We start from the raw sequence: 110771 nt of genomic DNA on the forward strand, positions 1-110771 counted from the left end.
AGGATCGCGCTTGGAGGTGAGAATGGAGAGGAAAAGCCGGTTCGCCTCCTCATTCTCCCGCAGATCGCTGTCGATCAGGCCGAGCGAGCGGGTGACGCGCTTCAAGGCGTCCGGATGGAATTCCAGACCGTTGATATCTGCAACGAAAAACAGCCGGATCAGGCTGACCGGATCGCGCTTGAAGACCTCGGGATTGGCGAGCGCGATGCGGCCGCGATCCTCGACGAACTCGACGGTGCCGGGGATTTTGCGCGAGCGATTGGCAAAGCGGCTGATGACGCCGGTAAGACCGGGCGTCGCCTTGGCCTGCTGGTCCTCAAGCGCCGCGCAGAGGATGCGGGTGAGATCGCCGACATCCTTGGCGACGAGGAAATAGTGTTTCATGAAGCGTTCGACGGCGGAAAGGCCGGGGCGGGCGTGGTAACCAAGCGCCTCGGCAATCTCCCGCTGGATATCGAAGGAAAGCCGCTCCTCGGCCTTGCCGGTCAGGAAGTGCATGTGGCAGCGCACGGCCCAGAGGAAATCCTCGGCCTTCTCGAAGAGGCGGTATTCCTGCTTCGAGAGCACGCCGAGCTTCACCAATTCCACAGTATCGCGGACGTGATAGTAATATTTGGAGATCCAGAACAGCGTGTGCAGATCGCGCAGGCCGCCCTTGCCTTCCTTGACATTGGGCTCGACCAGATAGCGGGTGTCGCCGGCCTTGCGGTGGCGCTCATCGCGTTCGGCCAGCTTGGCGGCGATGAATTCCGGGCCGGTATTGGTGACGATTTCCTTGTCGAAGCGTGTTTCCAGCTCGTGCGCTAAGGGCTCGCTGCCGCAGATATAGCGCGTCTCGAGGATGGCGGTGCGCACCGTCATGTCGGATTTCGCCTCGCGTATGCACTCCTCGACGGTGCGCGTGGCGTGGCCGACCTTGAAGCCCATATCCCAGAGCATGTAGAGGATGAATTCGACCGCCTTGTGTGTTTCGCTGTCCGGCTTCGGCCGAAAGATAAACAGAAGGTCGATATCCGAGCCCGGTGCCAGCGTATCGCGGCCATAGCCACCAACGGCGGTGACAGAGAAGTTGCCGGCCTGATTCGGATAGACGTGGTGAACGGTGAAATCGTAGAGAACGGTGATGATCTGGTCCTGGAGCCAGGAAATTCGATGGGCGCAATCCAGCCCGCCGCCTTGGGCCGCCAGCAACCGCCGCGCTTCTTCGCGCCCTTCCTGGCTCGCCTTCTTCAACAAAGCGAGCAGAGCGGACCGCTCCTCGCTCTTATCCAGATGACGGTTGGCAAGGGCCTCGCATTCCGCCCTCAGAGAGGGAACGTCGAGAATGGCGGGAAAATCGATGTCATGCATTTCCATGCTTTGCCGACCGGATTCCTGTTCGTTGACCGCGGCCCACCGCTGGCGCGCCTGTCTTTTCGTCTGCATGCGCTATAGCCTCTTTGCCCAGCGATTGACACAGGCATTCTACGCCCGAATTTCCATAATCCAGCCTGAGCCAAACCTGTCTAATCGACGATCTCAGGATTTCTATCGGGTCAAGGTTGACGAAGCGTGACGGCAATCGACGCAGAAATCGGCGGTTTTAGGGCCTCGGCATATCAAGCGCCCGTCTGAGCTCGTTCAAGCTATATAATATGTTTCGCGATTGGGCACCGATCTGCGTCACCATTTCGCGCTCGCATTCCCAATAGCCAGCATTTGCGATCCTCGAGCAGATGTCGGAAATACGGCTGCATGACAGGGCAATGTTCAGAAGACCGCGATCGGACTCGCAATCCGGCGCCTCGCCCTCGCCGCAGATCTTGCCACGCGCGGCGATGGGGGAAAAGCGATCGGCCAGTATGCGGACCTCGGCGAGAAGATTTTCGATATGCATTGTATTGTCCTTGGAAATCGCCTTCGGTCAGCCGGCCTTGGTCACAGTTTTCTTCAGCTCGTAGAGCACATCGAGGGCGGCGCGCGGGGTCAGGTCGTCGAGATCGAGCGTCTTCAACCTCTCCTCGACCATGGACGGCGCGCGCCGGCCGGAGGCTTCCTCGCGGCGAACCGCCACCTGGAAGAGCGGCAGATCATCGATGAGCTGGCTTGCCGGATTCTTTCGGTCGGCATCCTCAAGCCGCGTCAGAACGTCGCGGGCGCGCGCCACCACCGAGGCGGGCAGACCGGCAAGCCGCGCCACCTGGATGCCGTATGAGCGGTCCGCAGCACCCGGCCCGACCTCATGCAGGAAGATGACGTCGCCATCCCATTCCTTGACGCGCATGGTGGCGTTGGAGAGTCGCCCGAGCTTCTCCGACAGCACGGTCAGCTCATGGAAATGCGTGGCGAAGAGGCCGCGGCAGCGATTGGCTTCATGCAGATGCTCGACGGCGGCCCACGCGATGGAAAGACCGTCGAAGGTGGCGGTGCCACGGCCGATCTCGTCGAGAATGACCAGCGAGCGCTCGGTCGCCTGATTGAGGATCGCCGCCGTCTCGACCATCTCGACCATGAAGGTGGAGCGGCCGCGCGCCAGATCGTCGGAAGCGCCGACACGCGAGAACAGCCGGTCGACGATGCCGATATGCGCCGATGCGGCAGGCACGAAAGAACCCATCTGCGCGAGAATGGCGATCAGCGCGTTCTGGCGCAGGAAGGTCGATTTACCGCCCATGTTCGGGCCGGTCAAAAGCCAGATGGCGCCATCCTTGCCGTCAGCCTTGGGCGACAGATCGCAATTGTTGGCGACGAAAGGTCCGCCGGCCTGGCGGCGCAGCGCCTGCTCGACGACCGGATGGCGGCCGCCTTCGATGGCGAACATGCGGCTCGCGTCGACAATGGGCCGGCAATAGGCCTGCTCCTCGGCGAGCAGCGCAAGGCCCGCCGCGACATCGATTACCGACAGCGCACGGGCGCCGGCCTTGATCGGCTCGGCATTGGCGACAACTGCCGCGACCATGCGATCGAAGGCTTCGAGCTCGATGGTGAGCGCCTTGTCCGCGGCATTGGCGATGCGGCTTTCGAGATCGGCAAGCTCGGTCGTGGTGAACCGCATGGCGTTCGCCATGGTCTGCCGGTGAATGAAGCGCGCCTTGGCCTCGGACGTATCGGTCATCGGACCGGCATTGCCGGCTGTGACCTCGATGAAATAGCCGAGCACATTGTTGTGCTTGATCTTCAGCGACTTGATGCCGGTTTCCTCGGCATATTGCAGCTGCAGGCCGGCGATGACGCGACGCGACTGGTCGCGCAGCGCGCGCACCTCGTCCAGCTCGGCATTCGCCCCTTCCCGCAGAAAGCCGCCGTCGCGCTTCAGCAAGGGCAGTTCGTCGGCGAGCGTGGCGGCGAGCAGGGCTTCGAGATCGTCAGGCAAGGCACCGAGCCCAGCAAATGCAGCCTTCAGTTCTTCCGGCAGAAGTGCTGCACCGAGCATACGGGCGATATCGGCAGCCGCGCCCAGCCCCTGGCGGATCGCCCAGAGATCGCGCGGGCCGCCACGGTCAAGCGCCAGGCGCGACAAGGCGCGCGGCATATCGGGCACGTGCTTCAGCGCTGTCCGCAGATCGCTGCAAAGAGAGGGCTCCTCGGCAAGGAAGCCGATCGAATCCAGCCGTTCGTTGATGCGTTGGGGATCGGTGAGCGGCGACATCAGTCGCTCGGCGAGCAGACGAGCGCCGCCACCGGTCACGGTGCGGTCGATCGCCTTCAGGAGCGAGCCGTTGCGGTCGCCGGAGAGCGTGCGCACCAGTTCGAGATTGGCACGGGTGGCCGGATCGATGAACAGCGTCGATGCGCCGCTTTCGCGTTCCGGCAGCCCAAGCGGCGGCCGCTCGGCGATCTGGGTCTTTTCGACATAGGCGACGGCAGCGGCAGCGGCGGCAAGCTCGGCGCGGGAAAAAGTGCCGAAACCGTCAAGCGTCGAGACGCCGAAATATCTCACGATGCGCCCCTCGGCGCTGGCGCTGTCGAACAGCACTGCCGGCTGCGGAACGGCGGTGCGGCCGAGCACGTCAAAGACCGGCTTCAGCTCCGGATCGTGGAACATCGTATCCGGCAGGATCAGCTCGCGCGGATCGATGCGCAGGATATCGGCGAGCAGCCGCGAGGCTTCCGTTTCGGCCAGCCGGAAGACACCAGTCGAAATGTCGATCCAGGCGAGCGCCAGTTGCGGCTCGGCGCCGCCGCGAATGCGCGTCAGCGCCATCAGATAGTTGGATTCCGAGGGCGAGAGCAGCTTTTCCTCGGTAATCGTGCCCGGCGTCACCAGACGCACGACATCGCGCCGGACGACAGACTTGCCGCCACGCTTCTTCGCCTCGGCCGGGTCTTCCACCTGCTCGCAGACGGCCACGCGGAAACCCAGTGAGATCAGCTTCTGCAGATAATCGTCGGCGGCATGCACGGGCACCCCGCACATCGGGATATCCTGGCCCATATGCTGGCCGCGCTTGGTGAGCGTGATGCCGAGCGCACGCGACGCATCGACGGCGTCCTCGAAGAACAATTCGTAGAAATCGCCCATGCGATAGAACAGGAGCGAACCCGGATTGTTCGCCTTAATCTCGATGTACTGCTCCATCATCGGAGTCGCGGAGGCGCGACTTTCCTCCGAGGCAAGCTCGGCGGCCGAGAAAGCATCGACGCTGGTGGTTATACGTTCGTTCACGGAGGTGCAGTTTTTCCAAAAAAATGAGGTGTCACCCTATCCGCGCGCCGCTATAGAAGACAACAGCTATCGGGCAAGAGGGACCGGTCGCCCACAGGAGGTTTGGAGGAAAAATGGCTGATAACAAGAGCAAGTCGCGTCCAGGAGCGGGGATCACCGATCAGGAGGCACTGGATTTCCACAGGCAGGGCCGCCCCGGCAAGCTTGAGATCAATCCGACCAAGCCGATGGCGACGCAGCGCGACCTTTCCCTTGCCTATTCGCCCGGTGTCGCCGTTCCCGTGAAGGCAATCGCCGCCGATCCCGCCACAGCCTATGACTATACCACGCGCGGCAACATGGTCGCCGTCATCTCCAACGGCACAGCCATTCTCGGCCTCGGCAATCTCGGGGCACTGGCCTCCAAACCGGTCATGGAAGGCAAGGCGGTTCTCTTCAAGCGCTTTGCCGACGTCGATTCGATCGATCTTGAGATCGATACCGAGAATGTCGATGAATTCATCAATTGCGTGCGCTATCTCGGTCCCTCCTTCGGCGGCATCAATCTCGAAGACATCAAGGCGCCCGACTGCTTCATCATCGAGCAGCGCCTGCGCGAACTCATGGACATCCCCGTCTTCCATGACGACCAGCACGGCACCGCCATCATCGCAGCCGCCGGCCTGATCAATGCGCTCGAGCTGACAGGTCGCGACCTCAAGACAACCAAGCTCGTCTGCAATGGCGCGGGTGCCGCCGCAATCGCCTGCGTCGAGCTGATCAAGGCCATGGGCTTCAACCCGGACAACGTCATCCTTTGCGACACGAAGGGCGTGATCTACCAGGGCCGCAGCGAGGGCATGAACCAGTGGAAGTCGGCGCATGCGGTCAAGACCGACAAGCGCACGCTGGAAGAAGCGATGAAAGGTGCCGACGTCGTGTTCGGCCTGTCGCAGAAAGACGCCTTCTCCGCCGACATGATCCGTTCTATGGCAGACAAGCCGATCATCTTCGCCATGGCCAATCCCGATCCGGAAATCACGCCCGAGGAAGTCGCCCGTATCCGCGACGATGCGATCATGGCGACCGGGCGCTCGGACTATCCGAACCAGGTCAACAACGTCCTCGGTTTTCCCTACATCTTCCGCGGCGCGCTCGACGTGCGCGCCACCACCATCAACGACGAGATGAAGATCGCAGCCGTCAATGCGCTGGCAAGCCTCGCACGCGAAGACGTGCCTGACGACGTCGTGGCGGCCTATCAGGGCGCGCGGCCGCGTTTCGGTGCGCAATATATCATTCCCGTGCCGTTCGATCCGCGCCTGATCTCGGCAATCCCGGTGGCCGTGGCCAAGGCGGCGATCGAGAGCGGCGTCGCTCGCCGCGAGATGCCAGATATGGCGGCCTATGCCCGCGAGCTTTCAGCCCGGCGCGATCCGATCGCCTCGACGCTGGCGCAGCTCTACGAGCGTGTGCGCCGGCACCAGAAGCGCATCGTCTTTGCCGAGGCGGAAGAAGAGCAGGTCATGCGCGCCGCCCTCTCCTATGCCAACCAGGGGCTCGGCACCGCCATCCTGCTCGGCCGCGAAGATCTGATCCACTCCACCGCCGAACGCGCCGGCATCGACCTCAACCGGCCCGGCCTCGAAATCGTCAACGCTCGCATTTCCAAGCGGGTCGATGCCTATATCGACTATCTCTATGCCCGGCTGCAGCGCCAGGGCTATCTGCACCGCGACGTGACGCGCCTGATCCATAACGACCGCAATCACTTCGCCGCCTGCATGGTGGCATTGGGCGATGCCGACGGCATGGTGACGGGCGTGACGCGCAACTATTCGACAGCGCTCGGAGACGTGCGCCGCTGCATCGACGCGAAGCCTGGGCACCGGGTCATCGGCGTGTCGCTGGTGATCGCCCGCGGCCGCACCGTCTTCGTCGCCGATACCGCCGTGCACGACATGCCGACGGCCGAGGAGCTGGCCGACATCGCCGAAGAAGCAGCCGGCTTCACCCGGCGCATGGGCTATGAGCCGCGCGTCGCCATGCTCGCCTATTCCACCTTCGGTCATCCGTCAGGTGAACGCTCCGAACGGGTGCGCGAAGCGGTCAGCATCCTCGACAAGCGCTATGTGAACTTCGAATTCGATGGCGAAATGGCCGCCGACGTGGCGCTGAACCGCAAGATCATGGAGAGCCTCTATCCCTTCTCACGACTCTCCGGACCGGCAAACGTGCTTGTGATGCCGGCCTTCCACTCGGCCGCGATCTCCACCAAGATGCTGCAGGAACTCGGCGGTTCCACCGTGATCGGGCCGCTGCTCGTCGGGCTCGACAAGCCGGTGCAGATCACCTCCATGGGCGCCAAGGATTCCGACATCGTCAACATGGCGGCGATCGCCGCCTATGGCGCGGGATCGTAGCCACTACACCAGATGGCGGAGCCCGTGACCGAACAAAGGTGATGGGCTGCCGTATCAATTCGGTGTAGACTATCAGGATGAGTGAAGCTCAGGTCCTGTTCGGAATACTGCGCCATTCAGCGCGGTCGGATATCGTCGATGCTATCGAGCGGCTCGTTGTTGAGGCGCCCGATCGCAAGCTCAATCGCGTGAACGTGCTTGCCTTCGCGGCCGACCAGGGCTTCGATGAAGAGCAGGCCATCAACGCCTTCCTGCACAGCTCCCGCCTCGGCCTGTTCGAGATGTCGTGGAATGTTCTTTGCCCGGGTTGCGGCGGGGTGTTGGATGCCAATACCTCGCTGAAAACAGTGCAAAGCGAAACCTATAACTGCACGCTGTGCGCAGCCGGCTACGAGCCGACGCTCGACGAGATGGTTGAGGTCACCTTCACCGTCAGTCCGCGCGTGCGCCACATCGAAGCCCACAATCCGCACGAACTGCCGCCGCTTGAATATTTCCGACAGATCTATTGGGGCTCGGGTATCGATCTTCCCGATGAGGGCTACGAGGAGAAGGTCGATCAATTCATCCTGGAATCGCTGGAACTGCCGCCTGGCGAAAAGGCCGTCATATCGCTTCAATTACCTGCGGAGTTTACCATCATCTTCGAACCGGTCACGCACGCCGCGCAGTTCCTCGACGTGAAGGGAGAACCATCGAAGGAAAGGCAGACTCTCTCGCTCGTTTTCGACCGAATGCACCGACACAGCGAGGCCATCGAACTGCGTCCCGGCCCCCTGCGCATCATGATGGAGAACCATACGGACCTCCGCGTGCTGCCATCGATCTGTCTGGCCAACGAGGCTCTCCACACCCTGCTCGGCCAACGCCGACCGTTCCTGACCGCCAAGCGTCTGCTCTCCAACCAGACGTTCCGCGACATCTACCGCACGGACACGATCGACATCGACCAGCGACTGAAGATCACCAGCCTCACCTTTCTCTTCACCGATCTGCGCGGCTCGACCGAGCTGTACGAAAGGGTCGGCGACCTCGCAGCCTTCGATCTGGTCAAGACCCATTTCGGCATCCTGCACGAGATCGTGGCGGCGGAGGCGGGTGCGGTCGTCAAGACCATCGGCGATGCCGTCATGGCCACCTTCCCGACACCGGACCGGGCGTTGATGGCGGCAATGCGGATGCGGGAGGCCATGCTCAGCCTCAACAAGGAGCGCGGCAGCGACGATCTTCTTCTGAAAATCGGCATCCATGAGGGACCGTGCATCGCGGTGAGCCTGAACGAACGGCAGGATTATTTCGGGCAAACGGTCAATATCGCATCCCGCGTCCAGCATCTCGCCACGTCACGCGAAATATTCGCAACCAGTTCGGTGCTCGATAATCCTCTCGCCGCCGAGCTGATGACAACGCGCGGCCTCACGCCGCAATCTCATCACGTCGCGCTTCGAGGCATCACGGATGCGATGGATATCTTTGCGATCCCTTGAGATCCGTCAGCTTGCGAAACGACCGGCATCCGCGCCGTAATAATTGACGTAGCGATCCGAGATGCTGGCGATCGGCAGGACGATCAGGACGTCCGTCGTGTTGAAAGCCTGATCGACGACGGCGGTCGAACCGACCATGGCGCCGAGGCGCAGATAACCCTTGATCAGCGGCGGCAGCGCCATAAGCGCCTTCTTCGGATTGACGGCTTCGACCGGCATCAGGTCCATGTTGCGGGCAAGCGACGGCAAGGCGCCGACCGTCCATTCGTCCTTCGCAAGGACGTTGTGATAAAGGAAGGACAGAGCCAGCGCATGCTGTTCCGGCAGGACGCCGGGGAAAGAGGCGCAACCGATCATCGCGCCCATGCCGTGCTTCAGCGCATAGGCCCAATTGCCCTGCCACAGCAACTCGACGGTGCGCTTGTTGCGGTATTCCGGCAGCACGCACGAACGGCCGAGCTCCATGAAGCGCTTGTCGGGATGGCGAGCGAGCAGCGTGTCGATGTCGAATTCCGAGGAGGAATAGAAGCCGCCGTTGGCCATGGCCACTTCCTGGCGCAGCAGGCGATAGGTGCCGACGATCTGGTCTTCCGGATCGCCTTCAAGCGAGCGATCCAATACCAGCAGATGATCGCAGATTGCGTCCCAGCCGTCGATATCACGCTGGCGACGCATGGCGTCGGCCGGCAATTGCGCGTTCATCTCCTCGACGAAAACGCGATAGCGGACGGCCTGAGCGGCATCAATTTCGCGCGCCGTGCGAGCAAGGCGCGTTTCTAGATTTCCGATGCGTCCGAGCACATCGCTGGCAACCGGCGCAACCGTTGCCTTTGAGGACTGAACCATTTCGCCCTGAGCTTCGCGATTCAAGATTTCGATGGACATGGCGATTCTCCCCCTGCGGGCCGATATAGCGCCATAAACCAAATTCGTGCGACAGGAAAGTGACACGCAGCTTTGCTAAAAGCAAGAAGTGTGCCCGTTGCAATTTTTGAATGGGCGCCCCGTCCCCAACTAAACGACAGCAATTCGCGCAGGTTGAAGGTCGCCGCAAGCCACTATCAGTCATTGCTGCCTAATCGGTTCAGGCGACATGATGGATATGCCCGATCTTGATTCGAAAATCAAATGCCTGGCTTAGGCGCGTTCGAAAGCCGCCTTCGACAGGCTCTGCACGGTGGCTATCAGCCGCTTAGGATCGACGGGCTTGACGATGACGGCATCGGCCCCGGCAAGCAGCGCCTGACGACCTATCGCATCGCGGCTGTCGGCGGTCAATACGATGATCGGCAAGGGCGACAATCCCTGCCGGCGCTCATGGGTGCGCAATTGCGCGAGGACGGCAACCGCGGTGCCGCCGGGCATGTTGAAATCGGTGACGATGATATCCGGCCGAGCCTCGCCGTCTTGCGCGCGAGCACGCAGGCCGTCGAAATCCTCGACGAGGCGAACCCTATGACCGGCCTTGGCGAGCATGGCGCGAACCAGCATTGCGTTGACCGGATCATCCTCGCCAAGCAGGATGTTGAGTGCGGGATCCTCGGCCTCCGGCGTCGTTATCCCGATCTCGGACAAACCGTCACTCGAATGGTCGCGCCTTTCCATGCCGCGCATGCGACCGCTCAAGACGTCAATCAGCGACTGTTCGCGCAGCGGCCGGATGAGCCATGCGTCGAAAAGATCGAGCGGATGGGTGTTGCGCTCCTCGGGATTGACGAGGAAAATCTTGCGCAGCGCCGGTGTCGCCAGCTCACTTCCCTCGCGGAAATACCAAGGCGCCATGCGATGATCGACGATAAGATCCGTCCAGGCACCGCCTTCCCCCATCGGGAAAGATTGCCGCAACTCGCCCATATCGCCTGAGCCGATCAGGCGGCAATGGCCACCAAGAGCGCGGATGGTTTGCGCAATCGCTGTGCTTGCCGCGCCCTCCGGCGCCAGCAACAGGACGCGCGACCCCTCGAGCACGGCGTCACGCCGTCTGTATCCATCCTCCTCGGCAACCAGGCCGATCGGAAAGCGGATGGTGAACACGCTGCCGCTGCCGTGCTGGCTGGCAACACTGAGCCCACCGCCGAATTCGCGCAGAATGCGGGCGGAGATCGCAAGCCCAAGCCCGGTGCCGGCACTTTTTTCCACGATGGAACCAGCCTGCTCGAATTCACCGAAAATGCGGGCCTGCTCTTCCTCCGTCATCCCCGGGCCGCTGTCGTGGACCGTTATCGTCAGGTCCCGCCCTTTCAGGCCCGCTCGGACGAGGATGCCGCCGGTCTGCGTGAATTTCACCGCATTGCCGATGACGTTGAACAGGACCTGACGCAGGCGGGCGGGATCGAACTCCAACATCTCGGGGACATCGGACGCGACGCTTGCCGCGATTTCCAGGCCCTTTTCGTGGGCGCGATGGGCAAGCATTTCGACGACGCCTTCCAGCAACGGCCGCAATGCCTCCTTGCGCGGATGCAACTGGAAACGGCCGACCTCGATCGTGGAGAAATCGAGGAGATCTTCGACCAACTGCACCAAGGCGTGGCCCGACTGGCGAATGCCCGTCAGATAATTGGCCTGCTCGAGCGTCAACCGCGTCTGGGCAAGCAGATGGTTCATGCCGAGGATGCCGGACAAGGGGGTGCGGATTTCATGGCTGACGGTGGCCAGCAGCCGCGACTTGGCTGCGCTGTTGTATTCGGCTTTCAGCCGCGCATCCTCGCGAAGGCGGGTGATCTGCCGTTCTTCGGTCACATCGCGCGCCACGCTTTGGATGCACAACTGTCCCGTCGTCGGATCGCGGAACATGACGTCGTACCAGGCGAATGTACGCCGCCCTTCGGGCGTGGCAATCTCCGCATCCTGATGTTGCGCATCGGTGACGGCACGGAAGACGAGGCCGGTTTCCTCCAGCGTCAGGCCCTCCGGGTTTGTTCTCCCCGTCAGCCGGCGGAAGGTGGCATTGGCATCCAGAATCCGGCGGTCGATACCGCGCGTGACCGTAATGTCACCAAGTGCGTCATGGATGGTAGCAAGCAGGCTGGTGCTTTCCTTGCGCTCCCAAAAACGATCATGCTCGTTTTCGCTGAGATCGGTGACGGCAGGACTGCGGACGACGCTCCATTTTGTGAAGATAGCCATCGCTATCAGCGACAGCGCCACAACGCACAGCGCGGCGAACAGTGCCGGCGGGCCGCCGGCGTAGCCGATCGCGAGCAGGGCGGCTCCGGCAACCAGGCCGCCGCCATTCAACCAGCGGCGTTGCAGCTTCCATGGCGCCGCCGCGCGCTGCGCCTGCTGTTCGGCACGACGCGGCGTCTCAATCGGCGTGATCAGGGACGACACGCCATCGGCCGCTTCTTCGATTGGCGGCGTCTGGCCGCGGGCGATCGCAGCCGCAAGCTTTTCCTGCAGGTTAGCCAGAGTGCTCATGCAGTCTGGCTAACACACGCATCCTTCCCGATGCCTTCAAGGAAACGCTAGAATTTTAGTTTTTCGCCTTTTTCGGCGTCAGAAGCTCGTCCAGGATGACGCAGCCGGCGCCAACCGTGATGAAACTGTCGGCAAGATTGAAGACGGCGAAAGACCATGTCTGCGTATGGAAGAGAATATAGTCGATCACGTGGCCATAGAGAAAGCGGTCGATCAAATTGCCAAGCGCCCCGGCGATGATCAAGGCGAAGCCGAGATGGGCAAGCCAGCGATGATTGGGGGCACGCCGCCAAAGCCAGAGGACGAAGGCGACGATGACGAGCCGCATGCCGACGATGAACCAGCCATCCATGCCCGACAGCATCGAGAAGGCGACGCCGAGATTGTAGGTGCGATACAGCGCCAGCATCGGAATGACCGGCACCATCTCCTGCAGCGGCAGCCATTGGTCGACCATGATCTTGACGGCCTGGTCGAGAATGACTGCGACGACGATGAAGATCAGGATCGGCACGGGCCGGGAAAACAGTGCGGGTTTTGCGGGTACCTGCTCGTGGGTCTGGCTCTCGGTCATCGGCTCTCGCTAAGGGTCAGAAGATGGCGGCGGGCTTCGAACAGCATGACTGCCGTCGCAACCGCCAGATTGAGGCTGTCGGCGCGGCCGGCCTGCGGGATGCGCGCAAGCGCATCGGCCTCTTTCGCCAGGACATCCGGCAGGCCGGATTGTTCATTGCCCATCAGCAGCACCACGGGCTTCTTCTTATAGTCGATCGTGCGGTAATCGACCGCGCCGGCCAGATGAGTGGCGACGACGGAGACATCAGCCTTCTTCTTCCAGGTCAGAAACTCTTCCGGCGTCGCCTTGACGACGGGCACCGCGAAAACGGAGCCCATGGTGGCGCGCACGGTTTCCAGCGAGAAGGGATCGGTCGTTTCGCCGACGAGGATGACGCCGGAAGCGCCGGCTGCATCGGCAGTGCGAATGATCGTGCCGAGATTGCCGGGATCGCGCACGCGGTCCAGCGCCACCCAGGTCTCGCCGGCCGCCGGCTTGACATCCCTAAGCTGCTGCCAACGCTGGTCGAAGACGCCCACCACCATCTGCGGATTGTCGCGACGGGTGATCGACGCAATGACCTTTTCGCTGGCCTCAAGCACCAGTCCGCCGGCAGCGACCGTCTTGGCGGCGACCTGCTCGACCAAAGGCTTGCCCTTGGCGGATTTGGCATAGACCAGCGTGCGGATGGTCCAGCCAAGCTCGAGGGCGTCGATGACCAGTTTCAAACCTTCGGCCAGGAAAGCGCCGCTCTCCTCGCGCGATTTTTTGACCGTCAGCGCCTTGATATCCTTGACGATCGGATTGGCAAGCGAAGTGACTTCCTTGACCTGTCCGACCTTGCGGGGGCCGTCGTTACGGAAATCCTTGTTCATTTCGGCACCCAGCGGCTGAAGAGGGAGGTGGAAAGCGCCCTGCCGGGCGTGCTGCCGTCGAGGCCGGCCTCGCGGATGACCAACTCGCCGGATTCGACGACACCGCCGGCGCCGCGCATGGTCTCGCGCATCAATTCATGGATCGAATAGAAGCTGGCGCGGATCGAATAGGCCGTCAGCACCAGCCCGAGCGCCTTCGGCGACAGGATCTCGCGGCAGATATCGAGCATCAAGGGCAGATGCTCGAAAAGATGCCACACCTCGCCGTTCGGGCCACGGCCGAATTTGGGCGGGTCGGTGAGAATGATGTCGTATTTGTTGCCCCGCCGCTCCTCGCGCAGGATGAACTTCATCGCATCCTCGCAGATCCAGCGGATCGGCAGCTTTTCCATGCGGCCCAGGGCCTGGTTTTCCCGCGCCCAGCCGATTGCCTTCTTGGAGGCATCGACATGGGTCACCTCCGCGCCGGCCGCAGCGGCGACCAGAGAAGCAACGCCGGTATAGCCGAAGAGGTTCAGGACCTTCAGCGGCCGTTTCGCCGCCTCGGCCTGTTCCTTCATCCAGGCCCAGTGAACGATCTGCTCGGGAAAGACACCGACATGGCGGAATGCGGTGAAGCGGCCGAGAAAATCGACGCCGAGCAACTGCAGCGGCCAGGTTTCGCCCAACGCCTCGCGCGGGAACCGCCAGCGGCCCATGCCATCCTCGTCGGTATCGCCGGTGAATACGGCATCGGCATTGTCCCAGACATGCGAGGCTAGCGACGGCTGCCACAGCGCCTGCGCCTCCGGCCGAACGATGCGATACGGGCCATATTGCTCGAGCTTCAGTGCGTTGCCGCTGTCGATCAGATGGAAATCCCCGGCGCCCAACGATTCCAGGATGACCGGCACACGCTCCGGCGGTCGCTCGCCATTTCTCACGATCAGCGGGCGCTCAGGCGCCGCAACCGTGGAGGCGGCGGTACGCGGTTCGGTAATCCGCTCGCCACGGTCACGCGATGCTGACATTTTGCCGCCTGTCTTGACGGGCGTATCGCGTCGCGCCTCCGGGCGGGGCTTTGCGCCAGGGCCGCCCGCAGCTTTCTGACCGGGCCGGCGTTCCTTCTGTTTCACCATGCTTGTCTCGAAATTGATATGAGCGTGCAAATAGCATCTGACCGCCACTTGGCAAAGCGCTTTCCGATCTGCGATGATCCATGCACAAAATGTCACATTGGGAGGATTGCACATGGACATGACCGGCGAGGAGCGGATCACGGCACCCAGGGACACCGTGTGGGCGGCGCTGAACAACCCTGATATCCTCAGGCAGTGCATTCCCGGCTGTGAGAGCCTGGAATGGGTCTCCCCGACCGAACTGACGGCAAAGGTGAAATTGAAGATCGGCCCGGTTTCCGCATCGTTCAGCGGCGACGTGACGCTCTCCAACATCAATGCTCCGGAAAGCTACACGATCTCGGGCGAAGGAAAGGGCGGGATCGCCGGTTTTGCCAAAGGCGGAGCCGACGTCGTGCTGAAGGAAGACGGCAACGAGACGATCCTTCATTACGAGGCCAAGGCACAGGTCGGAGGCAAGATTGCGCAGCTTGGTTCGCGGCTGGTCGATTCCAGCGCCAAGAAGCTTGCGCAGCAGTTTTTTTCCGATTTCACCGCAGCGATCAACGGTCAGGCCAGCGCCTGATTGCCGTTGACATTTTTGACGCCCATATAATCCGCTCATGATATCGAGATCAGAGACTTGGACCATCCGGCCGGCGCGGGAGCAGGATATGCCGCCTCTTGCCGAGATCTATCTGCGCGTGCGCCGGGAAACATTCCTCTGGGTCGATCCCGGTCGTTTCAGCCTTGAGGACCTTGCCATCCATACAACGGGCGAGCGCCTGTTCGTCTGCGAAGACGTGCACGGCATGATCGCGGGTTTCGCGGCGATCTGGGAGCCGGATGATTTCATCCACATGCTGTACATTCTCCCGGCCTTCCAGGGCCACGGCGCGGGAAAGGCCCTGCTGACCGCGCTCCCGGACTGGAAAAGCCGCCACTACCGGCTGAAGTGCCTGGTCAAAAATACGCGTGCGATGGCCTTCTATCAGGCAATGGGCTTCGAAATCATCGGCGACGGCGCCTCGGCGGAAGGCGATTACAAAGAGATGCGGCTCGGCAACAGCCGGTCATTTTGACGGGAGCTGTCCGGCGATCTGCTCGGCGCGTGTGCGGTGCTTGTCAGCCTCGGCCTGCCAGCGCACCGCCTCCTGCGACTGGCTGCGAGCGCGCCTGCGGTGTTTTCCCTGATTGAACCAGGTCACCCCAGCGCCGACGAGCATGCCGAGGATCAATGCCGCGAACAGCAATACGAACAGCGGTGCGTTCAGCGACAGGACCTGATCTTCAGGCCGGAACGGATTAAGCGCGAGCGTCACGGACTGCCTGTTCGCAACGCAGAATACGATCAGGATGATGCCGAGCGGCAGCAATATCAGCAGATTGACGATCTTTTTGGCCATTGCGCAGCTCCTTTATCCAGGCGTATCCGTGCGACTGCACGCGTGATGCCGCCAGCCGCAGAATAGGAAAGACGCGGCCGAGTTCAAGTACCACCGCGTCGCGGCGCAATCATGTCCAATGGATATGTCCGCGGGCACATTTCGGGAAAGAACGAGCCTAGCCGGCTATTAGTTGTCGTCTTCCTCATCGCCGGCGCCCGGATTCAGGCGTTCGCGCAGTTCCTTGCCGGTCTTGAAGAAGGGAACCCACTTCTCCTCGACGAACACCGTATCGCCCGTGCGCGGGTTGCGACCGGAGCGAGAAGGCCGGTTCTTGACGGAGAAAGCGCCGAAGCCGCGAAGTTCAACCCGGTTACCCGCGGCAAGCGCATCGGTGATCTCGTCGAGGACAGCGTTGACGATATTTTCGACGTCGCGGTGATAGAGATGCGGGTTGCGGGCGGCAACAATCTGCACCAATTCCGACTTGATCACGGCTACCCCCTTAAATCATTGATTTATCAGTTGGCTGCACCCTGCCAAAGAGAAAGCAGGCCGTCAAGAAACAACTTCTCGGTTATGATTTTCTGGAGGCCCTCTCCCCTCACAAAATCATCATAACCGAAACGATTTAGCAACCAGGAAGCGGCACCCGGCCAAAAGAAGGATGAGCTTTTGCCTTCCGCCTTCCAGTCGACGATCGGCAGGTCCTTTTTGACCTTGCGCGTTTCGAGGTAGGCCAGGATCTCGTCTTCGCCACCAAGCGTATCGATCAACTTGTTCTGAAGCGCCTGACGGCCGGTGAAAATGCTGCCGTCGGCAAGCTTCAAGACGTCTTCGCGCGGCAATTTGCGACGATCCGCCACAAGGTCGACGAACCAGCCGTAGCTGTCCATGACCATATTGCGGATCATATTCTTGGCGTCTTCGCTGGCCGGATGGAAAGGCGAGGGTTCGGCCTTCAGCGGCGCAGACTTGATCTCGTCGAGCGAAACCCCGATTTTGTCGAGCAGATCCTTGACCTGCGGATATTGGAAGATGACGCCGATCGACCCCGTGATCGAGGTATCGCCCGCGACGATATCATCGCCGGCAGTTGCGATCATATAGCCCGCAGACGCCGCGACGGTGCGGATGTCGGAGACAACGGGCTTCTTGGCGGCGACGGCGCGGATCGCCTTGAAGATACGTTCGCCGCCATAGGTCGTGCCGCCGGTCGAAGAGATCGACACGATCAACGCCTTGACCTGATCGTTGTCGCGGATCTTCTTCAGCCGCTCGAGAAGTTCGGGATCGTCCTGAATAAGCCCGGAAATCGTGACGCGGGCGATCTGCGGTCCCCGCGTGTCAGGCAGGTCGCCCGCGACGAAACGATAGAGCGCAAAGCCGAGCGCGACGAGGAGTAAAACAGCGATGACACGCCAGAAACCAAGCTTGCGGCGCATTTGTCGCCGGTCCGCAATTGCAGAACTGTCCATAACGCTTTATTTCTCCCTGTCACAAACCGAATGCGCTACGAACCGGATGCATAATACCTTGAAACAGGCACAATCCTCAGCAAAGGGCGATCCCGTTTTTCGATGTCGTCGACGGAACGGCACTCCGATGCTTCATCAGATAGGACATCGCCTGGTCGGATGAAACCAGCAAATGGCATATTTTTCTGCCAAAATTCCTCGGCTGCAGAAAAAAATCCATATTGGCAAGCCAGTGCAATAATGCGAAACGATCCGATGGGCCTTTTGGCACAGTCTGTGCATGACGTGAATGCCGTTCTCCGGATCAGAAAAGACGGACCTGTTGCATGCTCAATACGATCGAGACCTCCGGCCACGCAATCCACTCAGCGCCGGACCGAAACGCGTATAAAGTCGCCACTTTTCACTCCGCACGTGTGAAGAGGCTGCGAATACTGCTGCCTTTGGCCGCTTTCATCGTCTCGCTTATCTTCATCGCCGTCTCCGTCATCCGCGCCTATCTGCCGGCCGACATCCAGATCGAGGGCGCCAAGATCGAAGACGGCAAGGTCGTCATGGAGCGTCCCGCCATCGCCGGCCGCAACAAGGACGGCATCAATTACTCCCTGCTTGCGGAAAAGGCGCTGCAAGATATCCGGAATCCGAACATGATCACGCTGAAGACGATCAAGGCATCGATGCCTGTCAATACCGACGTGATCGCGCATGTGACGGCCCAGAGCGCGGATTTCGATCGCCAGGCCGACACGTTGAAACTGACCGAGCCCTTCGTCGTTCAGATGGACAACGGCTTGCGCGCCGAGTTCAAGACCGCTTTCCTCGATGTGAAGAAGGGCGACCTGTCCAGCCAGGATCAGGTTGCAATCCAGCGAGGTGGCATGTCGGTTGTTGCGCGTTCGCTCAAGATGACGGATAAGGGGAGCGTAATCGAATTCGACGGGCAGGTTCAAATGCGTATCGAACCGTCCGCATTCCACAACACAGCTAGCGAACAGAAGCCGGGCGGTTCATGATAAACGATTGGACACATTCAATTTTCAACTCCGGCCTGCGCAAGGCAGGCCTTTTTTGTGCTTTCAGCGCGCTCGCCTTTTTCGCAGCGGCGGAAGCAGGCGCGCAGGCAACGACAAGCAACATGCCAGGGCTTGCGCTTTCCAAGGATCAGCCGATCCAGATCGAAAGCGACAAGCTGGAAATCCATGATGCGGAAAGCCAGGCCGTGTTCACCGGCAACGTCAAGGTGGTTCAGGGGACCACGACGATGCAGGCTGGCAAGATGACTGTTTTCTACAAGAAGAAGCAGCCCGCTGATGCCAATGCCAAGCCGGCGGAGGACAATCCGGTCGCCAAGGCAGCCAAGGAGCAGAACCAGTCGCTGGTATCGGGTGACGCCAATATCGACCACATTCTGGTCACCGACAAGGTCTACCTCGTTTCCGGCACACAGACGGCGACAGCAGACGACGGCTCGTTCGACATGGCCAACCAGCTTGCCATCCTCAAGGGCAAGAAAGTGGTGCTGACCGACGGACCGAACGTTTTCACCGGTTGTCAGCTCACCGTGCACATGGCGACGGGCGAAGCGCAGCTGGATGCATGCGGGGGCCGTGTCCAGATCCAGCTCGATCCCAAGTCGCAGCAAGTGCAGCAACAACAGCAAAAGAAGAACTGATACCGGCCCCGTGACGACATCGACCACTTCCATCTTGCCCGGCACGACCGGGCCTTCCTCCACGGCAGCGGGCGCACCGGCCGCGGATAAAGCGCGTTATCAGGGTACCCTGATTGCGCGCGGCCTCACCAAGACCTACCGCACCCGGCGCGTCGTCAACGGCGTCTCGCTGGTGGTGCGGCGTGGTGAGGCGGTCGGCCTGCTCGGGCCTAACGGCGCGGGCAAGACCACCTGTTTCTACATGATCACCGGCCTCGTGCCTGTCGACGAAGGTACGATCGAGATCGACGGCAACAATGTCACCTCGATGCCGATGTATCGCCGCGCTCGGCTCGGGGTCGGCTATCTGCCGCAGGAAGCCTCGATCTTCCGTGGCCTGACGGTGGAGGAGAACATCCGCGCCGTGCTCGAGGTCCACGAAAAGGACAAGGCGAAGCGGGAACACAAGATTGACGAACTGCTGGAGGAATTCCACATTCGCAATCTGCGCACAGTGCCGGCGATAGCGCTTTCGGGTGGCGAGCGGCGGCGCCTGGAAATAGCGCGCGCACTGGCAACCGACCCGACCTTCATGCTTCTCGACGAGCCCTTCGCCGGCGTCGACCCGATCTCGGTCGCCGACATCCAGAACCTCGTCCATCACCTGACGGCGCGCGGTATCGGCGTGTTGATCACCGACCACAATGTTCGTGAGACGCTCGGCCTGATCGATCGCGCCTATATCATCCATGCAGGTGAAGTCCTGACCCATGGCAGGGCGAACGACATCGTCAGCAATCCGGAAGTACGAAAGCTGTATCTCGGCGACAATTTCAGCCTTTGACAGGCTGAAATTCAACCGGAGCGCACGTCAATATTATTGGACGCTGTCGCGCTTCGGAAATTTACCTTCGCTTCACAGTTCCACTTGACCAAATCCAATAAAAAAGCAATTTTTGGGCCAGTTGGGATTTCGCGAAGTTTTTATTAACGGAAAACGCGGATTCCCGAGGAGATCAAGGGGAGTCCCGCGTCCGCCATGGCACTATCGGCCAATCTTTTCCTGCGCCAAAGCCAAAGCCTGGTGATGACACCGCAACTGATGCAATCCATCCAGTTGCTGCAGATGACCCATTTTGAACTGACTCAGTTTATCGCGCAGGAAGTCGAGAAGAATCCGCTGCTTGAATTTGCGTCAAATGACGAGGATATAGGCAGTAGTGGCGATCGCGAGACGAAGGACGAGCGCTTCGAAACCGTGGACGAAACCCACGGCGACGATGATTTCGACCGCAATCCCGGTGATCTGGCGAGCGACTGGTACGAGAGCGACAATACCGGCAATACGGACCGGCTGAACAACGAACTCGATACCAATTTCAGCAACGTCTTTCCCGACGATGGAAGTCCGCAGCGTGCCGATGCGCCGGAACTGCTGAGCCAATGGAAATCCATGCCTGGCGGCGAAGCCGGCGAGAGCTACGATCTTGACGATTTTGTCGCCGGCCAGGTGTCGCTTCGCGATCATCTGAACGAACAAATCCCCTTTTCGCTTCCGACCGCAGCCGACCGGCTGATCGCGCAGTACCTCATCGACCAGCTCGATGATGCCGGTTATCTGCATGCCGACCCAAAGGAAACGGCGGAGCGTCTCGGTGCCTCCCCTCGGGAAGTGGAACGCGTGCTGAATATCTTGCAGCAGTTGGATCCCCCCGGGGTCTTCGCACGCTCTCTCAGCGAATGTCTGGCAATCCAACTTCGGCAGAGGGATCGTTTCGATCCGGCTATGGAGCGGTTGATCCAGAATCTCGAGCTTCTCGCCCGGCGTGATTTTGCAACGCTGAAGCGGCTCTGTGGTGTCGACGAGGAAGACCTGCTCGACATGATGACGGAGATCCGCCAGCTCAACCCGAAACCCGGCAGTTCCTTCGAGACCGGCATATCCGAGGCGATCATGCCCGATATCGTGGTGCGCCCCGCCGCAGACGGCAGCTGGCTGGTGGAGCTCAACCCCGATACGCTGCCGCGCGTGCTGGTGAGCCAGTCCTATTTCGCCTGCGTCTCCAAAACCAGCCAGGACCACGCCTTTCTGTCGGAATGCCTGCAGAATGCCAATTGGCTGACCCGCAGCCTCGACCAGCGAGCCAAGACGATCATGAAGGTGGCGAGCGAAATCGTGCGGCAGCAGGACGCTTTCCTGGTGCATGGGGTCGACCATCTGCGGCCGCTCAATCTGAAAACCGTGGCGGACGCCATCAAGATGCATGAATCGACCGTCAGCCGCGTGACCTCGAATAAATATATTCTAACGCCACGCGGACTGTTCGAGCTCAAATATTTCTTCACGGTTTCGATCAGCGCCGTCGAAGGCGGCGACAGCCATTCCGCCGAAGCGGTGCGTCACAAGATCCGCCTGCTGATCTCGAGCGAGAGTTCCGATGCGGTTCTGTCCGACGATGATATCGTGGATACGCTGAAGAAGGGCGGCATCGAGCTGGCTCGCCGTACGGTTGCAAAATACCGCGAGGCAATGAACATTCCTTCATCCGTGCAGCGGCGGCGAGAGAAGCGGGCCATCGCAAAAGTCGCGAACTTCTGACCGTTGTCGGCATTCAACCACAGACTGCGGATCTCCTAACAGTCCGTTAAGATGCAGTTGACTTTCAGATGCGGCGGGGCTAGAAGCCCGCCGCAATCGCTGCAGGACAGCACGACCATGAACTTATCCCCATCATCCCGAAGGCGGCCGATATACGCAATTTGTCTTTGACCGCGTGAAGTGCTTGGATGAGCTTGAGGCTTGGCGTAAACTGGTACGCGCAATAACCACTACAAGAAGGGAAACTCCATGAGTGTGCGTGTCTCCGGTAAACATATGGAAATTGGTGACTCATTCCGCCAGCGGATTGAAGACCAGATCGGTATGGCCGTGACGAAATACTTCGACGGGGGGTATTCGGGTCAGGTAACTGTTCACAAGTCCAGTTCTCGCTTCGCGGCCGATTGCAAGCTTCATCTCGACAGCGGTGTGGTGTTGCATGCCGCCGGAGAGGCGATGGACCCGCAGCTTGCTTTCGACGCGGCGTCCGAGCGTATCGAGAAACGTCTGCGCCGTTACAAACGCAAGCTTAAGGACCATCAGGCCGGCAATCATGCGAACGGTCAGGCTGAAGTCGCCTACACCGTCATGGACGGCGTTCCGGACGACGACGAGGAGATTGCCTCCGATTTCGCGCCGGTGATCGTTGCCGAAAGCACGAAGCAATTGAAGACCATGTCGGTGGCGACGGCTGTGATGGCGCTCGACATGACCGACGAACCGTTGCTGCTCTTCCGCAGTCCCGGCAAGGAACATCTGAACATCGTCTACCGTCGTCAGGACGGTAACATTGGCTGGATCGACGCGGCCAATATCAAAGGCTGAGAATAGAAGATGAGCGGCGGCTCCGTGCCTAAGTGGGCCGACCGCCGCTCCCCCGTTATCGGTTCTCGGCGACACGAAGGATAAAGAGAATGGCATTGGCAGATTTGCTACACCAAGATGCGATCATCCCCGCCTTGAGGGCAAATTCCAAAAAACAACTGCTTCAGGAGCTGGCAGCCAAAGCCTCCAAACTGACCGGACTTCCCGAACGAGAGATTTTCGACGTGGTGCTGCAGCGCGAGCGCCTGGGCTCCACCGGCGTCGGCAACGGCATCGCCATCCCGCATGGCAAGCTTGCCAGCATCAAATCCATCGCAGGCATTTTCGCGCGTCTCGAAGCACCGGTCGATTTTGAGGCGCTGGACGACCAGCCCGTCGACCTCGTCTTCCTGCTGCTCGCGCCGGAAGGCGCAGGCGCCGATCATCTCAAGGCACTCTCACGCATCGCCCGCGTTTTGCGAGACCAGGACCTGGTCGCCAAGCTGCGCGCCACGGAATCCGCTTCGGCGATCTATGCATTCCTCAACGAGGAACAGGCATCCAACGCCGCTTAACGGTGACTTGGATCACATCGGATCAAGGCAAAAATAAGAGCCGGATGATTGTGGATCATCCGGCTCTTATTTTTTTATCGCGTGAAGATCAGGCGTCTTTTTCGTCCAGCGGGCTATTGGCGCCCTCTGCATTCTCGACGATCTTCGGGCCGCCCTTGGCGACGCCGACCATGGCCGGGCGCAGAACGCGCTCGCCGATGACGAAGCCGGCCTGCACGACCTGCACGACCGTATTGTTCGGCACCTCTGAATTCGGCACCTCGAACATCGCCTGATGGAAATTGGGGTCGAACTTCTGCCCGATCGGCTCGATCTGGCGCACGCCATGGCGCTCCAGTGCCGAGAGCATGGACCGCTCGGTCATCTCGACGCCGTCGATCAGCGTCTGCAGGCCAGCATCGGCGCCGGCGCGCGCTTCGGCCGGAATGGCTTCCAGCGTGCGGCGCAGGTTGTCCGCCACTGCAAGCATGTCGCGGGCGAAGCTCGCCACGGAATAGGACTTCGCATCCTTCACATCACGCTCGGTGCGGCGGCGAAGATTGTCCATCTCGGCGGCGAGCCGAAGGTAGCGGTCACGCAGTTCGCCGTTTTCGGCCTTCAGCAGCTCGACCGGGTCCGGCTGAGACGGCTCGGTCGCATCAATGGTTTCCGCTGCGTCTTGAGCGAAATCCGCTGATGTGTCGGCCGCCGCGGCGTCAGGTCCGGTTTTCGTTGTTTCGTCGGTCATGACGGTCTCCGAATTGCTTTGTCTTTTGGATGTGCCCGATATCGAGGTTTAGCCGGAAAAAATCAAGGCTTTGTCGAGAAGATCAGCCAATTCGTGGCATTACGACGGTGGCAAGATACCGGCGGATCAGAGACGCTGGTTGCGACTCGGCTATCCAGGCCCTCTCTCCGATGATATAGTTAAGCGTATCTCAACACGGCGGGTGAGATCAATGTCCAGCGGCAAATCCCTTTCCGGCAAATGTTTCTGCGGTGCAGTCGAGGTCACCGTCGACGGCGAGCCTATCGCGATGGGCTATTGCCACTGCGATTCCTGCCGGGAATGGTCGGCGGGACCGGTCAATGCCTTCTCGCTCTGGCCGCCCGAAGCCGTCCACATTACCAAGGGTGCAGATCGCATCGGCAGCTACCAGAAGACCGAAACGAGCGCGCGCAAGTGGTGCACGGTCTGCGGGGGCCATCTGCTGACGGAGCATCCCCCATGGGGCGTAACCGATGTTTACGCCGCTGTCCTTCCCGGTCTCGACTTTCAACCGGCATTTCACGCCAATTACGAGACGACGGTGCTGCACATGAAAGATGGACTGCCGAAGCAGAAGGATTTTCCGGCGGAAATGGGCGGATCGGGAACGCTGCTTCCCGACTAGGCGTCAGATCCCTGGCCGCGACAGCCTCGAAATCAGCTGTGCCGTATAATCCACCATGGGCACGATGCGTGCGTAGTTCAGCCGCGTCGGACCGATGACGCCGACTGCTCCGACGATGCGATCGTCATCGTCGCGGTAGGGAGCGACGATGAGCGAGGAGCCGGACAGGGAAAAGAGCTTGTTTTCCGAACCGATGAAGATACGCACCCCCGGTCCGCTTTCCGCAAGGTTGAGGATCTCGATGAGACTGTCCTTCTTTTCAAGGTCATCGAATAGCAGACGCAGCCGGTCCAGATCCTCGGCGCCGCCGACGTCGGCCAGCAGATTGGCGTGGCCACGCACGATGAGTTGCGTCGGCTTGCCTTCGGCGTCGTCACCCGACAGCACCGCAATTCCGCGCTCGACCAGCTCATGCGACAGGCTGTCCAACTCCTGGCGGACGCTATCCTTCAGACTTTGCACACGCCGGCGGAATTCCGGAAGGGTCTGGCCGGCCATATGAGCATTGAGGAAATTGGCGGCCTCCGTCAGCTGCGACGAGGTGATGCCGGCCGGCAGTTCGATGATGCGGTTTTCGACCTGGTCATGATCGCCGACAAGCACCGCAAGCGCCTTGGTCGGCTCCAGCCGGATGAATTCCACATGCTTCAGCACGGGATCGCTTTTCGCGGTAATGACCAGGCCGGCGCCGCGCGAAATGCCAGACAGCATGCGGCTCGCCTCGGACATGACCGATTCCATCGGCTGGTCGCGATTGCTCCCGCGCACCTGCCGATCGATGTTGGCGCGGTCCTCGGCGGAGAGGTCACCGACCTGCATGAAGGCGTCGACGAAGAAGCGCAGGCCGATCTGGGTCGGCAGCCGGCCGGCGCTGATATGCGGCGAATAGATGAGACCAAGCTCTTCCAGGTCGCTCATGACATTGCGCACCGAAGCTGGCGACAAGGACATGGGCAGCAGGCGCGAAAGATTGCGCGAACCGAGCGGCTCGCCGTTTTCGAGATAGCCTTCGACGATGCGGCGAAAGATTTCCTTGGAGCGTTCGTCAAGCGCAGCAATGACATCCGAAACCGTCGATGTCGTAAATACCATTTTGCTGCCAAATCCGTTCCATTGAGCCTTAGTGAAAATATAATCATTCAGTTAGCAATCGCAAAAGGGAAAAATGCGGTTACCGCCGCAGTGGGGCGTTAAAGCCTGCTTTTCCTTTGCAAAAGCCTCCTCTGGGTCGTAGAAGCGGTCAACGAAGTTTCAGGAGAGTGGAATGCGGCCTTCAGGCAGAAAAACCGATCAGATGCGCAAGGTGTCGTTCGAGCGCAATTTTTCCAAGCATGCGGAAGGCTCGTGCCTGGTCAAGTTCGGCGATACGCATGTGCTCTGCACGGCAAGCCTGGAAGAAAAGACGCCGCCATGGCTGCGCAACAGCGGCAAGGGTTGGGTCACGGCTGAATACGGCATGCTGCCGCGCGCGACCGGCGAGCGCATGAAGCGCGAAGCTGCCGCCGGCAAGCAGGGCGGCCGCACGCAGGAAATCCAGCGCCTCATCGGCCGCTCGCTGCGCGCCGTCGTCGACCTGAAGGAGCTCGGCGAACGCCAGATCACCGTCGACTGCGACGTCATCCAGGCCGATGGCGGCACGCGTACCGCGTCGATCACCGGTGGGTGGATCGCGCTCTACGATTGCATGAAGTGGATGGAAAGCCGCAACATGATCAAAGTCGACCGCGTGCTGAAAGATCACATCGCGGCGATCTCCTGCGGCATCTTCGCCAGCCAGCCGGTGATCGACCTCGATTATCTCGAGGATTCCTCGGCAGAAACCGACGCCAACTTCGTCATGACCGGCAAAGGCGGGATCGTCGAGATCCAGGGAACGGCCGAGGGCACGCCCTTCAGCGAAGAGGAATTCGCCACGCTCCTGGGCCTTGCCAAGAACGGCATTGCCGAACTGGTGGATCTGCAGAAGCAGGCGATCGTCTGAGGATATCCTGCAATGGCGGACGCGGCTCTCGAAGGCATCTTGGAAACCGCTCTCTATGCGGACGATCTCGATGCGATCGAGGCCTTTTATAGCGGCATTCTCGGGCTCGAGAAGATCGCACGTGGTGGTAACCGCCATGTCTTTTATCGTTGCGGGCCGGGCGTGCTGTTGATCTTCAATCCGGCCGAGACGATGAAGCCGCCGGAACCGGGCTCCCTTCCCGTGCCGCCGCATGGCACGACGGGCGATGGTCATGTCTGCTTTCGGCTCAGCGGCGACGACATCGAGGCAATGGCCCGGAAGCTGAAGGCTGCGGGCATTGCCATCGAAGCCGATTTTCACTGGCCGAACGGCGGCCGCTCGATCTATTTCCGCGATCCGGCCGGCAACAGCCTGGAATGCGCCGAACCCCGCATCTGGGGCTTATGACGGGACAAGACATGCGCAAACTCGATACCAAGACCATCGTCGTCGCCAGCCACAATGCCGGCAAGATCCGCGAAATCGAGGATCTGATCGGCCCCTTCGGCTTTGCCGCCAAGTCGGCCGCCGACCTCAATTTCATCGAACCGGACGAAACAGGCACGACCTTCGAGGAAAATGCCGCGATCAAGGCACTGGCCTCGGCGCATGCTTCCGGCCTGCCGGCACTGTCCGACGATTCCGGCCTGGTGATCGATGCGCTCGGCGGCGATCCGGGGGTCTATACCGCCAACTGGGCTGAAACAGCTGACGGCACTCGCGACTTCGCCATGGCGATGCAGAAGGTCGAAACCGCGCTGGAAAAAGCCGGCGCCACCTCGCCTGAACGCCGTACGGCTCGTTTCGTCAGCGTGCTTTGCCTTGCCTGGCCGGACGGACATACCGAACTTTTCCGCGGCGAAGTCGAAGGCGCCGTCGTCTGGCCGCCGCGCGGCACCCAGGGCTTCGGCTATGATCCGATATTCCAGCCGGAGGGATATGAGACGACCTTCGGCGAGATGAGCGCCGACGAGAAGCATGGCTGGAAGCCCGGCAATCCGCAGGCGCTGTCGCATCGCGCCCGCGCCTTCAAGGTCTTTGTCGAAACCTGTCTGGAGGCGTAGGCTTACTTCGTGGAGATCATGGATTCGCAAGACCTGATGCGCGGGGCGCAATTGCTACCGGATACCGGCGAGCCTGGTTTCGGCGTCTATGTGCATTGGCCCTTCTGCGCGGCCAAATGTCCCTATTGCGATTTCAACAGCCATGTCCGTCACCAGCCTGTTGATCAGGAGCGTTTCGCTGCCGCCTTTCTGAAGGAGATGGCATCGATGCGGATGATCAGCGGCCCGAAAACAGTGACCAGCATCTTCCTCGGCGGCGGCACACCTTCGCTGATGAAGCCGGAGACGGTCGGTACGATCCTCGATGGCATCGCCAGGACCTGGCATGTGCCTGACGGCATTGAGATCACCATGGAGGCCAATCCATCGAGCGTCGAGGCCGAGCGCTTCCGCGGCTATCGCGCCACCGGTGTCAATCGCGTGTCGATGGGCGTGCAGGCACTGAACGACCGCGACCTGAAATTCCTGGGCCGCCTGCACGATGTCGCCGACGCGCTGAAGGCGATCAAGCTGGCGCGCGAGATCTTCCCGCGCATGTCCTTCGACCTCATCTATGCCCGCCCGAACCAGACAGTCGAGGAATGGGAACGCGAGCTGAAGGAGGCAATCTCCTACGCCGTCGACCACCTCTCGCTCTATCAATTGACCATCGAGGAAGGCACGCCCTTCTACGGCCTTCACAAGGCCGGTAAATTGATCGTGCCCGACGGCGACCAGTCGGCGCTGCTCTACGAGGCAACGCAGGAGATCACCGAGCGCGAGGGCATGCCGGCCTACGAGGTCTCCAACCACGCGCGTCCCGGCGCCGAAAGCCGGCATAATCTCACCTACTGGCGCTATGGCGACTATGCCGGGATCGGTCCCGGCGCCCATGGCCGGCTGACCCGCGGCTCGCAAAAGCTTGCAACGGCCACCGAGCGGAAGCCGGAGAGCTGGCTTGAGATGGTCGAGCGCGACGGCCATGGCATGGTCGATCAGGAAATGCTCGGCTTCGACGAGCAGGCCGACGAATTGCTGCTGATGGGCCTGCGCCTGAAGGAGGGTGTCGACCTCGCCCGCTGGCAGGAACTCTCCGGCCGGGATCCAGATCCGCAGCGCGAGGCTTTCCTGCTGGAGCACGGGTTCATCGAGCGGCTGGGCAATTCCCGCCTGCGCTGCACGCCGACGGGAATGCTGCTCCTCGATTCCGTCGTTGCCGATCTGGCCTGTTAGTCACCTCCCTCGAGGGCGGGGCAATTGCATATGGGGCATGCCGGTGCCGCAAGCTCCTTCTCCCCTCGGGGAGAAGTTGGCCCGAAGGGTCGGATGAGGGGGCGCGGCAACGATCTCATCTCATATGCGATTCCCCTGCCCTCAAGAGGAGGGTAAACAGCCGTCCGTCGATCGCCGCAAGGCCGAGCGCGATCATCGCCATGCCGATGAAGTGCTTCGGCTGCAAGTCCTCGCCGAGAATCAGTGCACCGAGCAGGATGGCGCTGACAGGGATGAGGAAGGTCACCAGCATCAAGTTGGTAGCGCCTGCGGTCGCGAGAATGCGGAAGAACAGCACATAGGCGACGGCCGTCGACAGGATGGCGAGGCCCGCGAGCGCCAGCCAGGTTTCGGCCGATGGCATCGCGAGCGTCCAGGGGCGGTCAACGAAAAGAGCGATCGGCAGCAGCAGGACGGTCGAGGCCGTCACCTGACCGGCGGCGGGAATGATGGGCGCCAACCCCATGCGGCGGAAGCGGCGTCCGAAGATGCCGGCGAGGGAATAGGTGAAGGCGGCTCCCAATACGGCGAGCTGCGCCAGCACATTCGAACCGAGGCTTGCGAGCACCGACGGGCCGATCATCAGGGCCACGCCGGCAAAGCCGACGATGACGCCGACAAGGCGATTGCCGGTCATCTTCTCATCCGACGTCAGAAGATGCGCGACCACGACGCCGAAAAGCGGTGTCGTCGCGTTGAGGATCGAGGCAAGGCCGCTGGCAATATGCGTCTGGCCCCAGACGATCAGCAGGAAGGGAATAACATTGTTGAGGAAGCCCATGCCGAAGAAGGCGAGCCAGACCTGGCGATCGCGTGGCATGGAATGCCCGGTCACGCGCACGATGACATGCAGAGCGATAGCGGCAAGTGCGACACGCGCTGTCACGATGGTAAAGGGCGGCAGTTCATGGACCAGAATGCCGTTGAACAGGAAGGAGCCGCCCCACAGGAGGGATAGTCCCACAAGCATGCCCCACTCGACTGCGCCCATGGACTTCTGCGGCATCACGATAGTCTCCAGTATTTCATTCGATTGAGTTTTACTTATGGACGGCCGGAATCTCATACTGTTGCCAACCATCGGAATTGCTGAAATAATCTCGCGATAGCGGGCCTCTGGCAAGCGAGTCTTTCTCATTCAATGATTTAGCTGAACTCAATCATTATGGATCAGTTGCCGTCTCTTTCGGCCCTCAGGGCCTTCGAAGCATCAGCCCGTCATCTCAGCATGACGCTGGCGGCAAACGAGCTGCATGTCACGCCTGGCGCCATCAGCCTGCAGATCCGGGACCTCGAAAGCGCGCTCGGCGTACGGCTTTTCGAGCGCCGGGCGCGCAGCCTTGCGTTGACCACAGGAGGCGCCGACTATTTCGCGACGATGCGCACGGCCTTCCGCCTCATTCGCGAGGCAACCACGGCCCTGACGATGCGCTCAAGGGACACAGTGCTGACCGTCGCCTGCACTGCCGGTTTTGCCACGCATTGGCTGGTGCCGCGGCTTCGGCGCTTCGAGCAGGCTCATCCCGATATCGATCTGCGCATCAGCGCCTCGCATCGCATGATGGATTTCCAGCGGGACGGGATCGACATCGCCATCCGCCACGGGCTCGGCGGCTATGAAGGGCTGGCAAGCGAAAGGCTGCTCGATGACGAATATGTGCCGATTTGCACCCCCGAGATGGCGGCGACACTCGGCCCCTCGCCCGTCGTCGACAATCTGGCGGATCAGACCCTGATTCATGACGTCTATCGGCGCGACTGGGAGCTCTGGCTGCAGGCTGCGGGCGCGACGCGTGTGGACGCCACGCGCGGGCCGGTCTTCACGGATGGCACCGGGGCTTATCACGCCATGAAGGCAGGGCTCGGCATCGCACTGATGCGCCGCTCCTTCGTCGAGCAGGAATTGGCAGGCGGGACGCTGATAGCCCCCTTCCCCATCGGGTTTGCCAGCGCACTCGCCTATCATCTCGTCTATCCGCCGGGCGCGCTGGAACGGCCGGCGGTTGCGGCCCTCCGCTCCTGGCTGCTCTCCGAAGTCTCACATGCGACGCCGCCGACATAGGCAGGCTCGAACACCTGATCGGTCATCCCCGTCAACATCAAGCAGACAAGGTCACCCAAAGAAAACGGCCGGCGCTGAGGCCGGCCGTGAAACGAAGAGCGGATAGCGCCCGCCGCTTATTCGTTGATGAGGCGCTTGAGCAGCTCGATCTCATGCGACAACTTGGTGTCGCCCGAGATCAGTTCCTCGATCTTGCGCACCGCATGCAGCACGGTCGTATGATCGCGACCGCCGAACCTGCGACCGATCTCCGGGAAGGAGCGCGGTGTCAGTGTCTTCGACAGATACATGGCGATCTGGCGCGGCTTCACGATGACGCGGGTGCGACGATTGGAGACCAGCTCCTGGCGCGAGACATTATAGTGACGCGCGACAATGCGCTGGATGTCCTCGATGCGGACGCGACGCGGCTCGCCGGAACCGACCAGATGCGCGAGAAGCTCATCGACGCGCTCGACCGTCAGGTTGGGCTCGAACGACCGGCGGAAGATGAGTTGATTGAACGCGCCTTCCAGCTCGCGACCGCTTGCCGTGACATTGCGGGCGACGTGAGACAGAAGCTCCGCCGGGATTTCCAGCGACGGATCGTCCTGACGGGCCGCATCCAGACGGCGCTTGAGGATTTCAAGACGCATTTCATAGTCCGGTGCCTCGACCTCGATCGCTACACCACCCTGAAGACGCGAGCGGACGCGTGGATCGAGCGATTCCAGCTCCCAGGGAGCGCGATCGGCGGCGACGACAACCTGCTTGGCGCTGTCGAGCAGCATGTTGAGCAGATGGCAGAACTCGTGCTGGATCATCTTGCCCTGCAGGAACTGCATGTCGTCGATGATGAGCAGGTCGATGTTGCGCAGGGAATCCTTCAGCGTCAGCGCATCATTGTCGCGGATCGCGGTTGCGAAGCGCCACATGAAGTATTCCGCCGTCAGATAGACCACGCGCAGGTTGCGCGGATTCTGTACGGCGGCATTGGCGATCGCCTGCAACAGATGCGTCTTGCCGAGACCGACCGTCGAATGAACGAAGAGCGGATTAAACCGCACGGCGCCTGAGCCGGCTTCAGCGATGGTCTTGGCGGCGGCAAGGCTCACCCGGTTCGAGCTGCCCTCGACATAGGTGTCGAAGGTAAAGCGGGAATCGAGCGGCGAGCCGAACAGCGGCATACCTCCCGTCGCAGGGCGGGCTGCGGCTGCCGCGCTTACGGCCTGAGCGACAGCGTGGCCGGCGGGCTGCGCTACAGAGCGGCGGATCGGCGCCACGGCAGCCTGATCCGATACAACAGCCTGTTCGTCAGCACCCGGCTTCGCGCTGTGCCGCGTCGCCGTACGCACCAGAATTTCAACTTTCAGGATCTCCGCGTCTTCTGTCTGGAACAGGCCGGTGATCATATCGAGATAGCGATTATTGATCCACGACTTCAGAAAGGTCGTCGGAACCGTAAGGCGCACAACACTCTTGGAGACCGAATGCAGTTTAAGTCGGCCGAACCAGCTGGCATAGACGTCAGGACCAACCTGCGCCTTCAAGCGCGCACTGACACGTTCGAACAAAACATTTTGCGCCACGTCTCCTTTTTCCCCCGCCGCTTCTAGGCAAACCGCACTGAACGCCTGCGCATTGTCCCCGGTTTCCAACGCACCCGTCGTCCTCGTATGTATCTGCATAAAGTGCCGCCTTCCACAGTCTCGTTATAGGACGAAACGACATCGAGCCGCCGTCCTTAGGTCTTCGCCATGACATGACGGTCGCGCTCGTTTTTCAAGCTGCGCCGCATGCCGGTTCATCAGCCGAGCCCAGCCAAGAGGCTTTACAAAAAAACCGCGGCGAAAACTGCTCTTTAAAGCGGCCTTCGTCTTGGCGTTCGTAACCGGAGCATCGGTCGGTCCTCGTATTCCGACCAGTGCCCCAGCGGCTGTCAATTTTTCTCCCCTCCCCACAGCCACGCTTATGACTTAGGCTGCAAAGGACAGACAAGCTTCCTCGTTCCGCCAGCGTTGCCGCTTACGGTCTTAACTCGTCAACTGTTTGAAAAAACGGGGCTGAACTGCTCCGTCACAAGGGACAAAAATCATCCACTCCGCCTTTAGTGGCAGTGTTCGCCGAAGCCGTTTCAGATGATGTCCGCGCCCCTTGTTGAAATGCATTTAGGCAGGATCGAACGCAGATATCAACGATGAATTTTACACAAAATTAAGAGGCAGCCATTGACTCGTGAAGCCGTTTTTGACTGTCACATGGCCTTCAAAAAAGAATCGCTGTTGAATCAAGGAGATTCCCGTTCAGCGCGATTCTCACAGGTTTCAAAACAAAAAAATAAAAAAATCCCTTGACTCACTTGTGAGCCGGCAACGCGTCACGCAGATCACCCAGCGCTGAGATATCCTGCCGCAAGCCTTTGTTTTCAAATGTGTATTTCTGTCACGTCACTGACATGATCAGCCGGCTACATTTTAGCATTATGGCGTTTTTTTGGCCGAATCCAAAAAGCCCGGCACAAGGCCGGGCTCAAGTCTAACGATTAAATCGTTAAGGAAAAATTACGCTGTCGGGGCCGAGAGAGCCTTCACACGCTTGGCAAGACGCGAAACCTTGCGGGAAGCGGTGTTGGCGTGAAGCACGCCCTTGGTCGCTGCGCGAGCCAGTTCAGGCTGGGCGGCGATGAAAGCTGCCTTGGCGAGATCTGCATCACCCGATGCGATGGCTTCTTCGACCTGACGGACGAAAGTGCGAACGCGCGAGCGACGAGCCTTGTTGACATCGGTGCGGCGGGCGATCTTGCGGGTCGCTTTTTTCGCCGAGCTGGTATTGGCCATGTATGCCTCTCTTAGAATTCAAACACAGCTCCGTCACTGCAGCGCGGGCCCTGCGGCCACTTCATCCAGCAATGCGGGAGCAATTGCGGAAAACCAGAGCGGCTTTCCAAACTGTGGCGGGCATATAACTGGAATGAGCCGCGCCGTCAACGCGGATTCTCGTCAAAGGCTCGTAATTCCGAATTCCGCCCCTCACCGGTTCTTGAAGGCCGGCTTACGCTTTTCGACAAAGGCGGTCATCCCCTCCTTCTGATCCTCCGTGGCGAACAGGCTATGGAAAAGGCGGCGCTCGAAGCGCAAGCCCTCTTCCAGCGTGGTTTCCAAGGCGCGGTTCACCGCCTCCTTGGCCATCAGCACCGAGGGACGAGAGAGCGAGGCGATCTTGGCGGCGGCGGCCAGTGCCTCGTCCAGCAGCTTGTCGGCCGCCACGACGCGAGACACCAGGCCCGAGCGTTCAGCCTCTGCTGCGTCCATCATCCGGCCGGTCAGCACCAGATCCATCGCCTTCGCCTTGCCGACGGCGCGTGTCAGGCGCTGCGAGCCGCCCATGCCGGGGATGATGCCGAGCGTGATTTCCGGCTGACCGAACTTCGCCGTCTCGGCGGCAATGATGAAATCGCACATCATGGCCAGCTCGCAGCCGCCACCGAGTGCGAAACCGCTGACGGCGGCAATCACGGGCTTACGCGCCCTGGCGATCTCGTCCCAGCCGCTCATCAAGTCGCCCTTGTAGACGTCAACGAAATCGAGCGGCTGCATTTCCTTGATATCGGCGCCGGCTGCGAAGGCCTTTTCCGAGCCGGTGAGCACGATCGCGCCGATCGCATCATCAAGATGGAAGGCGGCATAGGCCTGCTTCAGCTCGGCAAGCACCGTGGAATTCAGCGCGTTCAGCGCCTGCGGCCGATTGAGCCGGATGAGGCCGACAGCCCCATGAGTTTCGACGATCAGGTTTTCGTAAGCCACTTGTCTCTCCCTTCAATCAGCTTTGGCAGGCGGCGCAATAGAAAGAAGAGCGCCCTGCCTGGACGATGCGGCTGACCGTACCGCCGCAACCCGGCGTGCCGCAAGGCTGGGCTTCGCGGTCATAGACGGAAAAGGAATGCTGGAAATAGCCAAGCGACCCATCCGTCTGGATATGATCACGCAACGACGAGCCGCCTGCCGCGATCGCGTCGGCGATGACAGCGCGGATCGCGGCCACCAGCCTCAACAGCTCCTCCTTCGGGCCGCCGGTGTCGGTGACCAGCGTGCCGGCGGCGCGCAGGGGCGACAGATGAGAGCGCCACAGCGCCTCGCAGACATATATATTGCCGAGGCCGGCGATATTCTTCTGATCCAGCAGCGCGCTCTTCAGCGGCTGCGCCTTGCCGGCGAAGCGTTCGGCCAGATAGTCGGCGCCCAGTTCGTTGCCGGTGGGTTCCGGGCCAAGATCGCGGAAGAAGGGGTGGCTGGCGATATCGGCTCGCCTGACGACATCCATGAAGCCGAAGCGACGCGGATCGTTGTAGATCACGCGCGCGTCACCGCCTGCACCCGCCAGATGGAAGACGACATGATCGTGCTTCTCGTCCTTGGAACGCGGATGGTGGAATGCTCCGGGCGTCTCCTCCGACGGGCCGGCCTCGATCCGGAACGAACCGGACATGCCGAGATGCGCGACGATCGTCATGCCGTCATCGAGGTCGATCAGCAGATATTTGGCGCGGCGCGACAGCGACGTGATGCCGCGCCCCGAGACCGCTTGCGAGAAGCCGGCCGGGAACGGAAAGCGCAGATCGCCGCGGCGCAGTTCCAGCTCTTTCAACAGGGCGCCCTCCATGGAAGGCGCCAGCCCTCGTCTGACGGTCTCGACCTCTGGTAATTCCGGCATGGCTATCCATCTTTATGTTTCAACCGCTTATGATCTGGGCTATAGCCCAAGGGCATTGCGGCTGGTGATCTGGCTGATGAGATAGCGTGGCAAACGCGATTTCGCTATGGTCCGCCGCTGAATACTGCGTAATTCCTTAGATCGGAATCGATTTAAGGATAAAATTATGCAGCAAATTTAAAGGGCTACAGCGACCTTTGCGCGTCACATATGACACGCGGCGCTATAGTGTAACGGAGTTGAGCCGATGGCAGACAGCCGCACCTCCGCCGATGGCGGCATGGAAACATCCTATGGCTTTCGCGAAGTGGCCGATGGCGAAAAGCAGGGCCTCGTCAACGAGGTGTTCCACAAGGTTGCCAAGCGCTACGATGTCATGAACGACGTCATGTCCATGGGCCTGCACCGGGCCTGGAAGGACGCCATGATCGCAGCGCTCAACCCGCGCAAGGATGCGACCTACAAGGTCCTCGACGTTGCCGGCGGCACGGGCGACATCGCCTTCCGCATCGTCGAAGCCTCGAACCGGCTGGCGCATGCGACGGTGCTCGACATCAACGGCTCGATGCTCGGCGTCGGCGCGGAACGCGCGGAAAAGAAGAAGCTCTCCGACAATCTCACCTTCGTCGAAGCGAATGCCGAGGAACTGCCCTTCGAGCCCAACTCGTTCGACGCCTATACGATCGCCTTCGGCATCCGCAACGTCCCTCATATCGACGTGGCGCTGAAGGAAGCCTATCGCGTGCTGAAGCGCGGCGGCCGGCTGCTGGTGCTCGAATTCTCCGAGGTCGACCTGCCGCTGCTCGACCGCGTCTATGACGCCTGGTCCTTCAACGCCATTCCGCGCTTCGGCAAGGCGATCACCGGCGAGGCCGAGCCCTATCAGTATCTGGTGGAATCGATCCGCAAATTCCCGAACCAGCAGGATTTTGCGACGATGATCGGCGAGGCCGGCTTCTCGCGCGTGAGCTTCACCAACTATACCGGCGGCATCGCCGCCCTGCACTCCGGCTGGAAGCTCTAAAGCATGATGTCGAGCCATGTGACGCGGTCGACGGCCTCCATTTCCCGAGACCTTGAGACGCTATGAGTGCTTTCAACGCATATTTCGGCCTTCTCAGGGTCGGCTGGGTGCTGGTGCGCGAGGGCGTGGTCATTGCGCTTCCCTCGGAAGGCCTGCCGCCTTCCGTCAGCCTCGCCAAATCCTTCGTCGGTATCTTTGCCCGCAAGAGTGCCAAGAACCAGGCCCGCAGCGACCGGCTTTCCAAAGCTGTCGAACGGCTCGGGCCGTCCTATGTGAAGATCGGCCAGTTCCTGGCGACGCGGCCCGACGTCGTTGGCGTCGACATGGCCAACGACCTGTCGCAGCTGCAGGACCGCATGGCCTTCTTTCCCCATGCCGCCGCGAAATCATCGATCGAAGGCTCACTCGGCCGCAAACTCGACGAGCTTTATGTCAGTTTTGGCGAACCAATCGCGGCCGCCTCCATCGCCCAGGTGCATCCGGCCGAGGTAGAGACGCCGGGGGGGACCAAGCGCGTTGCCGTCAAGGTGATCCGTCCCGGCGTTCGCCAGCGTTTCGTAAACGATATCAAGGCGATGTATCTCGTCGCCAACCTGCAGGAGCGCTTCCTTCCCTCCAGTCGGCGCCTCAGGCCCGTCGAGGTGACGCGGACGCTCGAGCAGACCACCAAGGTCGAGATGGATCTGCGCCTGGAGGCGGCGGCCCTTTCCGAAATCGCTGAAAATACCGAGAAAGACCCGGGCTTCCGCGTCCCCAAGGTCGATTGGGAGCGCACCGGCCGCGACGTCATCACCATGGAGTGGATCGACGGCGTCAAGATGTCAGATGTCGAGGGGCTGAAAGCCGCCGGGCACGATCTCAACACGCTCGCCGATACGCTGATCCAATCCTTCCTTCGCCATACGCTGCGCGACGGCTTCTTCCACGCCGACATGCATCCCGGCAATCTCTTCGTCGATGCCGCCGGCACGATCGTCGCCGTCGACATGGGCATTGTCGGCCGCCTCGGCAACAAGGAACGCCGTTTCCTCGCCGAGATCCTCTATGGCTTCATCACCCGCGATTACGTCCGCGTCGCCGAGGTGCATTTCGAGGCAGGCTATGTGCCCGCTCATCACAATACGGAGAGTTTCGCACAGGCGATCCGCGCCATCGGCGAGCCGATCCATGGTCAGCCGGCCGAGACGATCTCCATGGGCAAGCTGCTGACACTGCTCTTCGAAGTAACCCAACTCTTCGACATGGAGACACGGCCGGAGCTGGTTATGCTGCAGAAGACCATGGTCGTGGTCGAGGGCGTGTCACGCATGCTCAATCCGCGCTTCAACATGTGGAAGGCTTCGGAACCCGTCGTCGGAGACTGGATCCGCACCAATCTCGGCCCGAAGCGCATCGTAACCGACCTCAAGGACGGTTTGAAGGCGGCCTTGAAACTCGCCGAGGCAGCGCCCGAAATTGCCGCCAAGACGGAGAAATTCCATCACGAATTGCTGCGCATGAGCGAGAACGGTCTTCGCTTCGACCCGCAGACCACAGAGGCGATCGGCAAGGCGGAGGCCAAGCACAGCCGCTCCGGCCGCCTCGCGCTATGGGTGATCGCGCTGACGCTCCTCTATATCGCCTGGCAACTGAGCTGACCTTCAGCGCTCCCTGGCGCTCGCGCATCTGCGAAGATTGCCGCCATTGATGCGAGAGGTAATCACTTCCTCCTGCACGCGCTTTGCTTGGCGATGACAACATACCCGTGCAAACACCGAGTTGCATCGCAGCCGGACTCGCCTCAAAATTCAAAGCGCCGCCGAATGAGGTGTTCGTCATTTGGGATATCCCATTTGCGATAAGGCTCGCATAGCCTTGCGAAAAAGGAGAACAAGGACAATGGAGCGTCAGAGAGCCGGCATCGAACTCACCGGGCAACCCTTGGGGTTCAGCGATCTGGTGCGGATCGGCGCTGGCACCGCCATGCCTTCGGCATCGGAAAGCGGCATGGCGCGGGTGCGCCTGGCGCGCGGCGTTCTCGAAAGCACGATCCAGTCCGGCATGCCGGTCTACGGCTCCACGACCGGCGTCGGGGCCATGAAGGATGTCGAATGGTCGCCGGAAGATCTCGATGCCTTCAATCTAGGCCTGGTGCGCGCCCATCATTTCGGCACCGGCGCACCCTTTTCCATGTCGGTCGTGCGCAATGCCATGGCGATCCGCGTCAACACGGCGCTAACAGGTCAAGTCGGCTGCTCGCCGGGGCTGATCGACGCCTATCTTCAGCTTCTGCATACGGATGTCATTCCCGTGGTTCGCCGTACCGGCTCGATCGGTTGCGCCGATATCGGCCTGATGGGCCAGATCGGCGCGGTACTGACCGGGGTCGGCGAGGCGGTCTATCGCGGCCGGCGCATGCAGGCGGCCGATGCCTTTACCGCTGCCGGTATCAATCCGGTGAAGATGCTGCCGCGTGACAGCCTCGCCTCGCTCAGCGTCAATGCCGTGAGCTTCGCGGCGGCGGCGGAGACCACCCGCAATGCCGCCTCCTCGATCCGCGTGCTGCTGGCGACCAGCATGATGGCAGCCGGCGCGCTCGGGGCCTCGCGTGATCCCTGGTATGCGGTGCGTCATGTCGGCACGGCGCGCGAAGCGCTGATCGGCGCATGGCTCTGCAACGCTTCGGACGAATGGCCGTGGCCCGTCGCAACGCATGTGCAGGATCCTTTGAGCCTGCGCATGATCGCCCAAGTCTACGGCGCTGTCATCGAGAACCTGCTGACCGCGGGCCACAAGATCCTGGCCGCCACCGGCCGTTCCGACGACAATCCCGTCATCGTCGACGGGCGCGTCATGACGTCGGGAGGCTCGCTGCCGCTCGACGTCACCATCCTTCTCGAGGCCGCCGTCATCTGCATGGCGCACGCCGCTCGCAATGCCTTCAACCACTGCGTCCTGCTCGGCAACGGCCAGCGGCGCGGCCTGCCGGTCAATCTCGTGCCGGAAGGCAGGATCGCGACCGGCTTCGGCCCGATCATCAAGCTCGCAGGCGAGATCTTTTCGCGCGTCCTGTCCATGTCCAACCCGGTCTCGGCGCAATCGCTGGTGGTCGCGGCCGGCATGGAGGACGAGGCGGCCTTCCTGCCGCTCGTCATCGAACGTTTCGAGCGGCAGACGCGGGCACTGAAGCGCCTTGCTGCATTGGAAGCACTGCTTTCGGCCCAGGCGATGGATATTCTCGGCGACAAGCCGGAAGGCGTCGCGCGCATGCTCTACGAGGTGGTGCGCAAGCATGCGGATTTCTATGTGGTCGACCGGCCGCTTTCGGCAGAAGTCGAGGCGATCGAAGAGGAACTTGCGTCCGAGGCCTTCGTTTCAGAAATGATCGCCCACAAGCCGATCCTTGCCTATGATGATTTCTTCGCGCTCGGCTCGCTGGAGCGGCTCGAGGAACGGCTTTATCGCGACACCGTCGTTATCTGAACCAACCGATAAGCGGAGAGAACGCACATGGCGGATTTCGATCTTGTTCTGCAGGGCACCGTGGTTTTGCCCGAGCGCATCGTGGAAGCGGGTTATGTCGCAGTCCGCGACGGCAGGATCGCCGAGATCGGCATCGGCGTGCCGCCGGCGGCGCGTGAGCGGCATCTGCTCGGCAAGGCGCTGATCCTGCCCGGCGCGATCGACGCACAGGTGCATTCGCTCTCGCAGAAGGATCAGGAGGATTTCATCTGGTCAACCCGCTCGGCAGCGGCCGGCGGCGTGACCACCATCGTCGACATGCCCTATGACGAAGGCAATCTGGTCTGCTCCGCCGCAGCGGTGAAAAAGAAGATCGATCATGCCTCGCCGCAGGCCCGCGTCGATTTCGCCCTCTATGGCACGATCGACCCGGAAGAAGGCCCGGCGCGCATCGCCGAAATGGTCGAGGCCGGCGTCGCGGCCTTCAAGTTCTCCACCTTCGGCACGGACCCCAAGCGTTTCCCGCGCATCCCGCCTGCCCTGCTCGACGCCTGCTTTGCGGCGATCGCGCCGACCGGGCTGACCGCGGGCGTGCACAATGAGGATGACGAAGCCGTTCGGACCTACATGGAGCAGGTGAAAGCCAGCGGCGTGACAGACTATCGCGCCCATGGGCTCTCGCGGCCGCCGATCACCGAGCTGCTTGCCATGCACACGATCTTCGAGACGGGCGCCGACACCGGCTGCCCGGCCCATGTCGTGCACTGCTCGCTCGGCCGCGGCTACGACATCGCGCGTGCCTATCGCCGCGACGGCTTCGAGGCGACGGTTGAATGCTGCATCCACTATCTGACGCTCGACGAGGAAAACGATGTTCGACGCCTCGGCGGTAAGGCGAAAATAAATCCGCCGATCCGCCCGCGCGCCGAAGTGGAAACCTTGTGGCGCAAGGTGGCGGAAGGCAATGTCTGGCTGGTTTCGACCGACCACGTCAGCTGGTCGGAAAACCGCAAGAACAATCCGGATATGCTGGCGAATGCTTCCGGCGTGCCGGGACTGGAGGTCATGGTGCCGCTCTTCGTAAAGGGTGCTCTGGAGCGCGGCGTGCCACTGACCTGGGCGGCGAAGCTCATGGCGGAAAATCCGGCCAGGCACTTCCGCCTCGACCATATCAAGGGCGCACTGACACCGGGCAAGGATGCCGATATCGTCGTGCTGGAACCGCGCGAGATGATCTATGACGCAGCGGCAAGCGGCAACAACGTCGTCGGCTGGAGCCCCTATCATGGCATCCGCCTGCCCTGGACGGTATCCGCCGCTTACCTTAGAGGCAGAAAGATTACCGAGGGACAGAAGGTGTTGGCCGAACCCGGCTCCGGCAGCTTCGTGCGTCCCTTGCCTCGCCAAATCTTTGCCGGAGAAGCCGCCCGATGAACCAACTGAAGCGCCACAACCTGCCCGTCAACGCCGACCGCATCGCCGAGGACATCGACGCGCTGGCCGGCATTACCGAGCCCGGGCACCCCTGGACACGCCGGGCCTTCTCACCGCTCTTTCTGGAAGGCCGCGCTTACATCGAGGCGCGCATGAAGGCAGCCGGGCTGGAGACGCGCATCGACGCCGGCGGCAACCTGATCGGCAGGCGCGCCGGCGCAAAACCCGGCCTCGGTACGATCCTTGTGGGATCGCATTCCGACACCGTTCCCGATGGCGGCCGGTTCGACGGCATTGCCGGCACGATCGCGGCGCTGGAAGTCGCCCGCTCCCTGAAGGGTCGCGATATCCAGCTGGACCACGATCTGGAGATCGTCGATTTCCTGGCGGAGGAAGTCAGCATCTTCGGCGTCTCCTGCATCGGCAGCCGCGGCATGACCGGGCAGATACCGGAGGCATGGCTCACCCGCACCAGCGGCGAGCGCACCCTTGCGCAGGGCATTGCGGAAGTCGGCGGCGATCCCGCCGTGCTGCTCGCGCAGAAACGTCCCGATCTCGCCGGCTTCCTCGAACTGCACATCGAGCAGGGCCCCGTGCTGGAAGCCGAGAACAAGGATATCGGCATCGTCACCGCGATTGCCGGCATCACCCGCATCGAAATCACCGTCGAAGGCCGCGCCGACCATGCCGGCACGACGCCGATGGATCGCCGTGCCGATGCGCTTGTCGCAGCTTCCCAGCTTGTGCTCGATATCAGGGAGCGGGCGGCCGAGCAGGCGAAGACGCCAGGCCATTTTGCGGCCACGGTCGGCGAATTCCGCATCGAGCCGAATGCCGCCAATGTCGTGCCGTCTAAGGTGGTGCTGCTGATCGACGGCCGTGCCGAAATTCGCGGCGACATGGAACAGTTCCTGACCTGGATCGATGGCGCGGTGCAAAAGATAGCGACGGCTTACGGTGTGACGATCAAGCCACCTGTCCGCGTCTCAGACAATTTTCCGACGCCGGGCGATCCGAACCTGCTCGAAACGCTCGAGCGCGCTTGTGAAACCGTCGGCGCCAAGCATCGCCGCATGGCCTCGGGCGCCGGTCACGATACCGCCTGGATCGCCAAGGTCGCGCCTGCCGCCATGATCTTCGTGCCCTGCAAGGAAGGCCGCAGCCACTGCGCCGAGGAATGGGCCGAGAATGACGATATCGCCATGGGCGCCGCCGTGCTCTTCGAAGCCGTGCGCGACATGGATAAAAGCCTCAAACAGAACCGGGAGTAGCCAATGGGACGCGTACTCGTTGCCAAGGATGTGGAAGCGGCCGTCAAGGGTGGTTCCGTTTATGCCGCCGGTGGCGGCGGCTGGGCCGATCACGGCCGCATGCTCGGCTATGCCGCAGTCAATGTCGGCAAGCCGGAGCTGGTGTCGATCGACGAGCTTAACGACAATGACTGGATCGCGACGGCAGCCGCCATCGGCGCGCCGGCCTCCACGACCCCCTGGGAAATGCAGGGCATAGACTACGTCAAGGCAGCGCAGCTACTCCAGGACGAACTCGGCGAAAAGCTCTCCGGCCTGATCATCGGCCAGAACGGTAAGTCGTCGACGCTGAACGGCTGGCTGCCGTCGGCCATCCTGGGCACCAAGGTGGTGGATGCGGTCGGCGATATCCGCGCCCATCCCACAGGCGACATGGGGTCGATCGGCATGGCAGGTTCGCCCGAGCAGATGATCCAGACCGCTGTCGGCGGCAATCGCGCCGAGAACCGCTATATCGAACTCGTGGTGAAGGGTGCGACGGCGAAGATCTCGCCGATCCTGCGCGCGGCTTCCGACCAATCCGGCGGCTTCATCGCCTCCTGCCGCAACCCGCTGCGCGCCTCCTATGTCCGCACGCATGCGGCGCTGGGCGGCATCTCCATGGCGCTCTCGCTTGGCGAGGCTATCATCGAGGCGGAAAAGAAGGGCGGCAGCGCCGTCATCGACGCCATCTGCAAGACGACCGGTGGCCATATCCTTGCCGAGGGCACGATCACCAGGAAGGATGTTGTCTATACGAAGGAAGCCTTCGATATCGGCACCATCGCGGTCGGCTCCGGCGAGAAGGCCGTGGTCATGCATGTGATGAACGAATACATGGCCGTCGAAGATACCAATGGTAAGCGCCTCGCGACATTCCCCTCCGTCATCACCACGCTCTCGCCGGAAGGCGAGCCCTTGAGCGTCGGCCAATTGCATGAGGGGATGAACGTCTTCATCCTGCATGTGCCGATGGACATCATTCCGCTTTCCGCCAGCGTGCTCGACCCCACCGTCTACCCTTCCGTCGAAAAGGCGATGGGGATCGAGATCGCGAAATACGCCTTGGCGGGCAAGAAGAGCTGAGGAGCGCGGAGGCTTAAATGGCCCGTGACGCCGGTCTCGAAGAATTGCTGAGAGAAGAGCTCGGGCAGCGGCCCGGGCTTAGCGAGAAAGCGATGTTCGGCGGCTGGGCCTTTCTGCTCAACGGCCACCTCCTTTGCGGCGCGCGCGAAGACGGTCTGCTGATACGCCTCGGCAAGGGCAACGACGCCTGGGCGCTGGAGCTGCACGACATCAAGCCCATGCTGTCAGGTGGCCGTGAAATACAGGGCTGGGTGCGCGCCGGGCCGGAAGCCTATGGCAACGACATGCTGCGCAAGCGGCTGCTTCTTGCCGCGCTGGACTTCGTCGAAGGCCTGCCGCCGAAATGAATGACTATCGGCGCCGCCCTCTTCTCCCCAGCGGGGAGAAGATGCCCGTCAGGACAGATGAGGGGTGAGCGACGAAGGAGTGAACGTCTGAGGGAGAAGCAAAGACGGCATATGCCGCACTACCCCCTCATCCGACCCTTCGGGCCACCTTCTCCCTAGCGGGGAGAAGGAGAACCACCAAACCAGAGGTAAGAGCAACCATGCCGAAAGCCAATCCACGTCATCCGAAATTCCCTATACCGGGCGGTCCGGAGCTGCGCGCCAAGGGCTGGCGGCAGGAAGCGTTGCTGCGCCTGCTCGAAAACGTGCTCTCTGTCGGCGAAGATCCGGACAACCTCGTCGTCTATGCCGCGCTCGGCAAGGCGGCGCGCAACTGGGCGGCGCACAAGGGCATCGTCAAGGCCCTGACCGAGATGGATGAGAATCAGACGCTGCTCATTCAATCCGGTAAGCCGATCGGGCTGGTGCGCACGCATGACAAGGCGCCGCTGGTCATCATGGCGAATTGCAACATCGTCGGGCAGTGGGCGAAGGCGGAAGTCTTCTATGAACTGCAGCGCAAAGGCCTGATCTGCTGGGGCGGTCTGACGGCCGGCGCCTGGCAATATATCGGCAGCCAGGGCGTCATCCAGGGCACCTACGAAATCTTCATGCGCATCGCCGAGCGCCGCTTCGGCGGCGATCTTTTCGGCCGCTTCGTTTTGACTGCCGGGCTTGGCGGCATGGGTGGCGCGCAGCCGCTGGCGGGCCGCATGGCGGGTGCTGCCATCCTCTGTGTCGATATCGACGCAGAGCGGGCGAAGAAGCGCCAGGAGATCGGCTATCTGCAGGAGATCGCGCCGGACCTCGATTCCGCGCTGGCGATGATCGATGCTGCGGTCAAGGAGAAGCGGGCGCTCTCGGTCGGCCTCGTCGGCAACGCCGCGGAGATCTATCCCGAGATCGCAAGGCGCGGCATCGTGCCCGATATCGTCACCGACCAGACATCGGCCCATGACCTCGTCTATGGCTATGTGCCGAAGGGCATGAGCCTGCAACAGGTCAAAGACCTGCGCGACGACGGCCAGGGCCAGCTCATGGCGGCAAGCCGCGCCTCGATCGTCGAGCATGTGAAGGCCATGCTCGATTTCCAGAGACAAGGCTCGGAAGTCTTCGACAACGGCAACCTGATCCGCACCCAGGCGAAGGAAGGCGGCGTGGCGAATGCCTTCGATATCCCGATCTTCACCGAAGCCTATCTGCGTCCGCTCTTCTGCCGCGCCATCGGCCCCTTCCGCTGGATGGCGCTTTCGGGCGAGGAAAGCGATATCGCCCGCATCGACGACCTGCTGCTGGAAATGTTCCCGGACAACAAGATCGTCACCAACTGGATCCGCCTTGCCCGCGAGCACGTGCCCTTCGAGGGGTTGCCGGCGCGTATTGCATGGCTCGGCCATGGCGAACGCACGGCACTTGCCCGGCGCGTCAACGAGCTTGTGGCAAGCGGCGAGCTGAAAGGCCCGATCGCCTTTTCGCGCGACCATCTCGACGCCGGCGCGATGGCACATCCGAACATCATGACTGAAGGCATGAAGGACGGCTCCGACGCTATCGCCGACTGGCCGTTGATCGACGCCATGATGCTCTGCTCGTCCATGGCCGATCTCGTGGTCGTCCATTCCGGCGGCGGCGGCTATGCCGGCTACATGACGAGCTGCGGCGTTACCGTGGTTGCCGATGGCACGCCGGCCGCCGACGAGCGGCTCGACCACGCGCTCACCAACGACACGGCGCTCGGCGTCATGCGCTATGCCGACGCGGGCTATGAGGAGGCCCTGGACGAAGTGGCGAAAAAGGATGTGCCCTATATCCGTCTTGGATGAGCACATCTGTTCTTCGGAACAGTGACCGACTATGGTCCCGGGCAATTCGAAATGACCTGTTTTACACGCAACTCCGGGCGGAAGACCGCCACACACTTTTCCTGGAATTGCTTTGGAGAGTTGCCCGTGATCCCCTGGACCCTGCTCGACACTGCGAAAATCCCCGGCGGCGGCGAGCTGCGGCTGAAGCAGCGCGGCCAGGAATTTTCCATCATGCTCGGCACCAACGAGCTGATGAACAGCCGCCTCAGCGGCTCGGAACGCGCGCTTGCCACGCTCTCCTGCGAAAAGATCAAGGCCCGGAAAGCGCCGCATGTGCTGATCGGCGGCCTCGGCATGGGGTTTACCTTGCGTGCGGCCCTCGGCGAGTTGGGTGCGGACGCCAAGGTGACGGTCGCGGAACTGGTTCCGGCCGTCGTTGCCTGGGCGCGCGGACCGATGGCCACCGTGTTCGACGGCTGCCTCGACGATCCGCGCGTTGCCATTCACGAAGGCGATGTGCGCCCGCTCATCGGTACCGCAAAGGCGGTCTATGACGCCATCCTCCTCGATGTCGACAATGGTCCTGACGGCATCACGCAGGAGGCCAATGACGGCCTCTACGATTATCGGGGCCTCAAGGCCGCCCATAATGCGCTGCGCCCGAGCGGCATTCTCGCCGTTTGGTCTTCCGGACCCGACGAACGCTTCACACGGCGCCTGCGCGATAGCGGCTTTGCCGCTGAGGTGGTCAACACCCGCGCCAATGGCAAGAGCGGCGCGCGTCACGTTATTTGGCTGGCGACGAAAGCCTAGAGCATTTCCAGGAAAAGTGCGTAGCGGTTTTCCGTCTGGAATGCGTAAAGAAACAAAAGGATAGAGCATTTTCGCGATTCGAAGAAAAGCGAAAACGCTCTAGCTCCGCACCCACTAAAGATAGCGCGTTTCCTCCGGCGCCTTGTCAAAACGATCGTCGCGGCCATCGAAATAGCCGACGGGAAGGGAGGCGAGCTCCTCGTCGGTGGCGTCATCCAGGCAGCTGATACTGACCGCATAGAACTTGCCGCCAAGCGCAGGGTTTTCGCCCCAGTTGAAAGAACTGACGCCGCAATTCTTGCAGAAAAGATGATGCAGGATGCGCGGGCCGAACTGATATTCACCGATGCTGTCTTCGCCCGAAACCAAGCGGAAATCGGCGGGTATTGCCACAGCCAGCCAATTGCGCTTCTTCTTGCAGATCGAGCAATTGCACTTGAAGGTGCCGCCCTGCAGGTCGAGATCGGCATCGTAGCTGACGGCGCCGCAATGGCAGCTTCCGTGATAGGTCTTCTTCATCACACTCATCCTTCCCTTGAGGTGGCTTCCGCATAGGCGACGTATTTGTCGAGGGCTTGCTCCCAGCCGCCGGTCTGCAGCTTCAGTTCGGTATCGTCAGGCAGCTCGACCTTGCGGAAGACGAGGCGCGTCTTGTCGCCGAGCTCGTGCAATTCCACCGTGACCTTCATCTGGTGCCCGGGTTTGCCGTGCTGGTCCTCCCAGGCGAAGGTAAAGACGAGACGCTCGGGCGGGACGATCTCGAGATAGCGGCCATGGCTCCAATATTCCTTGCCCTCCGCCGTGAAAATGCAATGCCGCCAGGCTCCCCCTTCCCGCAGATCGACCGAGACGGCTGAGGCCGTCGTGGTCTGCGGACCCCACCAGCGCATCAGATGCTCGGGCTCCGTCCAGAGGCGAAACAGCAAGGTACGCGGCGCGGCAATTTCGCGGGTCAGCACGATCTCGCGCAGCGGGCGCGGGCTCCGGATCTCATTTGTTGCGGTCATCAGCTCCTCCCCGTTGCAAGGCTGCGGCATAGGCTTCCAGGCGATCGAGATTTTCGTTCCAGAATTGGCGATAGCTTTCCAGCCAGTCATCCACCTGCATGAGCGGTTTGGTTTCCAGCCGACATGGACGCCACTGCGCCTCCCTGCCCTTCGAGATCAGGCCGGCTTTCTCCAGCACTTTCAGATGTTTGGAAACGGCAACCAGCGACATGTCGAACGGTTCGGCCAGCTCGGAAACGGAGGCCTCGCCGGTCGTGAGCCGCGCCAGAATGGCCCGGCGGGTCGGATCGGCAAGGGCGGATAGTGTCATGCTCAACGCGTCCATGCAGGTCATAAACCATAAAGTTAATTAACTTATTAGTTTAATATATCCCCGGCCGAGACATGTCAAGTAACCCAAAGCTGGGCTGACTTGCCATGCAAACGAAACGCGAGCTCGACAGCGCGCGTCATCTCAGGAAAGGGGATTGGAAACTTCTATCAGATTGTGATCCGGATCGCGGAAATAGACCGAGAGAATCGGGCCGGTCGCACCGGTCCGGCGTACAGGGCCTTCCTCGATCGCGACGCCTTCGGCCTGCAGATGAACGATGACATCGTCGATCGGCGTGTCGCTGATGAAGCAGAGATCGGCCGAGCCCGGCGTCGGTCGATCGGCTTTCGGTTCGAATTCATGCCCCGCGCGATGCAGATTGATCTTTTGGTTGCCGAAGGCCAGCGCCTTGCGGCCTTCACCGAAAGTCTCCACGCCCATGCCGAGGACACGGGCGTAGAAATCGCAGCTTTGCTCGATGCTCGCGACTGTCAGCACGAGATGATCGAGATGGTCGATGCGGATCATTTTCAGTCTCCGGCCTTAGCGGCGAGCCAGCCTTGCGACCGCAAAGGCACTGACAAGGCAGATCGCCAGCATGATGAGGATGAAGGCAACCACGGCATTCCAGCCGTCTGCAAGCCAGAAATAACCGCCGAGCGAACCGGCAATGCTGGAGCCCAGATAATAGGCGAGCAGATAGAGCGAGGAGGCATGCCCCTTGGCGCCGCGGGCAAGCCGTCCCACAAGGGCGCTGGCTACGGAATGGGTCATAAAGAAACCGATCGTCACCAGAACGATGCCGAGGATGATCAGCGGCAGCGACGTGGCGAGCGTGACGGCCGCACCAAGTGCTGCGATCAGCGCGCCGGCCGGCAGCACGACGAAGTGACCGATGCGATCGCCGAGGAGGCCCGCTGCCCAGGAGGCGACGATGCCGAAGAGATAGGCGGTAAAGATCAGGCCAAGTTCGGTCTGGCTGAGGTTATAGGGAGCGGCGACGAGGCGGAAGCCGGCATAGTTATAGACTGTGACGAAGGAACCCATGACGAGGAAGCCGATGGCAAAGAGCAGAGGCAGCGCCGGGTTGCCGAAATGGCCGCTCCAGGCCTTTACGTGGAAGGCAATATCGAAACCTTTGCGCGGCGTGAAATTGCGCGACGGCGGCAGCAGATAGAGAAAGCCGGTGGCGGCGATCAGCCCGAGAATGCCGACAGCGGCCAGTGCCGGCCGCCAGCTGAAGAATTCGGCGATCGTGCCCGTCACGACCCGACCGGCCATGCCGCCGAAGGCGTTGCCGGCGATATAGAGGCCCATGGCGCCGCCGAGGCCGCGCGGCTCGATTTCCTCGGCCAGATAAGTCATGGCAACTGCCGGCACGCCGCCCAGGAGGAAGCCTTCGAGGGCGCGGAAGACCAGCAGGACATGCCAGTTCGGTGAGACGGAGCAGACGAGCGTGCAAAGGGCAGCACCCAGCAGCGATATGAACATCAGGCTTCGGCGGCCGAGGCTTTCGGAAACGGCGGCCGCGCCGAAGATCGCAAAGGCGAGGAAGCCGGTCGAAAGCGACAGCGACAGCGAGCTGGCCGCCGGCGTAACGCCGAAATCCTGCGAGAAAATCGGCATCAGTGGCTGCACGCAATAGAGCAGCGAGAAGGTGGCGAAACCGGAGAGGAACAGCGCAATGGTCGCGCGCCGGAATGCGGGCGTACCGCGCGTGAGGTATTGACGGGGCTCAACCGTTGGCGCGCTCCTGACGAGCGTCAATTCCGGACGGGAGGGAACTTCGGAAGCGGTGATTTCTTGCTTTTCAGCAGCGCCGAACATGGGGGGATCCAACCTTTGTTGTCCAGAAATCTAGTCAATAGCGCTTCATTAGTCCAATATATGGAACAGGCGATTTCAATAGGTTTTGGAGATAGCGATGGAGTTGCGTCATATCCGCTATTTTCTGGCGCTCGCGGAAGAAGGGAACTTCACCCGCGCCGCCGCCAAGCTCGGCATCGGGCAGCCGCCGCTCAGCCAGCAGATCAAGGATCTGGAGAACGAGGTGGGGGCGCAGCTGTTTCACCGCGTGCCGCATGGTGCCGAGCTGACGGCGGCCGGCGAAGCCTTTCTGGCCGAGGCGAAAACCGCCGTCGATGCGGCGGAAAAGGCGAAGCTTGCAGCTCAGCGCGCAAATCGCGGCGAGATCGGCCGCCTGTCGCTCGGCTTTACCGCCTCCTCCGCCTTCAACACCATCGTCACGGCGACCATCCGCGAGTTTCGCGATCACTGGCCTGAGGTACGGCTGTCGCTCACCGAGATGAATACCAACGCGCTGATGGAGCGGCTGATACGCGGCGAGATCGACGCCGCCTTCATCCGGCCAGGTCTGGAAGATCCGCGCGATGTGCGGTTGAAGCGTTTTGCCGACGAGCCGATGCTGATTGCGCTGCCGGCCCATCATCCCCTTGCCGCTAGAGATCGCCTGCCGGTCGCAGCGCTTGCCGGCGAGCCTTTCATTCTATTCCCGCGCATGGTCGGCCTCAGCCTCTATGACGATATCGTCGCAGCCTGCCGCGAGGCCGGCTTCGAGCTGGTCGTGACGCAGGAGGCGCCGCAGATCCCGTCCGTCGTCAATCTCGTCGCCGCCAATCTCGGCGTTTCCATCGTTCCCGCCTCGATCGCGCAGATCAAGCTCGACGGCGTCGCCTATCGCCCCATTGACGGGCCGGCGCTCGCCGCGCGTCTCGGCCTTGCCAGCCTCAAGGCGCAGCGTTCGCCCGTCGTCGCCAACCTCATGAGCCTGATTGCCTGATTAGAGCAATTCCAGGAAAAGTGCGAAGCGGTTTTCCGTCTGGAATGCGTAAAGAAACAAAAAGATAGAGCGTTTTCGCGATTCGAAGAAAAGCGAAACCGCTCTATCCTTCCCGGTCCCAATAGGGCGGATCGCCGAACGCCTTTCTCAAGTGATCGGCGATGGCGCGCAGCTTTGCCGAGGGATTGCGCCCCTCGGGATGCGCCATGAAGATGAACTCCGCCTCCGGCCGACAACCCACATCGATTTCGACGAGCCGCCCCTCCTTTATCGCCGGACCCGCGATGAAGGTCGGCAACAGCGCGATCCCCAGCCCCGCAATTGCCGCATCATGCATGACGTCGCCATTGTTGACGCCGAATGCCAGCTTTCCCCTGATGATGACGGCGCCATCCGGCCCCTGGAAACGCCAATCGGCGACGCCACGATTGGCGTAGAAGATACCGCGATGGTTTTCGAGATCGGCCAATGAGGCAGGCCTGCCGTAGCGGCTGAGATAGTCCGGTGCTGCAACGAGAAGACGGCGGCTGCGGGCGAGCGTCCATGCGACTAAGCGGGAATCGGCAATCAACCCATGGCGTATGATCGCATCATAGCCTTCCGATGCTGCATCGACCCGGCGGTCGTCAAGGTCCAATGTCAGCTCGATCCCGGGGTGATCGGCGAGAAACGGATAGAGAGCCGGGCCGAGATGCTTGCGGCCGAAGGTGACGGGCGCTGCGATGCGCAGCGGTCCTGTCAATGTCCCGCGCCGTTCAGCAAGATCGGCAGCGGCCTCGCGTACCTCGTGGGCGATACGTGTCGCTCGCTCCAGAAAGGCGGCGCCATCCTCCGTCAAGGTCAGCTTGCGGGTGGTGCGATGAAGCAATGTCGCCCCCAACGCCTTCTCCATTTCCGACAGGCGCTCGCTGACGACGGATTTTGACAGGCGCAGGCGTCGCGCCGCTTCGCTGATCGACCCCGCCTCGGCAACGGCGACGAAGGCAGTGATCCCGTCAATCTTCAACATCGTTCGGCGATTCCGAATTCGAGTTCCATGATTTGAAGACTAATCCGAACGATCGGAAAAGACCATCTTCCGCGTATCGGGCAGACCGAAAGACACGTCCTCACACAGGAGATGGAACAATGAACCGCTTGAATGGAAAAGTCGCGATCGTCACCGGCGCCAGCTCCGGCATCGGCCGCGCCACCGCAAAGCTTTTCGCCGCCGAAGGCGCCAAGGTTATCGTCGGCGCCCGCCGCGGCGCGGAACTGGAAAGCCTTGTCGCGGACATCGAAGCCGCGGGCGGCGATGCGGCCGCGTTGGCCGGCGATGTCCGCTCGGAAGACTACCACAAGGCGCTGGTTGCCCTTGCGGTCGAGCGTTATGGCAAGCTGGATATCGCCTTTAACAATGCCGGCACGCTCGGTGAGGCCGGTCCCAGCACCGAGGTTTCAGAGGCAGGCTTTGCCGAAGCCCTGGCGATCAACCTCACCGCATCGTTCCTGGCCGCCAAACACCAGATCGGCGAAATGGTCAAGCACGGCGGCGGCTCGGTGATCTTCACCTCGACCTTCGTCGGCCATACCGTTGGCTTCCCAGGCGTTGCCGCCTATGCCGCCAGCAAGTCCGGCCTGATCGGCTTGACGCAAACACTTGCCGCGGAATTTGGCCCGCAGAATGTGCGCGTCAATGCTATACTGCCAGGCGCGGTCGATACCGATATGTATCGCGAGATGAACGACACATCCGACAAGCAGGCTTTCATAACCAATCTGCATGCGCTGAAGCGCGTCGCCGGTCCCGAAGAAATTGCCCGCTCGGTCCTCTATCTCGCCTCCGATGACGCAAGCTTCGTCACCGGCACGGCGTCGCTCGTCGATGGCGGCGTATCGATCACGCGCACCTGACCGCCCCTTTTCATGACGCAATTATCGTCGGCGGCATCAGCAATCTAGAGAACGCCGATATGATCCCGCAAAGCCTGAATTGGCTGCGGGATCATGTCGCTGGAATGCTCTGAATGGATAGGAACTGGCCGTGGGTTCTGCTCCCGCGGCAGCCTTTCCGTTCAGAACATCGTATTATTGTTCATCGATTTTTCCGGGATCGGCTGCACCGAGTCCCAGTGCTCCTCGATCTTGTTGTTCTCGACGCGGAAAATATCGACGATGGCGCTGCCCCTATCACCCGGTTGGCGAATAGTGTGGACACGCAGGATCACAAAGTCACCGTCGACCATGACGCGCTTGATCTCGCTCTTCGACTGCGGATAGTCTTTCTTCAGGTACTCGAGGAAGCCGCGCAGGCCTTCCGGACCATCGGCAGCCAGCGGGTTGTGCTGGACATATTTGCCGAGATATTTGGAGGCGGCGTCGAAGTTCTTGTCATTCAGCGCCTTCTGGTAGAAATCCAGAACGATCTCCTTGTTCTTCTGCTCCTGCGGCGAATAGGCCCGCTCCGCCAAAGCCGGCACGGCGGCGGCCACGATCGGCAGGGCGATCATCACAACTTTCATCAATTTCAAAGCGTTACTCCTTCGATCAGACCCGGTCAGTCTCGTTGAGCAGGACGAGCGTCGCAAATGACAAGGCTGTGATGCCCGGTAACCGTCTGCCTGGAGACCTTGGCCGAGCTGCTCGATCTGAACGTCATTGCCGCCCACCGCCGGAGCATTGACGACGATGCCGGAACGCTGCGATTGCCTATTATCCGCCAAAGGCTTAGGCTGATTGCCAAAAGAACAGGCGACGGGTTCAACCATGGTTCTCGCAGGAAAGCGCATCCTTCTCATCATCTCCGGCGGCATCGCGGCCTATAAGAGCCTCGATCTGATCCGCCGACTGCGCGAACGCGGTGCGAGCGTGCGCCCTGTCATGACGGCGGGCGCCCAGCAGTTCATCACGCCGCTTGCCGTCGGAGCCCTCGCCGCCGATCACGTTTTCACCGATCTGTTTTCCCGCCAGGACGAGCAGGATGTCGGCCACATAAGGCTTGCACGCGACTGCGACCTCGTGCTGATCGCGCCCGCGACCGCCGATCTGCTCGCCAAGATGGCAAACGGGCTGGCGGACGATCTCGCCTCCACCATATTGCTCGCCACGGACCGGCCGGTGCTTGCCGCGCCGGCCATGAACCCGAAAATGTGGGCCCATGCCGCAACGAAGCGCAATGTCGAGATGTTGCGTGGCGACGGCATCGCTTTCGTCGGCCCCATGAAGGGGGAAATGGCCGAAAGCGGCGAGACAGGCACGGGCCGGATGGCGGAACCGTTTGAGATCGTCGCTGCCGTCGAGATGCGGCTCCATGACGGTGCCAAGCCGCTTGCCGGAAAGAAGGCCATCATCACCTCGGGCCCGACGCACGAACCGATCGATCCCGTGCGCTACATCGCCAACCGCTCGTCGGGCCGGCAGGGCCATGCCATCGCCTCAGCGCTGGCAGCGCTCGGCGCCGATGTCACCTTGGTCTCGGGGCCTGTCACCATTCCCGATCCGGCGGGCATGCACGTCATCCATGTCGAGCGCGCCGACGACATGCGCGATGCCGTGTTGGCGGCGCTGCCGGCCGACATCGCCGTCATGGTCGCCGCCGTCGCTGACTGGAAGGTGGCTTCCGCCTCGGACCAGAAGATCAAAAAGCATCCGGGCGAATCCCTCCCGACGCTGGCGCTGACGGAAAACCCCGACATCCTGAAGACCGTCGGCCATCATACGCAGCGGCCAAAGCTCGTCATCGGTTTTGCCGCCGAGACGCAGGACGTGGAGAGCAATGCGCGGGCAAAGCTGGAGCGCAAGGGCGCCGATATCATCGTTGCCAACGATGTCTCGCCCGCGACCGGCATCATGGGCGGCACGCGCAACCGCGTGAAGATCATCCGTCACGACGGTGTCGAGCAATGGCCAGATCTAGACAAGGACGACGTGGCGGTGCGGCTGGCGGCGCTGATCGCCGAGCAGTTCAAGCAGGGATAGCGGCTAGCGTCCGGCTCTCGCCGGAAGCGCGTTCTTCCGGCTGGAAGGGCGTGACATGAACGCCGGTATCGTCGATCAGCACGGCGCTGCCATCGGGAATTTCCCGCCAGGCGTCGATATCGTCGTTCAGAGGTTCCGATACCAGGCAGTATCCCGAGCCGACGGGCGATGCATAGAGCGTTGGCGCCTTGCGGTCGGTGGCATAGCGTATTGCGTGCAGCGATTTGCCGTCGGAGAAGGCTGCCGTGAATCGCACGAGCGCCGAGCCGGTCAGATGGATCGACAAGCCTTCGACAAAGCCGATGGTCTCCGCGATCGCCGCGACCGGATTGGCCGCCAGGCCGAATTGCATCGCCAGCAGAAACAGAAGCTCGGAATCGGTGGTGCCGCTGCGCGCGTGGAACAGCCTGTCATCGAGCATGGCTTCCATCGGACGTCGCAGACGGTCGAAGTTGGAAATCTGCCCGTTGTGCTGGAACGTCCAGTTCTCGAGAACGAAGGGATGGCAGTTGTCGCGCCGCGTGCCGCCGCCGGTGGCGGCACGGACATGGGCGAGGAAGAGCGGCGAACGGATCTGCCGCGCCAGGCTCTTGAGATTGCAGTCGGACCAGGCTGGCAGGACGTCGCGATAGCGGCCCGGCTCCGGCCGATCACCATACCAGGCGATGCCGAAGCCGTCACCGTTGGTCGCCGTCTTGGCGCGCGTGGCGCAATGGGATTGTTCGATCAGGGAGTGGGCGGGCGAAGACACCAGCTCCTCCAGATAGAGGGGGTCTCCACGATAGGCTGCCCAGCGACACATGCGTCTTTCACTCCGATTCCGGCTGTTTTTCTGTCCCGCGAGAGAATGGCAAATCTTGGACGATTGTTCATGCAGAATGGGTAACAAACTCTTAATTTTCCATTCCCTGACAGCCAAGATGACAGATATTTGACGCCTCGTCCGATCACATTTCGCATCGCAACATTTTCTTCGTGAGCCCATGCCGGCAAGGCTTTCGTCGAAGGAATCTCGTGAAAAGCATTTCGCTGCGACAAGAAGTGTGAAGTTCGCCGGCGCCGAAACCCTTGCATTGGGTGAAATTTGAGCTACGTTTGTCATATCTGAAACGTAACGAAAGGAAGGTGATCCAATGTCTAGTGAGATTTCGGTCTTCGTACCGGGCATGGAAATGGTCGTGAACGTTGCGAGGCAGCCCTCGCACTGATCAACGCCTTCCGGAAGCGCCTGGCGCTTCAGGCCAGTTACGGGCCAAAGCTCATGGGGGGTCGCTAACGCGGCCCCTTTTTGCATTCCTGGGCATCAGTATCCTGACGATTTCAGCAGATCGCTGCCGACCTTGATCCATAACAAGTTCGTTTTTTTCCTTGCCGAATGAGAACAGCGCCTTAGCTAACTATACATGTCTTCTCAGGAACAGCCCGATCAGGGCGAAGCCGAACCGAGGCCGCTCAAAGAGCCGGCACTCACCGCACTCTCACTGTATCCTCGGGACTGGGCCCTGTTCCTCGACATCGATGGAACATTGCTCGATCTCGCCGAGAGGCCCGAGGCGATCGTCATACCGGACCATCTTCCCGCTACGCTCCATGCGCTTTCCCGCCAGCTCGGCGGCGCGCTGGCGCTGGTGACGGGACGCTCGATCGAATTTGTCGATCCGCTGTTTGCGCCTTTCCGTTTTCCGGTTGCCGGCCTGCACGGCGCGGAGCGGCGCGATGCGGCCGGACGGCTGCGGCGCACGCATATTCCGCCTGCCTTCCAGCAGATGAAGCAGACCATCGCTCGCGAGGCCCATGCCTGGCCGGGCGCTATCGTCGAGGACAAGGGTGCCGCCGTTGCGGTTCACTTTCGGCATGCGCCTGGGAGTGAAGCCGAGATCGCCGCGGCGATGCAGCGCCACCTTGAGGATGCCGGCCCCGACTGGAGCCTGCAGCACGGCAAGATGGTGGTTGAAATCTGCCCTGCCCATGCCAGCAAAGGGCACGCCATCGAGGCATTCCTCGGTGAGGCTCCTTTCGAGGGGCGCCGTCCAGTCACGATCGGCGACGACGTGACCGATGAGACGATGTTCGCCGCCGCCAACCGGCTGGGCGGTCAATCCGTGCGCATCGGCGACGGCAACGGAAAAACGCTGGCACGTGCATCCATTGGCTCGCCTGCGCGTTTAAGGGACGTGCTGGGAACGCTCGTCAAATAATCTCCCAATCATTGCGGCGCCCTCCCAGCCCTCTTGAAAGGAATAATCCGTGAGTCGTCTCATCATCGTTTCCAATCGCGTTTCCGTGCCCGATCACAAGGGTGCCGCAGCTGCGGGCGGCCTTGCCGTGGCGCTGCAGGCAGCCCTTGCCGAACGCGGCGGCGTCTGGATGGGCTGGTCCGGCAAATCGAGCGGCGAGGCTGAGCCGGAGCCGCTGCAGCTGACGCAGGACGGCAATATCACCTATGCCCTGACCGATCTGACCCAGACCGACGTCGAGGAATATTACCAGGGCTTTGCCAACCGTGTGCTCTGGCCGATCTGCCACTACAGGCTCGATCTTGCGGAATATGCCCGCAAGGAAATGACCGGCTATTTCCGGGTCAACCGCTTCTTTGCCCACCGGCTTGCGCCGTTGATCAAACCCGACGACGTCATCTGGGTTCACGACTATCACCTCATTCCACTGGCGGCCGAGCTGCGGCAGATGGGGCTGAAAAACCGCATCGGTTTCTTCCTGCACATTCCCTGGCCGCCGGCAGACGTTGTGCAAGCCATGCCGGTGCATGAAGAAATCATGCGCGGCCTCACCTCCTACGACCTGCTCGGCTTTCAGACCGATCATGATCTTGAAAACTTCGCGGGCTGCCTGAAGCGCGAGGGCATGGGCATCGAGAAAAGTCCTGGCCATTTCAACGCCCACGGCCACGACTTCCGCGGCGGCGCCTATTCCATCGGCATCGAAACGGCAGGCTTCGCTGCCTTCGCCCGCAAGGCCGCGTCGCACAGCATGGTGCAAAAGGCGCGAAAGAGCATCGAAGGCCGCGACCTGATCCTCGGCGTCGACAGGCTCGATTACTCCAAGGGCATCACGCAGCGCATCGACGCCTTCGAGCGGTTCATCACCAACAATCCGGCTCACCAGCGCAGCGTCACCTATCTGCAGATCACCCCAAAATCGCGCTCGGAAGTGCCGGAATACGAGGCGATGCAGCACGCCGTCGCCGAACAGGCCGGCCGGGTCAACGGCGCCATCGGCACAGTCGACTGGGTGCCGATCCGCTATATCAACCGCTCGATCAGCCGCCCGATACTGGCCGGTCTCTACAGGCTCGCCAAGGTCGGATTGGTGACGCCGCTGCGCGACGGCATGAACCTCGTCGCCAAGGAATATGTCGCGGCGCAGGATCCGGAAGATCCCGGCGTGCTGGTGCTGTCACAGTTTGCCGGCGCGGCGCGCAAGCTGCACGGTGCTTTGCTGGTCAATCCCTATGACGTCGACGGAACTGCCAACGCATTGGCGCGCGCCGTCAACATGCCGCTGCAGGAGCGACAGGAACGGTGGCGCGGCATGATGGACTACCTGCTGGAACACGATGTCTTGCACTGGTGCGAGACATTTCTGACCGATCTTACGGCGGAGTAAGCGATTGCGGCTCAGCGATGGCCGCCTCTGCCAGCAGCCATTGAGCCAGCCGCTCCGCATGCAGGCTCGGCGCTGCCGGCGGCAGGAGCCAATAGCCGCGCCCCGGTGCTTCCAGCATCGGACCTGCCGTCACCAGCGTACGTGCGGTGAGAAGCGAATCGATGAGGCCCATCCAGCCGATCGCAACTCCTTGCTCGCTGAGTGCTGCCTGCACGACCAGGGAATAGGTATTGAAGCGCAGGTCGCCACGGCCGGCATAGCTGTCGCGGGCAATGCCGAATGCCGCAAGATAGCTTTCCCAGTCGAACCATGGCGACGGCATATCGGAATCGAGATGCACGAGCGTGGCGCGCGCCAGTTGCGAGGGATCGGTGAATGGGCCGTGGCGATCTGCGAAGCCACGGGTACAGATCGGCACGACCTTTTCCGGCAACAGCAGCGTTGCTCCCGGACCGAACTCGTTTCGTGCGCCGAAAACGACGACGATATCGCTGCTTTCCGGTGCGCCGCGATCGAGCCGCTGTGTCGCGACGATCTGGATATCCACTTCAGGGTGAAGCAGCCGGAAGGCATGCATACGGGGAATCAGCCAAAGTGCTGAGAAGGCGTAGTCGGTTCGTAGCCTGACCGAAGGGCGCTCCGCCTCTGCGCGAAAGCTGCGCACCAGCATATCGACGCCGCCGACTGCCTTCTCGACGATTTCGAGCAGACGCTGTCCCTCAGGCGAGAGCTTGACGCCGCGATGCTGGCGGTGGAACAGGGACACGCCCATCTGCTCCTCGATGCGACGGATCTGGTAGCTGACGCCCGGCTGCGTCAGGCCAAGCGCCAGGGCCGCGGAAGACAGGCTGCCGGAGCGCCCGACCTCCAGGAAAATTCGCAGCCAGCCAAGATCGACCGAACGTTCAGCCATAGAATTTCCTTTTGGCATCCATCAAAAAATGCCCGCTTTACAGCAAGAACGCTAGTGATGTTCAATAAAATAATCCAATAGCAAGAAGGGAGCTATCATCATGCGCATTTCCGCCATGGGTTGGCTCGCAGCCGGCCTCTGATTTCCAAGGAAAACACTTACATGTCGCGCCCGAATATCCTCATTCTCATGGTCGATCAGTTCAACGGGACATTGTTTCCCGACGGGCCGGCGGAGTTTCTGCATGCGCCGGTTCTGAAAGCCTTGGCGCAACGCTCCGTGCGCTTTGCCAACAGCTATACGGCAAGCCCGCTCTGCGCCCCCGCGCGGGCCTCCTTCATGTCCGGCCAATTGCCGAGCCGCACGCGCGTCTATGACAATGCAGCGGAATTTTGCTCGGATATTCCCACCTTCGCTCATCATCTACGCGCCGCCGGCTATCAGACGGCTCTGTCAGGCAAGATGCATTTCGTCGGTCCCGATCAGATGCACGGCTTCGAGGAGCGGCTGACGACCGACATTTATCCCGCCGACTTCGGCTGGACACCTGACTACACCAAGCCCGGCGAGCGCATCGACTGGTGGTATCACAATCTCGGCTCGGTGACCGGGGCCGGCGTCGCCGAGATCACCAACCAGATGGAATATGACGACGAGGTTGCCTATCACGCCACCCGCAAGCTTTACGATCTTTCGCGTGGCCAGGACGATCGGCCCTGGTGCCTGACGGTCAGCTTCACCCATCCGCACGATCCCTATGTTGCGCGCCGCCGCTTCTGGGATCTTTATGAGGATTGCCCCGCGCTTGACCCCGAAGTCGGCGAAATCCCCTTCGACAAGCAGGATCCGCATTCCCAGCGGCTGATGAAGGCATGCGATCATACCGCCTTCGACATCACGCCGGAGCAGATACGCCGGGCGCGGCGCGGCTATTTCGCCAATATCTCCTATGTCGACGAAAAGATCGGCGAGATACTGGAGGCGCTGGAGCGCGGCCGCATGGCCGACAACACCATCATTCTCTTCGTCTCAGACCACGGCGACATGCTCGGCGAACGCGGCCTCTGGTTCAAGATGAACTTCTTCGAAGGCTCCGCGCGCGTGCCACTGATGATCATGGCACCCGGCTGGCAGCCGAGACGGATCGATCAGCCGGTTTCGACGCTCGACGTGACGCCGACGCTTGCCGGCTTGGCCGGGCTCGATATCACATCGTTGCGCCGCTGGACCGATGGCGAGGACCTGGGTCCGCTTGCCCTTGGAACCGGAAGCCGCAATCTCGTGCCGATGGAATATGCCGCAGAAGGGTCCGAAGCTCCGCTCGTCGGCCTGCGCGATGGCCGATACAAGCTGACGCTGTGCGACAAGGACCCGCCGATGCTCTTCGATGTCGAGGCCGATCCGAAGGAAATGACCAATCTCGCCGGCGATCCCGCCCATGCCGAAACGCTGCACCGATTGACCGCGCAGGCCATGGAGCGCTGGAACCTGGCGAGCTTCGACGCGGCGGTGCGCGAAAGCCAGGCGCGGCGATGGGTCGTCTATGCGGCGCTGCGCAACGGCGCGTACTATCCCTGGGATTATCAGCCGCTGCAGAAGGCCTCGGAGCGATACATGCGCAACCACATGGATCTCAACGTCCTGGAGGAGAACAAGCGCTTTCCGCGCGGCGAGTAGGATCTCGGGGTAGCCCGCCGCAAACCGAGACGATATCGTCGCGCCGGCACAAGGGAGAAAATATCCATGAAAATCAGCGCGAGAAACCGTCTCAAGGGCAAGATCGTCGAGATCACCAAGGGCGCGACGACGGCCCATGTCCGCATCGATATCGGCAACGGCTCCATCGTTACCTCCTCCATCACCAACGAGGCGGTCGACGAACTGGGCTTGACTGTGGGATCAGCGGCCTATGCCGTGATCAAGGCATCCGACGTCATGGTCGCCGTCGACTGATATCAGAAGCGGGCATGATCCCTCGAAGGCCGTTCCGTGCCTTGGGAAGATGCCTAGGCCTTCTGGCAGTAATGCGCCGTCCCGCCGTCGCCGGTCTGGAAATCGCCAGGCTGCGGCGGCGCGATCGGCTTGAACAGCGTCCGATCCGGCTTCAGATCGAGCAAGGGCGTTCCGTCCAGGCAATCGAGCCCACGCACCAGCAATACGGCACCCTCCACGGCTTCGAGCTTGACGATCGATGTGCCGATGGGATTGGGCCGAACCGGGGAGCGCAGTGAGAAGGTGCCGTGCACCTTGCCGTTGCTCGCCGGGCTCTGCAGCACGAGATCCCGGCGCGAACGATCCAGCCAATAGAGAATTTCCAGGCGCTCGAAAGCCTCCACGCCCGTCAGCGCCGGCACCCAGGGGTCGAAAATCTCGATCCGGCACAGCGGCCCGTCATGCCGGCCTTGGCGCGGCGTCTCCATGCGGGATGTCCAGGGCGTGGAGATGCGGCCGATGAAGGTGAGACCGGCATCCGATGCCGTAGGTGGCTCGACGGCCACCTCGTTGTCGCGAATCTCGTTCTCACGGACCATGGATTGCCTCCTTCACCGGTGCCGGTTACTTCACGCCCTTCAGCAGGGCGGCCAGCTGAGCATCCGTCAAATCGACCTGATAGAACAGCTTGTAGAACGTCTTCACGTCGCCGGCGAAATCGCTTCTGAAGAGCTTCGGATAGAGCAGCCTTTCCAGCCAGCGCACGCCGAGGAGCCTGTTGACGCCGGGCGGCGAATCAAACCAGCCGAAAGGCATGGACGGCGGCACGAAGATCTTGCCATCCTTGACGGCCTTGATGCCTGCCCACTGCGGATCACTCCTCACCGACGCCGCGAAATTTGGGTCATCGGCGATGATGATATCCGGATTCCAGCCGACGACCTGCTGCGGCGTCACCTTGGTCAATCCACCCTTGCCGGCGGCGGCCGCGACGTTCATCGTACCCACAACATCGAGGATCTCGAGATTGATCGAGCCTGACAATCCCGTCTCCAGGCCATCGGCGCCGCGGCCGTAATAGACGCGCGGCCGCGGATCGCTCGGCAACGTCGCCAGCTTGTCGTTCAGATCCTTGATTGCCGAATCGGCATAATCCGCAAGCTTGTTGGCACGATCCTCGACGCCGATGAGAGCACCGACATCGCGAATTGTGTCGCCGGTGCGGCCAAAGCTGCCGTCGATAAGGACATAGGGAATATGGGTCTCGGCCTGCACCTTGTCGGCCAGCGCCTTGTAGGTGGGATCGACCGTGCCGGCATCGAGGATGATATCCGGCTTGGCGTCCGTCACGGCCTGCGAGCCGATCATGCCGTCCTTGCCCGTCAGGCGCCCGATGGTCGGAAGCGCGCGCACCGACGGCATCAGATAGGCTTTCGCGGCATCATCGGGGGCGTGAACCCAGCCGACCAGCTTCTCCGGTGCGAGAACATAGACCAAAACGGCGGCCGGCGGCCCGGCAACCAGGATATGGTTAATCTTGTCCGGCACCGATACCGTACGCCCCGCCGCGTCGGTGATGATTCGTGCCTCGGCCGGAACAGGCAATAGTCCGACAAATGCCAGAGCAAGAACCGCAAAAAATTTCATCATGAAAGTCGCCCGCTATGATCGAAGAGATCCCGGGGCGGCACTATGGCATAGCGCTATATTGGATGGAACATCGCGACAACACTATTCCAAAGCCAAACACGTCGAACCGATGAACGCCGCTCAGTAGAGCGGACAGCGGCAGAGCAATGGTCGCAAATATCACGCCGCCTTGACAGCGTGATATTCCTTGATGGCGACCATTTTGATAGCCGGATAACGTTCGGACTCGTATCGCAGAGAGAAACCATCCTGGGCGAGGAAAACCGGGTCACCGTCGAGATCGCGGGCGATATCGCCGCGGCGGGCAGTAACGAATTTTTCGAGGTCGGCCGCCTGGTCGGCGGAGACCCAGCGGCAGACGGAGAAACGCGACATCTCGAACGAAACCGGCAGGCCGTATTCCCCCATCAGCCGCTCCTTCAGCACGTCGAGCTGCAGTGCACCGACGACGCCGACGATGGCGGGCGAGCCGTCTTCCGGCGAGAAGAGCTGCACGACGCCTTCCTCGGCCATCTGCTGCAGCGCTTCCTTGAGCTTCTTCGCCTTCATGGCATCCTCGAGACGCACGCGGCGCAGGATTTCCGGCGAGAAATTCGGCACGCCCTGGAAGACCAGCGGTTCGCCTTCCGTCAGCGTATCGCCGATGCGGAGCGTGCCGTGGTTGGGAATACCGACGACGTCACCGGCATAGGCCGTATCTGCAAGCTGGCGCTGCGAGGCGAAGAAGAATTGCGGCGCGGTCAGGCCGAGCTGCTTGCCGGTGCGTGACAGACGCGCCTTCATGCCTCGCTCCAGCTTGCCCGAGCAGATGCGCGCAAAGGCGATGCGGTCGCGGTGGTTCGGATCCATATTGGCCTGGATCTTGAAGACGAAGGCCGTCATCTTGTCGTCGGTTGCGTGAACCGTCCTGATATCGGCGACCTGATCGCGCGGCGGCGGTGCGAATTCGCCGAGCGCATTGATGAGATCGCGAACGCCGAAATTGCGCAACGCCGAGCCGAAGAAGACCGGCGTCATATGACCTTCGAGGAACGATTGCCGATCGAAGGGACGGCAGGCTTCGATCGCCAGTTCCGTTTCGTCGATGAAGGCCTGCCGCTCGTTTTCCGGTAGCCTGTCGGCAACGGCTTGCGGGCCGTTGACGTGGGTCGGTTCGATTTCCCTGTCTGAGCCGCGCACGGTGTTATCGGCCAGATGATAGGAGCCGCAAAAGCTCTTCGCCCGGCCGATCGGCCAGGTGATCGGCGCCGTGTCCAGCGCCAGCTTTTCTTCCACCTCATCGAGAATTTCGAAGGGATCGCGGCTTTCGCGGTCCATCTTGTTGATGAAGGTGATGATCGGGATATCGCGCATGCGGCAGACTTCGAACAACTTCAGCGTCCGCGGCTCGATGCCCTTGGCGGCATCGATGACCATGACGGCGGCGTCGACGGCGGTGAGCGTGCGATAGGTGTCGTCGGCGAAGTCTTCGTGGCCGGGCGTATCGAGAATGTTGAAGACATTGCCTTCATATTCGAAGGTCATGACCGAGGTGACGACCGAGATACCGCGCTCGCGCTCGATCTTCATCCAGTCGGAGCGCGTCTGGATGCGATCCTTCTTCGCCTTGACCTCGCCGGCAAGCTGAATGGCGCCGCCGAACAGCAGCAGCTTTTCGGTGAGCGTCGTCTTGCCCGCGTCCGGGTGGGCGATAATAGCGAATGTGCGGCGGCGGGAGACCGCCTCGGCGAGACTTTCGGCCATGCGTGTGAATCCTGTGAATTGCGGCGTATCTAGCGTTTCAGAGGCTGGATTGCAATTGACCTTGGCCGTTCGAGCGCAAACTAATGCCGCATGACCATTCACACAGACACCCGTCCGACCCTCAACCTTATCCGCCTGCCACATGGCGAAGGCCTTGATATGCCCGCCTATGAGACCAAGGGCGCGGCCGGCATGGACCTGCGCGCAGCCCTCAAGGACGGCGTAACGCTGACGCTCGCTCCCGGCAAACGGGCGCTCGTTCCATCAGGCTTTATCTTCGAGATTCCGGAAGGCTATGAGGCGCAGATCCGCCCGCGCTCCGGCCTTGCATTCAAGCACGGCATCACCTGCCTGAATTCCCCCGGCACCATAGACAGCGACTATCGCGGCGAAGTGAACGCTCTACTGGTCAATCTTGGCGAAGAGCCGTTCGAGATCACGCGCGGTATGCGAATCGCTCAGATGGTCATCGCTCCGGTCACGCAAGTGCGTGTTGCGGAGATCACCGAAGTCAGCGAGACCGCGCGCGGCGCCGGCGGCTTCGGCTCCACCGGCGTGTGATGACGGATCTCGCCGGACAGCATGGCCTGACCTTCCGCCAGGATTATTTCGGCGATCCCCTCGCCTGGAAGGGGCTGGTTGATCTTTTGCAAGACACGTTTTCCATCGACGTCGGTGTGCAAGATCAATTCGGCGGTCCTGATCCCAGCAGCATGCCGTTCGGCTATTTCGATGCCGACGGTCGCTGCGTCGCCAACTTCAGCGCCTTCTCCATGCCGATGATGATCAATGGCCGTGCCATCAAAGCGGCGGGCTATCAATCCGGTGCGGTTCGGCCCGAATGGCGCGAACGCGGCCTTTATCGCGACCTCATGCAGCGCGCCTTTGATCGAACCTCAGCCGAGGGTTACGAACTCGATCTCCTGCTCACCGACAAGCCGGCGCTGTATGAGCGTTACGGTTTTCGAACCCTGCCGCAGCATGTCTTCATTGCGCAGGCGCCGAAGCCCCAGAAATCCGACTGGACTGCCCGGCAGCTCTCCTTGGAAGCGCCTGATGATCTGCGCCTGATCAAGACGCTTCTACAAGGTCGGCAGCCGGTTTCCGCCCGTTTTGCCGTCATCAGGCAGATGGAGATGTTTTTGCTGAATGCCTGCTTCAATCCTGCGATCCGCCTGACGGCAATCGGGGATGAGGCGGTGATTGCATGGACATTTGATGGCGCAACTTTCTGGCTTCTGGATGTAGCGGGAACGGCTATTCCGTCCCTGTCGACCATCCTGCCCGCGCTTGATATCGAACCCGATCGCATCGAGATCTGCTTTTGTCCGGATCGCCTGGATTGCGAGGTATCGCTGGAGCCTTATGAGGGCTACACGATGCTGATGGTGCGCGGCAAAGCGGCAGACGATATTGTCGGGCCGATCATGCTCTCGCCTATGGCGGAATTTTAGCGCGAAAGCGGCGGCAGGCGCCGCTTGACCTGCGTTGCCTTGATCATCGACGTATTCGTCTCCGCCCGCTCGGTGATCTTGTCGAGAATGCCGTCTAGCTCGCCCATGGAGCGCACCACCAGGCGGCCGATGAAGCAATCATCGCCGGTCACCTTGTCGCATTCGATGAATTCCGGCGTTTCCTGAATGATGCGCTCGACGACGTGCAGTTGCCCGGGCAGAGGCCGGATGCGGACGATCGCCTGCATGGGGTAACCGATCGCCTCCAGCGCGATATCCACCGTGAAAGCCGAAATGACACCGCGCTCTTCCAGCCGACGCAGCCGCTCCGCAGCACTCGGCGACGACAGGCCGGCCGCCTCCGCCAGCTCCTTCAAGGAGATCCGGGCGTTGTGCGCCAGCGCCTCCAGCATCCGCTGGTCCGTCTCATCAAGACCGATCGCCGCATTAGGCACACCCATGTTTTGTCCTTATATAATTAGGAAAAATGGCCATAATTCCTTATCTAAACTATATCATCAAGGCTTCCCTGGCAATATTATTTGCTCCCACAAGCGGGAGCCATGGCAATGAGCGAGATAAGACGCGGTACGATGGAAATGACGGCGGCCATGCTGATTTCGGGGACGATCGGCTGGTTCGTTCTGATGTCGGGGCAGGCGGTGACCGGCGTGGTATTCTGGCGCTGCCTCTTCGGGGCGATGACGCTTCTCGTCGTCTGCGCGGCCATGGGCCTGCTGCGCCCCGGCATGCTCAACGCGAAAACATTTTCGATCGCCGTTGCCGGCGGGGTCGCCATCGTCCTCAACTGGCTGCTGCTTTTCGCTGCTTATTCGCATGCCTCGATCTCGATCGCCACGACCGTCTACAACACGCAGCCCTTCATGCTTCTCGGGCTCGGCGCGCTATTCCTCGGCGAAAAGATCACGCTCACAAAGCTCTTCTGGCTCGGCCTCGCCTTTGCGGGCATGGTCGTCATCGTCGAGGGCAAGCCGACGGAAACGGGCGGCGCGGCAAGCTATGCGATCGGCATCCTGCTCTCGCTGAGTGCTGCCTTCTTCTACGCGCTGGCGGCAATTGCCGCAAAATGGCTGAAGGGTACGCCGCCGCACCTGATCGCGCTTATCCAGGTCTCCACCGGCGTCCTGATGCTTATTCCCTTCACCGATTTCGCCGCCGTGCCGCGTGATGCAGGCGGATGGTCCATCCTCGTCACCATGGGCATCGTCCATACCGGCCTGATGTACGTGCTGCTCTACGGCGCCATCCAGAGGCTGCCGACACACCTTACCGGCGCGCTGTCCTTCATCTATCCGATCGCCGCCATCGTCGTCGATCGCTTCGCCTTCGGCCATGTGCTCGGCGTCACGCAGATCACCGGTGCCGTCGTCATTCTGGGGGCTGCGGCGGGCATGAATCTCGGCTGGACGATCCCCCTGCCCCGTCCTAAAAGCGGGCGTCTATCAAAGGGAACAGCCGAATGATCACCTGCTATCTGCGCTATACGATCGATCCCTACAAGCTCGCCCAATTCGAACATTACGCCAAGCTCTGGATCCCGCTCGTCAACCGGCTGGGCGGCACGCATCACGGCTATTTCATGCCGCATGAAGGTGCCAATAACATCGCGCTGGCGCTGTTCAGCTTCCCGAGCCTTGCCGCCTACGAGAACTATCGGCAAGAGATGGCCGAGGATGCGGAATGCCGCGCCGCCTTTGCCTATGGCGAGGAAACGCGCTGCATCGTCAGCTATGAACGCAGCTTCATGCGGCCGGTCTTCTAGGCTTATTTGGCTGGTTGCGGGCAGGTTTCCGGCTGGCCGTCGAGACCCTCGGTCAGTTTCTCGAAACTCGCGCTCGGCTTCGTCCCGTCTCCGCCGAGATGCAGGACATAGAGACTGTCGAAATCCTTGCCATGCCATTTCGGCACCGCCTTGGCGTCACCGCCATTCTCACTCATCAATTGACGGGCGAGATCGACAATCTGCTTGTGCTCCCAGGCGACGAAGATCAGCTTGCCGGCATAATCAGGCTTTTCGAGCGCGGCCTTCAGGCCGTCGATATCCTCATAGCCGAAGCTGGTATCGACCGGCAGCCCGAGTGCGATGGCGGTGGGCTCGATGGTCGCGAGCGGGCGCACATAATCGTAGGAGGTGCCGGAGTCTTCCTTCCGTTTCGATGGATCGGGCGCAAAGATCGCTGAGGGATGACCGAAGAGCCGCGTCAGCACTGGCGGCAAGGCGAGCGCGCGGTTGAGCCCCTGACAGCTCAGCTGGCCGAGACCGGCCTCCGGCTTTTCACCATGGCGCAGGAAAACGATCGTGCGTGTCGACGTCTCCGCCGCGGAAGCTGCGGAGACAAAACCGCATGATGCGAGTGCAAGCAAGCCTGCGGCCAGCCGCAGCGGAAGCCTCCGCATCAACGCTGCGCTTCGAAAGCCATACGAACAGCAAGGCCCGCCAGCACCGTGCCCATCAACCAGCGCTGCACCAGCGCGAAGGACGGGCGGCGGACGAAGAACAGCGCGACGGAACCGGCGGTCAGCGCGAAAATGGCATTGAAGGTCAGGCTGACGGCGATATGGACGAAGCCGAAGACGACGGATTGCGTGAAGACGCTGCCGTTGGCGGGATCGATGAACTGCGGCAGCAGCGAAAGATAAAGCACTGCGACCTTCGGGTTCAGCAGGCTGGTCACCAGTCCCATCGAAAACAGCCGGCGCTTGCTGTCCTTCGGCAGCTCGCGGACCTGAAAGGCGGAACGACCACCGGGCTTCAGCGCATTCCAGGCCAGCCAAGCGAGATAGGCGGCGCCTGCCAGCCGCAATGCATCATAGGCGAAGGGCACGGCGAGGACGAAAGCTGTGATGCCGAGCGCGGCCGAGAGCATGTAGAAGACGAAGCCCAAGGCCACGCCGCCGAGCGAGATCAGCCCTGCCGCCGGCCCCTGCGAGATCGATCGCGACACCAGATAGATCATATTCGGCCCGGGGGTCAAAACCATGCCGAGAGCGATCAAGGCAAAGGCGATCATGCTGGTCAGATGCGGCATCGGGGAGCTCCGGCGGCGGGACGAAGGAATTCAGAAGAGAATTTCGCTAGACGCGATCAAGTTGATTTCATGCGGCCCGGCATCGAAGCCGTCAAGCAGCATATTGTGATGGGAGACAATCTCTTCGAATGCCAGCTTGCCCATGTCAGCAGTGGTGTGACCATCCGAGATCAGCGAGACGTCGAAGCCGAGAGAAACGGCGCGGCGCGCTGTCGTGTCCACGCAGAATTGCGTCATGCAGCCGCCGAGGAAAAGACGGGTAACGCCTCGGGCCCGCAACTTCGTCTCGAGATCGGTTTCGAAGAAGGAATCGCAGCTCGCCTTGTGCACCACCACATCGCCGGCCTCGGGGGCGATTTCCCGGCGCAATTGCCAGCCTTCGCTGCGCTTGACCAGGCGATGACCCGGACCGCCATCATGCTGGACGATGAAGGCCGGGATGCCGGCGGCACGCGCCCTGTGCTTCAGCGCCGCAAGCTTTGCGACGACCGCCTCCAGTGCCGCATCGATCGCCGGCTGCCGGCCCGGCTTGCCGAGGCCGGTCAGGATGGAATTCTGAAGATCGATCAGGAGCAATGCAGAAGACATGATATCCTTGGGCAAAGCGGTTTCGACGCGCCGTTAACTCCTTGGTAATCTGTTCGCAGCATCAGCGCAATCGCTTGAAAACGCAAAGGTGGTGCGATAGAGCAAGCACCATCTGAGGAGGAAATTGCCATGACGCTTGCATCCCTGCTCGCCTATTGCGGCGCTCTCTTCATCGCCGCGGCAATTCCCGGCCCGGGCATTACGGCGATCGTGGCCCGCGCGCTCGGCTCCGGCTTCCGCGAGACCTTCTTCATGGGCCTTGGCCTCGTGCTCGGCGACACCATCTACCTGACGGCAGTCGTCCTTGGCCTTGCCTTCGTGGCGCAGACCTTTACCGAGGTCTTTCTCGTCATCAAGATCGCCGGCGCCCTCTATCTCGGCTATATCGCCTGGAAGCTCTGGACCGCCGGTCTGCTGTCGACCGATGTCGTGGCGAAGAAATCGAACGGCGCCGGCATGGCCTTTCTCTCGGGCTTGCTGGTGACGCTCGGCAACCCGAAGACCATGCTCTTCTATGTCGCGCTCGTGCCGACGCTCATCGACATCGGCAATATCGGCCTGCGTGAATATGCCATGCTGCTGGCTGCAACCTTCGTCGTTCTTCTGATCGTCCTCGTGCCCTACATGCTGCTTGCCTCGCGGGCTCGAACCTTTCTGAAGAAGCCGAGAGCCCTGCGGATATTGAACAGGGTCGCCGCCAGCATTCTCGCCGGCACGGCCGCCTTTATCGCCGCCCGCGCGGCCTGAAAAAACCTTCTCTGAACAGGCCTCTTGAGAGATTCTTTTCTCACGGGCGACAAGCCGGGAGAATGAGCGCACTCTGGTTTCCGCAGGCGTTTGATCCTATTGTCACTCCACAATTCAAATATAGGGAGAGCTACCCATGTCCGACACCCGCAAACCAGGCCGCGGCCGCGTCTACGCCTCGATCACCGAGACCATCGGCGATACGCCGATCGTCCGTCTCGACAAGCTGGCGAGGGAGAAGGGCGTCAAGGCCAACCTCCTGGCAAAGCTCGAATTCTTCAATCCGATCGCCTCCGTGAAGGACCGCATCGGCGTTGCCATGATCGAGAGCCTGGAAAGCCAGGGCAAGATCGCCCCCGGCAGGACCGTGCTGATCGAACCGACGTCAGGCAATACCGGCATCGCGCTCGCCTTCGCCGCCGCCGCCAAGGGCTACAAGCTGATCCTCACCATGCCGGAGACCATGTCGATCGAACGCCGCAAGATGCTGGCGCTGCTCGGCGCCGAACTGGTGCTGACCGAAGGGCCGAAAGGCATGAAGGGCGCCATCGCCAAGGCGGAGGAACTGGCCGCAACGCTGCCGGACGCCATCATTCCGCAGCAGTTCGAAAACCCGGCCAATCCGGAAATCCATCGCAAGACGACGGCCGAGGAAATCTGGAACGACACAGAGGGCAAGGTGGATATCTTCGTGTCGGGCATCGGGACTGGCGGCACGATCACCGGCGTCGGCCAGGTGCTGAAGGCCCGCAATCCTGACGTCAAGGTCATCGCTGTCGAGCCGGCGGATTCACCGGTTCTTTCGGGCGGCAATCCCGGCCCACACAAGATCCAGGGCATCGGCGCCGGCTTCGCGCCGAAGATCCTCGACACCCATGTCTATGACGAGGTGGTCACCGTCACCAATGACGAGGCTTTCCAGCTGGCCCGGCTCGTGGCGAAGCTCGAAGGCGTGCCGGTCGGTATCTCCTCGGGTGCTGCGCTGACAGCGGCCATCAAGGTCGGCCAGCGCCCGGAAACCGAAGGCAAGACCATCGTCGTCATCATACCCTCCTTCGCCGAACGCTATCTGTCGACGGCGCTGTTCGAGGGTCTGGGCGGCTGACAAGACCTACCCCCTTGCCAAGCATTCAGAGGGCGCCGCAGCGCCCTTTGTCATTTCTGGTCCTTGCGGGTTTCACGCAGCCGCGGTCAGCCGCTCGCCAGCAATGCGATAGGAGATGGCTTCGGCCAGATGAATGCGCCCGACGGTCGGCTTGTCGTCGAGATCGGCGAGCGTGCGCGCCACCTTGAGGATGCGGTGATAGCCGCGAGCCGAAAACTTCATCTTCTCCGCCGCATCCCGCAGCAATTGCAGACCGGCGGCATCCGGCTCGGCGATGGTTTCGATCATCGCGGTCGAGCAGCGGGCATTGGTGACGATCCCCTTCATGCCGGCGCTCTCGAAACGCTCTCGCTGCCGCTCCCGGGCGCGAGCAACACGCAACGCAACATCGGCGCTCTTTTCCGCCGTCGTCGGCCGGATCAGATCGGCGGCGGAAACGGCGGGCACGTCGATGCGAATATCGATGCGATCAAGCAAGGGGCCGGAAATGCGTCCCTGATAATCGCTCACGCAGCGCGGCCCGCGGGCGCAGGTGTGGCCCGGTTCGCCGGCCATGCCGCATCGGCAAGGGTTCATCGCCGCGACGAGCTGGATGGCGGCGGGGTAGGAAACGCGATGGTTCGCGCGGGCAATGACGCATTCGCCGGTCTCCAGCGGCTGGCGCAATGCATCGAGCGCCTGCGGCGAGAACTCCGGCAGCTCATCGAGAAAGAGAATGCCGTGATGGGCGAGCGAGGCCTCGCCGGGCTTGGCGCGAAGACCACCGCCGACGAGCGCTGCCATGGTGGCGGAATGATGCGGCGCGCGATAGGGCCGCCGGTCGGAGAGCTTGCCGCCCGAAAGCTGGCCTGCGACGGAATGGATCATCGACACTTCGAGCAGTTCCGCCGTCGACAATGGCGGTAATATCGACGGCAGGCGCGAGGCGAGCATCGACTTGCCGGAACCGGGCGGGCCAACGAAAAGCAGATTGTGGCCGCCTGCTGCCGCCACTTCCAGCGCCCGCTTGGCGCTCTCCTGCCCCTTGATGTCGGCAAGATCGGGCAGATTGGCGGCGGCGGCGCGGATCGACGGCTCCGGGCGGGACAGGACCTGTGTGCCGCGGAAATGATTGGCGAGCGCGATCAGGCTGCGGGGCGCGAGAATATCGATCTCCTTGCCCGCCCAGGCGGCTTCCGGCCCGCTCTCGGCGGGGCAGATCAGCCCCTTGCCCACGGCATTGGCGGCGATGGCCGCCGGTAAGGCGCCCGCGACGGGAGCAATCGTGCCATCGAGGTTGAGCTCGCCGATGACCGCATAGGAGGACAAGGCATCGGCCGGGATTGCGCCAAGGGCTGCCATCAGGCCGAGAGCGATGGCAAAATCGAAGTGACTGCCTTCTTTCGGCAGGTCTGCCGGCGCAAGGTTGACCGTCACCTTCTTCGGCGGCAGCGCCAGGCCGGAGGCGTGGAGTGCGGCCTGGACCCGTTCGCGGCTTTCGGCCACCGCCTTGTCAGGCAGGCCGACGATGTGCATCAGCACCTTGCCCGGCGCGATCATCACTTGAACCTCGACGGGCACGCCCTCGATACCCTGAAACGCAACCGTACTGACGCGCGCCACCATGCCCTGCCCCCTGTCATCGGACTCGTTTGCCGCTATTTGCCCCACGCAGCAAACCACGGGTTGCAATCTGGCACAAGACAGGGAATGAAACAAGAACAATAAATGAACATAGACATCATAAATCGGCCGGAGACCAAGCGCCGGCTTCTCAGGTCATGGGCTGGAATGAGTGGACAGATCCGCCGATCAGGCCCGTTTGGATTCGATCGCGTCCCAGAGCAGGCTGGCGATATCGACGCCGCCGAAACGCTTCACTTCGCGGATGCCTGTTGGCGAGGTGACGTTGATCTCGGTCATATAGTCGCCGATGACATCGATGCCGACGAGCAGGAAGCCGCGGGCCTTCAGCGCCGGACCGATGCGGGCGCAGATTTCCTGTTCGCGCGCCGTCAGCTCGGTGGCCTCGGCGCGACCGCCGACGTGCATGTTGGAGCGGCTGTCATGTTCGGCCGGCACGCGGTTGATCGCGCCGACAGGCTCGCCGTCGACGAGGATAATGCGCTTGTCGCCCTTGCGCACGTCAGGCAGGTATTGCTGGGCGATGAAGGGCTCGCGGAAGAGCTGGCCGAACATTTCAAGCAGAGATGACAAATTGCGGTCGTCGCGCGTCGAGTGGAAAACGCCGGCGCCGCCATTGCCGTAAAGCGGCTTCAGGATGATATCGCCCATCTCCTCGCGAAAGCGGCGGATTTCGCCGGCATCGCGGGTGATCAGCGTCTTCGGCATCAGATCGGCGAATTCGGTGACGAAAATCTTTTCCGGCGAGTTGCGCACCCAGGCGGGATCGTTGACGACGAGGGTCTTCGGATGGATGCGCTCCAAGAGATGCGTCGAGGTGATGTAGGCCATGTCGAAGGGCGGATCCTGGCGAAGCAACACCACATCCATGGTTGAGAGATCGACACGTTCCGGCTCGCCAAGCTCGAAATGATCGCCCTTGACGTCACGCAGGATCATCGGCTCGACGGAGGCATAGACCTTGCCGTCGCGCATGCTCAGCTGTTCCGGCGTATAATGGAAAAGTTTGTAGCCGCGGTTCTGGGCCTCGAGGCTCATGGCGAAGGTCGAATCGCCCGCAATGTTGATGCCCCGGACATGGTCCATCTGGACCGCGACATTCCTAATCTTCGCCATAGTCAGCCCTCGCTCGAATTCGCGGACAGATGTAGGTCGGCCCGCCTTCAAACGCAACGGCTATTCAAGAGCTTCCGCAGAGGCTCGCCGCGCTCAGGCCGCGAGACCCTGGGTGCCGCCCTGCCTGACGAGATTGCGCAGGCGATAGGCCATGGTCAACGGCTTCGGGAACGGCTTGCGGCAGAAGGCCACCTTGCGCAGATAGCGATCGATGCGCCACGTCGCCCATGTGCCGCCGGCAAAATAAGCCACGTCTCCGGCATTGAGCATGCGTTCGACGCCGTCCTCCGTGGTGATATGCACCTCGCCTTCGAGGATCATCACCGTTTCGTCCCAGCCGAAGTACCAGCGAAACTCGCCCGCCGTGCAATCCCACAGCGCCGTCAACGCGGCATCGTCCTGCCCGCGCGAATGCTCGGCAATGCGGGCGACCGGCGCGCCGGCCACAATCCAGGACGGTTCGATCGGCGCCGGTTTCATTTCCATCTCACCGGCAGAACCGGCCACGAAGTTCTTCGATTGTGGCAATGCCACCACCGGAGCGGCACGAACCGCGAATGCGGCCATGCTTGCCAACATCAATTTCAAGACCATGCAATCCCCCAATTCCATGCGCGTCACGACCTTCATGGCATGGAAGAGGTAACGGCGCGGTTCAGGAAAAACCTCGCATTTTAACAGTTGCAACGATCAGGCAACAAAACCCTCGATGGTGCAGACGATCATGTCATGATCGGAAAGCGGCTTGCCGTCCTCGTTCAGCGAGGAAACGAGATGGCTTTCGCTGATCTTCAGGCCCCGGCTCAGGAACCAGTCGAGCTTCATGGCGCGATCGGGAAAGCGGGTGATAAGGCTTGGGCGCGTGCTTGTCTGATCGAGCGGGCCGCCATGGCATTCGAAGCCGCGGCTCTCCGCCATCGCGAAGAGAGTATCGGTCGAGAAGTCGCCGCCGGTATGATTGCCGGTGTTGAGATCGCCGCCGATCAGGATCGGAAGGCCGGGCGCGAAGGCCTCGACGGCGTCGATCAGCGCCGCCGTCTGCCGCTCGCGATAGGCAGCAGTTGCCACACTTTCGAGATGGACCGAAACGGCGACGAAAGGGCCGGCCTCGGTTTCGACGATCGCGCCGACGGCGCAGCGATCGCCGACACGCGGCTGCTCATTGTCGTCATTGAACCAGACGGCTTCACCCGGCAACCGGAAGAGGAAAGCATCCGTGAGGGCAACGGAAGCCATCAAAGCATTGCCGTGAAAGCCCTTTTCGTTGAAGTCGTCACGGCAGTAGGAACGCTCGATTTCCGAGCCGAGACTGAGTTCCAGGAATTCGACGCCATGGGCGTAGTTCATGGCAAGTTCGCCGGCGATGACGGCGGTCGGGTCACGCTGCTCGGTGCGGGCCATGCCGTAGTCCATCTCCGAAAGCAGCACCAGCGGCGCTTCAGTCGTCCGCAGCTTGGCCGCGGCTTCCTCCGGAAAAAGGCAACGTTCGAGGTTCCAGGCCGCGACGGTGAAGGGGAAGGACAAAGCGCCAGTCTTCGCCGTGGCGCCGCCGATCCGCACCGTGTTCATGCAGGCAAGCGATGCCAGGACAGCAGCGTGAACGGCCGGCGTCTTTTCGAGCGAGATGAAGCTTTTGCGCTCCTCTTGCGAAGGAACGGAGAAAGCGGAAACGGTGCTGCGGATCATGGGGAAGCCTGTCGAAACGAGATGAAGAGCGCCGGCGAAAAGATCGCGAACGCGTTTCGCCCGCCAATAGGCTGATTTTGTGACGTTCCTGTAACGCTGTCCTCAAAAGGCATCCGGAAAATGCCGCGGCCAGCGTCCGGGCAGCATGGCGACGATGTCGTAGCGTTGCGACAGACGGGCGAAATCCGGTTGCCGCGCCAGCCAGAGGTCGCTGGCGGCGCGGATGCGCTTTTGCGAAGAGAAGGAAACGGCGTCGATCGCCTCCTGCGCGCCTCGCCTGGACTTGACCTCGACGAAGACGGCGAGATCGCCCTTGCGGGCCACGATGTCTATCTCTCCGAGCTTGGTGCGATGACGGACGGCCAGGATGCGATAACCTTTGAAGAGCAGAAAGGCCGCCGCCAGATATTCGGCCACATGGCCGCGGCGCCAGGCTTTTCGCCGTTTCAGCCTTTCGCCCGGCTCACCCATGCGGCCCCTTCATGTCGAGAAGCCGTTGATAAAGCTCCTTGCGCGGCAGGCCGGTCAGCCGGGCGGCTTCCGCTGCGGCCTTCGCCGTCGGCATTGTTCCCGCGAGGTCGGCAAGGATGGCATCGACATCAGCCTCGGCCGTCACGCTCTCCGCCGGCGGGCCGACGAGCCAGACGATTTCGCCCTTGACGTTGTCGACCTTGTCGTAAAAGGCGGCGAGGTCGGCGAGCGACCCGCGGCGGAATTCCTCGAAGGTCTTGGTGAGCTCCCGGCAGACGGCGGCTGGGCGTTCGGCCCCGAGCACATCGGCGGCGGCGGCAAGCGTGGCGGCGATACGATGCGGCGATTCAAAGAAGATGAGGGTCGCGGGGATGCCCGCAAGCTCCGCCAGCCGGTCCCTCTTGCCCTTGTCTTTCGCTGGCAGAAAGCCGGCAAAAAAGAAGGCATCGTTGGGCAGGCCGGAGCCGACGAGAGCCGCCAGCGGCGCCGAGGCGCCCGGAATCGGAACGACCTTGTATCCCGCCTCGATGGCTTGCCGGGCCAGCCTATAGCCGGGATCGGAGACGAGCGGTGTGCCGGCGTCGGAGACCAGCGCCACTGAACGGCCGGCCTCCAGCGCCTGCAGCAGACGCGGCCCTGCTTCATCGGCATTGTGCTCATGATAGGCATAAGGCCTGTTCTGGATGCCGTAGCGATCGAGCAGGACGCGGGTGACGCGGGTATCCTCGCAGGCCAGAACATCGGCGCCCGCCAGCGTCTCCAGCGCCCTCAACGTGATATCGCCGAGATTGCCGATCGGCGTGGCGACAAGGTAGAGCGCCGGTTCGAGAGGACGGGCTGGAACCGTGGTATTATGCAGGCGGAAACTGCGCGCCCCGCCGCTTGAATGGTCTTCGTTCATGCCTGTCCTGAATTCGCCTCGGATTCATCGCCTTTATGGGCGAGGCTCGGCCCGACGGCAAGAGCGGTGCAAATCCTGTGAGCATTGTCGGCCAAATGTTCAATTGGCACGCGACAAACGCCCCATGCCTCTTGCATTCGCATGCTGAAGTCTGCCATTTTGCCCGTCCAATCTTTCGGGCCTCGTCCGAAAACATGTCATTCGGGCGCTTCGGGCCGCCCGGAAAGTCACGGTCGAAAGCGGTAGCATCCATGCGTATTACAATTGAGCGGTCGAACCTCCTGAAGTCGCTGAACCACGTGCATCGCGTGGTCGAGCGTCGCAATACGATCCCGATCCTGTCCAACGTGCTGCTGAAGGCCGAGGGCGCAAGCCTCGACATGAAGGCGACGGACCTCGATCTCGAAATCACCGAGGCGACGCCCGCCAATGTCGAGCAGGCCGGTGCCACCACCGTGCCGGCGCACCTGCTCTACGATATCGTGCGCAAGCTGTCCGATGGATCGGAAGTGCTTCTCGCCACCAACCCCGACGGCAGCTCCATGACGGTTGCCTCCGGCCGGTCGAAATTCTCGCTGCAATGCCTGCCGGAATCCGATTTTCCGGATCTCACCGCCGGCAGCTTCAGCCATTCCTTCAAGCTGAAGGCGGCGGATCTGAAGATGCTGATCGACCGGACGCAGTTCGCGATCTCCACCGAAGAGACCCGCTATTACCTGAACGGCATCTTTTTCCACACGATCGAAAGCGATGGCGACCTGAAGCTGAGGGCCGTCGCCACCGATGGCCATCGCCTTGCCCGCGCCGATGTCACCGCCCCTTCGGGCTCCGAAGGCATGCCTGGCATCATCATCCCGCGCAAGACGGTCGGCGAGTTGCAGAAGCTGGTGGACACGCCGGATGCGATCGTGACCGTCGAGGTCTCCGACGCCAAGATCCGCCTCACGATCGGGTCCATCGTCATGACATCGAAGCTGATCGACGGCACCTTCCCCGATTACCAGCGGGTCATACCGACCAACAACGACAAGGAAATGCGGGTCGATTGCCAGTCCTTCGCCCAGGCCGTCGATCGTGTGTCGACCATTTCTTCGGAGCGCGGCCGCGCGGTGAAGCTGGCGCTGTCCGACGGTCAGCTGCTGCTGACGGTCAACAATCCGGATTCGGGAAGTGCGACGGAAGAAGTGGCTGTCGGCTACGAGATGGATCCGATGGAAATCGGCTTCAACGCCAAATATCTGCTCGATATCACGGCGCAGCTCTCGGGCGAATCGGCGGTATTCCTGCTTGCCGACGCCGGCTCGCCGACCCTCATTCGCGATACGGCCGGCGACGACGCGCTGTATGTTCTGATGCCGATGCGCGTCTGACGAAACCAAAGCGCCCTTTCATGCGTTTCTCAGACGCAAAGGGTGCTTTTATTTTTTCCTTTGTGGATTGCGACATTTTCTCTTGTTATTGCGTCATCGCATTGCAAGATTCGCGATAAGCGGTATGTAAGTCGCGACCATAACATCTGGTGGGGGAGAGCATGGCGTTGCGTCTCAAGGAACGGCTGGGCAAGAAATTCGACGAGGAGATCCGTTTCTTCAAGGGCATGATGCAGGGGCCGAAGACAGTCGGTTCGATCGCCCCGACGTCCTCGATCACCGCCCGTAAGATGGCGAGCATCATCAACACGCAATCCGGGCTGCCGGTGCTGGAATTAGGCCCGGGTACGGGAGCCATCACCAAGGCAATCCTGGCGCGCGACGTTGAGCCCCAGAACCTCGTCGCCATCGAATATTCCACCGACTTCTACAATCACCTCGTCAAGCTCTATCCCGGCGTCCATTTCATCAATGGCGATGCCTTCGATCTCGACAAGACGCTCGGCGTCCTGCGCGGCCAGACGTTCGATTCCGTCGTGTCAGGCATTCCGCTCCTTAATTTCCCGATGCAGGCGCGTGTCGCGCTGCTGGAGAGCCTGCTGGACCGCATGCCGCCTGGCCGTCCCGTCGTGCAGATCTCCTATGGGCCGGTCTCGCCGATCATCGCCAGGCCGGATCGCTATCACATCCGCCACTTCGACTTCATCGTCCGCAATATTCCGCCGGCCCAGCTCTGGATCTACAGCCGCGGTTGAGGCAATCCCATGTACGCCCTCTATGTCACGCACCCCCAGGTGCGCATCGACCCGGACATTCCCGTGCCGCAATGGGGACTTTCCGAGATCGGCGCGGCAAGAGCACGCTTGGCGGCGACACACCCCTGGGCGCACAGGCTCGGCCTGATCGTCTCCAGCGGCGAACGCAAGGCGATAGAAACAGCCGAAATTCTCGCGGCCACAAGCGGTGCATCGGTCGAAATCATCGAGGCCATGCATGAAAACGACCGCAGCGCCACGGGCTTCCTGACCCCGCCGGAATTCGAGAAGGCGGCGGACTGGTTCTTTGCCCATCCGCACGAGAGCTTCAAAGGCTGGGAGCGCGCCATCGATGCGCAGGCGAGGATCGTCTCCAATGTCGATGCCGTACTTTCGCGGCATGATCCGCAGGTGCCGATGGCCTTCGTCGGGCATGGCGGCGTCGGCACGCTGCTGAGATGCCATCTGGAAGGAAAGCCGATCGCGCGGCAGGCCGATCAGCCTCCCGGCGGCGGCAATCTTTTCTGTTTCGATCTTGCGAAGCGTGTCGTCTCATGCGACTGGACACCCATGGAAGATTGGATGGGATGGGCTTGAGATGACCGCACGCGACCGCTTGATCGTTGGACTGGATGTCCCAAACCTTCCGGAGGCCGAAAAAGTGGTCGGCGCCCTCGGCGACGATATCCTCCACTACAAGATCGGCTATCAGCTCGCCTTTGCCGGCGGCCTGGAATTCGCGCGCGATCTCGCCGCCGACGGCAAGAGGATCTTCCTAGATATGAAGCTGCTCGACATCGACAACACGGTGGCCTCCGGCGTCGAGAACATCGTCAAGATGGGCATGTCGATGCTGACGCTGCATGCCTATCCAAAGGCAATGAAAGCGGCCGTCGCCGCAGCCAAGGGATCGGATCTTTGCCTGCTCGGCGTCACCGTGCTGACGTCGATGGACGAAGAGGATCTGATTGCCGCCGGCTATGAATATGATCCGCATACGCTGGTGCTGCGCCGCGCCGAGCAGGCGCGTCTCGCCGGCATGGGCGGCATCGTCTGTTCGGCCGAGGAGGCAGCCGCCGTGCGCAAGATCATCGGCCCGGACATGGCGCTGGTAACTCCCGGCATCCGGCCTGATGGTAGCGACAAGGGCGACCAGAAGCGTGTGATGACGCCGGCCGCCGCCATCAAGGCCGGCTCGAGCCATCTCGTCGTCGCCCGGCCCATCGTCAAGGCAGCCGATCCCAAGGAGGCGGCCCGGGCCATCCTCGCCGAGATCGACGCCGCACTCTAGATCATTACGGGAAACAGGGAGGCAAATATGGCAAAGGGATACTGGATTGCACGCGTCGATGTTCGCGACCTCGAGCGCTACAAGGACTACGTCGCCGGCGCCAAGCCGGCTTTCGAGAAATACGGCGCGAATTTCCTTGCCCGTGGTGGTGCATTCACCCCGCTTGAGGGGCAGGCCCGCGGCCGCAACGTCGTCATCGAATTTCCGTCGCTGCAACATGCCGTCGATTGCTACAACTCGCCGGAATACCAGGCGGCCGCCAAAATCCGCCATGAAGTAGCGGATGCGGAAATGGTCGTCGTCGAAGGGATTTGATCCCTTCGAAATGTGACGCTGCGATGCAGCGCGATAGCACTTCACCTCGGCGCTCCGATCGGTTAAGACGAAATCAGATCAGCCCAATCAAAGCCTTTCGAGGAGCCTGCCATGACCCTGTCCGACCTCCCGCCGCTCGTTACCGTGTTCGGAGGATCAGGCTTCATCGGGCGGCATGTGGTGCGCACGCTTGCCAAGCGTGGCTATCGCATCCGCGTCGCCGTACGCCGTCCCGACCTTGCCGGTTTCCTGGTGCCGGCCGGTAATCTCGGCCAGATTTCGATCGTCCAGGCCAATGTGCGCTATCGCAATTCCATCGACCGCGCCGTCGAAGGCGCGCAGCATGTCGTCAACTGCGTCGGTATCCTGGCCGAAAGCGGCCGCAACACCTTCGACGCCGTGCAGGAATTCGGCGCCAAGGCCATCACTGAGGCCGCGCGCGGCGTCGGCGCTTCGCTGACGCATATTTCCGCGCTCGGCGCCAATGCCAATTCCGCTTCGGCCTATGCCCGCACCAAGGCCCGCGCCGAGGCAGCCATCCTGTCGATAAAGCCGGATGCAGTGATCATGCGGCCTTCGATCGTCTTCGGACCTGAAGATGGCTTCTTCAACAAGTTCGCCGATATGTCGCGCACGGCACCCTTCCTGCCGCTGATCGGCGGCGGCGAGACCAAATTCCAGCCTGTTTACGTCGAAGATGTCGCCGAGGCCGTTGCGCGCAGCGTCGACGGCAAGCTGAAGGCCGGCACGACCTACGAACTGGGCGGCCCGGAAGTGCTTACCTTCCGCGAATGTCTCGAGACCACGCTGTCCGTCATCAACCGGAAGAAGACGCTCGTCTCGATCCCGTTCGCCGTCGCCTCGCTGATCGGCTCGATCGCGTCGCTGGTGCCGCTCATCACGCCGCCGATCACGCCAGACCAGGTCACGCTGCTGAAGAGCGACAATGTCGTTTCCAAGCAGGCCGAGGCGGAAGGACGGACGCTGAAGGACATCGGCCTGCTGCCGACGCTGCTCATCTCCGTGCTGCCGTCCTATCTGGTCCGCTATCGTCCGCAGGGTCAGTTCACCGGCTCGGGCAAAGCAGCCTAACGATTCGGCCATTCCACGAAATTCACGCGCCGCCCGGCTTTGCCGAGCGGCGTTTTTTATTGCTCCTTAACGGCAGAAACCTGCTCCAGCAGGCTGGCAGAGCACCGTCATTCACAGCTCAGCGTTGCTCAAAAGACGCAGTGTGGAAATAGTAGCATTAACGTCAAATTTAATATGAACATTTATTGCTATTGCTCATTCCACTGACTAACACAACCGCGCGTCTCAGGCTTGGACAGTGAGCTGGTCTGAGGGGCGCTTCACACTTCTGCGGAAAGGCATTCTTCGATGGGTAAGTCTATCGCGCTTTTGTTTGCGTGCGCGGCATTGGTGATTCTCGCCGGATCCTTCATGGCCCGCGGCAGCATCGCCTCAGTGAAGGGCGAATGTGCGCCGGCCTATGGCGTCGACCCCTGCACGACAGGCTCCATCGGCGCTTCCTCGTCGAACTGATCGAGCATGAAAAAGGCCGGTTCTCACCGGCCCCCATCTTTCTCCAGGATTGCGACGTCAGTCCGTCCGTATTAGCCGATCGTGTAAAGTCCGATCAGGCCGAGGGTGCCGACGGCAATGCGCCACCATGCAAAGGGGGCGTAGCCGCGGCGTGAGACGAAGTCGAGCAACGCCCGCACGACGAGCAGCGCCGATATGAAGGCGGTGACGAAACCGATGACGATCAGCAGACCCTGGTCCGTGCTGAGATCATGTCGGCTCTTCCAAAGATCCAGCGCAAAGGCGCCCGCCATGGTGGGCATGGCGAGGAAGAAGGAAAATTCTGCGGCCGATCGCTTGTCGGCTCCGAGCAACAAGGCGCCGACGATGGTGGAGCCCGAACGCGACGTTCCCGGAATCATTGCCAGGCACTGGAAGAAGCCGATCTTGATCGCCATCGGCCAGGAGAACTCATAGGCGCTGGTATATTTGGGCTTGAACTGGATCTTGTCGATGACGAGCAGCACAATGCCGCCGAGGATCAGCGAGATACAGATAAGCTGCGGTGAATCAAACAGAACGGTCTTGATGAAGTCATGCGCGAGCGCGCCGATGACGGCAGCCGGCAGGAAGCCGAACAGAACAGCCAGCACGAAATGGCGGGCCTTGACGCTCACAGGCAGCGCCTTGGCGATTTGAACGAGGCGATTGAAATAGACAAGCAGGATGGCGAGAATCGCACCGAGCTGGATCAGAACGTCGAATGTGGCGGCTTCCTTGAAGCCGAGGAAGTGTCCGAGCAATATCAGGTGGCCGGTGGAGGAGACGGGAATGAACTCCGTAAGCCCCTCCACAAGACCCAAAACCAGCGCGATAATAATTTGTTCAGCCATATCGTGTCCTTTGTCAAACGGCAGGGCGGCCCGATTCGCTTGTGCAAACTAGGCCAAGCTCCTATAGCTTCAACCCATGACAAATGACTAGGGCCGCAGGATCGCGACCCGAAAAACTCCGTAGCACCAATTGGAAACACCCGAGTATCAATGCCGACGCTGTATCATCACCCAATGTCATCTTCTTCACGGTTCGTCCGTCTGATCCTGACCGAATATGGCTATCAGACGGAGCTGATAGAGGAGCAGACATGGGAAAAGCGCCGCGACTTCCTGGCGCTCAATCCCGCGGGAACCCTGCCCGTCTATGTCGATGACAGCATGAGGGCGCTCTGTGGCGCGACTGTCATTTCCGAATATCTCGACGAGACGCACGGCGTCCTGAAGCGGGATCGCCGCCTTCTGGCCGAGGATCCGTTTCAGCGCGCCGAGATTCGCCGGCTGACGGAATGGTTCATGCAGAAGATGGAACAGGACGTGACGCGGCCTCTGACGCGCGAGCGCGTCTTCAAGCTGCAGATGACCGCGGACCAGGGCGGCGGCGCACCCGATTCCAAGGTGATGCGCATGGCGCGCGGCAATATCCGCCAGCATATGAAGTATCTTTCCTGGCTTGCGGGCTCCAGGCAGTGGCTCGCCGGTGAGCGGCTGAGCTATGCCGATCTGGCAGCCGCCGCCTCGATTTCCGTGCTCGACTATCTCGGCGAGATCGACTGGACGGAATCGCCGGTCGCCAAGGAATGGTATCAGCGGCTGAAGTCGCGTCCGTCCTTCCGACCGATCCTGGCGGAGCGCGTACGCGGTGTAACTCCGGTTTCGCACTACGCCGACCTGGATTTCTAACGAGGGCTAGATATGCCCGAGGATCGTGAAGCGGAAAAAGCCGGCAAGCGACGGCGCGCACTGACCGCCTTTCTGCGCGAAGAGGCAGGCGCCCAAGGCTTTGACCTCTGCCGCATCACGCGACCGGACGCCATCCCCGAAGCAGCCGTCAGGCTCGGCCAGTTCCTGGAACAGGGCCATCACGGCACCATGAGCTGGATGGAGGAGACGCGCGATCGGCGCGGCGATCCGCGCGTCCTCTGGCGTGAGACTCGCTCCATAGCCGTCTTCGGCCTCAATTACGGTCCGGACGAAGATCCGCGCGGCATTCTGGAGAAGACCGACAAGGCAGCAATCTCCGTCTATGCCCGCAACCGTGATTATCACGATGTCATCAAGGGGCGACTGAAGGAGATTGCCACCCGCTTTGCCGCGCGCTCCAAGGAGGACGTAAAAGTCTTCGTCGATACCGCGCCGGTCATGGAAAAGCCGCTGGCGGCCGCAGCAGGGCTCGGCTGGCAAGGCAAACACACCAATCTCGTCAGCCGCACACACGGCTCATGGCTGTTTCTCGGATCGATGTTCACCACGGCCGATCTGGAGCCGGACGAGCCGGAAATCGATCATTGCGGCTCCTGCCGCGCCTGTCTCGATGTCTGTCCGACCGCCGCCTTTCCCGCGCCCTATCAACTCGATGCGCGCCGCTGCATTTCCTACCTCACCATCGAACACAAGGGACCGATCGATCCGCAGATCCGGCCGATGATCGGCAACCGTATCTATGGCTGCGACGACTGTCTTGCCGCCTGTCCCTGGAACAAGTTCGCAAGCGCTGCCTCCGAGATGAAGCTGGTTGCACGCGAAGAGCTGAAGGAGCCGTCGATCGCCTTTTTGCTGACATTGGATGATACGGCCTTTCGCGCCTTCTTCAGCGGCTCGCCGGTCAAGCGCATCGGCCGCGACCGCTTTATCCGCAATGTGCTCATCGCCGCCGGCAATTCCGGCGAACGCGCTTTGATCGAGCTATGCCGCGATCTGGCTAAGGACCCCTCGTCCGTCGTGCGCGGCATGGCCGTCTGGGCGCTGTCGCGGCTGATGACGGCTGGCGAATTTCGCGCATTTGCGGCAGAAAGGGATGACGAGCCGGACGAAGAGGTTCGCGCGGAATGGAAAATAGCGGGGGCGATGTGATGCATGTGGTGATTTTCGGCTGTGGCTACTCGGGGACGGCCATCGCCAAGGCTTTCGCGGGCTCCGGCATTCGCATCACGGGCACCACCCGTTCGGCCGACAAGGCGGAGCTATTGGCCGCGGAAGGCATCGAAGCCTTTGTCTTCGACGGCGAGACGCTCGATCCGGCTCTCCGTGAGGCGATGAAATCCGCAACGCATCTGGTGCAATCGATCGCGCCCGGCAGGGCGGGGGATCCGCTGCTGCGACTGGCGCAGCTCAATTTGCGTGCGCTGATGCCGAAGCTGGAATGGATCTGCTATCTGTCGACTGTCGGCGTCTATGGCGACCACAAGGGCGCCTGGATCAGCGAAGAGACCCCGCTGCATCCGATCGCGGATCGCTCCGTGGAGCGTGTCGAGGCGGAAGACGGCTGGCTTCGCGTCGGCGTAAGGCTCGACTTGCCCGTTGCGGTGCTCAGGCTTTCCGGCATTTACGGCCCGGGTCGCAACGCCTTCAGCAATCTGGAAAAGGGCACGGCGCGGCGGCTGATCAAGGCAAATCAGGTTTTCAACCGTATCCGCGTCGAAGACATCGGCGCCTGCGCGCGGTTCCTGTCGGACCGCAGGCTCGGCGGTATATATAATGTCACGGACGACGAGCCCGCGCCGCCACAGGATATAGTCGCCGAAGCCGCCCGTCTCATGGGTGTCGAACCGCCCCCGGAACAGCCTTTCGAAACGGCCGAGCTCACGCCGATGGCGCGGTCCTTCTATGGCGAGAACAAGCGCGTCTCGAACGCGAAACTACGCGCCCTCGGTTTTGCCTTTCGCTTTCCCGAATACCGCATGTCGCTTGCGGAGCTCTGGTCATCGGGGCGGTGGCGCGGCTAGGAAAACCCGTCTTTCAATCAAGAGGAATCGCATGAAAATTCCTACTTGTCCGCCTCTCCTAGTTCAATTTACTCCACAATTATGGTTAACGACCTCTAAATTGGCCCAAATGCGGCAGCAATTGTGGCAAGGCCGGAAAATTATTTTTCCGATTTTCGTGAACTTATGCGCCGCCGTATGCCGACAAGAATAATTGTTCCATTTTCAACTGATTTTATTAGATTTTTTCCACAAATCGATAAATCCAACTATTAGTCATGTAGTTCGCTTTGCATCACGAATGTTACATATTGTAATATTCCGTGATCAAACCAGGCACTTTTTCGCCATTTTTGGCCGGATTTAAGCCCCGCCGCCTACGCAAGGCGCAAGTTCAACAGCTTGAGGGAAAATTCGGTTTGACGAACATCAGACGTTCTTTGGCAATCGCCGCAACTATATCCGCCTCCTTTGCTCTTCTTTCGACACCGGCATTAGCTTCGAATGGATGCGGAGGCGCCTCATGGTACGGAGGAAGCTCCAAAACTGCGTCCGGGGAACGTATGAGTTCCAGAAACCTTACTGCCGCCCATCGCTCGCTTGCTTTCGGCACGCGTCTCAGGGTCATCAACAAGCACAATGGTCGTAGCGTCGTCGTTCGCATCAACGACCGCGGGCCGTTCATTCGCGGCCGCGTCCTCGACCTTTCCCGCGCCGCGGCCCAGGATATCGGCATGGTCGCCTCCGGCACCGCCAGCGTCTGCTACGAAGTCGTCGCCTCGAAGTAATCGGCGATCAGGCCGGAAGCATAGGGCATTTCGGCACAACGCTTGCTCTCTCCGTCAATCGCGGCTACCACGCGGTTGGGACGTCTCAATAATCCGCCGCCATGTGCGCTATTCGTGCGGATTGATGAGACGTCAGCGACATTTTGGCAGCGCATGCCATTTCCCGACAGCTCCACCGAGTTTCGGGACCATGCGCAAGCAGGAGAGTATTAAATGCGTCTGGGCGGCCGATTGCAGGGGGCCATCGAGGTTCTTGCCGATATCGAAACGCGCAAGCGACCGGTGGCCGACGCCCTGAAGGATTGGGGGCTCGCTCATCGTTTTGCGGGCTCCGGCGATCGGGCCGCGATCGGCAATATCGTCTACGACGCGCTACGCATGCGGCTTTCCCATGCCTGGCTCATGGGCGACGACAGCCCTTCGGCACTTGCCCATGCCGTGCTCTTTCGCCAATGGGGCCTGACGCCCGAGGCGCTGGCTGCCGAACTCGACGGTGACAAATTCGCCCCCGAGGCTCCGAGCGCCGAGGCGCTGGCTGCCTTTGCCGCCCGCAAGCTCGAAGATGCGCCCCGGCACATCCAGGGCGATATCCCCGAATGGGTCGAACCTTCCTTTGAGCGCGCCTTCGGCGAAGACTGGCTCTCCGAAGCGCACGCCCTCTCTGAACGCCCGACGCTCGACCTTCGCGCCAACGCGCTGAAGGCGGACCGCGCCAAGGTGGTGAAGGCGCTCGATCGCGCAGGCGCGCAGGCATCGAAGCTCGCCCGTTTCGGCATCCGTATTCCCGCCGGCGAAGGTGCATCCCGGTTGCCGAACGTCACCGCCGAGCTTTCCTTCCAGAAGGGCTGGTTCGAAGTGCAGGACGAGGGCTCACAGATCGTCGCCGATCTCGTTCTGCCTGAAGAGGGCGACCAAGTGCTCGACTATTGTGCGGGCGGCGGCGGCAAGACGCTCGCCATGTCGGCTGCCATGCACAACAAGGGTCAGGCCCACGCCTATGATTCCGACCGGCGGCGATTGGCGCCGATCATCGAGCGCTTGAAGCGGGCCGGAACCCGCAATGTCCAGGTCCATGACGAGCGCAACGGTTTGTTGCCGCTGCGCGGCAAATTCGACAAGGTTCTGGTCGATGCGCCCTGCACCGGCACGGGCACTTGGCGCCGAAGGCCCGACACGAAGTGGCGGCTGACGCAGAAGAACCTCGACGAGCGTACCAGCCAACAGCAGGAAGCGCTGGCCCAGGCCGGCGAATTCGTCCGCCCCGGCGGCTCGCTGCTCTATGTCACCTGCTCTGTGCTGCCCGAGGAAAACGAAGTGCAGGTGAACCGTTTCGCCAGCCAGAACCCGGATTTCGACGTCGTGGAGGCGTTGAGTTCCTGGGAAAAGCTGTTCGGCAAAGATGCGCCGCGGCCGCGCTCATCCGATGGCAAGACCATTACGCTGACACCTGCATCGACCGATACGGACGGCTTCTTCTTCTGCCGTCTGCAGCGGAAAGCGTGAGGTGAAATCAATCCGCCCGCAGCGGATATTGCTGTCGGGGCGGGATGAGGTGATGCAGCACGGCAATGACGATGAGCAGCAGGCCGCCAAGGCCGACAACGGTGAACAGTGTCCACGCCGACAGATGCGATCCGAATGCCACCAGCGGCACGGCGCCGGCCGGCGGATGCGTCACCCTTAAAATAAGCATCGCGGCGATAGCAAGACCGACAGCGATGGCGGCTGCCCACCAAAGGCCCGGCAGCAGCGCCATGGCGAGGCTGCCGACAATGGCGGCCAGCAGATAGCCACCGAGCACATTGGCAGGCTGCGCCAGTGGGCTCTTCGGCTGGCCGAAGATCAGCACAGCCGTCGCGCCGAAGGGTGCGATCAGCAAGGGAATGCCGGTCGCAATCGCCAGAGCGCCAACGGCGGTCATGCCTGTGATGGCGCCTACACCCGACTTCAGATGCCCCTGCCAATGGCCTTTCGGCTCATGACGGTGAAGGAAATGCTTGAAATGGCGATGCATGAAAGATCTTCGAGACTCAACTGAAATCCACATGCCTGTTTTTTGACCTGCATCTGCCGCTTTTTCAAGCAAATCCATTCCATTCCTGCGGCCTTAACCAATAATTTCCTGCCTTAAAATCGTTCTAAACTAGAGTATTTGACACAAGTTTATTTTTCATACATGAGACAAAATACCAAGTTTTTGACGGTGCCCCCCGCTGTCGTAGGAGAGGAATATGAAACTGAAGATCAATTTTGGCGCCGTGCTCGCGGTGGCCGTTGCCGCAACTGCCGTATCCGGCCTTCCCGCCCTTGCAGCCGCTCCCGAGCCGGCTGCCGTCCTCAAGCATTATGCGGAGGTGGCGCATGCCAAATATCAGGACTCCCTGACGACGGCACAGGCGCTCGACAAGGCGATCAACGCGTTGCTTGCCGACCCCAGCGACAAGACGCTGAAGGCGGCGCGCGCCGCCTGGATCAAGGCCCGCGTTCCCTATGCCCAGACGGAAGTCTATCGCTTCGGCAACTCGATCGTCGACGATTGGGAAGGCAAGGTGAATTCCTGGCCGCTGGACGAGGGGCTGATCGACTACGTCGACGCTTCTTACGGCACGGAAAGCGATGAGAACGCACTCTATGTCGCCAACGTCATTGCCAACAAGACGATCAAGATCAACGGCAAGGATGTCGATGCTTCGCATCTGACCCCGGAATTCCTGTCGGGCACGCTGCACCAGGCTGGCGGTGTCGAGGCTAACGTCGCGACCGGCTACCATGCCATCGAGTTCCTGCTCTGGGGCCAGGACCTGCACGGCACCGGACCGGGCGCCGGCGAACGCCCCGCCACCGATTACGACTTGAAGAATTGCACGCACGGCAATTGCGACCGCCGCGCGGAATATCTGAGATCCGTTTCGACGCTTCTTGTCTCGGACCTTCAAGACATGACGGCCAAGTGGGCACCGGACGGCGAAGCCACCAAGCATGTCGAAGCCGATCCGAAGGCTGGCCTTACCACCATCCTGACCGGCATGGGCTCACTCTCCTACGGTGAACTTGCCGGCGAGCGCATGAAGCTCGGCCTGCTGCTTCACGATCCGGAAGAGGAGCAGGATTGCTTCTCCGACAATACCTATAACGAGCACAATGGCGACGCCATCGGCATCGCCTCTGCCTATACCGGCAACTATACCCGTGTCGACGGCACCAAGCTGAAAGGCCCGTCGCTGCACGATCTGGTCAAGGCCAAGGACGCAGCGCTCGACAAGGAGACCGAGGGGAAGCTCAACGCTACCCTTGCAGCCATGAAGGCGCTGGTGCATCGCGGCGAGACGGTCGAGAAATACGACCAGATGATCGGCGAAGGCAACAAGGAAGGCAATGCCACCGTGCAGAAGGCCATCGATGGCCTGCTCGACCAGACGAAGAGCATCCAGCGCGTCATTGCCGCTCTCGATCTCGGCACGATCAAGCTTGAAGGTTCGGACAGCCTGGACAATCCTAACTCTGTCTTCAAGAAGTAATAAAGGAGGGCGGCGGCGCGACAAGACGCTGCCGCCCTGACACCCATGACAAACATCCCGGCCAACCGCGCCCTTTTGCCCGCCCTCGCTGCGGGTTTTTTGGTTTTTTCGATCACCCTGGCCGTTGCCGGCATCCTCGACTTTCCGACGACCCGCGGCGATCTTTCCGCCGAGCAGCTGAACCGGGTGCGCGACGTCACGCGCGCGACCACGGATTTTTCGAAGGCCGAGGCCTATGAGGCGATGCAGGGCGGGGCGGCTACATCGATCGATCCCGTCCATCGCGATATCTTCTCGCAGCCCTCGGCCAATCTCGGGCTGGAGCGCGGCGAGAACTTCCACTTAGGCAACGCCCTCTTTCGCAAGCTCTGGGTCTCGGCCCCCTCCTCCACGCAGGCTTCCGACGGTCTCGGGCCGCTGTTCAACGCCCGCTCCTGCCAAAGCTGCCACATCCGCGATGGTCGCGGCCATCCGCCGGAGGCCACCGGAGCCGCCGCGACCTCGATGGTCCTGCGCCTGGCGCGGTCTGCCGCCACGCCGGAAGAGGAGCAGGCCGCCAAGGATTTCCGCGCGCTCAACTTTCCGGATTCGACCTATGGCAAACAACTGCAGGATCTAGCCGTGCCCGGCCTTGCCGCCGAAGGCAAGGTGACGGTGAGCTATGTGGAAGAGACAGTGACGCTCGCGGGCGGCGAGACAGTGACGTTGCGCAAGCCACATTACGGCGTGACCGATCTGGCCTATGGACCGCTGGATCCGACGACGACCCTCTCTCCTCGCATCGCGCCGCCGATGATCGGCTTGGGCTTGATCGAGGCCATTCCGGAAGCCGATATCCTTGCCAATGCTGATCCGGACGGCAAGGACGGCACGGGCATTCGCGGTCGCCCCGCCATCGTCCGCGACCACCGCACTGGCCAGATGGCGCTCGGGCGCTTCGGCTGGAAGGCCCAGAATGCCACGGTGCGCGACCAGGTGGCGGACGCCTTCTCGGCCGATATCGGCATTTCCACGCCGGACCGGCCGAATCCCTACGGCGATTGCACGTCCAAGGAACCGCGCTGCCTTGCCATGCCGAACGGCGTGCAGAAGCGCCTGGGCGATACCGAAGCACCGGATCCGATCCTTGCCCTCGTCACCTTCTATTCCGAAAATCTTGCCGTGCCCGCCCGCCGCAAGGCGAGCTTTCCCGATGTGCTGCACGGCAAGGAGATGTTCTATCGTTCCGGCTGTGCCGCCTGCCACACGCCGAAGTTCGTCACCCGCGACGACATCAAGGGCAGCGATGGCAAGGACTCACCGCAGGCATTCCAGCTGATCTGGCCCTATTCCGATTTCCTGCTGCATGACATGGGCGAAGGCCTTTCCGACGGCCAGCAGGTGGGTGTGGCCTCCGGCCGCGATTGGCGCACCCCGCCGCTCTGGGGTATAGGCCTCACCCAAACGGTGAGCGGCCAGCAGGCCTATCTGCATGACGGCCGCGCCCGCACCTTGACCGAAGCCATCCTCTGGCATGGAGGAGAGGCGGAAAAAGCCCGCAACGCATTCGCCGACCTTTCGACGGACGATCGGCAAGCCCTCATCAACTTTCTGGAGTCTCTTTGATGCGCCACTGGAAACGTCTCGCAGCTAGCCTTCTCTTCACCGTCTCGGCGTTATCAGTCCATGCGCAGGACGCGACGGCCAATGGCGCCGGCCTGAACGAAGCGGCCGTGCCTGCAACCCTGCGGAAGGCAGTGGACGATGTCATTCGCCCCGGCTATCGCGCCATGCATGACTCGGCCTCGAAGCTGACCGTGGCGATGAAGGCGCTTTGCGCCGATCCCACTGCCGCCACGCTCGCCAGCGCCCAATCGGCCTTCGGCGACACCGTGAAGAGCTGGTCGCGCATCGAAATCGTCGATACCGGCCCGATCATCGACAAGAACCGTTTCGAGCACATCCTGTTCTATCCAGACCGCAAGGGTGTTGGCCTCAAGCAGGTGCAGGCGTTGATCGCCAAGGCGGACGAGAAGGACGCGACGGTCGAGGCCGTTGCCGGCAAGAGCGTGGCGCTGATGAGCATGACGGCCCTGGAATATGTGCTCTACGGCACCGGTTCGGACGTCCTCGCCAGCCAGAAGCAGGGCTTCCGCTGCCGCTATGGCGCGGCCGTCGCCGGCAATATCGAAAACACGGCCAAGGAAATCGCCGACGAATGGGATGCACCCGATGGCGTGCAGAAATCCTGGAAGTATCCGGGCAAATCCAGCGATGATTTCATGGACAACAAGGAAGCGGTCACGGCGCTGCTCGGCATCCTCGTGCATGGTGCGGCCAACGTCCGCGACCAGCGGCTGGAGAGCTTCTACAAGGGCGATCCCGCCTCTGCGCGGCCAAAGATGGCGATCTACTGGCGCTCCGCCAACACCTGGACGTCGTTCACCGGCAATGTCGAGGGTTTGAAGGCGCTCTGGGAAAAGGCCGATATGGCAAGCCTGCTGCCAGCGGACAAGCGCGACGCCGCCGCCAAGATCGACAGGCTGCTGAACGAGCTTGCGGCGACCGCGCCGACGATCAATCCGGATATCGAAAAAGCGCTTGGCGACGATGCAGAGCGCGCCAAGCTCGACAAGCTGCTTGCCGTCAGCCGCGATCTCACCACCGCCTTCAGCGACGAGTATGGCGGCGCCATCGGCCTTTCGGCCGGCTTCTCCTTCGCCGACGGAGATTAAGGGCGATGCGCAGCGGGCTGATCGACCGGAGAGCTTTCGTTAGAGGTGCGGGGCTGACATTCCTCGCAGCCCTCAAGCCCGGCGCCCTGATGGCCCTGGAGCGGGCCGATGCGGTTTATGCGTCGGGCATCCGCGCCGCCGACGGCTCCTTTGCCGTGGCGACGGTGACCGAGAAGGGCCGGATCATCGATCAGGTGGCCCTGCCCGCTCGCGCCCATGGCATGGCCTTCTCGAAGGCGACGGGCAAGACCGTCGCATTCGCCCGCCGGCCGGGCACCTTTGCGATGATCTTCGATCCCTGGAATAAGGCCGAGCCGATCGTCATCAGCGCAAGGGAAGGCCGGCATTTCTACGGGCACGGTACGTTTTCGCCCGATGGCCAGCTGCTTTATGCGAGCGAGAACGACTTCGACGACAATCGCGGTATCATCGGGCTTTATGATGCCCGCAACCGCTTTGTCCGCATCGGCGAGTACGAGACCTATGGTGTCGGCCCGCACGACATGACCGTCTCGGATGACGGCAGGTTCCTGATCGTTGCCAATGGCGGCATCGAGACGCATCCGGATTTCGGCCGCACCAAGCTCAATCTCGACCATATGGAGCCGTCGCTGACGCTGATCGATGCGGCGAGCGGCCGGCTGATCGAGAAACATGTCCTGCCGCCGCAATATGCCCAGGTCTCCACCCGGCATGTCGATATCGATGCAAGCGGCCGGGTCTGGTTCGCCTGTCAGTATGAAGGCCATCGCAACGACCTGCCGCCGCTCGTCGGCCATTTCGCCAGGGGTGAGGACCTAACCTTCGTCCCCCTGCCCGACGAAACGACCCGCGCGCTCGGCAACTATGTCGGCGCCATCGCCGTCAATCGCGCCGAGAACCTCGTGGGCGTGACGTCGCCGGTCGAGGGGACATCGGTGACGCTCGATGCGAAGACGGGCAAGGTGCTGAAGGTCGAAAGCGTGCCTGATGCGGCGGGCATTGCGCCGGCCAGCCATGGCTTCGCCGTGTCCTCCTATGAGGGCGAGTTCTTGGGCCAGCACAGCGATGTCGCCTGGGATCAGCATATCGTCCGCATCGCCCGCGGCTGATTTCGCCACGGCTCAGACCGGTTTGCTGGCTTCGATGAAGCGGCGCAGCGCCGTCGCAGCATTCAGCATGTGCGCCCGCATGCGCCGCGACGCCATATCGCCGTCACCCTCAGCAATTGCCTGCATGATGGCTTCGTGCTCCGCTCGTGATCGATCGAGGCGCTCGTCCTGCTGCAATTGAGCGCGGCGGAAGGCGGTCAAGCGACTGCGTATGGCAATCGCCTGTTCGGCCAGAAAGCTGTTATGCGTCGCGTGGTAGATCGCCTCGTGAAAGGCGCGGTTGAAGGCGTCATAGGCATCGAAATCGCCCTTCTTCACGATCGTTTCGGAGGCATCGTGCAGCTCGATCAGGTGGCTGCGCTCCAAAGGCGTCATGCGGTAGGTGGCAAGCCGCACACACATGGCCTCGATCTCCGCCACCGTCTCGAACATCTCCATGATGCGCTCCGGTGTCATGCGGGCGACGACGACGCCGCGGCGCGGCCGCACCTCGACCAGGCCGCTCACCGCCAATTGCCTCAACGCCTCGCGAACCGGTGTGCGCGAAGCACCAAAGCGATCGGCAAGATGCTGCTCGTCGAGTGCCGCGCCTGCCTCGAGCCTTCCGGTCGCGATCTCATCGGCCAGGGCGTTGCGGATACGGTCCGACAGCAATTCGCGGTTGTCAGCGGAATCCTCGAACCCATTGGTCATTCCCGATCTCCTGGCATTTTGCCCCATCTCGTATGCAATGTCGCTATTGTTCTGCTACCTTGCATGCAGAATGACTATCACGCAACTGTTACGCATTCAATGATTGACCATCCTGAGCAGTAGGAATACAAAATCCCTCATGAAACGCCCTCCCGCATACGCAGGGCGGCCAGAATGCCAGACCAGAATGCAAGCAGAGCAGATTTTGTCCGAGCGCTTCGGCGGAATGCTCTTTTCAACGACAATGACATCGCGAGCGAGCCCTCGGCCGGAAGGCCTTCCGCTGCCGACTTCACCCCTTCGATGCAAAGGATCAGGACCATGATGATAACCAGACGGAATTTCTCGGCAGCACTTGTTGCCGGCGCCGCCGCCTCTCTCGTTTCCACCAGCGGCATGGCCGCCACCAACGTTGCTGGCGGTTCGGCAACCTCAGCCCCGCAAAAGGCGCGTAATGTCGTGTTGGTGCATGGGCTTTTTGCAGACGGCTCCTGCTGGTCGGAGGTCATCGCGCGGCTGCAGGCAAAGGGGCTGAACTGCACGGCGGTGCAGAACCCGCTGACCACATTGCCCGAGGCCGTTGCCTCGGTCCAGCGCGTTCTCGATCGCCAGGACGGCCCGACCGTGCTTGTCGGTCATTCATTCTCCGGCATGATCGTCACCGAGGCAGGCATGCACCCGAAGGTCTCCTCGCTGGTCTATGTCGCGGCCCGTGCGCCCGATGCCGGCGAGGATTACACGGCGCTTGCCAAGACCTATCCGACGCCGCCGGCATCGGCTGGCATCGTCTTTGACGGCGACGAGGGCCGCCTGAGCGAAGAAGCCTTCCTGCGCGACTTCGCCGGCGATTTGCCCGAAGCCAAGGCCAAGGTCCTCTATGCCGTACAGGAGCCGTTCCACAAGGAACTCCTTACCGGCAAGACGACCCAGGCCGCATGGCATTCGAAGCCGAGCTGGTATGCGGTCTCCACCGAAGACCGGACGATCAATCCCGACCTCGAACGCTTCATGGCCAAGCGCATGGGCGCCAAGACCATCGAGGTGAAGGCAAGCCATCTTGCGCTGATCTCTCACCCGGATACGATCGCCCGCCTGATCCTCGAAGCGGCCGGCCACTAGAGCGGTTACGCGTTTCACGGAATCGCCCAACCGCTCCATGCTATTGTTTTTGCGCAATCCCGGACGGAAAACCGCTTCGCACTTTTCCCGGAATTCTCTAGGCCGACAGGCTGCCGGCCTATCCCTTCCTGGCGAATTCGGCCTGTTCCGCACTGACAGCGACAGCGACGGCCCTTGCCGCCGCTCGCAGCCAATCGGTGCCCCGCTTATCGAGATCGGCAACAATGCCTGGCAGGTGCGAGGCATCGTCGGCGTGGCAGTTGGCGATTTCGAAGCCCATTAGATCCAGCATCTCAGGCGCCAGCAGCACCTGCATATCTCCGTCGACTTCGATCTTGCGGCTGTTGGGTGATAGACGGCGGACCAGAAGCTTGCCGCTCACCTGGTAACGTGGATCGGGCGAGCGCGCCCGTCCCGCGGCGATAACACCCGTATGGATCGTCTTGTCCGAGGGGTTATGCTTGAGCGACCAGCCAGACTGTAGCAGCGCCTTGACTTCGCGCAGGACAGGACCGCCGCGCCATTCGACATAGGCGACGAAACGCGGACGGCCCAGACTGCCGGTGCCGGCCGTGCGCGGCTTTGCCTCGAATTCTGTCATCGGATCCGGCAATGCCCTGCGCAGCGCCTTCAGATAGGGCTCCGGCACCGGGTCTTTCGCCGGTGGCAAACTGCGATACTTCTCCCAGAAAGCCCTGCGCTCGGCATTCGACAGCAATACCTCATTGCGCAGCCGTTTGTAATCGCGCTCCAGGATGACGGGAGACGGCTGCCGCAAACCGCGGCGATAGCCTCCAAGAATGGCATCGGCGATGGCGCGCGGCGTCGGACCATCATTGCCCCGCGCCAGAATCGCGCTGGTCGCCAGGCGCACGAGATCGAGCGCGTAAGGCATGACGGCGGCCTCGTCGAAATCGTTGGCGCCCCATATCAGCCGCCCCTCCTCGTCACGCCAAGTGCCGAAATTCTCGAGATGCGTGTCGCCGATCGCCAATATCTGCGGCGCACTCGCGAGATCGGGGCAGATCTGGAGGATGGTTTCGGCCCAGCGCCAGTAGGTTCCGCGCAGGAATGAGAAGCTGTCTCTCTTCATGAGCTTGTGCTTCTTTGTCAGGCCGGACCCGACCAGATCGTCGCCAAGCTGCGCCCGCATCCAGGTCTCGTAGGCCGCCACCGATTGCAGGATCGTCGTCATCGATGCCCCTCGCCATGTATTCTCTGGTTTCGGATAGCATGATGCTGCCATTGAGGAAATTGGATGTCGGCCGCAGAAGCGGCAGAGGCTTTGCTTTTCCAAAGCATGACCCTTGTTCTCGCCGCCTCTCCATGCCAATTTCGCACCCGCGAAGAGGGGATGGTATGACAGAGGCAGACAGCGGCGATTTTCGGGCCCGCATTAGAACCAGCTTCGAGCGGCAGGCCGCGATGGCGACCATCGGCGCGGAACTGACACGCGTCGAACATGGCGCGGTCGAGATCGAGCTGCCGTTCGACGTCAAGCTGACGCAACAGCACGGCATCCTCCATGCAGGCATCATCGCCGCCGCGCTGGATTCCGCCTGCGGATTTGCGGCCTATAGCGTCATCGATCCCTCTGCATCTATTTTGACAATCGAATTCAAGATCAACCTGATGTCGCCGGGACGCGGCGAGCGTTTCCTGTTTCGCGGCGATGTCACCAAGCCGGGCACGACGATCATCGTGGCCGATGGACGCGGCTATGCGATTGGCGACGGGCCGGCCAAGCTGATTGCCTCGATGACCGGAACGATGATGGTCATCCGTGGCAGAGAGGGAATTAGCGGATGAAATTCGAATTGAAGCGCGTTTCGGGCAAATCGATCCTGTTCGTCATGGCGGCCGAGGCGGAATATGGGCCCTTTCTGCGCTCGCGCATCGATCCGCTGATGACCGGCGTCGGCCCCGTCGAGGCAGGGATCGCGCTCACCCGCGCATTTGCCCAGCTCGAAGCCCAGGACGACCTGCCCGATCTCGTGGTTTCGCTCGGCTCGGCCGGCTCCGCCACGCTGGAGCAGACCGAAGTCTATCAGGTCAGCTCCGTCTCCTACCGCGACATGGATGCCTCGCCGCTCGGCTTCGAGAAGGGTCGCACGCCGTTCCTCGACCTGCCTGCCACGCTCGAACTGCCGTTGCGCATTCCCGCTATTGCCGAAGCGAGCCTTTCCACCGGCGGCAACATCGTGTCCGGCACGGATGCCTACGAGCGCATCGGCACCGACATGGTGGACATGGAAACCTTCGCGGTGCTGCGCGCCTGCCAGATCTACGGCCGTCCGCTGATCGGGCTGCGCGGCATTTCCGATGGGCAAATCGAATTGCAGCGCATTTCCGACTGGACGGAATATCTGCACGTCATCGACCGTAAACTGTCCTATGCCGTCGACGGCCTGTTTACCGCATTGGAAGACGGCGTATTCTGGTTTTAACGGATCAAAACCGCCCTATGTGAGGACAATCGGGACAATAAAATCGGCTCCGGCATGATTTGCCCGATTGCCAGCGAAAGCGCTTTTCATTAAAGGCTCGCCATGACCCAGACAGCACATCCAGACACCGTTCTCATCGTCGATTTTGGCAGCCAGGTGACGCAGCTCATCGCACGGCGCGTGCGCGAAGCGGGCGTCTACTGCGAAATCGTCCCCTTCCAATCCGCCGAAGCCGGGTTCAAGCGGCTGCAGCCGAAGGCCGTGATCCTGTCCGGTAGCCCGGCCTCGACCGTGGACGAGGGCTCACCGCGGGCGCCGCAGATCATCTTCGACAGCGGCATTCCGGTATTCGGCATCTGCTACGGCCAGCAGACCATGTGCATGCAGCTCGGCGGCAAGGTCGAGAGCGGCCATCACCGCGAATTCGGCCGCGCCTTCCTCGACGTCAACGAGGATTGCGCGCTGTTCGAGGGCCTCTGGTCCTCCGGCTCGCGTCATCAGGTCTGGATGAGCCATGGCGACCGCGTCACCGCGTTGCCAGAAGGCTTCGAAGTGGTCGCCACCTCCTCGAACGCACCCTATGCCTTCATCGCCGACGAGAAGCGCAAATATTATGGCGTGCAGTTCCATCCGGAAGTCGTTCATACGCCCGACGGCGCCAAGCTGATCGGCAATTTCATTCACAACATCGCCGGCCTCAAGGGCGACTGGTCGATGTCGGCCTATCGCGCCAAGGCCGTGCAGGCAATCCGCGATCAGGTCGGCGACAAGCGCGTCATCTGTGCCCTGTCAGGCGGCGTCGATTCTTCCGTCGCAGCACTGCTGATTCATGAAGCAGTCGGCGACCAGCTCACCTGCATCCTCGTCGACCACGGCCTGATGCGCAAGGACGAGGCGGCCGGCGTCGTCGCCATGTTCCGCGAGCACTACAATCTGCATCTGCTCCATGTCGATGCCTCCGACCGCTTCACCGGCGAACTGGAGGGCGTCAGCGACCCCGAGACCAAGCGCAAGATCATCGGCCGGCTCTTCATCGAGACCTTCGAAGAAGAGGCCAAGAAGCTCGGCGGCGCCGATTTCCTCGGCCAGGGCACGCTCTATCCGGACGTGATCGAAAGCGTTTCCTTTACCGGCGGCCCCTCGGTCACCATCAAGTCGCACCACAATGTCGGCGGCCTGCCGGAGCGCATGAAGATGCAGCTCGTCGAGCCGCTGCGCGAACTCTTCAAGGATGAGGTGCGCGCGCTCGGCAAGGAACTCGGCCTGCCCGATAGCTTCATCGGCCGTCACCCCTTCCCCGGCCCGGGCCTTGCCATCCGCTGCCCCGGCGGCATCACCCGCGAGAAGCTGGAGATCCTGCGCGAAGCCGACGCGATCTATCTCGACGAGATCCGCAAGGCCGGCCTCTATGACGCCATCTGGCAGGCTTTCGCCGTGCTGCTGCCGGTCCAGACCGTCGGCGTCATGGGCGACGGCCGCACCTACGAGTTCGTCTGCGCGCTGCGCGCCGTGACCTCCGTCGACGGCATGACCGCGGACTTCTATCACTACGACATGGAATTCCTCGGCCGCGCCGCGACCCGCATCATCAACGAAGTCCGCGGCATCAACCGCGTCGTTTATGACGTAACATCGAAGCCGCCGGGCACGATCGAGTGGGAATGAGGGGGAGTGCTGCGGAGTAAACCGGGATAAAGCAGCGTGCTAATAGCTATGTTGTCGCTGCAATAGCAGTCGGTAGTCCTCGCGCAACTCTGGCCCTCCGGCAGCGAATGGCGTCAATGCTGAAGACCTGATTCAGATCAAAGTCTGCCGAGCCTCTCCGTGATACCCAACTATCATGTCTGAGATTTATCAAGGCCGTCGTGCCTTCTTGACCGCGCTTGCCGCCGGAGGGGGACTTATCGCAATTGGTGGGGCAACGGCGTTTGTGATGAATGCCCGTGACCTTTCCGGCTATCAGGAAGCTGTCAACGCCACGTGGCGGCACAGCGACAGTACCGATCTGCCGCCGTCATCGGCCCAACGAGAGCTTGTCCGTTATGCCACCTTGGCGGCAAACAGCCATAACACGCAGCCTTGGCAATTTCGGCTCTCGGATCGCTCGATCCTCGTGCTGCCCGATTCCCGGCGTCGCTTGCCCGCTGTCGATCCCGACGATCATCATGTGTTCGCCAGCCTCGGCTGCGCCGTCGAGAACATGGTCCAAGCTGCCCGCGCCTTCGGACTTCGGGCGGTTCCGCGCTACGATCCCGATGAGCGCGGAATTCGGGTCGACTTGGAGGCTGCGCCGCCCGAACGGACAGACCTGTTCGACGCTATTCCGCATCGTCAATCGACGCGCACTGTCTATGATGGGCGCTCGGTCCCGCCCGAACATCTCCGGCTCTTGGAAGCCGCAGGAAACGGTCAAGGCGTGCGGATGCTGCTTTTCACAGAGCGGAAGCAGCGTGAGGAGATCCTCTCCTATCTGGTCGCGGGCAACAGTGCGCAGATGGACGATGTCGCGTTCGTAGAAGAATTGAAATCGTGGATTCGATTCAGCTATGGCTCAGCCCTTTCGACGCGAGACGGCTTGTTTTCGAAATCCTCCGGCAATCCAGTCCTGCCGGATTGGATCGGCCGCTTGATCCTCAATCTGGTGTTCACGAAGGAGGCTGAAAACCGGAATTATGAGAGCCAGCTCAGAAGCTCGGCCGGTGTTGCCGTGTTCGTCTCTGACAAGAACGAACCCGCCTACTGGGCCGAAGCCGGACGATGCAGTCAGCGTTTCGCCCTTCAGGCGACGGCTCTCCAACTCCGGCACGCCTTCATCAATCAACCGGTCGAGGTTCCCGCCGTGCGGGGGCAATTTGCCACCTATCTCGGCATCGGCGATCGTCGGCCGGATCTCGTGATGAGATTCGGGTACGGTCCGGAGTTGCCCAGATCGCTCCGCCGTCCGGTCGAGCACGTCATTCTCCGGACGTAGGGTCGTGATGTCCCTTGAGGCTGACGAAAGCGCGCTTGCCGGAGATTTCGAAAAATCGACCGATCGATATCGATAGTCGCTGAAACCAAGCAGTTTCTGAATCGACTAAACTCTCCTTTGAATTCGAGAGCAGAAATTTCTGACGGATCGGAGAGACGGTTCCTCGTCGTATGCAGAAGCTTTGCGCTTGTAATTCAATGCGTAACGATCAGTAAGAACAATTGAGTGAGAATAGACGGCGAAGGGCACTCTCTGGGCACCTTTCCCGGAAGTGCCCAATCGCCAAATTCAGCAAATCGGGCCCATCCAAGGAATGATGAACGGAGTGGCGCCCTTACTTCACCGTGATGCTCAGACCGCTGATATCGGCATTGACCTGCAGGCCAACCTGCCTGCCTGTGAGTTCGAGTTGGGCGCCCTTGTCATTGGTCATGACGATCATCTGGGCGCCTTTGCCGACTGCGCCACCGCCGCCCGCTGCACCGTAGATCCCCGACACATCCTGAGCGCGACGAATATGGGTAACGGTGCCTTGGAAATAGGTCTTGGAGGCCCCGAAGGCGAGGCCGCCCGAGATACCGCCAATCGAGACGGGATAGCGGCGACCATGGAAGGTCAGCGTGCCCTCGCCTCCGGAACCACCGACGAAGAAGGCAGCCTTATAGACGGCAAAACGGATCGTACCGCTGTCGGCATGCGCGGCGCTGGCAAAGCTAATTCCCGCGGCGGCGATGGTGGCAACTGCGACTGAACGAAATGCGGGCGAAATCTTCATGATGGGCTATTCCTCAAGAGCGCCGCTTACCCAGCCGGCCGGGACGACGTCAGCGTCGTATCAAAGTTATATATGAACAGTTTCGCGCGTCATTAGTTCCAAAGCACGATAATAACAAAGCGTTAGAGCACATATTCGGTCGCGCGCTGCTCGAAGAAATTAGCGCGCGACCAGTTCTCGGCATCGGTCACATGGTCGCAACCAGGTGATTGAAACCTTTCACGAACCTGGCGCCGGTGAACAACTTCGCAATGAAGGCGGAGGACGGGAGACCGTCCAACTCCTCAAGGGAAGTGACGCGTTCATAGCGTCGATGACCGTCTTGCCTTTCCAGTTCGGCAGGGCCTTTGCAACCTCGCGAGGCGGGATATAGCGATCCGACGCCTGTGCGCTTCAACGACAAGGAGACGCTGCTGTTTTCCCGCGCCCGCCAGGTATCGAAAGCCTGGGGAGGAAGCCCCCCTCCTCCCAGTGCCGCTGCCTAGAACCCCAGTGATTGCTGCACAGGTTTCGGCGGCGCGAGCTGGACGCCTTCCAGCTCCAGCATCCGGGCCTTGGCGTTGGAACCGCCGGGCGCCGAAAAGCCGCCGATCTTGCCGCCTGCCGCCAGAACGCGATGGCAGGGGATGATCAGCGCGACCGGATTCTTTGCCATCGCCTGGCCGACATCGCGGGCTGCTTCCGGCCCGACGCCAAGCTGTTTCGCAAGCGTCCCATAGGTGGTGGTATGGCCCCAGGTGACCTGCCGGGCGGCATCGTAGATCTGCTTGAAAAAGGCATCCTGTTCGCCAAGATCGAGGGCGACGCCGGAAAAATCGATCTCTTCGCCCGCAAAATACCGTTTCACCTTGGCGACGACCTCCGCGACTTCAGGCGTCGGCGTGCCGGGATGCGCATTCGGCAGGCGACGCCGAAGCAGGCGTTCGGTCGCCCCGGCATCCTTCGTCGGCAGTTGGAAGCGTATGACGCCGATATCGCTCCAGGCGATGCCGCAGAAACCGCCGGCGGTTTCGAAGATCAGATAGTCTTGCCTTGTCTCGTTCATGACGGACGCTCCGTGTTTCCACTTGTCATGAAAATCGTGCCACGAGCCGTGAAATTCAACCCGATTCTTGTGCAGGGCCGATATTGCCGACATTTTGCCCGTTGAGGAAAACGGCGCCGCCGCGATGACGGCGCCCCAATCCTACCTCGCATCCTGGCGTGTCAGTATCCGCCGCCGGCCGGAGGAGGATTCATCGTCATGTTGCCACCGGAGCCATGCTGGTCCGAGGTGGAACAAGAGGAAACACCGAGACCGACGAGAGCGAGCAAGGCGATCGAGAAGATGGCTTTCGTCAACATGTGAGATCGTTCCTTTTGAAGACGGCACAAATACCCCTGGCGGAGAGTGAACAAATCAAGTGGGCATTTTATTCGATGGCATTTCTAAAATTGAGATTCGGCGGATCGCAGCCAGCCAGTTTACTCGCCCCGATTCATCAAATATGTTCTCTTTTTGTTCTTGATATAGCTGCCATGCGTCCCTATGATGTGCGGATTACCGAAATAGGAGGAGGCAAAGCCGTGTGGCTTTGACGCAATCCCATGAAGAATAAAGACCAGCTCTCGCTCTATCTCAGCGGCGGTTCGTCCAGCCGGACACTACCGCCAATCGATCAAAGGCCAATCAGCGAACTCTATTTTGCAATCCTTCCCGATCCGGAGATCGCCGCAAAGAGTCACAAGCTTGCAGGCAATTTCCATCGACGGTACCGGTTTTTCGCGAAGCCGCGAAAAGCCAATCTTCTCCATGTGACGCTCTATACTATCGGCTCTTTTCGCTACTTGCCCGAAGAGACGGTGTTTGCGGCGATGGAAGCCGCCTCTAGAGTTAGGAAGCCGTCCTGTTCAGTAGTCTTCGACCGGGCTGTCAGTTTCGGCAATGGCGATAATCGCCCGCTTGTTCTATGGAACGAGAATGGAAACACCGAACTCAAGGCGATCTATCAGGAATTGGTCGATGCCATGCGGCTTACCGGCATTGCGCCCATCAAGGAAAAGCCCATCGAGCCGCATATGACGCTACTCTATCAGGGCCATCCAGTTCCCGACACCGTGCTAGAGGAACCTGTGAGCTGGACAGCTAAAGACTTCGTCCTCATCAACAGCCTACAGGGTGAATCAATCCACGAGCATCTTTGCTATTGGACTTTGCGCGACTGAACAGCCCGTTCAAACCTTCGGCTGATTGTCATCCGCCATCACCGCCGCCACCGCATCCTCGACGCTGAAGCTGCAGCGGCTCTCGAGGTCGGCGATGCCGGCTGCCGCCATGAGATCGCGCACCCGATCATGCGCACGAGCGAATTGCACGCGGATGCCGGCGCGGCGCATGGCGCCATCGAACTCCATCAAGGCATCCATCCCCGTGCTGTCCAGATCGAAGCTCTCTTCAAGGCTGAGAACGACGGCCCGCAATCCCGCCTCGCTGCGGCTGCGCGACAGGATCTCGCCGAAGATCGTGTCGGCATTGCCGAAAAACAGCGTCTCGCCTGGTCGCCAGATGACAATGCCCGGCATCTCGGACGCATCGCCGTGCCGGCTGATATCGACGAAGTTGTGACTGCTGCCGAGGCGCCCCAGTCGGGCGACATAGGGCGAGGCCAGTCGATGCATCATCGCGGCAAGCGAGAGTGCGATCGCCAGCAGCATGCCGTTGAGGACACCAAAAATCAGCACACCCGCAGCAGCGCCGATCGCGACGTAGAAATCGCGATGCAGCCGCCGCAGATGCAGGATCGGGCTGGGATCGAGCGCATGCGTGAGGGCTGCAATCACCACTGCCGCCAGCACCGGCTCGGGCAGAAGCGCCACCAGCGGCCCGGCGCAGGCAATCAGAATGGCAAGGCCGATGGCGGCGAAAACAGTGGTTGCGCGTGTCTTCGCGCCGGCCGCCTCGCTGGCGAAACCGGCGGAAAAACCGGCGCCGACGGGCATGCCCTGGACGAGGGCGCTGGCGATATTGGCGGCGCCGAGCGCGCCGAGTTCGCGATTGACCTCCAGCGTCTCGCCATAGCGCAGCGCCAGCGCCCGCATGGTGCCCCAGGATTCGGCAAAGAGGATGAGCACGAGGGGCACTGTAAACTGCACCAGCCGCGAATAGGCCATCCAGCCGGCATCCGGCAGCGACGGCCATTGCGGCAGGATCTCGATTGCACCGACCAGCTTGACGCCATGCGCCTCCAGACCGAACAGGTATGAAGCGAGAATGCCGGCGCCAAGCACGAGGAAGGCGCCGGGAACACCCGGCAATCGCTTGAGCAGCAGCAATGCCGCAAGCGCCACGACGCCGACGGCGACGCTGATCGGATTCCACTGCAGAACCGCGCCGAACAGGGCTGCCGCGTAGATAAAGATGTTCGAGCCCTGCACGGGCACGCCCACGAGGATGGGCAGCTGGTGCAGGATGATGGTGATCGCGAGACCCAGCGCGAAGCCGCGCAGCACCGGTCGGGAAATGAAGCCGGTGATGCCGCCGAGGCGTAAGGCCGAAGCGACGACAAACAGAGCGCCGGCGAGCGCGACGGCGACCGTGGCCAAACCGGCCTTGACCGTGGCGTCACCGGGCATGACCGCCAGCGTCGCGGCGAGAATGGCAGCGGACGAGGATGTCGGAGAGACGATGGCGAAGCGGCTGCGGCCGAACACGGCATAGACGAGACATCCGGCGATGCCGGCAAGAATGGCCCGATGCGGCGGCAGGCCGGCGATGCCGGCGTAGGCAACGGCTTCCGGCAACATCAGGCCGGCAACCGATATGCCCGCAACCAGATCCGCCCTGTCCACCACGAACCAGCTGCTCAGCTTCGTCATCGATCACCGACCATAGGGATGGCTCATCTGTTTATGGATAGAGATTCGCCGCCAAGCTGCAACAGGAAAATAAGCTGGCAAACCTTCGGCTTACACCGCCGCTTCGGCGCCATCGCGCAAGGGACAGCTTCTGCCGATCACTTCGGTGACAAAATCCATGACGGCGCGAATGGCCAGCGAGCGACGCAGATCCGGATAGGTCACGAGCCAGAGATCCCGCGTCGGTGAAGGAGTGGCCACAGGCAAGCGCATCAGCCCCGCTTCGGCATCCCCCAGAAACGCAGGGAGCGCCACAACACCTAGACCGGCACGGGCAGCCTCGAGCTGACCGAAAACATCTGTGGCACGAAACACGATCGGGCGGCCGGCCAGCAGGCTGCGCAGCCAGGTCTGCTGCGTCAGGTGCTCCATCGCCGCGTCGTAGCCGATGAAAGACCAATCCTCCTCAGGCATTTGCGCCACAGCCGGGATGGCATAGAGGCCGAAGCGCATCACGCCGATACGCCGGACAAGCAGATCGCTCTCCTCCGGCCGCGTCATGCGCACGGCGATATCGGCCTCGCCGTAATTGAGGGCGGCGCGGCGTGTAACACCGGCAATGGTCAATGTAATATCCGGATGCTCGGCACGAAAGACGGCTGCTTTCGGGGCCAGAAGATGAGCGGCGATCGATGGCGGCGCGCTGATCTTGACCGCGGCGGAAAGCCCGGCGACAGCGCTTTTCGAATAGCGCCTGATCGCCTCGACATTGTCCTCCATGCCGGCGACCAGTTCGGCGATAGCGCGGCCATCGGCCGTCAGCGGCGACGTGCGCGGCCGCCGGTCGATCAGGCGCAGATCCAGCGAGCGCTCCAGTGCGGCAATGCGCCGGCCGACGGTTGCGTGATCCACGCCCAACTCGCGCGCCGCCGCCGAGAGCGAGCCCGTTCGCGCCAGGGCGGCGAAATGAAGAAGGTCCTGCCAGTCGATCATCGGTGCATTATTGCACAGATATGGTGAACTCATACCGAATTTATTCAGGCTGATGTTTGTGGTCAAAGATTTCCTGAAAGGAGACTTCCCAATGCCCCTAGCGATTGTCATCACCGGCCCCGGCGGCCCCGAGACCATGAAAGCCGTTGATCTTCCCATTACAGAGCCAGGCTCCGGCCAGGCCCGGATCCGTCAAAGCATCTCAGGCGTCAATTTCGTCGACATCTACATCCGCTCCGGGCTCTATCCGCTGCCGCCCGGCCAGAGCGCCCTCGGCTTCGAGGGCGCGGGCGTCGTCGACGCGATCGGCCCCGGTGTCGAAGAGCTGAAAGTTGGGGATCGCGTCGCCTATATCGGCCATCCGCTCGGGAGCTATGCCGAGATGCGCACGCTATCGGCATCGCGGCTGGTGAAACTGCCCGATGGCGTCAGCGAGCGGGTTGCCGGCAGCACGATGCTGCGCGGGCTCACCGCCCACATGCTGCTGCAGAAGGTCTATCCGCTGAAAGCGGGCGAATGGGTTCTCGTGCATGCGGGGGCCGGTGGCGTCGGCCAGCTGGTTACGCGTCTCGCCAAGCGGCTTGGCGCCAACGTCATCGCCACGGTCGGTTCCGAAGCCAAGGCCGGTTTTGCCTATGAGGCCGGCGCGGACACCGTTCTCCTGCACACCGCCGAAGACTGGGTGGAGGAGACCCGCCGCATCGCCGATCGTCGTGGCGTGCATCTCGCTATCGACGGTATAGGCGGTGCCATGCTGTCGCAGACGCTTGCCGCCGTGCGCCCCTTCGGGATGGTTGCGAGCCTCGGCCAGGCTGCCGGACCCATCCCGCCGATCGAGATAGAGGAATTGACCGCGCCGCGCGCCATCGGCCTGTCGCGTCCGAGTGTGCTGACCTATGCCAACGATCCCGAGCTCTACCGACAGGGCACCAAGGCCCTGATGGAATACCTGCAGGCCGGGCTGATCAATCCGATCGGCGCCGAGTACGAACTGAAGGACGCGGCCCGAGCGCATGCGGACCTTGAGGCCGGACGCACGACGGCGAGCGTCGTATTGACGATGTGAGCCCTTTCGAGCGGGGTTGACCACGGCCCCGCTCCCGTGGCGAAGAACCTTCTAAGCCCCACGCACAATCGCATCATCCCGTCAATGGCTTTTGCTGCAAAGCAGCAATTCCATTGACCGGGGCGGCCCTCGCCTGCTACCGATTGTTCGTGGCGCCGCATGGCCGGTCGGCTATCGCCGCCATCTCTATCCGATACGAATCCCGATTTTTCGTGGCAAACAGCATGGACACCGCGCTTGCCGGTGCCCGCAGGCGATATCCCGTGAACACTGCTTCCCAGACCATCCGGTTCAACTCGACCCTGGCTCTCGTTTCCATCGTCGCGCTGACATTCTTCGGCTACCTGGCCATTGGCCTGCCGCTTGCGGTACTCCCGACCTATGTCGATAGCGGCCTCGGTTTCGGCGTCGTCTGGGCCGGCATCGCCATCAGCACGCAATATGTGGCAACCATCGTCAGCCGCGCGCAGGTGGGGCGGCTGTGCGATCAGTACGGGCCGCGCCGTTCGGTCCTGCTCGGTTTTCTCGCCTATGGGCTTTCCGGTATCCTGACGCTCGCCTCCGCATTGACCGTCCATGTTCCGGCGGCGAGCCTGGCATTGCTGCTCGCGGGACGCCTGGCGCTCGGCATCGGCGAAAGCTGGGTCAGCACGGCGGCGATCACCTGGGCGATCGGTCTGATGGGATCGCGCGAAACCGTGCGCATCATCTCCTGGAACGGCATCGCCACCTATGGCGGCATTGCGCTGGCAGCACCCTTCGGCGCCTGGCTGCAAGGCCAATATGGTTTCTTCGCCATAGGCATCGTGACGATCGTTCTCGCCGTTGCCGGGTTCATGCTGGCGCAAACACGGCCGCCCGTACCCGGCGTCAAGGAAAAGGGCATCGGCACCGGCCAGGTGCTGAGCCGCATCGCGCCCTTCGGCGTGGCGCTGGCGCTGGCCTCCAGCGGCTTCGGCGTGGTCATGGCCTTCGTCGCGCTGTTCTTCCACAGTCGCGGCTGGGAGGGCGCCTCCTTCGCGCTCAGCGCCTTCGGCCTCGCTTTCATGGGCGTCCGGCTTGGCCTGGCGCAAGCCGTTGCCCGGTTTGGCGGCCTGCCGCTTACGCGTATCTCGCTTGTCGTTGAGATGATCGGCCTCGCAGCACTCGCCCTTGCGCCCTCGCCCACCATCGCCATTATCGGCGCGGCCCTTGCCGGCGCCGGCTTCGCACCGGTCTTTCCGGCACTCGGCAACGAGGCGATGGAGCGGATTCCACCACAAAACCGTGGTGTCGCGCTTGGTCTTTATTCCATCTTCCTCGACGTCTCGCTCGGCACGACGGGCCCGATCGCAGGCCTGCTCGCCGACCATCTCGGCTATGCCGCGCCTTTTTCCTTCGGTGTCGGCGCCGTGCTGCTCAGCCTTCTTCTGAGCCTCGGCCTGCGCCGGAATCGCCGTCTCTGACAGGCATCGGGGCAATCCGCCTCATTGACGCTCCGAAGCAACAACGGTTGCAGGACGGGGCAACGGCTTGGTATGGGTCTGAGATCATAACCAGCAGGAGGCTCGCCCATGAACGTCACCGAAATTGTCATCGAGGGCGATACTCCGGGGATTGCCTGGCGGCTGCCAGTCCTGCATTTCGCCGGCAGTAAAGCCGACGCGCCGAGGATCTACATCCAGGCCGCGCTCCACGCCGGCGAGCTGCCTGGGACGGCGCTCCTGCATTTCCTCTGCGAACGGCTGCGGCGCGCAGGGTTGGAAGGGGCGATACTTAGCGACATCGTCGTGGTGCCGCACGCCAATCCGATCGGTGCTGCGCAATCGCATTTCGGCGAGATGCAGGGACGCTTCGACCTGGGATCGCGCACCAATTTCAATCGCGATTTCCCGCTGATTTCGTTGCGCGACCGCGATCTGCTGATCGACAATCTCGACCGTTATCCGGCAGTCGACCGGCTGAAGCGCCAGCTGATCCATATGGCGCTCGGCGCCGATCTGGTGATCGATCTCCATTGCGACGACGAGTCTCTGCAATATGCCTATATCGACGAGGCCTTCTGGCCCGAGGCGGCCGATCTCGCCGCCGCCTTGAATATGGATGCCGTGCTGCTATCGGACGGCGAAAGCTCGGCCTTCGAAGAGGCCGTCAGCTTCGCCTGGAAATATGAAGTGCCGGGAGAGAAGAAAGTACCGTTGCCGGGCAAGCTTTCGGTCACAGTCGAATTGCGCGGGACGCGCGATGTCTATCCGGACATGGCAAAGCAGGATGCCGAAGGGTTGTGGCGCTTCCTGGCCGCCCGAGGGGCCGTGCGCGACGACAGCGTTGATCTTGCCGCCTTTACCGGGCCGGCGGTGCCGCTCGACAATATCGAGATGATCCGCGCGCCGCAGGC

General features: G+C 61.6%; 112 protein-coding genes and 1 pseudogene (2 of these 113 cut by a window edge). 63 read left to right on the forward strand and 50 right to left on the reverse strand.

What is annotated here, in order from left to right; genetic code table 11:
• The 3 genes from GA0061101_RS18360 to mutS form a co-directional block, all read right to left on the reverse strand.
• Nucleotides 1-1425: the 5' end (the start) of a [protein-PII] uridylyltransferase gene (locus GA0061101_RS18360; RefSeq protein ID WP_037203012.1), read on the reverse strand. It extends 1491 nt beyond the left edge of the window; 1425 of the gene's 2916 nt are visible here — the first part of the coding sequence; it begins with the start codon at nt 1423-1425; its stop codon lies off the left edge, out of view.
• Between the two features lie 157 nt (nt 1426-1582).
• Entirely contained in the window at nt 1583-1876 is a 294-nt protein-coding gene (locus GA0061101_RS18365; protein WP_037203011.1) for a hypothetical protein, read from the reverse strand.
• Between the two features lie 27 nt (nt 1877-1903).
• The gene (gene mutS, locus GA0061101_RS18370; RefSeq protein WP_092574432.1) at nt 1904-4645 is read right to left on the reverse strand and encodes a DNA mismatch repair protein MutS; all 2742 of its coding nucleotides are present in this window, start codon (nt 4643-4645) and stop codon (nt 1904-1906) included.
• Between the two features lie 113 nt (nt 4646-4758).
• Between mutS and GA0061101_RS18375 the strand changes: the two genes are divergently transcribed.
• Together GA0061101_RS18375 and GA0061101_RS18380 are read left to right on the forward strand one after the other, a co-directional pair.
• A complete protein-coding gene (locus GA0061101_RS18375; protein WP_037203008.1) occupies nt 4759-7047 on the forward strand; it encodes an NADP-dependent malic enzyme in 2289 nt (762 codons plus the stop codon).
• Between the two features lie 77 nt (nt 7048-7124).
• Nucleotides 7125-8534, forward strand: a complete 1410-nt coding sequence (locus GA0061101_RS18380; protein ID WP_037203007.1) for an adenylate/guanylate cyclase domain-containing protein — start codon at nt 7125-7127, stop codon at nt 8532-8534.
• Between the two features lie 6 nt (nt 8535-8540).
• Here GA0061101_RS18380 and olsB read toward each other — a convergent pair whose 3' ends face one another.
• The 5 genes from olsB to GA0061101_RS18405 form a co-directional block, all read right to left on the reverse strand.
• Nucleotides 8541-9419: a l-ornithine N(alpha)-acyltransferase gene (gene olsB, locus GA0061101_RS18385; protein ID WP_037203005.1), complete on the reverse strand. Its 879-nt coding sequence runs from the start codon at nt 9417-9419 to the stop codon at nt 8541-8543.
• A gap of 252 nt (nt 9420-9671) precedes the next feature.
• Entirely contained in the window at nt 9672-11954 is a 2283-nt protein-coding gene (locus GA0061101_RS18390; protein ID WP_092574434.1) for a hybrid sensor histidine kinase/response regulator, read from the reverse strand.
• A 55-nt stretch (nt 11955-12009) separates the two neighbouring features.
• Nucleotides 12010-12528 (reverse strand): signal peptidase II, encoded by a 519-nt coding sequence (gene lspA / locus GA0061101_RS18395; RefSeq protein ID WP_037203001.1) that lies wholly within the window; start codon nt 12526-12528, stop codon nt 12010-12012.
• Nucleotides 12525-13385: a TrmH family RNA methyltransferase gene (locus GA0061101_RS18400; protein WP_037203000.1), complete on the reverse strand. Its 861-nt coding sequence runs from the start codon at nt 13383-13385 to the stop codon at nt 12525-12527. The genes lspA and GA0061101_RS18400 overlap by 4 nt, the downstream gene beginning before the upstream one ends.
• The gene (locus GA0061101_RS18405) at nt 13382-14500 is read right to left on the reverse strand and encodes a class I SAM-dependent methyltransferase (RefSeq protein ID WP_037203315.1); all 1119 of its coding nucleotides are present in this window, start codon (nt 14498-14500) and stop codon (nt 13382-13384) included. Before GA0061101_RS18405 ends, GA0061101_RS18400 begins: the two co-directional genes overlap by 4 nt.
• A gap of 115 nt (nt 14501-14615) precedes the next feature.
• On the opposite strand from GA0061101_RS18405, the gene GA0061101_RS18410 reads away from it, so the two are divergent.
• Nucleotides 14616-15068, forward strand: a complete 453-nt coding sequence (locus GA0061101_RS18410; RefSeq protein ID WP_037202998.1) for an SRPBCC family protein — start codon at nt 14616-14618, stop codon at nt 15066-15068.
• An 88-nt stretch (nt 15069-15156) separates the two neighbouring features.
• Entirely contained in the window at nt 15157-15564 is a 408-nt protein-coding gene (locus tag GA0061101_RS18415; protein WP_376774211.1) for a GNAT family N-acetyltransferase, read from the forward strand.
• On the opposite strand, the gene GA0061101_RS18420 is transcribed toward GA0061101_RS18415, so the two are convergent.
• From GA0061101_RS18420 to sppA, 3 genes are all read right to left on the reverse strand, one after another.
• Nucleotides 15556-15888 (reverse strand): lipopolysaccharide assembly protein LapA domain-containing protein, encoded by a 333-nt coding sequence (locus GA0061101_RS18420; protein ID WP_037202994.1) that lies wholly within the window; start codon nt 15886-15888, stop codon nt 15556-15558. The two genes, GA0061101_RS18415 and GA0061101_RS18420, sit on opposite strands and share 9 nt — an antisense overlap.
• Before the next feature lie 168 nt (nt 15889-16056).
• Nucleotides 16057-16362 carry an integration host factor subunit beta gene (locus GA0061101_RS18425; RefSeq protein WP_004120746.1) on the reverse strand — a complete coding sequence of 102 codons (306 nt, stop codon included), beginning with the start codon at nt 16360-16362 and terminating at the stop codon, nt 16057-16059.
• Nucleotides 16363-16388: 26 nt separating this feature from the next.
• The gene (gene sppA, locus GA0061101_RS18430) at nt 16389-17345 is read right to left on the reverse strand and encodes a signal peptide peptidase SppA (RefSeq protein WP_047556211.1); all 957 of its coding nucleotides are present in this window, start codon (nt 17343-17345) and stop codon (nt 16389-16391) included.
• Between the two features lie 326 nt (nt 17346-17671).
• Between sppA and lptC the strand changes: the two genes are divergently transcribed.
• The 6 genes from lptC (at nt 17672) to ptsN (ending at nt 22974) form a co-directional block, all read left to right on the forward strand.
• Nucleotides 17672-18358, forward strand: a complete 687-nt coding sequence (lptC, locus tag GA0061101_RS18440; protein ID WP_037202989.1) for an LPS export ABC transporter periplasmic protein LptC — start codon at nt 17672-17674, stop codon at nt 18356-18358.
• Nucleotides 18355-19017, forward strand: coding sequence for an LptA/OstA family protein (locus tag GA0061101_RS18445; protein WP_037202988.1), 663 nt, complete (start codon nt 18355-18357; stop codon nt 19015-19017). Before lptC ends, GA0061101_RS18445 begins: the two co-directional genes overlap by 4 nt.
• 31 nt (nt 19018-19048) lie before the next feature.
• Complete coding sequence (gene lptB / locus GA0061101_RS18450) at nt 19049-19840, forward strand: LPS export ABC transporter ATP-binding protein (protein ID WP_245297501.1); 792 nt, start codon at nt 19049-19051, stop codon at nt 19838-19840.
• Between the two features lie 195 nt (nt 19841-20035).
• Nucleotides 20036-21595: an RNA polymerase factor sigma-54 gene (gene rpoN, locus GA0061101_RS18455; protein WP_092574441.1), complete on the forward strand. Its 1560-nt coding sequence runs from the start codon at nt 20036-20038 to the stop codon at nt 21593-21595.
• Between the two features lie 249 nt (nt 21596-21844).
• Nucleotides 21845-22420, forward strand: coding sequence for a ribosome hibernation-promoting factor, HPF/YfiA family (hpf, locus tag GA0061101_RS18460; protein ID WP_037202985.1), 576 nt, complete (start codon nt 21845-21847; stop codon nt 22418-22420).
• A gap of 89 nt (nt 22421-22509) precedes the next feature.
• Nucleotides 22510-22974: a PTS IIA-like nitrogen regulatory protein PtsN gene (gene ptsN / locus GA0061101_RS18465; protein WP_037202984.1), complete on the forward strand. Its 465-nt coding sequence runs from the start codon at nt 22510-22512 to the stop codon at nt 22972-22974.
• Nucleotides 22975-23062: 88 nt separating this feature from the next.
• Here the strand turns inward: ptsN and grpE are convergent, their stop codons facing one another.
• Nucleotides 23063-23701, reverse strand: a complete 639-nt coding sequence (grpE, locus tag GA0061101_RS18470) for a nucleotide exchange factor GrpE (protein WP_047556215.1) — start codon at nt 23699-23701, stop codon at nt 23063-23065.
• 211 nt (nt 23702-23912) lie between these two features.
• Between grpE and GA0061101_RS18475 the strand changes: the two genes are divergently transcribed.
• Nucleotides 23913-24347 carry a GFA family protein gene (locus tag GA0061101_RS18475; protein WP_047641085.1) on the forward strand — a complete coding sequence of 145 codons (435 nt, stop codon included), beginning with the start codon at nt 23913-23915 and terminating at the stop codon, nt 24345-24347.
• A 3-nt stretch (nt 24348-24350) separates the two neighbouring features.
• Here GA0061101_RS18475 and hrcA read toward each other — a convergent pair whose 3' ends face one another.
• Nucleotides 24351-25439 (reverse strand): heat-inducible transcriptional repressor HrcA, encoded by a 1089-nt coding sequence (gene hrcA, locus GA0061101_RS18480; protein WP_037202978.1) that lies wholly within the window; start codon nt 25437-25439, stop codon nt 24351-24353.
• Between the two features lie 172 nt (nt 25440-25611).
• Here hrcA and rph point away from each other — a divergent pair, with 172 nt between their 5' ends.
• Genes rph through hemW form a run of 4 tightly spaced genes read left to right on the forward strand, consistent with a single transcriptional unit; the run spans nt 25612 to nt 28625 of the window.
• Nucleotides 25612-26328 carry a ribonuclease PH gene (rph, locus tag GA0061101_RS18485; RefSeq protein ID WP_037202976.1) on the forward strand — a complete coding sequence of 239 codons (717 nt, stop codon included), beginning with the start codon at nt 25612-25614 and terminating at the stop codon, nt 26326-26328.
• Nucleotides 26329-26340: 12 nt separating this feature from the next.
• The gene (locus tag GA0061101_RS18490; protein WP_037202974.1) at nt 26341-26757 is read left to right on the forward strand and encodes a VOC family protein; all 417 of its coding nucleotides are present in this window, start codon (nt 26341-26343) and stop codon (nt 26755-26757) included.
• Nucleotides 26758-26768: 11 nt separating this feature from the next.
• Nucleotides 26769-27413 (forward strand): RdgB/HAM1 family non-canonical purine NTP pyrophosphatase, encoded by a 645-nt coding sequence (gene rdgB, locus GA0061101_RS18495; protein ID WP_047641086.1) that lies wholly within the window; start codon nt 26769-26771, stop codon nt 27411-27413.
• A gap of 18 nt (nt 27414-27431) precedes the next feature.
• A complete protein-coding gene (gene hemW / locus GA0061101_RS18500; RefSeq protein WP_047641087.1) occupies nt 27432-28625 on the forward strand; it encodes a radical SAM family heme chaperone HemW in 1194 nt (397 codons plus the stop codon).
• Nucleotides 28626-28740: 115 nt separating this feature from the next.
• On the opposite strand, the gene GA0061101_RS18505 is transcribed toward hemW, so the two are convergent.
• Nucleotides 28741-29670, reverse strand: a complete 930-nt coding sequence (locus tag GA0061101_RS18505; RefSeq protein WP_047641088.1) for a DMT family transporter — start codon at nt 29668-29670, stop codon at nt 28741-28743.
• A gap of 159 nt (nt 29671-29829) precedes the next feature.
• Between GA0061101_RS18505 and gcvA the strand changes: the two genes are divergently transcribed.
• The gene (gene gcvA / locus GA0061101_RS18510; protein ID WP_208865012.1) at nt 29830-30726 is read left to right on the forward strand and encodes a transcriptional regulator GcvA; all 897 of its coding nucleotides are present in this window, start codon (nt 29830-29832) and stop codon (nt 30724-30726) included.
• Between the two features lie 116 nt (nt 30727-30842).
• Here the strand turns inward: gcvA and dnaA are convergent, their stop codons facing one another.
• From dnaA to mutM, 4 genes are all read right to left on the reverse strand, one after another.
• Complete coding sequence (dnaA, locus tag GA0061101_RS18515) at nt 30843-32393, reverse strand: chromosomal replication initiator protein DnaA (RefSeq protein ID WP_034513977.1); 1551 nt, start codon at nt 32391-32393, stop codon at nt 30843-30845.
• 873 nt (nt 32394-33266) lie between these two features.
• Nucleotides 33267-33542 carry a 30S ribosomal protein S20 gene (gene rpsT, locus GA0061101_RS18520; protein ID WP_037202970.1) on the reverse strand — a complete coding sequence of 92 codons (276 nt, stop codon included), beginning with the start codon at nt 33540-33542 and terminating at the stop codon, nt 33267-33269.
• A gap of 192 nt (nt 33543-33734) precedes the next feature.
• Nucleotides 33735-34508: an enoyl-CoA hydratase gene (locus GA0061101_RS18525; RefSeq protein WP_092574445.1), complete on the reverse strand. Its 774-nt coding sequence runs from the start codon at nt 34506-34508 to the stop codon at nt 33735-33737.
• A 16-nt stretch (nt 34509-34524) separates the two neighbouring features.
• Nucleotides 34525-35415, reverse strand: coding sequence for a bifunctional DNA-formamidopyrimidine glycosylase/DNA-(apurinic or apyrimidinic site) lyase (gene mutM, locus GA0061101_RS18530; RefSeq protein WP_092574446.1), 891 nt, complete (start codon nt 35413-35415; stop codon nt 34525-34527).
• Between the two features lie 247 nt (nt 35416-35662).
• Between mutM and ubiE the strand changes: the two genes are divergently transcribed.
• The 9 genes from ubiE (at nt 35663) to GA0061101_RS18575 (ending at nt 46693) form a co-directional block, all read left to right on the forward strand.
• A complete protein-coding gene (gene ubiE / locus GA0061101_RS18535; RefSeq protein WP_037202967.1) occupies nt 35663-36439 on the forward strand; it encodes a bifunctional demethylmenaquinone methyltransferase/2-methoxy-6-polyprenyl-1,4-benzoquinol methylase UbiE in 777 nt (258 codons plus the stop codon).
• Nucleotides 36440-36501: 62 nt separating this feature from the next.
• Nucleotides 36502-38076 carry a 2-polyprenylphenol 6-hydroxylase gene (gene ubiB, locus GA0061101_RS18540; RefSeq protein WP_037202966.1) on the forward strand — a complete coding sequence of 525 codons (1575 nt, stop codon included), beginning with the start codon at nt 36502-36504 and terminating at the stop codon, nt 38074-38076.
• Between the two features lie 241 nt (nt 38077-38317).
• Entirely contained in the window at nt 38318-39901 is a 1584-nt protein-coding gene (locus GA0061101_RS18545; RefSeq protein WP_037202964.1) for an aromatic amino acid lyase, read from the forward strand.
• Between the two features lie 27 nt (nt 39902-39928).
• Nucleotides 39929-41314, forward strand: coding sequence for a dihydroorotase (locus tag GA0061101_RS18550; protein ID WP_037202962.1), 1386 nt, complete (start codon nt 39929-39931; stop codon nt 41312-41314).
• Nucleotides 41311-42585 carry a Zn-dependent hydrolase gene (locus tag GA0061101_RS18555; RefSeq protein ID WP_037202961.1) on the forward strand — a complete coding sequence of 425 codons (1275 nt, stop codon included), beginning with the start codon at nt 41311-41313 and terminating at the stop codon, nt 42583-42585. The genes GA0061101_RS18550 and GA0061101_RS18555 overlap by 4 nt, the downstream gene beginning before the upstream one ends.
• 3 nt (nt 42586-42588) lie before the next feature.
• On the forward strand, nt 42589-43689 hold the full coding sequence (locus tag GA0061101_RS18560) for a thiohydantoin desulfurase (protein WP_092574447.1): 1101 nt from the start codon (nt 42589-42591) through the stop codon (nt 43687-43689).
• Nucleotides 43690-43706: 17 nt separating this feature from the next.
• Nucleotides 43707-44036, forward strand: a complete 330-nt coding sequence (locus GA0061101_RS18565) for a TfoX/Sxy family protein (protein ID WP_092574448.1) — start codon at nt 43707-43709, stop codon at nt 44034-44036.
• A 200-nt stretch (nt 44037-44236) separates the two neighbouring features.
• Nucleotides 44237-45898 (forward strand): thiourocanate hydratase, encoded by a 1662-nt coding sequence (locus GA0061101_RS18570; protein WP_047556238.1) that lies wholly within the window; start codon nt 44237-44239, stop codon nt 45896-45898.
• A gap of 126 nt (nt 45899-46024) precedes the next feature.
• Nucleotides 46025-46693 (forward strand): spermidine synthase, encoded by a 669-nt coding sequence (locus GA0061101_RS18575; protein WP_047556240.1) that lies wholly within the window; start codon nt 46025-46027, stop codon nt 46691-46693.
• A 114-nt stretch (nt 46694-46807) separates the two neighbouring features.
• On the opposite strand, the gene GA0061101_RS18580 is transcribed toward GA0061101_RS18575, so the two are convergent.
• The 5 genes from GA0061101_RS18580 to GA0061101_RS18600 form a co-directional block, all read right to left on the reverse strand.
• Nucleotides 46808-47212, reverse strand: coding sequence for a GFA family protein (locus GA0061101_RS18580; RefSeq protein ID WP_037202952.1), 405 nt, complete (start codon nt 47210-47212; stop codon nt 46808-46810).
• Between the two features lie 5 nt (nt 47213-47217).
• A complete protein-coding gene (locus GA0061101_RS18585) occupies nt 47218-47700 on the reverse strand; it encodes an SRPBCC family protein (RefSeq protein ID WP_051964460.1) in 483 nt (160 codons plus the stop codon).
• Entirely contained in the window at nt 47684-48025 is a 342-nt protein-coding gene (locus GA0061101_RS18590) for an ArsR/SmtB family transcription factor (protein ID WP_037203309.1), read from the reverse strand. Before GA0061101_RS18590 ends, GA0061101_RS18585 begins: the two co-directional genes overlap by 17 nt.
• Nucleotides 48026-48154: 129 nt before the next feature.
• Nucleotides 48155-48541, reverse strand: a complete 387-nt coding sequence (locus GA0061101_RS18595; protein ID WP_037202951.1) for a VOC family protein — start codon at nt 48539-48541, stop codon at nt 48155-48157.
• A gap of 15 nt (nt 48542-48556) precedes the next feature.
• On the reverse strand, nt 48557-49840 hold the full coding sequence (locus GA0061101_RS18600) for an MFS transporter (RefSeq protein WP_092574449.1): 1284 nt from the start codon (nt 49838-49840) through the stop codon (nt 48557-48559).
• A gap of 97 nt (nt 49841-49937) precedes the next feature.
• Here GA0061101_RS18600 and GA0061101_RS18605 point away from each other — a divergent pair, with 97 nt between their 5' ends.
• A complete protein-coding gene (locus GA0061101_RS18605; RefSeq protein ID WP_037202948.1) occupies nt 49938-50813 on the forward strand; it encodes a LysR family transcriptional regulator in 876 nt (291 codons plus the stop codon).
• A gap of 103 nt (nt 50814-50916) precedes the next feature.
• On the opposite strand, the gene GA0061101_RS18610 is transcribed toward GA0061101_RS18605, so the two are convergent.
• Nucleotides 50917-51822 (reverse strand): LysR family transcriptional regulator, encoded by a 906-nt coding sequence (locus tag GA0061101_RS18610; RefSeq protein ID WP_037202946.1) that lies wholly within the window; start codon nt 51820-51822, stop codon nt 50917-50919.
• Nucleotides 51823-51941: 119 nt separating this feature from the next.
• Between GA0061101_RS18610 and GA0061101_RS18615 the strand changes: the two genes are divergently transcribed.
• Nucleotides 51942-52706, forward strand: a complete 765-nt coding sequence (locus GA0061101_RS18615) for an SDR family oxidoreductase (protein ID WP_037202945.1) — start codon at nt 51942-51944, stop codon at nt 52704-52706.
• A gap of 161 nt (nt 52707-52867) precedes the next feature.
• On the opposite strand, the gene GA0061101_RS18620 is transcribed toward GA0061101_RS18615, so the two are convergent.
• Nucleotides 52868-53314 (reverse strand): nuclear transport factor 2 family protein, encoded by a 447-nt coding sequence (locus GA0061101_RS18620; protein WP_174156930.1) that lies wholly within the window; start codon nt 53312-53314, stop codon nt 52868-52870.
• Nucleotides 53315-53558: 244 nt separating this feature from the next.
• On the opposite strand from GA0061101_RS18620, the gene coaBC reads away from it, so the two are divergent.
• The gene (coaBC, locus tag GA0061101_RS18625; RefSeq protein ID WP_037202941.1) at nt 53559-54770 is read left to right on the forward strand and encodes a bifunctional phosphopantothenoylcysteine decarboxylase/phosphopantothenate--cysteine ligase CoaBC; all 1212 of its coding nucleotides are present in this window, start codon (nt 53559-53561) and stop codon (nt 54768-54770) included.
• On the opposite strand, the gene GA0061101_RS18630 is transcribed toward coaBC, so the two are convergent.
• The gene (locus GA0061101_RS18630) at nt 54757-55572 is read right to left on the reverse strand and encodes a class II glutamine amidotransferase (protein WP_092574451.1); all 816 of its coding nucleotides are present in this window, start codon (nt 55570-55572) and stop codon (nt 54757-54759) included. The genes coaBC and GA0061101_RS18630 overlap by 14 nt on opposite strands.
• A gap of 601 nt (nt 55573-56173) precedes the next feature.
• On the opposite strand from GA0061101_RS18630, the gene otsB reads away from it, so the two are divergent.
• Entirely contained in the window at nt 56174-56968 is a 795-nt protein-coding gene (gene otsB / locus GA0061101_RS18635) for a trehalose-phosphatase (protein ID WP_047556260.1), read from the forward strand.
• A gap of 49 nt (nt 56969-57017) precedes the next feature.
• Nucleotides 57018-58394, forward strand: coding sequence for an alpha,alpha-trehalose-phosphate synthase (UDP-forming) (gene otsA, locus GA0061101_RS18640; protein WP_092574452.1), 1377 nt, complete (start codon nt 57018-57020; stop codon nt 58392-58394).
• Here otsA and GA0061101_RS18645 read toward each other — a convergent pair.
• On the reverse strand, nt 58381-59307 hold the full coding sequence (locus GA0061101_RS18645; RefSeq protein WP_092574453.1) for a choline sulfate utilization transcriptional regulator: 927 nt from the start codon (nt 59305-59307) through the stop codon (nt 58381-58383). The genes otsA and GA0061101_RS18645 overlap by 14 nt on opposite strands.
• A gap of 162 nt (nt 59308-59469) precedes the next feature.
• On the opposite strand from GA0061101_RS18645, the gene betC reads away from it, so the two are divergent.
• Nucleotides 59470-60984, forward strand: coding sequence for a choline-sulfatase (gene betC / locus GA0061101_RS18650; protein ID WP_092574454.1), 1515 nt, complete (start codon nt 59470-59472; stop codon nt 60982-60984).
• 66 nt (nt 60985-61050) lie between these two features.
• Nucleotides 61051-61260, forward strand: a complete 210-nt coding sequence (locus GA0061101_RS18655; protein ID WP_034489026.1) for a TOBE domain-containing protein — start codon at nt 61051-61053, stop codon at nt 61258-61260.
• A 53-nt stretch (nt 61261-61313) separates the two neighbouring features.
• Here GA0061101_RS18655 and tsaA read toward each other — a convergent pair whose 3' ends face one another.
• The 3 genes from tsaA to GA0061101_RS18670 all read right to left on the reverse strand — a co-directional run bounded on the left by tsaA (nt 61314) and on the right by GA0061101_RS18670 (nt 64632).
• Nucleotides 61314-61838 carry a tRNA (N6-threonylcarbamoyladenosine(37)-N6)-methyltransferase TrmO gene (gene tsaA / locus GA0061101_RS18660; RefSeq protein WP_047556265.1) on the reverse strand — a complete coding sequence of 175 codons (525 nt, stop codon included), beginning with the start codon at nt 61836-61838 and terminating at the stop codon, nt 61314-61316.
• Nucleotides 61839-61863: 25 nt separating this feature from the next.
• On the reverse strand, nt 61864-62889 hold the full coding sequence (locus tag GA0061101_RS18665) for an iron ABC transporter substrate-binding protein (protein ID WP_047641101.1): 1026 nt from the start codon (nt 62887-62889) through the stop codon (nt 61864-61866).
• 159 nt (nt 62890-63048) lie between these two features.
• Nucleotides 63049-64632, reverse strand: a complete 1584-nt coding sequence (locus GA0061101_RS18670) for a peptide chain release factor 3 (RefSeq protein ID WP_037202929.1) — start codon at nt 64630-64632, stop codon at nt 63049-63051.
• 90 nt (nt 64633-64722) lie between these two features.
• Here GA0061101_RS18670 and dut point away from each other — a divergent pair, with 90 nt between their 5' ends.
• Nucleotides 64723-65193, forward strand: a complete 471-nt coding sequence (gene dut / locus GA0061101_RS18675; RefSeq protein ID WP_037202928.1) for a dUTP diphosphatase — start codon at nt 64723-64725, stop codon at nt 65191-65193.
• A complete protein-coding gene (locus tag GA0061101_RS18680) occupies nt 65193-66086 on the forward strand; it encodes a GNAT family N-acetyltransferase (protein ID WP_092574456.1) in 894 nt (297 codons plus the stop codon). Before dut ends, GA0061101_RS18680 begins: the two co-directional genes overlap by 1 nt.
• Here GA0061101_RS18680 and GA0061101_RS18685 read toward each other — a convergent pair.
• Entirely contained in the window at nt 66083-66547 is a 465-nt protein-coding gene (locus tag GA0061101_RS18685) for an Lrp/AsnC family transcriptional regulator (RefSeq protein ID WP_092574457.1), read from the reverse strand. The genes GA0061101_RS18680 and GA0061101_RS18685 overlap by 4 nt on opposite strands.
• Nucleotides 66548-66655: 108 nt before the next feature.
• Between GA0061101_RS18685 and GA0061101_RS18690 the strand changes: the two genes are divergently transcribed.
• Both GA0061101_RS18690 and GA0061101_RS18695 read left to right on the forward strand, forming a co-directional pair.
• On the forward strand, nt 66656-67570 hold the full coding sequence (locus GA0061101_RS18690) for a DMT family transporter (protein ID WP_037202925.1): 915 nt from the start codon (nt 66656-66658) through the stop codon (nt 67568-67570).
• Nucleotides 67567-67869 carry an NIPSNAP family protein gene (locus GA0061101_RS18695; protein ID WP_037202923.1) on the forward strand — a complete coding sequence of 101 codons (303 nt, stop codon included), beginning with the start codon at nt 67567-67569 and terminating at the stop codon, nt 67867-67869. The genes GA0061101_RS18690 and GA0061101_RS18695 overlap by 4 nt, the downstream gene beginning before the upstream one ends.
• Before the next feature lie 2 nt (nt 67870-67871).
• Here the strand turns inward: GA0061101_RS18695 and GA0061101_RS18700 are convergent, their stop codons facing one another.
• Genes GA0061101_RS18700 through GA0061101_RS18710 form a run of 3 tightly spaced genes read right to left on the reverse strand, consistent with a single transcriptional unit; the run spans nt 67872 to nt 69724 of the window.
• On the reverse strand, nt 67872-68504 hold the full coding sequence (locus GA0061101_RS18700; protein WP_037202921.1) for a hypothetical protein: 633 nt from the start codon (nt 68502-68504) through the stop codon (nt 67872-67874).
• The gene (locus tag GA0061101_RS18705) at nt 68504-69136 is read right to left on the reverse strand and encodes a LysE family translocator (protein WP_037202919.1); all 633 of its coding nucleotides are present in this window, start codon (nt 69134-69136) and stop codon (nt 68504-68506) included. Before GA0061101_RS18705 ends, GA0061101_RS18700 begins: the two co-directional genes overlap by 1 nt.
• A 30-nt stretch (nt 69137-69166) precedes the next feature.
• Nucleotides 69167-69724, reverse strand: coding sequence for a cysteine hydrolase family protein (locus GA0061101_RS18710; RefSeq protein WP_037203308.1), 558 nt, complete (start codon nt 69722-69724; stop codon nt 69167-69169).
• Nucleotides 69725-69853: 129 nt separating this feature from the next.
• Between GA0061101_RS18710 and GA0061101_RS18715 the strand changes: the two genes are divergently transcribed.
• Nucleotides 69854-70471 carry a LysE family translocator gene (locus GA0061101_RS18715; protein ID WP_037202917.1) on the forward strand — a complete coding sequence of 206 codons (618 nt, stop codon included), beginning with the start codon at nt 69854-69856 and terminating at the stop codon, nt 70469-70471.
• Between the two features lie 136 nt (nt 70472-70607).
• Nucleotides 70608-71576, forward strand: coding sequence for a cysteine synthase A (cysK, locus tag GA0061101_RS18720; protein WP_037202915.1), 969 nt, complete (start codon nt 70608-70610; stop codon nt 71574-71576).
• A gap of 72 nt (nt 71577-71648) precedes the next feature.
• Here cysK and GA0061101_RS18725 read toward each other — a convergent pair whose 3' ends face one another.
• The 6 genes from GA0061101_RS18725 to rsmI all read right to left on the reverse strand — a co-directional run bounded on the left by GA0061101_RS18725 (nt 71649) and on the right by rsmI (nt 77373).
• Nucleotides 71649-73181: a YifB family Mg chelatase-like AAA ATPase gene (locus GA0061101_RS18725; RefSeq protein ID WP_092574458.1), complete on the reverse strand. Its 1533-nt coding sequence runs from the start codon at nt 73179-73181 to the stop codon at nt 71649-71651.
• A 186-nt stretch (nt 73182-73367) separates the two neighbouring features.
• Complete coding sequence (gene gshB, locus GA0061101_RS18730) at nt 73368-74315, reverse strand: glutathione synthase (protein WP_037197328.1); 948 nt, start codon at nt 74313-74315, stop codon at nt 73368-73370.
• A 93-nt stretch (nt 74316-74408) separates the two neighbouring features.
• Nucleotides 74409-74909: a cupin domain-containing protein gene (locus tag GA0061101_RS18735; RefSeq protein ID WP_208865013.1), complete on the reverse strand. Its 501-nt coding sequence runs from the start codon at nt 74907-74909 to the stop codon at nt 74409-74411.
• A gap of 96 nt (nt 74910-75005) precedes the next feature.
• Entirely contained in the window at nt 75006-76001 is a 996-nt protein-coding gene (locus GA0061101_RS18740; protein WP_037197326.1) for an exonuclease/endonuclease/phosphatase family protein, read from the reverse strand.
• A 102-nt stretch (nt 76002-76103) separates the two neighbouring features.
• Nucleotides 76104-76472: a YraN family protein gene (locus GA0061101_RS18745; RefSeq protein ID WP_037197323.1), complete on the reverse strand. Its 369-nt coding sequence runs from the start codon at nt 76470-76472 to the stop codon at nt 76104-76106.
• Nucleotides 76465-77373, reverse strand: a complete 909-nt coding sequence (rsmI, locus tag GA0061101_RS18750) for a 16S rRNA (cytidine(1402)-2'-O)-methyltransferase (RefSeq protein ID WP_037197319.1) — start codon at nt 77371-77373, stop codon at nt 76465-76467. The genes GA0061101_RS18745 and rsmI overlap by 8 nt, the downstream gene beginning before the upstream one ends.
• 251 nt (nt 77374-77624) lie before the next feature.
• On the opposite strand from rsmI, the gene dnaN reads away from it, so the two are divergent.
• The 7 genes from dnaN to GA0061101_RS39445 all read left to right on the forward strand — a co-directional run bounded on the left by dnaN (nt 77625) and on the right by GA0061101_RS39445 (nt 82649).
• Nucleotides 77625-78743, forward strand: coding sequence for a DNA polymerase III subunit beta (gene dnaN, locus GA0061101_RS18755; RefSeq protein ID WP_037197359.1), 1119 nt, complete (start codon nt 77625-77627; stop codon nt 78741-78743).
• A 161-nt stretch (nt 78744-78904) separates the two neighbouring features.
• Nucleotides 78905-79498: a phospholipid N-methyltransferase PmtA gene (gene pmtA, locus GA0061101_RS18760; RefSeq protein ID WP_037197318.1), complete on the forward strand. Its 594-nt coding sequence runs from the start codon at nt 78905-78907 to the stop codon at nt 79496-79498.
• Between the two features lie 9 nt (nt 79499-79507).
• Nucleotides 79508-80095 (forward strand): histidine phosphatase family protein, encoded by a 588-nt coding sequence (locus GA0061101_RS18765; protein ID WP_092574460.1) that lies wholly within the window; start codon nt 79508-79510, stop codon nt 80093-80095.
• A gap of 1 nt (nt 80096) precedes the next feature.
• Nucleotides 80097-80789, forward strand: a complete 693-nt coding sequence (pyrF, locus tag GA0061101_RS18770) for an orotidine-5'-phosphate decarboxylase (protein WP_037197316.1) — start codon at nt 80097-80099, stop codon at nt 80787-80789.
• 27 nt (nt 80790-80816) lie between these two features.
• Entirely contained in the window at nt 80817-81104 is a 288-nt protein-coding gene (locus GA0061101_RS18775; protein WP_037197315.1) for a DUF1330 domain-containing protein, read from the forward strand.
• Nucleotides 81105-81215: 111 nt separating this feature from the next.
• Nucleotides 81216-82196, forward strand: a complete 981-nt coding sequence (locus tag GA0061101_RS18780; RefSeq protein ID WP_037197314.1) for a complex I NDUFA9 subunit family protein — start codon at nt 81216-81218, stop codon at nt 82194-82196.
• A 288-nt stretch (nt 82197-82484) separates the two neighbouring features.
• Nucleotides 82485-82649 carry a hypothetical protein gene (locus GA0061101_RS39445; RefSeq protein WP_037197313.1) on the forward strand — a complete coding sequence of 55 codons (165 nt, stop codon included), beginning with the start codon at nt 82485-82487 and terminating at the stop codon, nt 82647-82649.
• 71 nt (nt 82650-82720) lie between these two features.
• On the opposite strand, the gene GA0061101_RS18790 is transcribed toward GA0061101_RS39445, so the two are convergent.
• A complete protein-coding gene (locus GA0061101_RS18790; RefSeq protein ID WP_037197312.1) occupies nt 82721-83521 on the reverse strand; it encodes an undecaprenyl-diphosphate phosphatase in 801 nt (266 codons plus the stop codon).
• A gap of 150 nt (nt 83522-83671) precedes the next feature.
• On the opposite strand from GA0061101_RS18790, the gene GA0061101_RS18795 reads away from it, so the two are divergent.
• The 5 genes from GA0061101_RS18795 (at nt 83672) to GA0061101_RS18815 (ending at nt 88676) form a co-directional block, all read left to right on the forward strand.
• Nucleotides 83672-84364: a glutathione S-transferase family protein gene (locus GA0061101_RS18795; protein WP_037197311.1), complete on the forward strand. Its 693-nt coding sequence runs from the start codon at nt 83672-83674 to the stop codon at nt 84362-84364.
• Between the two features lie 12 nt (nt 84365-84376).
• Nucleotides 84377-85534 (forward strand): tRNA epoxyqueuosine(34) reductase QueG, encoded by a 1158-nt coding sequence (gene queG / locus GA0061101_RS18800; protein WP_092574461.1) that lies wholly within the window; start codon nt 84377-84379, stop codon nt 85532-85534.
• Complete coding sequence (locus GA0061101_RS18805; RefSeq protein WP_092574462.1) at nt 85534-86406, forward strand: SDR family oxidoreductase; 873 nt, start codon at nt 85534-85536, stop codon at nt 86404-86406. Before queG ends, GA0061101_RS18805 begins: the two co-directional genes overlap by 1 nt.
• Nucleotides 86407-86804: 398 nt before the next feature.
• Nucleotides 86805-87173, forward strand: a complete 369-nt coding sequence (locus tag GA0061101_RS18810) for a septal ring lytic transglycosylase RlpA family protein (protein ID WP_037197308.1) — start codon at nt 86805-86807, stop codon at nt 87171-87173.
• A gap of 213 nt (nt 87174-87386) precedes the next feature.
• Nucleotides 87387-88676 (forward strand): RsmB/NOP family class I SAM-dependent RNA methyltransferase, encoded by a 1290-nt coding sequence (locus tag GA0061101_RS18815; RefSeq protein WP_092574464.1) that lies wholly within the window; start codon nt 87387-87389, stop codon nt 88674-88676.
• A gap of 7 nt (nt 88677-88683) precedes the next feature.
• Here GA0061101_RS18815 and GA0061101_RS18820 read toward each other — a convergent pair whose 3' ends face one another.
• Nucleotides 88684-89187, reverse strand: a complete 504-nt coding sequence (locus GA0061101_RS18820) for an HPP family protein (protein WP_037197305.1) — start codon at nt 89185-89187, stop codon at nt 88684-88686.
• 217 nt (nt 89188-89404) lie between these two features.
• Between GA0061101_RS18820 and GA0061101_RS18825 the strand changes: the two genes are divergently transcribed.
• The 4 genes from GA0061101_RS18825 to GA0061101_RS18840 are packed head-to-tail and all read left to right on the forward strand — an operon-like array spanning nt 89405 to nt 94496.
• On the forward strand, nt 89405-90691 hold the full coding sequence (locus GA0061101_RS18825; protein ID WP_037197303.1) for an imelysin family protein: 1287 nt from the start codon (nt 89405-89407) through the stop codon (nt 90689-90691).
• Nucleotides 90692-90736: 45 nt separating this feature from the next.
• Nucleotides 90737-92296 carry a di-heme oxidoreductase family protein gene (locus tag GA0061101_RS18830; protein WP_092574465.1) on the forward strand — a complete coding sequence of 520 codons (1560 nt, stop codon included), beginning with the start codon at nt 90737-90739 and terminating at the stop codon, nt 92294-92296.
• On the forward strand, nt 92296-93405 hold the full coding sequence (locus tag GA0061101_RS18835; protein ID WP_092574467.1) for an imelysin family protein: 1110 nt from the start codon (nt 92296-92298) through the stop codon (nt 93403-93405). Before GA0061101_RS18830 ends, GA0061101_RS18835 begins: the two co-directional genes overlap by 1 nt.
• A gap of 5 nt (nt 93406-93410) precedes the next feature.
• Complete coding sequence (locus GA0061101_RS18840) at nt 93411-94496, forward strand: DUF1513 domain-containing protein (RefSeq protein WP_092574469.1); 1086 nt, start codon at nt 93411-93413, stop codon at nt 94494-94496.
• Nucleotides 94497-94508: 12 nt separating this feature from the next.
• On the opposite strand, the gene GA0061101_RS18845 is transcribed toward GA0061101_RS18840, so the two are convergent.
• Nucleotides 94509-95189 (reverse strand): GntR family transcriptional regulator, encoded by a 681-nt coding sequence (locus GA0061101_RS18845; protein WP_047556309.1) that lies wholly within the window; start codon nt 95187-95189, stop codon nt 94509-94511.
• A 321-nt stretch (nt 95190-95510) separates the two neighbouring features.
• On the opposite strand from GA0061101_RS18845, the gene GA0061101_RS18855 reads away from it, so the two are divergent.
• Complete coding sequence (locus GA0061101_RS18855) at nt 95511-96308, forward strand: alpha/beta fold hydrolase (RefSeq protein WP_092574473.1); 798 nt, start codon at nt 95511-95513, stop codon at nt 96306-96308.
• Nucleotides 96309-96426: 118 nt separating this feature from the next.
• On the opposite strand, the gene GA0061101_RS18860 is transcribed toward GA0061101_RS18855, so the two are convergent.
• Nucleotides 96427-97503: a DUF2252 family protein gene (locus GA0061101_RS18860; RefSeq protein WP_092574475.1), complete on the reverse strand. Its 1077-nt coding sequence runs from the start codon at nt 97501-97503 to the stop codon at nt 96427-96429.
• 164 nt (nt 97504-97667) lie between these two features.
• Between GA0061101_RS18860 and GA0061101_RS18865 the strand changes: the two genes are divergently transcribed.
• The 4 genes from GA0061101_RS18865 to GA0061101_RS18880 all read left to right on the forward strand — a co-directional run bounded on the left by GA0061101_RS18865 (nt 97668) and on the right by GA0061101_RS18880 (nt 101726).
• Complete coding sequence (locus GA0061101_RS18865) at nt 97668-98117, forward strand: PaaI family thioesterase (protein WP_037197294.1); 450 nt, start codon at nt 97668-97670, stop codon at nt 98115-98117.
• Nucleotides 98114-98755 (forward strand): 5'-methylthioadenosine/S-adenosylhomocysteine nucleosidase, encoded by a 642-nt coding sequence (locus tag GA0061101_RS18870; RefSeq protein ID WP_047641117.1) that lies wholly within the window; start codon nt 98114-98116, stop codon nt 98753-98755. Before GA0061101_RS18865 ends, GA0061101_RS18870 begins: the two co-directional genes overlap by 4 nt.
• A gap of 102 nt (nt 98756-98857) precedes the next feature.
• Nucleotides 98858-100420: a glutamine-hydrolyzing GMP synthase gene (gene guaA, locus GA0061101_RS18875; protein ID WP_092574477.1), complete on the forward strand. Its 1563-nt coding sequence runs from the start codon at nt 98858-98860 to the stop codon at nt 100418-100420.
• Between the two features lie 175 nt (nt 100421-100595).
• Nucleotides 100596-101726, forward strand: coding sequence for an Acg family FMN-binding oxidoreductase (locus GA0061101_RS18880; protein ID WP_037197222.1), 1131 nt, complete (start codon nt 100596-100598; stop codon nt 101724-101726).
• Between the two features lie 334 nt (nt 101727-102060).
• Here GA0061101_RS18880 and GA0061101_RS18885 read toward each other — a convergent pair whose 3' ends face one another.
• From GA0061101_RS18885 to GA0061101_RS39450, 4 genes and pseudogenes are all read right to left on the reverse strand, one after another.
• Nucleotides 102061-102501 (reverse strand): lipid-binding SYLF domain-containing protein, encoded by a 441-nt coding sequence (locus tag GA0061101_RS18885; protein ID WP_037197221.1) that lies wholly within the window; start codon nt 102499-102501, stop codon nt 102061-102063.
• Nucleotides 102502-102697: 196 nt separating this feature from the next.
• Nucleotides 102698-102858, reverse strand: a pseudogene (locus tag GA0061101_RS40135) (NADP oxidoreductase coenzyme); the annotation flags it as partial.
• A 124-nt stretch (nt 102859-102982) separates the two neighbouring features.
• Nucleotides 102983-103546: a methylated-DNA--[protein]-cysteine S-methyltransferase gene (locus GA0061101_RS18895; protein ID WP_047556315.1), complete on the reverse strand. Its 564-nt coding sequence runs from the start codon at nt 103544-103546 to the stop codon at nt 102983-102985.
• Between the two features lie 161 nt (nt 103547-103707).
• Nucleotides 103708-103845 carry a hypothetical protein gene (locus GA0061101_RS39450; protein WP_156143646.1) on the reverse strand — a complete coding sequence of 46 codons (138 nt, stop codon included), beginning with the start codon at nt 103843-103845 and terminating at the stop codon, nt 103708-103710.
• A 243-nt stretch (nt 103846-104088) separates the two neighbouring features.
• Between GA0061101_RS39450 and GA0061101_RS18900 the strand changes: the two genes are divergently transcribed.
• Complete coding sequence (locus tag GA0061101_RS18900) at nt 104089-104706, forward strand: 2'-5' RNA ligase family protein (RefSeq protein ID WP_092574479.1); 618 nt, start codon at nt 104089-104091, stop codon at nt 104704-104706.
• A gap of 9 nt (nt 104707-104715) precedes the next feature.
• Here the strand turns inward: GA0061101_RS18900 and GA0061101_RS18905 are convergent, their stop codons facing one another.
• Nucleotides 104716-106356, reverse strand: coding sequence for a SulP family inorganic anion transporter (locus GA0061101_RS18905; RefSeq protein ID WP_092574481.1), 1641 nt, complete (start codon nt 106354-106356; stop codon nt 104716-104718).
• A gap of 90 nt (nt 106357-106446) precedes the next feature.
• Complete coding sequence (locus GA0061101_RS18910; protein ID WP_245297499.1) at nt 106447-107361, reverse strand: LysR family transcriptional regulator; 915 nt, start codon at nt 107359-107361, stop codon at nt 106447-106449.
• Between the two features lie 58 nt (nt 107362-107419).
• Here GA0061101_RS18910 and GA0061101_RS18915 point away from each other — a divergent pair, with 58 nt between their 5' ends.
• The 3 genes from GA0061101_RS18915 to GA0061101_RS18925 all read left to right on the forward strand — a co-directional run.
• On the forward strand, nt 107420-108394 hold the full coding sequence (locus tag GA0061101_RS18915) for a quinone oxidoreductase family protein (protein WP_047556319.1): 975 nt from the start codon (nt 107420-107422) through the stop codon (nt 108392-108394).
• A gap of 263 nt (nt 108395-108657) precedes the next feature.
• Nucleotides 108658-109839, forward strand: a complete 1182-nt coding sequence (locus GA0061101_RS18920; protein WP_092574525.1) for an MFS transporter — start codon at nt 108658-108660, stop codon at nt 109837-109839.
• 108 nt (nt 109840-109947) lie between these two features.
• On the forward strand, nt 109948-110771 hold the 5' portion of the coding sequence (locus tag GA0061101_RS18925; protein WP_092574483.1) for a succinylglutamate desuccinylase/aspartoacylase domain-containing protein. It continues 238 nt past the right edge of the window; only the first 824 of its 1062 coding nucleotides appear in the window; its start codon is at nt 109948-109950; its stop codon lies beyond the right edge, outside the window.

It is taken from the genome of Martinezella lusitana, from assembly GCF_900094565.1.
Classification (GTDB): domain Bacteria; phylum Pseudomonadota; class Alphaproteobacteria; order Rhizobiales; family Rhizobiaceae; genus Rhizobium; species Rhizobium lusitanum.

Excerpts from the sequence above, each read along its gene's own strand:
- GA0061101_RS18365 (WP_037203011.1), bottom strand. The coding sequence starts at position 1,876 with ATGCATATCGAAAATCTTCTCGCCGAGGTCCGCATACTGGCCGATCGC.
- GA0061101_RS18375 (WP_037203008.1), top strand. The coding sequence starts at position 4,759 with ATGGCTGATAACAAGAGCAAGTCGCGTCCAGGAGCGGGGATCACCGAT.
- GA0061101_RS18380 (WP_037203007.1), top strand. The coding sequence starts at position 7,125 with ATGAGTGAAGCTCAGGTCCTGTTCGGAATACTGCGCCATTCAGCGCGG.
- olsB (WP_037203005.1), bottom strand. The coding sequence starts at position 9,419 with ATGTCCATCGAAATCTTGAATCGCGAAGCTCAGGGCGAAATGGTTCAG.
- GA0061101_RS18390 (WP_092574434.1), bottom strand. The coding sequence starts at position 11,954 with ATGAGCACTCTGGCTAACCTGCAGGAAAAGCTTGCGGCTGCGATCGCC.
- lspA (WP_037203001.1), bottom strand. The coding sequence starts at position 12,528 with ATGACCGAGAGCCAGACCCACGAGCAGGTACCCGCAAAACCCGCACTG.
- GA0061101_RS18400 (WP_037203000.1), bottom strand. The coding sequence starts at position 13,385 with ATGAACAAGGATTTCCGTAACGACGGCCCCCGCAAGGTCGGACAGGTC.
- GA0061101_RS18410 (WP_037202998.1), top strand. The coding sequence starts at position 14,616 with ATGGACATGACCGGCGAGGAGCGGATCACGGCACCCAGGGACACCGTG.
- GA0061101_RS18415 (WP_376774211.1), top strand. The coding sequence starts at position 15,157 with ATGCCGCCTCTTGCCGAGATCTATCTGCGCGTGCGCCGGGAAACATTC.
- GA0061101_RS18420 (WP_037202994.1), bottom strand. The coding sequence starts at position 15,888 with ATGGCCAAAAAGATCGTCAATCTGCTGATATTGCTGCCGCTCGGCATC.
- sppA (WP_047556211.1), bottom strand. The coding sequence starts at position 17,345 with ATGGACAGTTCTGCAATTGCGGACCGGCGACAAATGCGCCGCAAGCTT.
- lptC (WP_037202989.1), top strand. The coding sequence starts at position 17,672 with ATGCTCAATACGATCGAGACCTCCGGCCACGCAATCCACTCAGCGCCG.
- GA0061101_RS18445 (WP_037202988.1), top strand. The coding sequence starts at position 18,355 with ATGATAAACGATTGGACACATTCAATTTTCAACTCCGGCCTGCGCAAG.
- rpoN (WP_092574441.1), top strand. The coding sequence starts at position 20,036 with ATGGCACTATCGGCCAATCTTTTCCTGCGCCAAAGCCAAAGCCTGGTG.
- hpf (WP_037202985.1), top strand. The coding sequence starts at position 21,845 with ATGAGTGTGCGTGTCTCCGGTAAACATATGGAAATTGGTGACTCATTC.
- ptsN (WP_037202984.1), top strand. The coding sequence starts at position 22,510 with ATGGCATTGGCAGATTTGCTACACCAAGATGCGATCATCCCCGCCTTG.
- grpE (WP_047556215.1), bottom strand. The coding sequence starts at position 23,701 with ATGACCGACGAAACAACGAAAACCGGACCTGACGCCGCGGCGGCCGAC.
- GA0061101_RS18475 (WP_047641085.1), top strand. The coding sequence starts at position 23,913 with ATGTCCAGCGGCAAATCCCTTTCCGGCAAATGTTTCTGCGGTGCAGTC.
- hrcA (WP_037202978.1), bottom strand. The coding sequence starts at position 25,439 with ATGGTATTTACGACATCGACGGTTTCGGATGTCATTGCTGCGCTTGAC.
- rph (WP_037202976.1), top strand. The coding sequence starts at position 25,612 with ATGCGGCCTTCAGGCAGAAAAACCGATCAGATGCGCAAGGTGTCGTTC.
- GA0061101_RS18490 (WP_037202974.1), top strand. The coding sequence starts at position 26,341 with ATGGCGGACGCGGCTCTCGAAGGCATCTTGGAAACCGCTCTCTATGCG.
- rdgB (WP_047641086.1), top strand. The coding sequence starts at position 26,769 with ATGCGCAAACTCGATACCAAGACCATCGTCGTCGCCAGCCACAATGCC.
- hemW (WP_047641087.1), top strand. The coding sequence starts at position 27,432 with ATGGATTCGCAAGACCTGATGCGCGGGGCGCAATTGCTACCGGATACC.
- GA0061101_RS18505 (WP_047641088.1), bottom strand. The coding sequence starts at position 29,670 with ATGCCGCAGAAGTCCATGGGCGCAGTCGAGTGGGGCATGCTTGTGGGA.
- gcvA (WP_208865012.1), top strand. The coding sequence starts at position 29,830 with ATGGATCAGTTGCCGTCTCTTTCGGCCCTCAGGGCCTTCGAAGCATCA.
- dnaA (WP_034513977.1), bottom strand. The coding sequence starts at position 32,393 with ATGCAGATACATACGAGGACGACGGGTGCGTTGGAAACCGGGGACAAT.
- rpsT (WP_037202970.1), bottom strand. The coding sequence starts at position 33,542 with ATGGCCAATACCAGCTCGGCGAAAAAAGCGACCCGCAAGATCGCCCGC.
- mutM (WP_092574446.1), bottom strand. The coding sequence starts at position 35,415 with ATGCCGGAATTACCAGAGGTCGAGACCGTCAGACGAGGGCTGGCGCCT.
- ubiE (WP_037202967.1), top strand. The coding sequence starts at position 35,663 with ATGGCAGACAGCCGCACCTCCGCCGATGGCGGCATGGAAACATCCTAT.
- ubiB (WP_037202966.1), top strand. The coding sequence starts at position 36,502 with ATGAGTGCTTTCAACGCATATTTCGGCCTTCTCAGGGTCGGCTGGGTG.
- GA0061101_RS18545 (WP_037202964.1), top strand. The coding sequence starts at position 38,318 with ATGGAGCGTCAGAGAGCCGGCATCGAACTCACCGGGCAACCCTTGGGG.
- GA0061101_RS18550 (WP_037202962.1), top strand. The coding sequence starts at position 39,929 with ATGGCGGATTTCGATCTTGTTCTGCAGGGCACCGTGGTTTTGCCCGAG.
- GA0061101_RS18555 (WP_037202961.1), top strand. The coding sequence starts at position 41,311 with ATGAACCAACTGAAGCGCCACAACCTGCCCGTCAACGCCGACCGCATC.
- GA0061101_RS18560 (WP_092574447.1), top strand. The coding sequence starts at position 42,589 with ATGGGACGCGTACTCGTTGCCAAGGATGTGGAAGCGGCCGTCAAGGGT.
- GA0061101_RS18565 (WP_092574448.1), top strand. The coding sequence starts at position 43,707 with ATGGCCCGTGACGCCGGTCTCGAAGAATTGCTGAGAGAAGAGCTCGGG.
- GA0061101_RS18570 (WP_047556238.1), top strand. The coding sequence starts at position 44,237 with ATGCCGAAAGCCAATCCACGTCATCCGAAATTCCCTATACCGGGCGGT.
- GA0061101_RS18580 (WP_037202952.1), bottom strand. The coding sequence starts at position 47,212 with ATGAAGAAGACCTATCACGGAAGCTGCCATTGCGGCGCCGTCAGCTAC.
- GA0061101_RS18585 (WP_051964460.1), bottom strand. The coding sequence starts at position 47,700 with ATGACCGCAACAAATGAGATCCGGAGCCCGCGCCCGCTGCGCGAGATC.
- GA0061101_RS18590 (WP_037203309.1), bottom strand. The coding sequence starts at position 48,025 with ATGGACGCGTTGAGCATGACACTATCCGCCCTTGCCGATCCGACCCGC.
- GA0061101_RS18595 (WP_037202951.1), bottom strand. The coding sequence starts at position 48,541 with ATGATCCGCATCGACCATCTCGATCATCTCGTGCTGACAGTCGCGAGC.
- GA0061101_RS18600 (WP_092574449.1), bottom strand. The coding sequence starts at position 49,840 with ATGTTCGGCGCTGCTGAAAAGCAAGAAATCACCGCTTCCGAAGTTCCC.
- GA0061101_RS18605 (WP_037202948.1), top strand. The coding sequence starts at position 49,938 with ATGGAGTTGCGTCATATCCGCTATTTTCTGGCGCTCGCGGAAGAAGGG.
- GA0061101_RS18610 (WP_037202946.1), bottom strand. The coding sequence starts at position 51,822 with ATGTTGAAGATTGACGGGATCACTGCCTTCGTCGCCGTTGCCGAGGCG.
- GA0061101_RS18615 (WP_037202945.1), top strand. The coding sequence starts at position 51,942 with ATGAACCGCTTGAATGGAAAAGTCGCGATCGTCACCGGCGCCAGCTCC.
- GA0061101_RS18620 (WP_174156930.1), bottom strand. The coding sequence starts at position 53,314 with ATGAAAGTTGTGATGATCGCCCTGCCGATCGTGGCCGCCGCCGTGCCG.
- coaBC (WP_037202941.1), top strand. The coding sequence starts at position 53,559 with ATGGTTCTCGCAGGAAAGCGCATCCTTCTCATCATCTCCGGCGGCATC.
- GA0061101_RS18630 (WP_092574451.1), bottom strand. The coding sequence starts at position 55,572 with ATGTGTCGCTGGGCAGCCTATCGTGGAGACCCCCTCTATCTGGAGGAG.
- otsB (WP_047556260.1), top strand. The coding sequence starts at position 56,174 with ATGTCTTCTCAGGAACAGCCCGATCAGGGCGAAGCCGAACCGAGGCCG.
- GA0061101_RS18645 (WP_092574453.1), bottom strand. The coding sequence starts at position 59,307 with ATGGCTGAACGTTCGGTCGATCTTGGCTGGCTGCGAATTTTCCTGGAG.
- betC (WP_092574454.1), top strand. The coding sequence starts at position 59,470 with ATGTCGCGCCCGAATATCCTCATTCTCATGGTCGATCAGTTCAACGGG.
- GA0061101_RS18655 (WP_034489026.1), top strand. The coding sequence starts at position 61,051 with ATGAAAATCAGCGCGAGAAACCGTCTCAAGGGCAAGATCGTCGAGATC.
- tsaA (WP_047556265.1), bottom strand. The coding sequence starts at position 61,838 with ATGGTCCGTGAGAACGAGATTCGCGACAACGAGGTGGCCGTCGAGCCA.
- GA0061101_RS18665 (WP_047641101.1), bottom strand. The coding sequence starts at position 62,889 with ATGATGAAATTTTTTGCGGTTCTTGCTCTGGCATTTGTCGGACTATTG.
- GA0061101_RS18670 (WP_037202929.1), bottom strand. The coding sequence starts at position 64,632 with ATGGCCGAAAGTCTCGCCGAGGCGGTCTCCCGCCGCCGCACATTCGCT.
- dut (WP_037202928.1), top strand. The coding sequence starts at position 64,723 with ATGACCATTCACACAGACACCCGTCCGACCCTCAACCTTATCCGCCTG.
- GA0061101_RS18680 (WP_092574456.1), top strand. The coding sequence starts at position 65,193 with ATGACGGATCTCGCCGGACAGCATGGCCTGACCTTCCGCCAGGATTAT.
- GA0061101_RS18685 (WP_092574457.1), bottom strand. The coding sequence starts at position 66,547 with ATGGGTGTGCCTAATGCGGCGATCGGTCTTGATGAGACGGACCAGCGG.
- GA0061101_RS18690 (WP_037202925.1), top strand. The coding sequence starts at position 66,656 with ATGAGCGAGATAAGACGCGGTACGATGGAAATGACGGCGGCCATGCTG.
- GA0061101_RS18695 (WP_037202923.1), top strand. The coding sequence starts at position 67,567 with ATGATCACCTGCTATCTGCGCTATACGATCGATCCCTACAAGCTCGCC.
- GA0061101_RS18700 (WP_037202921.1), bottom strand. The coding sequence starts at position 68,504 with ATGCGGAGGCTTCCGCTGCGGCTGGCCGCAGGCTTGCTTGCACTCGCA.
- GA0061101_RS18705 (WP_037202919.1), bottom strand. The coding sequence starts at position 69,136 with ATGCCGCATCTGACCAGCATGATCGCCTTTGCCTTGATCGCTCTCGGC.
- GA0061101_RS18710 (WP_037203308.1), bottom strand. The coding sequence starts at position 69,724 with ATGTCTTCTGCATTGCTCCTGATCGATCTTCAGAATTCCATCCTGACC.
- GA0061101_RS18715 (WP_037202917.1), top strand. The coding sequence starts at position 69,854 with ATGACGCTTGCATCCCTGCTCGCCTATTGCGGCGCTCTCTTCATCGCC.
- cysK (WP_037202915.1), top strand. The coding sequence starts at position 70,608 with ATGTCCGACACCCGCAAACCAGGCCGCGGCCGCGTCTACGCCTCGATC.
- GA0061101_RS18725 (WP_092574458.1), bottom strand. The coding sequence starts at position 73,181 with ATGGTGGCGCGCGTCAGTACGGTTGCGTTTCAGGGTATCGAGGGCGTG.
- gshB (WP_037197328.1), bottom strand. The coding sequence starts at position 74,315 with ATGGCGAAGATTAGGAATGTCGCGGTCCAGATGGACCATGTCCGGGGC.
- GA0061101_RS18735 (WP_208865013.1), bottom strand. The coding sequence starts at position 74,909 with ATGGTCTTGAAATTGATGTTGGCAAGCATGGCCGCATTCGCGGTTCGT.
- GA0061101_RS18740 (WP_037197326.1), bottom strand. The coding sequence starts at position 76,001 with ATGATCCGCAGCACCGTTTCCGCTTTCTCCGTTCCTTCGCAAGAGGAG.
- GA0061101_RS18745 (WP_037197323.1), bottom strand. The coding sequence starts at position 76,472 with ATGGGTGAGCCGGGCGAAAGGCTGAAACGGCGAAAAGCCTGGCGCCGC.
- rsmI (WP_037197319.1), bottom strand. The coding sequence starts at position 77,373 with ATGAACGAAGACCATTCAAGCGGCGGGGCGCGCAGTTTCCGCCTGCAT.
- dnaN (WP_037197359.1), top strand. The coding sequence starts at position 77,625 with ATGCGTATTACAATTGAGCGGTCGAACCTCCTGAAGTCGCTGAACCAC.
- pmtA (WP_037197318.1), top strand. The coding sequence starts at position 78,905 with ATGGCGTTGCGTCTCAAGGAACGGCTGGGCAAGAAATTCGACGAGGAG.
- GA0061101_RS18765 (WP_092574460.1), top strand. The coding sequence starts at position 79,508 with ATGTACGCCCTCTATGTCACGCACCCCCAGGTGCGCATCGACCCGGAC.
- pyrF (WP_037197316.1), top strand. The coding sequence starts at position 80,097 with ATGACCGCACGCGACCGCTTGATCGTTGGACTGGATGTCCCAAACCTT.
- GA0061101_RS18775 (WP_037197315.1), top strand. The coding sequence starts at position 80,817 with ATGGCAAAGGGATACTGGATTGCACGCGTCGATGTTCGCGACCTCGAG.
- GA0061101_RS18780 (WP_037197314.1), top strand. The coding sequence starts at position 81,216 with ATGACCCTGTCCGACCTCCCGCCGCTCGTTACCGTGTTCGGAGGATCA.
- GA0061101_RS39445 (WP_037197313.1), top strand. The coding sequence starts at position 82,485 with ATGGGTAAGTCTATCGCGCTTTTGTTTGCGTGCGCGGCATTGGTGATT.
- GA0061101_RS18790 (WP_037197312.1), bottom strand. The coding sequence starts at position 83,521 with ATGGCTGAACAAATTATTATCGCGCTGGTTTTGGGTCTTGTGGAGGGG.
- GA0061101_RS18795 (WP_037197311.1), top strand. The coding sequence starts at position 83,672 with ATGCCGACGCTGTATCATCACCCAATGTCATCTTCTTCACGGTTCGTC.
- queG (WP_092574461.1), top strand. The coding sequence starts at position 84,377 with ATGCCCGAGGATCGTGAAGCGGAAAAAGCCGGCAAGCGACGGCGCGCA.
- GA0061101_RS18805 (WP_092574462.1), top strand. The coding sequence starts at position 85,534 with ATGCATGTGGTGATTTTCGGCTGTGGCTACTCGGGGACGGCCATCGCC.
- GA0061101_RS18815 (WP_092574464.1), top strand. The coding sequence starts at position 87,387 with ATGCGTCTGGGCGGCCGATTGCAGGGGGCCATCGAGGTTCTTGCCGAT.
- GA0061101_RS18820 (WP_037197305.1), bottom strand. The coding sequence starts at position 89,187 with ATGCATCGCCATTTCAAGCATTTCCTTCACCGTCATGAGCCGAAAGGC.
- GA0061101_RS18825 (WP_037197303.1), top strand. The coding sequence starts at position 89,405 with ATGAAACTGAAGATCAATTTTGGCGCCGTGCTCGCGGTGGCCGTTGCC.
- GA0061101_RS18830 (WP_092574465.1), top strand. The coding sequence starts at position 90,737 with ATGACAAACATCCCGGCCAACCGCGCCCTTTTGCCCGCCCTCGCTGCG.
- GA0061101_RS18835 (WP_092574467.1), top strand. The coding sequence starts at position 92,296 with ATGCGCCACTGGAAACGTCTCGCAGCTAGCCTTCTCTTCACCGTCTCG.
- GA0061101_RS18840 (WP_092574469.1), top strand. The coding sequence starts at position 93,411 with ATGCGCAGCGGGCTGATCGACCGGAGAGCTTTCGTTAGAGGTGCGGGG.
- GA0061101_RS18845 (WP_047556309.1), bottom strand. The coding sequence starts at position 95,189 with ATGACCAATGGGTTCGAGGATTCCGCTGACAACCGCGAATTGCTGTCG.
- GA0061101_RS18855 (WP_092574473.1), top strand. The coding sequence starts at position 95,511 with ATGATGATAACCAGACGGAATTTCTCGGCAGCACTTGTTGCCGGCGCC.
- GA0061101_RS18860 (WP_092574475.1), bottom strand. The coding sequence starts at position 97,503 with ATGACGACGATCCTGCAATCGGTGGCGGCCTACGAGACCTGGATGCGG.
- GA0061101_RS18865 (WP_037197294.1), top strand. The coding sequence starts at position 97,668 with ATGACAGAGGCAGACAGCGGCGATTTTCGGGCCCGCATTAGAACCAGC.
- GA0061101_RS18870 (WP_047641117.1), top strand. The coding sequence starts at position 98,114 with ATGAAATTCGAATTGAAGCGCGTTTCGGGCAAATCGATCCTGTTCGTC.
- guaA (WP_092574477.1), top strand. The coding sequence starts at position 98,858 with ATGACCCAGACAGCACATCCAGACACCGTTCTCATCGTCGATTTTGGC.
- GA0061101_RS18880 (WP_037197222.1), top strand. The coding sequence starts at position 100,596 with ATGTCTGAGATTTATCAAGGCCGTCGTGCCTTCTTGACCGCGCTTGCC.
- GA0061101_RS18885 (WP_037197221.1), bottom strand. The coding sequence starts at position 102,501 with ATGAAGATTTCGCCCGCATTTCGTTCAGTCGCAGTTGCCACCATCGCC.
- GA0061101_RS18895 (WP_047556315.1), bottom strand. The coding sequence starts at position 103,546 with ATGAACGAGACAAGGCAAGACTATCTGATCTTCGAAACCGCCGGCGGT.
- GA0061101_RS39450 (WP_156143646.1), bottom strand. The coding sequence starts at position 103,845 with ATGTTGACGAAAGCCATCTTCTCGATCGCCTTGCTCGCTCTCGTCGGT.
- GA0061101_RS18900 (WP_092574479.1), top strand. The coding sequence starts at position 104,089 with ATGAAGAATAAAGACCAGCTCTCGCTCTATCTCAGCGGCGGTTCGTCC.
- GA0061101_RS18905 (WP_092574481.1), bottom strand. The coding sequence starts at position 106,356 with ATGACGAAGCTGAGCAGCTGGTTCGTGGTGGACAGGGCGGATCTGGTT.
- GA0061101_RS18910 (WP_245297499.1), bottom strand. The coding sequence starts at position 107,361 with ATGAGTTCACCATATCTGTGCAATAATGCACCGATGATCGACTGGCAG.
- GA0061101_RS18915 (WP_047556319.1), top strand. The coding sequence starts at position 107,420 with ATGCCCCTAGCGATTGTCATCACCGGCCCCGGCGGCCCCGAGACCATG.